Genomic DNA, 112,810 nt, shown 5'->3' with positions numbered 1-112,810 from the left:
AGGTAGTTACCGCTGCCCGAGACAAGCTCTACCCGCCAGTCGACGAGCTGGTTGGTGGCCCTCGTGCTCGCGAGCCTCAGATCTCCAACCAGCTGACTGGTCGCGGAGTCCACCTGGCGCTGGCGCATGATCCCGTTCCAGGTCGGGATAGCTATTGCGGTAAGTATCCCCATGATGACGATGGTGACCAGGAGTTCGGGTAGGGTGAAGCCCTCCTGGCCGCGCCTGTCGTCTCTCACCTAGGCAAGCTCCTCTCTCACGGTGGTCTTATCGGCCGTCGGAGCTGTCGGCTTTAACCCTGACGAGACCCTCTCCGGACGGGCTTTGAGGTAAAGTAACCCGCGATCAGGGTGAACGGGCAGAGAAGACCGCAAGTTCAACGAGCGAAGTCTTCCGGCACACGCGCAGGGCGGACGGCCCGGCGTTTCGAGGTGCCGATGCTGGTCGCCGCGCTGCTCGTCATCCCGACGCTCGTGATCCAGGAGTCGGAGCTGGGTAGGACGTGGCAGCTCCTGGCGCAGGTGCTCGACTGGCTGATCTGGGGTGCGTTCGCCACCGAACTGCTCGTGATGCTCTTGGTGGTGCCTGACAGGCTGCGGTGGCTGCGAGAGAACCCGCTGGAGGTCATGGTCGTGGTGCTGACCCCACCGTTTCTGCCAACCACGCTACAGGCGGCGCGGCTGCTCAGGCTCCTGAGGGTGCTGAGGCTCCTGCTGATCATCAAGCGGGCACGACACGTCTTCTCGACCGAGGGACTGCGCTACGCCGCGCTGATTCTCTTCGTCGTCGTCGTGGGAGGCGGCACGGCGTTCGCCGCCGTAGAGCCGCGACAACACATCAGCGCCTGGGACGGGGTCTGGTGGGCGGTAGAGACGGTCACGACCGTGGGCTACGGAGATATCTACCCCAAGACGACGGCTGGACGCATGATCGGTATCGTGGTGATGGCGAGTGGGATCGGGTTCGTCGCGCTCCTGACCGGCGCCATGGCCCAGCGCTTCCTGCAGGGAGAAGATGAAGACGCCCCTCCTGAGACCGGGCTGATGAACAAGCTGGAAGAGGTCTCGAAAAGGCTTGAGGAAGTCTCGGGAGAGGTCTCGGAACTGCGTGAGGAATTGCGCCGCCGGGAGGAGGGAGGGCGGTAGCTCACCACGGCCAGAGCTTTATCCTGGAGGTCGCCGAGAGAAAGGTCAGTTTGCGCTGCGGGTCTCCGTCCACCGTAACCCGGATCGTCCCGCTGGGCCCCACGAACGCGACCATCGTCCCGTCTGAATTGAACTCCAGGGTGCGGGTCACCCCGGAACAGAGTCTGCCGGGCATCGTCGCGCACCAGGACATCGCTGCGTCGTCGCGTATCGCCCGCCCAGAGGGACTCTGCTGGTCCATGACCATCACGTCGGCCGGAAACGTGCGCCGGAGTACGCTCTCCCCATCCAGAACCGGCACGGGACCGCCGTCGTCGTAGGGAGTTTTGAGCCTCACCAGGTAGTAGTCCGGCCCTTCTTCCTCCCCTCTCATCCCCGGCACCAGCACAACCCGCCAGTCGGTGAGCTGGTTGACCGAACGGGCGTGTGCAAGCCGGAGGTCAGCGGCGAGCTGATGAGCCGCAGCGTCCACCCGCCAGCGCTCGAGCAGGGCGAGCAAGACCATGATCGCGATGGCGATCAGTACGCCCATTATCGCCAAAACCGTGAGCAACTCGGGTAGCGTGAAGCCGTCCTCTTCCACGCCCACACCTGCCCTGCCCCGCTCTCCTGACATCACGCGTGATTTATCGGCCGGGAGTCGGCCGTCCTTTAACGCTAAGGCTCACGCGGTGCCACCTCCTGCGACCACCGCGCAAGCCCGCGGGCATACTCCGGCAAAGGTCATAACGGTTGCCTTACCCCGCCCGGCAGCCACATGCCCGGAGGGGAATCCTTTACCAGATCGGTCCCGGGTACACAAGGTACGCATCAGGCAGGGGAGGCGGAATACAGCCTCCCCCTGCTCCGGTCCCATCCCTGTCAGACGCTCCGTTCGATGAACTCTATGCGGTAGCCGTCGGGGTCCCGGACGAAGAAGATGCGCGAGCCGGTGCTTATGGGGTGCGGCTTACTCTCGAAATCGACCCCACCGGCTTTCTCCAGCCTCTCCGCGAGCGCGTCCAGGTCATCGACGACGAAGGCTATGTGGCTGTAACCCTCCCCGAGCTCGTAGGGCTCGGTGCGGCCGTGGTTCAGGGTCAGCTCAAGACGTGGTTCGGGGTCGCCCGGAACCGCGAGAAACGCGTTGGTCGCGTCATCCCCTATCGGACTCTTGCGCACGAGCTCGAGGCCGAGCTTGTTTACGTAGAAATCTATGCTGCGATCGAGGTCGAGTACCCTGTAGCAGGTGTGCACGTACTGCATCCCGTCCAGCTCCTTCTCGCCCGTTTCTCTTCCCGCCGGGATTCTACCAGAGGTAGCCCGCGGCCCTCGATGACGCCACTCCGGCTGCTATGCTTCCTGCATGGCCAGGGAAGAGGAAGAACGGCGGCCGACGGAGAGTCCGGCCTCCCGGCTGGCGCACGTGGCGCGCGTCGGGGCCCGTTACGGGTTCGGCTTCATCTTCGCCCGCAGGCTGCCCCGCAGGCGCAGGAGGTTCGACCCCGTGCGGATCGGCACACGTCTGAGGCTGGCCTTTGAGGAGCTGGGGCCCACCTTCTGCGAGTTCGGCCACTTCCTCGCCGCGCAGCGCGACAGGATCCCCCCCGGCGTGGCTGCGGAGCTCGATCGGGCGGCATCGACGCCTAAACCGGCCCGTTTCGAATCAATCCGGGTGCTAGTCGAGCGAGAGCTGGACAACGATCTGGAGCAGCTCTTCGTGAGCTTCGAAGAACACCCCCTGCGCGTGGGTGTGTTCACCCAGGCCCACCGCGTCGTGCTGCCGGGAGATCGCCCGGCCCTGATCGTCGTAGACCGCCCCGGCATCAGGGGAGACCTCCTGACCATGCGCCCGGTGGCAGACCTCGTGCGCCGGCGGACACCAGGGAACCTCCCGGTCAACCCCTCCGAGGAGGTGTCTGAGTTCGCCACCCACGTCGCCCAGCGGAGGGACATGTACGCGGCAGTGCGCAACGTCCATTACATGAGCACCCTCGAGGAGGCGGGACTCATCTTTCCTTCGCCCTACAAGGGGTACTGCTCGGCCCGCCTAGCGACCTTCGCAGCCCCCGAAGCTCCTCGTGCGCCGTCCGCCGGCGAGCTGCGCCTGCTCGCCCGGCACATCATCCGCCTTGCGCTCGTGAGAGGGCTCTTCCCGGCGGATCCATGCCCGGAGCGCCTCCTCGCAGCCGGGGACGGACTGTGGCTAGCCGATCCCACGGAGTTCCTCCAGGTGGATCCGGACAGGATGCGGGGAGTTGCGGAGCTGCTCGTTGCCGTGGGCATGGACGACGTGGAGGCCACGATTCGGGCGCTACCCCTAGCGGGATGTACGGTGCCGGACGATGACACCGCCCTGCGGCGTGAGCTGAGGGACGCGATGGGCTCGCTAGGCGGCCCGTTCTGGCGAGAGCGTACCCTCTCAGAGATGGTCGAACGCGGCCTGGAGGCGGCGAGGCTAGGAGGGGTCCGGATGCCACTCGAGCTGGCGCTGCTCGCCCGCTCACTCACCAGGGTGGAATCGATGGTCAGGGAGGCGGATGACGCTTACACCGCCGTGGGTGACGTCTCGGAGGCCGCCGGAGAGCTCATCTCCCGCTCACGAGACCCCCGGCAGATCGCCTCAGACACGATCCGGAAACTGGCCCAGCCCGAGACCTATGCGGATTACCCGCGTCAGATCCACGCGGTGCTCGGAGAGCTAAAGGACGGCGAGGTCGAGGTCAAGTTCCATCACGAGGGCATCGAAGACCTCATCTCGAAGGTGGACATCCTGGCAAACCGGCTGGTCTTCGCTCTGCTCATCGCGGCTCTCGTCGTGAGCTCTTCGGTAATCGGCATCTTCGTCAGGGGCGGGGCGCACTTTCTGGGGATGAGCGTATTCGGCCTGGTCGGCTTCGCGATAGCCGCTATCCTGGGCCTCACTCTCCTAATCGGGATAATCCGTTCCGGCCGTCTCTGAAAATGGGCCGCGAGGCCGGTGTCCTGAGGCACCGGATGGGGAACAATTATCCCGGGATGCCGCGAGAAGCCACCAAAACACGCCGGAGACACATCTCCCGGAGCAGGCCCCGCCCCGAGCCGCCCTGGAACGTCGTGCTGCACAACGACTGGGTGAACTCGATGCCCCGGGTCGTCGTCATCTTGCGCCGGACGATACCGGGCATGACCCTCAAGAAGGCGACCCGGATCATGTGGGAGGCCCACACCGCAGGACGCGCCGTCGTGAAGAGCTGTCACCGCGAGCTCGCCGAGCTATACGCGGAACGGCTGCAGGGTCAGGGCCTGACGGTCACGGTAGAGAGGTCTTCCTAGGCCGTCTCTTGTATGGTCTGTACGCCGGCGCCGAGCATCTGGCGTACCCTTCGACCCTCGCGGTGTCCGCGGTAGTACGCGAGGCGTTCGAGGTCGGACCAGATCATATAGCTGCTCTCGAGCGAGAGTACGGGCATGCCGAACCGGCCGTCCTTCCACCCGCTGCGGTAGGCCATGCTCTCCCGGATGGCCGCCGATGATACCTGCCTGTTCTCAGCTCCGTCCATCTGCCACCTCCCCGGCTGCGTCTCCACGAGCCGTATTCAACTCCCGACCCTGTACCCGTGTCAATAGAATTTAACGTTGTACGGGTCCGCTTCTGTGAAATCTCACCCTGTACTACGCCTGTACAGGAAGAAAACGCCCAGCAACACCCCGAGCAGAGCCGCCCCGTAAAGCCCGGCGAAGAGATCGACGCCAACCCAGAAGGCCAGCGAGAGGAGCACGCTATCGGCGGTGTCGTCCGGCACCCTCCGACACCGGAGGGTGCCAAAGAGGATCAGAGAGGCCACGCTCCCGGAGAGCAACCAGCCGAGGTAGTTGCTGAAAGGGACCCCGTAGTAGGTGCCTCCTGAGGACCAGCTCCAGAATCCCAGCGCGACGGCCCCGGGATCGAGCACACCGTCGATGAGCATGAGCAGCGCGGCCGATGAGGCCACCCGTGCCGGAAGCTCCTTCCCGAACGAGGCCGCCGCAGCGCCGACGACGAGGGGTACGTATGAGACGGGCAGGATGAAGGGCACGAGCCCCAGTACCTTCGGACCCAGCTCCTCACCGTAGGCGAAGCTCCCGTAGGGCAATCCCGTGCTCACCCCCACGCTCTCCACCACATACCCGAAGGCCGAAACCGCACCCAGAGCGAGGGCCGACCGCCAGACCCCGAAGGCTCCAACCAGGGCAAGAACCGCCGGTAGAGCCATCGCCACCGTCGCGATATAGGACAGCATCCAGCGCCCTGGAACGGCGGCGAACCTGGTCGCGAAGAAGGAGGCGCAGAAGAAGAAGGCACAGCCGTACACGACCGGTGGCAGGTTCTTCGGCCGCAGGCTCTCTGGCAGGCTCACCAACACATGTTAGCGCGCGACGTCCTGCGGCGTCTCCCGGCCTCCCATACCCCTCATACGAAGCCCGAACTCTATCTCGGAGGCGATCTCCCTACACCACTTGAGACGGTTCTCAAGGATCCAGTGCCTGAACATGATGCGACCCTCCCCCCACCGCAAACGCCAGTAGCGGCGCGGAGATCTCAGCCAGCGCATCCTGCCCCCGGGCAGGGATCTCCTCCTCTGGCCCGCCAGCTCCAGTTCCAGGGAGAGCAACGAGCACTCGAACGACAGCCTCCTCTCAAACTCCCTGATCCTCATGAGCTCGAACTCGCCCTCGAGCCCCAGCAGTACCCGCTCGAGCTCCGGGTTCCCGGATACTTCAGCACCGGCAGACATCGGAGATCCCGTCCCCAACCTTCCTCGCGTTCCCTTCTGGCAAGCCCTGTATGGATCCTGATGATACACACGGCTTTAGAAACAATTATATCCAATTCGCCGGAAGATCAGCACAATTCCAGAAAGGTCTGCCGGGCTCGTCCTCAGGAGGCAACCACCGGGCGACACACCCGGCACGGGCGATATCCGGCGTCCGACGCCTCCCGCGCCGAGCGGAAGGGCCTGCGGTTCTCCGGTTTTATGCGGCGGGCGTGGTGGCAGGTCGCGTGGCAGAAGACGCCGGTGGTGGGCGTGGCGACGTAAAGGGAACCCGCGATCTGCTCCACGGGAACCCCTTCTGATGCCAGAAGGCGTCTCTTGATCGGAGATCCGAAGGCGTAGTTCCCGGTGCTGCCGTCGTTTCTCACCACCCGGTGGCACGGGATGATGAGCGGCACCGGGTTGGAGGCCATGACGTTGCCGACCGCGCGGGTGGCCCGCGGGCTGCCCGCCTCCCGGGCCACCCAGGAGTAGGGACGCACCTCGCCGCGGGGGATCCCGCTCACCACCTCGAGCACCCGCCGCTGGAAGGAGGTGGCATGCGAGATGTCCACGGGTGCCGTTCCCTCCCCGGCGAGGGCCGCGGAGACCATCCGCCCAAGCCGTGCATCGTCGGCCCACCGCAGCAGCCTCCTGAAGCGCCGCCGGTAGCAGGCGGCGAACTCCTCCGCGGGGACGTCGGCCCGGCGCACGAGGCGCACCCCGCTCTTTCCCACCCCGACGAAGACCTCACCAACAGGGGACGGGCAGAGGAGAAGCGCGTCCGTCCCGGATTCGAGGATGCTCTCAACCACGTCACCGGCGTCCAGGGGTGGTGAGAAAACCGCGCCCAACCGCTCGAGTGGCGTACGGATTTCAGCCTCGTATTCCATAGGTCTACACCTCGCTCCTCAGCCTGGTCGCAAGGCGGGCCTTCCCCCGCCGCACGAGCGTCTTGCAGGTATTCACGGGCCATCCGGTCGTCTCCGAGAGCTCTGCGTAGGAAAGCCCCTGGAGGTAGCGGAGCGTCACGGCCGTCCGCTGGCGTTCGGGGAGGGAGGCCAGCGCGTCGAGCACGTCCATCACCTCCTCGCGTGCGGGCCCGCGCCACCCGTCCTCACGCTCGGGCATCTCCGCCACCGCGATCTCCCGGCGTCCGTCCCGGCGGTGGTTGCGCGAGACGTTGAGCAGGATGCGGTAGAGCCAGGGACGAAGCACGAGAGCCCGGATCCTGCCCTCTGGATAGCGTCCGAGCGCCACGAAAGCGCGGGCAAAACACTCCTGCACGGCATCCTCCGCCTCCCCGGGGCCCAAAAGGAAGGCGCCGTAGCGGTAGAGCTCCGCGTAGTGTCTGCGGACGAGCTCGCCGGGGGCCGAGGGGTCCCCGGCGGCGAGCCGGGCGGCGAGAGGGTCCGCTGTTCCGTTCTTTCCCACACCCATAGAACACCCCACCCGCACAAAAAGTTTCAGATCACACACGGATCGCCCGCCGACAGGTATATAGTAGCCGTCGTGCTGGCCCGCCTCATCCAGGTCTCGCGGCCGGTGCTGTGGCTCAACACCACAGGCACCGGGGTGCTCGGGATGTGGCTCGGCGGGCACCTGTGGCGGCCGGAGGCCCTTCCGGTGCTGCTGTGGCTCTCCCTGCCGTTCAACCTTCTGATCTACGGCGTGAACGACATCTTCGACCGGAAGACCGACGAGATCAACCCGCGCAAGGGCTCCCTCGAGGGAGCCCGGATAACTTCTTCGGATGTACGTCCCATCTGGGTTTCGATCGCTCTCTCGAACCTCCCCTTCCTGCTCTACTTCTCCCGGAGCCTCCCGGCATCTTCTCTCATCTGGCTCCTCGCCTGCGCGGCGCTCTTCGTCGGTTACTCCACACCACCCGTCCGCTTCAAGGCCCGTCCCTATCTCGACTCGCTGAGCAACGCCGCCTACGCCTTCCCGCTCGTCTTCGTCCCGCTCGCGCTCGGGGAGCGCGTGCTCTGGGGAGCCGCCCTCGGGCTGATGGCGTGGAGCGCGGCGAAGCACACCTTCGACGCGGTGCAGGACATCCACGAAGACCGCAGGGCGGGCATACGGACCACCGCCGTCGTGCTCGGGCCGCGGGGTGTGGTCCTCTGGAGCGGGGCGCTGTGGCTGCTCTCGACGGTCTGCTTCGCGCGCATCAACCTGCCCGTGGCGCTCGTCAACGCCTTCATCGCCGGGTTTCTCTTGTTCTCGCTCGCTAGGGCACCCTCATCCCGGACCGGACACCGGCTCTACCGGTACTCGATCGCCTTTCCGTACGTCGCCGGGACGGTGGCCGGGGTGCAGCTCGTGGCGGCGCTCTCCCTGGGACTCTATCCATGAGCCGGGTGGTGGTCGTGGGAGGCGGGATAGGCGGTCTCGCCGCGGCCGCGCTCGTGGCCCGCGCCGGCCACCGGGTCACGCTGCTGGAGGCCTCGCAGCATCTCGGCGGCAAGAGCCGTCGTATCTCGGTCGGGGGGCAGCGGGTGGACACCGGCCCCTCGCTGTTCACCTTCCCCGGCGTGTGGCGGGAGTACCTCAGGCGCTGGAACCGGGGCTCGGAAGGTGAGGGCGAAGAGATCGCCGCGCTGGAGATGATCCGTCTGCCCGAGGCAGGTCGCTACTACTTCCGGGATGAGGTCTGCCCGCTCCCCGTACCGGATGATCACCCCTGGCACGAAGCGTGGGAGAGGTTCGAAGCCCTCCACGGCGCCCTCGGCCCCGACATCGAGCACCTGCTCTACACCGACCCCCTCGACGGGCGCATCCTGCCCTCCCTGGCACGCCTGGCCCGTCTCTACGGGGCTCACCTCACGACCAGCGGCTACCTCGCCTCGCTGAACTGGCTGCCAGAAGGGTTGCGCAGGATACTGGAGATACACACCCTCAATGCCGGGGTGCCACCGGACCGCACCCCCGCCCTCTACGCGAGCATGCCGGCGGTCATGGCGCGCGAAGGCGTGCGGGTTCCGCGCGGCGGGGTCTACGAGGTGGTGCGCGCGCTGGCCCGGCTCGCCCGGCGAGCTGGAGTAGAGATCCGCACCGGGGAGCCGGCAACGGAGATAGCATCCGGTGCGGTGAGGAGCAGCCTCAGAACCTACCGGGCGGATGCCGTGGTCGGTGCCCTCGACGCCTCCAGGCTCGAGACGCTCCTCGGGCGAGAGGTGCGTCCCCCGGCGAAACTCTCCTGCTCCGGCGTGGCCATCTACGCCGCGCTCGACAGGGAGATATCTCAGAAGGTCGCCACCCATTCGGTGATCCTCCCCTCCGACCCCCCGGAGCTATACCGCAGCCTGAAGACCAGAACAGAACCGCGGGAGACGATGGCCTTCCTCAACCACCATCCACCGGGAGAACCGTACCCGAACGACAGGGCGGTCCTCGCGCTCCTGCTCACCGCTTCACCCGACGGCGGGTCCTACACGATCAACCACCCGTTCGTCGCGCGGGAGATGCGGAGGATCTCGGATCTCCTGCGGCTCGAGTCCACCCTCTCCGATCTCTTCTCGGAGCACGAGATCCTCGACCCGCGCTACTTCGAACGGTGGGGCAGCCCCGGCGGGGCGCTCTACGGAGGGGTGAGGCCGGTCTGGCGGTCCGGCCCCCTCCACACCCCGCCCTACAGAGACCGCCGGGCAGGCTGGCTGTGGCGGGTCGGCGCCTCCGTGCATCCGGGCGGCGGCATCCCCGCCGTACTGGGCGGCGTTATGATCTCAGCAGGGCGCATGCTCCGGACACTCGGCTAGGGAGAGAAGGAGGAGAGCGGATGAGGTTGAGCCCGCAGAGAGACCTCTTCGACATCCCGGAGGGGGTGGCCTACCTGAACTGCGCGTACATGTCCCCGACTCTACGCGCCGCCCGCAGGGCCGCGGAGGAAGCGCTGGAGCGCACCTCCCACCCCTGGCAGATAACCCCACAGGACTACTTCACCGGCTGCGAGGAGGTACGCTCGCTATTCGCCCGCCTCATAGGCGGAGACCCGGATGGAGTAGCGATCGTCCCCTCCGTGAGCTACGGGATGGCCGTCGCGGCGGCGAACGTCCCGGTCGAAAGTGGGCAGAAGATCGTGGTGCTAGAGGAGGAATTCCCTTCGAGCTACTACTGCTGGAGGGAGCTCGCCCGGCGAAAAGGTGCCCGCCTGTCGGTCGTGCGCCGTCCCCCGGACGGGGTCTGGACGCCGGCCGTCCTGGAAGAGATCGACGAGAGCACGGCCGTGGTCGTGGCGACCAACTGCCACTGGACCGACGGCACCCTGCTGGACCTCGTGAAGGTCGGGGGAGAAGCACGCTCCGTCGGGGCGGCCCTGGTGGTGGACGGCATCCAGTCCCTGGGAGCCATGCCCTTCGACGTGAAGGAGGTGCGTCCGGCCTTCCTAGCCACCGCCTCGTACAAGTGGCTGCTCGGCCCCTACGGCGTGGGCTTTCTGTGGGTCTCCGAGGAGTATCGCTCCGGCACCCCGATAGAGCACAACTGGATCAACCGCGCGGGCAGCGAGCGTTTCTCGCACCTGGTCGACTACCGGGACGACTTCCAGCCCGGCGCCCGGCGCTACGACGCGGGTGAGAGGAGCAACTTCGTCCTGCTGCCGATGGCCGCGGAGGCGCTGCGCCAGATCCTCTCCTGGGGGGTCGGAAACATCGCGGAGACGCTGGCCTCCATTACGGCCCTCATCGAGGAAGAGGCCGTCGAGCGCGGCATGGAACCCACACCCTCGGCCCTTCGCGCCCCGCACATGCTCGGGATAAGGCTCGAGCCGCCCATCCCGGAGGACCTCCCGACGCAGCTCGCCTCACGCGGGGTGCACGTCAGCGTGCGGGGAGACTCCCTGCGCATCTCCCCGCATCTCTACAACACCGGGGAGGACGTCTCGCTCCTCTTCTCGGTCCTCGAGGAGCACGCCCGGGCGAGGTCCTTATGAGCTCCGGCTAAAACGAAAACTCCCGGCGCAACATCGAGTAGAGCTTCAGGTCCCGGTACGCTCCCTTCACGAAGACGTGCTCCCGCTGGGTGCCTTCGAAGGTCATCCCGGCCTTCTGCATCACGCGTTCTGAAGCCCTATTCTCGGCGAAGCACCGGGCGATGACGCGGTTGAGGCCCATGTTCTCGAAGCCGTAGCGGATCATCTCGAGCACCGCCTCGGTCATGTACCCTTTCCCCCAGCAATCCCGGGAGAGGACATACCCGATCTCGGCCCGGCGGTGCTCCCGCACCCAGGAGCCATCGTAGCCGCAGGAGCCGATGAGCCTGTGTTCCTCGCGGAGGACCACGCCCCACAGAAGCTCTCCCCTCGCGTACCCCTCCACCACCTGCTGCAGGAACCGTCTGGAGTCCTCGGGCGAGCGGTGCGTCTCCCACATGACGTGGCGGGTCACCTCAGGGTCCGAGGCGTAGAGGAAGACGTCCCGTGCGTCTTCGAGGGTCATCGGACGCAGGATCAGACGCCCCGTCTCGAGCACCGGAGGCAGCAGGGTCACGGTTCGATGGTCACCCGCTCGATGCTGCCCCAGGGCAAAAACTGGTACCCGATCGGGTCACCACTCGGGTCCCGGACGTCGATGAGTATCCCGGAGGCGTCCCGGTCGCAGATGAACCCCGCGACATCATTGCCGAGCTTGGCCGAGATGGTCACGAAGCTGTGGCGGGCCAGCGCGCGGGAGAGGTCCGGAACGTCCTCGCGCGGTCCCTGCGATGCCCTCTCGCTGAAGCGTCTGTTTTCCAAGCGTGCCTCCTCCGGCGGATCGAAGACGACCTGTCCTGTCCCCACACAGGGTACAACACCCTCGTCCGCGTCAGGTGATCAGCTCCTCGATGGGTATGGCTTCCGAAGAGCCGCCCTCGGGGTCCACCACCGCGTAGTCGGCCCCCGCCCGGCGGGCTATCATGGCATGCCGGGAGAGTCCTTCGGGGTTTTGGATCTTCCCCACGTACTCCGGCAGATCGAGCCGGGGTGCCCGCTCCCGGAACCCGAGCGCCTTCTCGGGAGAGCTGAAGAGGGCTGCCACGAGCACCTCCCGCCCTCCGCTCTGTACCGAGACGAGTGGGGATACACCCTCCTCATCGGTGAGCACGTACAGCGGGAAAGGCAGCTCGACCCTCCTCTCCGCCACGAGGTGCAGAACGTCTTCGGCGAAGAAGATGCCGGCCCCCTCCTCCGTGACGACCATCAGATAGTCCTCCCCGGCCGAGGCATACTCCTCCACCTCCCCCCACCCTTCGAGAGGCTCCGGCCAGAGCCCGGCGAAGGCATCGAGCTCGCTGCCCCGCGCACAGGCTGCGAAGTCCCCCGCGAGATCTCTCCCGGAGAAGAGCGCCCCCACCCTGGCCGGCCTGCCGCCGACCTCCGTCTCGGCGAACACCTCCTCCCCGTGCCGCCCGACGAGCCTGAAGAGCGGCGGGTAGGGAAGTTCGTCCAGCGAGAGTTCCCGTCCGAACTCCACGGCAGGGGTGGGATGCTCAGAGCAACAGCTTCGGGCGGACCAGCCCGCGCACGGTCTCGACGAGTTGATCCGCCGAGAACGGCTTGCGCAGGATGCGCACCGACCCGTGCGTTCTCTCGGAGATGGCCTTCGCCGCGGGGTCCTTCTTCGCGGCTGTGAGGATGACAGGTATCCTCGCGGTCTTCGGCATGGCCTTGAGGCAGTGGCAGGCTTCCAATCCGCCGACCTGCGGCATGGAGACGTCCATCACGACGAGGTCGACCCTGCGGCCCAGAGCCTCCTGCAGGGCTCTCTGTCCGTCGGGGGCCTTGATGACCTTGAACCCGGCATCCTCGAGGGCCTCGGCCCCCATCTCGAGCACCTCGGGATCGTCGTCAGCGAGCACTATGGTAGCCATAATGTCCGAGATTGTACACCTGTAGCGGGCGCCTGTAAGCTCCGCCGGTCGGCTCGTCAGACCCCGACCTCCAGCACCCTGTCGGCCATGCCGGCCAGCTCCCGGCTCTCCGGGGAACCTGGGTCCGGGAGATACGTCGTGCCGTCCTCGAAGGTGATCTCGACCTCCTCCCCGGCGACCTCGCCCTTCGATCGAAACCTCCCGATCGCCGCCAGCCCGACCAGGGCGCCGCCGGCCAGCGCGCCGGCGAGCAGCAACCTCAGTTCCCTCCGACCGCTCAACCCCGGCCTCCTCTCATCGCCTTCACCAACTCCCCCCTGATGCTGCGCATGTCGTAGAGCACGAGACCGGTACGGGCCTGAGGAGAGGTGGTCGCGAACAGGGCACCGCCGTTCTCGAGCGACACTATGAGCAGACACCCCAGCTCCGTCCTGATCCTGACCCGCTCGGCCCGCTCTTTGCCGTTGCGCCGCGCCGCGTCCCGCACGGCCTCTGAGAGCGCCCGCAGCACCGCACCGACTCTCTCACGCTCCACCCCCTCCAGGTGGGAAGAGTAGAGAAGCTCACCTCCCGGTGAGAGCACGGCGCACGACTCCACCTCCCCGGAGAGCGAGCGCAGCCCCTCTACGACCTGCTCCAGGCTCCCGGATTCCGCGCCCTCTCCTCTCTCCATCGTTTCACGCTCCTTCCCGCCGCAGATTCAAGGGATCCGGGGCATTATATCTCCGCACCGTACCCCGTATCCGACACACGGAGCTCTGCGCGAGCTTAACAAACGCACCTTCGGATGGTATATTTTCACGGTCCCAGGGGCGATTAGCTCAGCGGGAGAGCGCTGCCTTCACACGGCAGAGGTCGCTGGTTCGACCCCAGCATCGCCCACTCTGTAAAGGCGCTGATTTGCAGGAAAAATTCAGCGAACGGCACAGAGGCCCCGGTTCGAGCCGGGGCCTCTGTGCAGCAACCGTGCAGCAACGCGGAGAATGATCTCAGGGGGCCGGGATCCCCAGCTGCTCACAGATCTTGCGTGCCGTGAGGTTGTCTATCTCCGTATGGCGCGGGACGCTGGTACGCTTGCCGGTGCGGGGTTCTGGTAGATGGAGTGCCTTCCGTTCCTTCTCTTCCCAAGATGCAGCCGTGCTCGGAGAGGTGCTCGATGAGCGCGCGGCGCTTCGAACTTCCAGGGTCTCGCGGATCACGCCTTCCTTGCCCTCAAGTTCACGCTCGGCATCCTCCCGCATGACCTCCAGCACGAGCTCTATCGCGTCCTTGAGGTTCTCCCGGGCCTCCTCGATGGTCTTCCCCTGGGTGATGGCCCCGGGAACCTCCGGGCAGGTGGCGACCCACCACCCGTCCTCCCCACGCTCGAATATGGCCGTGAACGTCCCGTGCATCTTTGTTTCCCTGTCGTTTCTCACGGTTTCTCAATCATTCATCGTAGCTGCAAGGAGATGGTCAGCCGAGCGTCTCCTCGAGGGCTTTTGCGGCTTTCTCCTGCATATCCGGCAGAAGGTGGGAGTAGATGTCCAGGGTGATGCTGATGGAGGAATGCCCGAGCATCTCCGAGACTATCTTCGGGTTTATGTCTTTGGAGAGCAGCAGGGTGGCGCAGGTGTGCCTGAGATCGTGGAAGCGGATAGGCGGCAGCCCTGCCCGCTTCAGTAGCGGCTTGAAGGAGCGGTTACGCAGGTTGGAGGGGTTGATGATGGTGCCGGTCTCCGTGGCGAAGACGAGCCCGCCGGGCTCGTAGAGGGACCCCATCCGCTCCATCTCCTCCAGCTGGCGGGAGAGGTGGGCCCTGAGCGCTGAGGCGGCACCGGACGTGAGCCGGATGGTGCGCCGGCTCTTCTTTGTCTTTGTCTCCCCAAGGATGAAGGATCCGTTCGCCTGGGTGAGGGTGCGCCGGACACGCAACAGGCCGCGCTCCAGGTCTACATCCTCCCACTCGAGGGCCAAGAGTTCTCCCATGCGCATCCCGGTGGAGAGGGCGAGCACGTAGAGGGCTTCCAGCCTGTCTCCACGGGCGGCTTCCAAAAGGCGGCGGGCCTCCTCTTCTGTGAGAGGGCTGATCTCTTCCCGGTGGATCTTGGGCGGCTTCATCCCGGAGGCCACGTTGCGTGGTATGAGACCATCGGAGACGGCCTGGGAGAGCGCCTTGTGCAAGACGACGTGCAGCTTGTGCACCGTGGCGGCACTGAGTCCGGAGTCCAGCCGCTCCCGGTAGAACCAGCGCAGGTGTGCCGGGGTGAGATCTTTGAGTTTCATCTTGCCAAGCGCGGGCTTTATATGGGGCCGTACGGCATATCCGTACCTCTCGAAGGTGCTCCGGCGCACCGTGCCTTCCACGTCCTCGAGCCACCGCTCCAGATATTCCCCGACCGTCATGGCGCCAGCATCGAAGAGGAGACCATCTGCACGCTGGCTGAGGGCTTTGGCGAGTTTTTCGGAAACATCCTTGCGGGTCTTACCGGAGACGTAGCGCCTCTTGGGCCCCTCCGCCGTGTGCACGAAGTAGGCCCCGCGGTAGCCTTTTACCCTGCCGCTTCTGTCCCTGACGGGGTAGATAGAACCCTCTCCGTTGCCGCGCTTACCCATCTTTGCCCCTGCTCCTTTCCCACTCCCGGACGCTTTGTTCGTACCAGATCGGTCCCATGGCCAGCTTCCGGTTCGGACGCGGAACCAGATGCCACCAGCCACGAGCCATGTAAGCCTGTACCGTCTGCCTCCTCAATCCCAGACGCCGGGCCAGCGCCTCCGCATCCAGGACCTCGAACTGCTCCGGCACCTCCACCTTATTCAGATCAGCCTCCTTGACCATCGCCGCAGTTTACCGGATTTTCCAGGATTCTATCAAGTATCTATTGATTAATCAAGTGTTACTTGACAAGATTAGGGAGTCAGAAAATAAAGAGGTACTTAGAGGAGATAGCCCCTTTCTACCGGGCGCGTGCTCGAGGGCCTACGGCGTCGTCTACAGAAGCTCTATGAACTCCTCGACGGAGATCCCGGCGTCCCGGATCAGGGAGCGGAGCATACCCCGCTTGAGCTCCTTCTTTCGCGGCACGGTGAGTGGTTTTCTCCCGGGCTCGCCCTAGATGAGACGGATGTGGGATCCTTTTTGCCTCACCCTCTCATAGCCGAGTTTCTCGAATGCTTTTACCGCCTCATCGCCGGAGAGCTGTGGAAGCGGCGGCAAGGCTTCTAGACTGCCAGCTCGCGGACGATCTCATCTCCGGCAGGGAGCTCCTCCCCGCGTTCGGCCATACTCTCCAGAGTGAATTCGAGGGCGGCTTTGACGTCTTCGAGCGCCTCCTCTTCGGTCTCTCCCTGCCCGTAGACGCCGGGGAGAGAGGGTATGGAGGCGACAAAGCCGCCATCCTCGGGGTCTGGGTGTATGGCTACCGCGAACCTTCTCATTGTTTCCGAGCGTTTCTCCACGTTCCCTATTGTAGCTCAAGCAAGAGAGCCTGATCATCGCGCCGCAGGGACGGCAGGCATCCTAACCTCGCAACCGTTGCGGGATGAAGACCTCCGCCGAGATAGCGAAAGAGGCGGAGGTCTCGGAGCGCACCTGGCAGAACCGCACCAAAACTGGCCGCTACGGCCGGGAGCATGGTCCCATCAGGCAACCCTTTTCCAGACCTCCCCCAGAGTGTGTCGGCACTCCTCCACCTCCTTCCGCCCTGCCCGGGTCTTGTCCAGAGCTTCTCTGTGGGCTTCTATCGCTGAGAGCGCAGGCTCCATCCACACCTTGACGAGCTTCTCGGGCTCCAGAGCGAGCTCCTCCCGGCAGAAGAGGGTGAAAGCCTGCCAGATGGCCGCGGCCTCTAATGCGAGCTCGTGCTCCAGCTTCTCGAACAGAGGAGGCATGATGTCCGCCTCTTCGAGACGTTTCTCCAGGGCTTCAAGGGCCTTCTCTATGGCCGGGTCCGCTGCCTCTTCGTCGGTTTCAAAGGAGCCGTCTTCCAGCTCCCGGAACATCCAGCCTGGCGGGTCTCCTTCTTTCCCCGCCCGCGCCCAGGCGTAGCGGCTTCCTGCCTCGTGCCCTTGCAGGTAGGCTGTGTGGATCTCGTTGGTGAAGACCGTGCGCCCATAGGGCAGGGTCTCCCTGAGGGCCCTCACCGCATCCAGCCTGCCGAGACGCCCCAAGAGGTCTATGCACAAACACAGCGTGATGTCTTTGGCCGCCTCGCACCTTCTGACAAAGGCATCGTCGTTCTGGGTGTAGGTCTTTCTTGGACAACTATCCACGAGCCTTCTGGACTCCGCCTCGTCGCCACGCGAGACGGCCTCCACATCCAGCCTGAACCTCTCGTCAGGAGTCAGGCGGTCGTAGAGCCTGCCGAGGCCGTTCTTGCTGCTCACCCTGCCTTCCTCCTCTTCAGGACGCCTTCCAAAGCCTCCAGGCGCTCCTCGAGCTCTTCGGTCTCTTTGATCTTTCGTTCCACCTCCACACTCCTCAAGAAGACGTTGAGTATCTGCGAGACGATAGAGCCCACCCTGGGATCCAGCCGGCCCTCCTCTACGTCAGAGGCGAGCTTGAGCAGCCACGCCTTCACGTCCTTGAGCTCGCCTCTCGAGCGGGCCCGGCCCGCCTTCCGTGCGTTGCGGCGGCGCTCTTCCCTGCGGGCTGGGTCGTGAGCCACACAGTAGGTAGCGCCCGGTGGAACGACCCCCTTACAGGGCCCTCCGGAGCGCGTGATCGCCGGGCATTTCGGCACTAACGACCACCCCCTCCCCCTCTGTCATGAGAACAGCTCCTCTTTCGTCTGCATCACCTCCGCGATTGCCCAGTCCTCGCTCATGCCCTCGTGGACCAGGCGCCACACGCGCCGCCAGCAGTCCTCACACTGCCGCTCGCCGTGAACGCGGCAGGGGAGGTCTTCGTCTTCCCCGGAAGTTTCGTAACGATTTGTAGCTACTTGATTAAGAGTGCCAGGGGGTTTGGCACCCTTAATCGTTGGCACCCTTAATCCGAGGTCGGATTTTTGGCTTGAATAAGCGGAATTCTCTGCGTCAGTACGGTCCGTTTCCGATTTAGAGTGCCAAGGTTTGGGTTTGGCACTCTTAATCGCCGGGAGCTTCCAGAACCAGGTTCCCCCTCCGCGCTTGTTACAATCTCCCCGGCGTTCTGAGAGGATCCCCAGCTCGCGTTTTGCGCGCTTGAGGGTACGCTCTGATATCTGCGCTCTCCGTGCTTCGGCCATCACAGCGGAGGCCTCCACCTCGCCGTCTGCGAGCAGCTCGCCGAGTAGCTCTTTCGCTTCGTCGAGCGCGGAGCGTTCTTCGGGGTCTTGCGGAGCGGAGAGCAGGGAGGCTGCGTCGTGGTTGCTCTCTCCGTGCCACTCCACACGCACGGCCCCGCTCTTATGTGCTTGTGTGAGCGAGAAGAGGAGCGAGGGAGCGGGCGGTGCGAGGTTCGATTTCACCGGTGCGAGCACGCGCCGGCGTTCGTCTTCTGGATCTTTGGCGACGAGCATCCCCGCCCGGGCCGCGCCCACGATGCCTATGCTTCCTCCGCCGCGGTATATCGGGTTCCCTCCCTGAGCTTTGTTGAGGTGGCGCACCACCACGACAGCCGCCCCGGTTCTCTCTGCCAGGTGGGCGAGCGGGGCCAGGGCCCGCCGCACGTCCTGGTCACGATGGCTGTTGACATCCCCGGCGAGATAGGCCATGAGGGGGTCGATGACCACGAGTAGCGCGCCCACGCTCCGGACGGCATCTTCGATGAGATCCAGGTCCTCCGGGATCGCCAACTGGCGCTCGTGGCCCCTCTCGTCACGGACAGCAGTAAGTGCGAGTATCTTTGACGTGTCCGCTCCGGCTGCGTCCAGACGCGGACGTATGGTGTCCGCAAGGCCATCCTCCGCCGAGAGAAGCACCACGCCGCCAGCCGGGCACTGTGCGCCGTCAGGCCACATCCTACCCCGCGTCACGCGTGCGGCGAGGTCCGTGGTCATCGCGCTCTTGCCGGTACCCGGGTCCCCGTCTATCAGCGTGATCTTCCCGAGCGGGATCCGCCCCGGCCAGAGCCACGAAACCTCCTCCGGCTCCACGGCATCGAGCGGCGTGACACAGGCTGTCTTTCCGGTCCCACGCTCACGGGCATCGCTCCGCGTCCACACCCACCACGAACGAAGCGTATGCACCAGGCCCGGCGCCATCTCCTCCAGCGCCGGCCCGCCAGTGGCCGGATCCCCGGCCGCGATTTTCCGCGCAGTGTCGGAGACGATACGCTGGATATCGCCGTGCGCCTCCCGGCGGGCCCGCTCGTCCGGGAAGCCTGCGGCATCCCAAGCGGCGAGAAGAAGCTTCTCCACGAGCTCCGCATCGAGCCGGCCGGGACGGAGTAGGAAGCCAGCCAGCGCCAGCGCGAACTCGTGCCGTCCTCCTCCGCCCGCGTCACGGTGCGGTGGCACGTGCCGCGCTATCAGAGCGGCGGTGGCGAGCTCCCGGCACCGGCGGTGGAGCTCTTCTGCGCCTATCTCCTGGAGCTCTCCGCCATGCCAGACGTATCTCTCGCCAGACGGATGAACGCTCGGCGGTACGACCGTCTGACGCCCCGTCGAGCGCAGCTCCACGAGCTTTGCGCCGTCCGGGGCCTTCCAGTCCCGGCTCGCTGCCCCCGGCGAGCAGTACCACCAGTGCGAATGCGGCCTCGAGTCGCGGCCCGAGGTGAGCGTCGGGGGGAGGAACCGCGGCGCAATCTTCAACACCTTTTCGGCGTCGAGGTCGATATCCGCCAGCCCATTGGAAGCCTTCCCGAGCAGCAGCCCGATGTTGGCACCGTTGGAGAAGTGCTTCGGCAGGTCCTCCGGCTTGAGCCTGAGCTCTTGCCAGCCCGGTATCCTTGGGGCTTTCTCGCCGGCCGGGATCGGGACCACCGCGAAACCACGCTCGAGATAGCGTCGCGCTACTGCGAGTGTTCGTGCGCTCATGCGAGCAGCTCGCTTTCATCATCACGCAGCGCTTCGAGCGCTACGCTAACTGCGAACACGTCCACGTCGAGCTTTTCAGCGAGCTCCTCCGGCCCGGGCTCGAGCTCGGGATGTCTGCTCAGATAGTCGCGCAGCATGAGCAGTGTTTCTTGATGATCATCGAGTACAAGCATTTGAAGTCCCCTTCGGGGCTTTTTATTTGCTCGACGCGCGCTCTTCCATGAACTCGCGGAGGCTTGGAAGATGGATACGCACGCTTCGTCCGACGCGCGCGCTCTTGATCTCGCCAGAAGAAACGTATCGCCACAATGTCGTGTGAGAGAGCCCGGAGTATCGCTCGGCATCTGGATAGCTGATCCACTCTTGCGCTATGTTTTCTTTCAGCATGGAGTCTCCTAAAAATTTCGTGAGTGTTCCTGCACGCGCGTGCTTTATACTGTGTCCATTAGAAATAAATTAAATGGACACATGAACGAACAGACGCTGTGGGAACTGGTAGAGAAGCGACTCAGGGCTTCGAAAAAGGGTGATGGCAAAGTTCCTGAGCCAACAAGGGACTACCTGCGGAAGCGGGGTTATGTTGAAGATGCCTGCCTTCAGGACGACCGGGATAGGGCTGTCGAGATCATCATCAACGAGATAGACGCGCTGACTCGGGCTTACCCCGGCGGGACGGGGAGTGGAGGGGAGATAAAAAAGCGTACCATCCCGGCGGAGATCGAAACCATAGAGGATGGTCATGCCACGAGCCTGGCGGAGATCCAGGCGATGTGGGCGGAGAGGGACGTGGCGCCTCTGCGGCCGCTCCTGCGTGAAACGGGTCTATCCGACCACCCGGAGGAAGTCATGCGGCTCATCGCGGCTGCGGACAAGTCCCCAGAAGAAGGCCAAGACGACCTCGCAAGCTGGGTAGCCCGGGCTGCACACGAGCTTCGTAAGGCCTGTAACTGGTTTGCAGAGGAGTACGGCTGGGAAGAAGAAGCTGCCGCGCGGTTCATACTCACCGGCGAACCTCCGCATGCGAACCAGATCCGGGTTAACCAAATCCGGGTGACTTACGAGCTGACCAACAAGAGCGGAGCTTCGATTCAACCCAGTCGCGGTGAGCGTGTTTTGGGCCGGATAATCCTGGAGGCCTCGCCGGCTGTGCCGCCGGAAGCGGTAGAGTGCGTATACCGCAACGCACAGCGAAAAGTGCGCGGAAAGCACTACCGCCCCCTCTCGCTGCGAAGACTGGAAGTCTTGAAGTTCGTAGAGAGCCACACCGACAAGAACGGCAACCGACCTCCATACGAAGCATTATGGCGATTGTGGAACGAGAGAAATCCGGACTGGAGTTACGCGAGTTACCGGAGTTTCGCCAAAGCGCACAGAGAGGCCCTCCGGGAGCTTCGGTCTGCCCCATCTCCGATCCCCTCCCTGACGATCGCAAGCGGTGCACGGGTGCTTTTCGACCTGAAAGAGGCCGGAGGATGGGGTGCAGCAACCGTGCAGCAACCGGGGTGAATAATCTGAAAACTCAGGAAGAGCCGTAGCCTGCAAATATCGCGTTTTTGCAGGCATTTTGTAAAGTGCAGAGATCTCCTGAAAACTCCCGCACCGCTTTCACACGGCAGAGGTCGCTGGTTCGACCCCAGCATCGCCCACTCTCCAGGTTCCTGTGAACGGCAGGAACGGGAAGCCTCTGCTCAATGGCGCATCCATCGTTCCTTTACTCCGCGACTCGGTCGGGTGAAACCCTGGGCTCCCGGCTTCGTATACGCCAGCGTTATCTATCCTGTTAAATCAGGCGAACGGAGGGAGGTTCTCCAAACGGGCGTGAAGCCTGAGAAAACGCTCGCCGGAGAGGCGAAGACGCTGCTCGTGCTCACGGCCATCGTCGTACTGGCCGCCGGGCTGCGCCTCTATCATTTGGGGACCCAGTCACTCTGGGGAGATGAACTCTCGAGCTGGCGGTTGAGCGGCCACAGCGTGCTCGAGGCGGTGCGCGGCGCCTTCACGGATACCCAGCCACCGGGCTACTACGTCCTCCTGTACCTCGACAAGCAGATTTTCGGAGAGAGCGGTTGGGCACTCAGGCTTCCCTCCGCGGTGGCCGGGATCCTTTCGGTGCCCGCCGTATTCCTGCTCGGGCGACGCCTCTACTCCGACCGGGAAGGGCTCGCGGCGGCGCTGCTCGCTGCGGTGTCGTGGGCTCTCGTATACTACAGCCAGGAGGTGAGAGCGTACTCGGTCCTGCTCTTCCTCTCCATCCTCACCGTCTACTTCTGGTGGGGGATGCTGCAGGAGCTGAGGACGAAGGGCGAACTCCCACTCCCGGACACCGCGGGTTATGTGGTCAGCGCCGTCCTCTGCGCCTACGTACACTACTTCGGACTCCTGCTCGTCATCCTGGAAGGAGTAGCCTTCCTCGTCCTCGCCCGCAGGCGGGTGGTCAGGGCGCTGGTGCCCTACATCCCGGTCGCGCTCGCCTACGTACCCTGGCTTCCCTTCCTCGCCCACCAGTTCACCAACAACCGTGGAGCCGTCTCCTGGATGCCCAAACCGAAGGCGGATTTTTTCGCGCAGTATCTGACCTTCGCCTTCGGAGGCTCGCTCGTCATCGCTCTCATCGGCTGGGGACTCATCTGCTACCTGCCGCTCGGGTGGTGGGAACACCGGCGAAAGGAGAGAACCGGGTTGCAGGGCCCGTTACTGGGGGCGTGGCTGTTAGCTCCCTTCACGGCCACCTCCGTCTTCTCCGCCCTCTCATCCACCTCGCTGCTCACCGAGCGCAACCTGATAGGATCGCTGCCCGCCGCCTACCTGCTCGTGGCGAGGGCGCTGGTACGGATCACCTCGGGACCGGGACGGAGTTTCGTGCGTCCGGCGGCGGTGCTGTGTTTCGGGGGGCTGCTTCTGGGAGAGCTCATCTTCGGGGTCCACTACTACACGGCCCCCCAGAAGCAACAGCTGCGGGAGGCGGTCTCCTACGCCGTGCACGCCAGCGAGAACCACCCTCGTTCGCTGCTCGCCTACTGCTCGAGCGCAGATCTCTCCTACTACCTTGATCATCATCCGACGGCGAGGCGCACGGCCCTCGACGCCTGCAGGATCAACCCCGGCGTCCTGCGGAGCATGATACGCAGAGGCAGGTACAGATACCTGGTATACCTGGACGACGTACACGGGCGCCACAGTCCTCATTTGAGTCCTGGAATCCGGCGCAATTACGTGCTTCTGCACGAAAAACTCTTCTACGGCGGCTCCCCGCTCTACGAGAGCGTGCACGTAACTGGAGAGTTTTCTAAGGACCGAATCGTCAGGAAGCACGGGGGGCCAAGGGTATACGTCTTCCGCACCCTGCGATGAGATTCAGACAGTGCGTACCACACCTGATCCCGGGCCTAACGGCCGCGCTGGTATCTTTTTTGCTGTACCTGAAGACACTGGCCCCGGGTCCCCTGCAGCGCAACCTGGTCGACGGGCTCGCGGACTCCGGGCTCTTCCAGATCAGGATCCCCTACCTCAGCATCCCCCTACCAACGGGTTATCCCACGTACATGCTGCTCGGCAAGCTCTTCACGTATCTACCCTTCGGGAACGAGGCCTACCGCATCAACCTGGCCTCCGCGGTCTACGCCGCAGCGGCCGTCTTCGTCCTCTTCCTGGTGGCGCGCCTGCTGACCGGGCGCGTCCTCGCCTCCGCCGCGGCGGCCCTGCTGTTCGGGGTGAGCCCGGCCTTCTGGAGCCAGGCCGTGATCGCGGAGGTCTACATCCTGAACGCCCTCCTCATAGCCCTGGTGCTGCTCGCGCTGCTCCACTGGCACCGGAAACGCCGGGATCGCAGCCTGCTCGCCGCCGCGCTGCTCTCGGGGCTCACCCTGACCAACCACCTGACGAGCGGCATGCTGCTTCCCGCGGGGCTCGCGCTCGTGTACTCGGCGGACCGCACGAGGCTGCGCAGCCTCAAGCTGTGGCTCGGGGGAACGGGCATGTTCTTCCTGGGCCTTCTCCCCTACCTCTATATCCCGCTGCGGGCCGCCGCTCATCCTCCGCTCAGCACCTACCCGCTCTCAACGCCTCGGGAGATCCTTTCGTTCATGACCGGCGGACCGTTCCGGGCCCAGATGTTCGTCTTCGGCCCCGGACAGCTCCCCGGGCGCCTCGAGTACTACCTCTCACACCTCCTGCACCAGTTCCCTCCGGTGCTCCTGCCCGTCGCCCTGATCGGCCTGCTGAGCCTGGCCCGCCGGGATCGTCCCGTGCTCGCGATGTTCGCGGTGCTCTTCTGCGGGTGGCTGCTCTTCGATCTGGAGTACGACATCCCGGACATCTGGGTCTACTTCATAGAGACCTACCTGGTGGCAACCCTGCTCACCGCGGAGGGCCTGGCGAAGATCACGGACCTCCTGCACGGGTTGCGGCGTTTCGGGCTCATGATCGGGAGGTTCGTGTGGGCGCCGGCGGCTCTGGTCCTGCTGCTGACGTTAGCCCCTGCTGCGACGGCCGCCGCCCACACCTACCGTGCCGTGAACCTCTCGAAAGACCACATCGTCCAGACGAAGATAGAGGTCCTCTCCACAGAGCTCCCCCTTCACTCCACGCTCATAACCGACGGCGTGAGCGCCTGGTACATGCAGCTCATCGAGCACAGGAGGAGAGACGTGCGGATAATCTCTCCCTTCCTCGAAGAGGACCGGCTCGGCGTGTACGAAGCGCACCTGTGGCGGGATCTGGCCAGACGTTACCTGAAGGAAGGGAAGGGGCCGGTATACATCGAATTCCCGGACGGTACGGAGGACGAGTACGTATCCTCCTTCGAGGCCTACGGGATGAAGCTCCTCCCCTGCGCGGGCGGGGAGTTCTACCAGGCGGTGCGCCTGAACAGCCACCCCCGCACCTGCAGGGTACGCTCCGAAGGCTGAGATCCCCTTCCGGAGCCCGTGCACCGCTTCAGATGAGGATCCTCCGGTAGGTGCGCGCGGCGACGACCTGGGCCAGAACCAATACCCCCAGCAGAACCGCCCAGTCCGTGGCGGCCCCGGGAACCCGTCCCGAAACCAGATACCCCCGCAAAAGATCGACCAGATAGCTGAGCGGATTGACCGTGGCGAGCGCCTTCAGCCAGCCCGGCATCATCCCGACCGGGTAGATCGCGTTGCTCGCGAAAAACAGTGGCATCGTGATCACCTGCCCGAAGCCCATGAATCGCTCACGGGTTTTGAGGACTATCGCCACGAGCATCGAGATGGTCGAAAAGAGGCTCGCACCGACCACCACCGCGACGAGAGTCCCGACGACGCCCGGCACGCTCCAGTGGAACTTCACGCCGACCACGAGCGCGATGATGAAGATCACCACGGCCTGACTCGTCGCCCGCACCCCTGCCCCGAGCCCCTTGCCGGTCACGAAGCTCGCCCGCGGCACGGGCATCACCAGCAGCTTCTGCAGGATACCCTGATCCCGGTCCCAGATTATGGTGAGCCCGTAGAAGATCGAGATGAACATCAGCGACTGCGCGAGGATGCCGGGAGCCATGAAGGTCAGGTAGTCGACATGTCCCGTCGGTATCGCCCGCAGGTGGGAGATGGCCTGCCCGAAGACCACGAGCCACAAGACCGGCTGCACAGCCCGCGTGAAGATCTCCGTGGGATCGTGGCGCAGCTTCCTCATCTCCATCTCCGCCACCACCGCCGCCCCCCTCAGATAGCGCCCCAGGGCATCCAGAAAGTCCGCCGGCGGCGGCCCCACCTCAACCGAAGCGCCGGACCCTCCGGCGTAGCTGCCTCGTCTCACGATAGCTCCCTCCCGATTCGGCCTGATCCCGGGTGAGCTCGGTGAAGACATCCTCCAGCGTACCGTCGGGACGTCCTATGCCCCGTTTAAGCTCCTCCGGCGCGCCGATCGCGGCGATCCGGCCGTGGTTCATTATCGCGACCCGCTCGCAGTTGGCTTCTGCCTCCTCCATGTAGTGGGTGGTGACGAGCACGGTCATCCCGGAGGCCTCCCGCAGCTCCTCTATGACCTCCCATACCGAGCGCCGGGCCGTGGGGTCGAGCCCGATGGTGGGTTCGTCAAGCACCAGCAGCCGCGGCTGGTGCAGGATTGCCTGCCCTATCTCGAGACGGCGCACCATCCCGCCGGAGTACTGCTTCACCAGCCTCCCGGCGGCCTCCTCGAGCCGCATCCTCCGGAGCGCCATCTCGATGCGCTTTTTGCGCTCCTCCCGCGGGAGCCCGAGCAGCTTCGCGAAGATGAGCAGGTTCTCGTATCCCGTCAGCGAACCATCCGCGGAGAGCGCCTGTGGAACGTACCCGAGCATCGAACGTACCCGAAACCCCTCGCGCACCACGTCGAGCCCGCCGACGATCACCCTCCCGGAGGTCGGAGGAACGAGGGTGGTCATCACCTGGATGGTCGTCGTCTTCCCAGCCCCGTTGGGCCCGATGAGACCAAAAACCTCACCCTCGGCGATCTCGAAGTCCACCCCTCCCACGGCGACGACGTCCCCGTAGCGCTTGAAGAGCCCCTTCACCTCGACGGCCGCCGCCATCAATCCGCCTCCGCGGCCTCAAGAACCCGCTCTATGAGCCGGCTGAGCTCCATCTGCTCCTCCCGATCGAGAACCGAGACGAGCCCGGAGAGCACCTCGCGCCGCCGCCTCTTCCACCCCTCATACTGCTCGCGCCCCTTCTCCGTGAGCTCGACCATAACGACCCTCTCATCGTCCGCCCGCCGCTCCCTCCTGACCATCCCGGCCCTCTCGAGCCTCTGACAGGCGCTCGTCGCAGAACCCTGCGTGACCCCGAGCACCCTCGCCACCTCCCCGATGCTCATCGGCCCCCCACGCCACAGCTGGCGCAAGAGCCAGTACTGCTGCGGCGTGATCTCCCCCCTCCTCACCGGGTTGGTCACCCCACGCAGAATGCGCCAGAGCGACATCAGATCCTCGACCAGACGCTCCGTAATCTCCTCTTTTCTCTCCACGCTCATGGTGAATTATATTAACGTGCATTTATATTGTCTGTCAATGTAAAATGATCGACCGTAAACGGACGCCTGGCGGTGCTAAGATGCCGGTGTGAAGAGAATGGAAGCGGAGTGTGGAGTCACCATGGAGATGGAGAAGGCTCGGACGGAGGAGACGGTAGAGGAGGAGCGGCGGGTAGTGCCGCAGTCTGGTTTTGCGCAGAGCAAGGCTCATGCGCTTCTGATTCGCATGTTCGACCTGCGGCGCGGGGGCGGGCTCGGCTATGCCGCGCTCTACGCACTGTGCCGGATAGTGCGGGCGATCTTCCACACCGGCTGAGCCGGACGTTCTCTAGGGGTTCAGGATAAGCTTGCCGGTGGTTTTGCGTCCCTCCATGTCGGTGTGGGCCTTTGATGCGTCCTCGAGCTGGTAGCGGCCGCCGATGGTCAACCTGAGTTCGCCGCTCGAGAGCCAGCGGAGCATCTCTTGCAGGCTCGGGACGAAGATCTCCGGTCGGGATGTTATACGGGGGAGGTAGAAACCGGTGACGGTCTGGTTGCGGTACATCAGGCTCGCCGGGGTCAGGCTTCCCCGCTGGCCGCTCGCCGCACCGTAGACGACCATCCGCCCGAAGGTCGCCAGGCAGGAGAGGTTCTTCTCGGGGAAGTCTCCGCCGACCATCTCCAGGATCACGTCCGCCCCGCGCCCGCCGGTGGCCTCCCTCACCCTCTCCGGCCAGTCTTCGGAGGTGTAGTCGATCAGGACGTCCGCGCCCAGAGAAGCTGCGAGCTCGAGCTTCTCCCGGTTACTCGCGGTGGCGATGACGGTCCCCGCCCCCATAAGCTTCGCCATCTGTACCGCCAGGCTTCCGACGCCTCCGGCGGCGGCGTGGACCAAGACGCTCTCCCCCTCCGCGAGCCGGCCGGAGGTCTTGAGGATGTGGTAGGCCGTCAGGCCCTGCAGCGGGACGGCGGCGGCCTCGTCGAAGCCCAGGCCGTCGGGGATGGGAATCAGTGCATCTGCCGGGGCTATGACGTACTCGGCGTAGCCGCCGGTCCCTACGAGCGCGACGACCCGGTCGCCGACCGAGGCACCACGCACACCCTCTCCCACTCCGGCGACGATCCCGGCCACCTCCGAGCCGGGGATGAACGGCAGCTCCTGGGGCACCAGGTAGGTGTTTCTGCGACGCATGGTATCGGCGTAGTTGACGCCCGCGGCGCGAACCTCGATCAGGACTTCGCCCTCGCCGGGTGAAGGACGATCGGTCTCTCCGTAACGCAAAACCTCCGGTTCCCCAAACTCCTCGACGAGCACCGCGTGCATCCGTGACATCTCTGATCTCCTTCCGTCAAACCGCTGACGAGCCTGCAGGAGAATATATCAGCCGTTCAGAGGCGGCCTCAGGTAGGCTGTCCCCTTCTCCGGTAAACTCCGGTACGATGGTACAGGAAGGAGCTCAACCGATACCCCACGAGAGAGAAGAGCTTCCACTGCAGGGCCTGAGGGTGCTGGACCTCTCACGGGTCCTCGCAGGCCCGTTCGCCACTATGGTGCTCGCGGATCTCGGGGCCGACGTGATCAAAGTAGAGAGGGCCGGGAAGGGAGACGACACCCGTCAGTGGGGCCCGCCGTTCGCCGGTGGGGAGTCGGCGTATTTCCTCTCGGTCAACCGCAACAAGCGCTCGGTGGAGCTGGACCTCAAGACCGAGAAGGACCTCGGGCGGGTCAGGGAGCTCGCCAGCAGCGCCGACGTGCTCATCGAAAACCTGCGGCGCGGCGCCCTCGCAAAGCTCGGGCTCGGCTACGATGCGCTGAAAGAGGAGAACCCCGGCCTCATCTACTGCTCGATAGTCGGCTTCGGGCCCGGTCCGGACGAGAACGAGCCGGGCTACGACTTCCTCGTGCAGGCGCGGGCCGGGATCATGGGGATAACCGGACACCACGACGGAGAGCCGACGAAGGTCGGGGTGGCGGTCGCGGACATCGTGTGCGGGCTGTACGCGGCGACGGCCATACTGGCCGCGCTGCGCCGGCGCTCTGAGACAGGCGAAGGGATGCGTATAGAAGTCCCGCTCTTCGAGAGCACGCTCTCATGGCTCGCCAACCGCGCTCAGGAGTATCTGGTGAGCGGCGAGGACACCGGGAGGATGGGCAACGAGCACCCCACGATAGTCCCCTACCAGACCTTCCACGCCTCCGACAGGCCGGTAGCCCTCGCCGTCGGCAACGACGCCCAGTTCACCAGGATGTGCCGGGCGATAGAACGGGAAGACCTGGCCCAAGACGAGCGCTACGCGACCAACCCGAAGAGGGTCGAGAACCGTCGGGAGCTGGTCGCGGAGCTGCAGCGGGTGTTCGAGGGTCGCAGGGCAGAGGAGTGGGTACGAAGGATCAGGGAGGCAGGAGTGCCATGCGGACCGGTAAACAGCCTCACCGAGGTCTTCCGGGACCCGCACGTACTCGCCTCGGGCATCCTGCAGAGCGTGGAACACCCGACGGCGGGCGACCTCCGGACCGTCGGCTCGCCCCTCCTACTGGACGGCAGGAGGCCCGGCATCCGGCGCCACCCGCCGCTCCTTGGGGAGCACAACGACGAGTCGGGCTGGGAAACCTAACCCCGCGGGCCGGCGATCGCCAGCGGCCTGACCGGAGCACCGGTCGCTCCGACGAACTTGGGTGGGGCGCACACGAAGAGGAACCCGTACACCTCCTCGGAAGAGAGCTCCTCGAGCATGAGATTCTCGACTATATAGATCCCCCGCTCGACCAGCAGGATCAGATGCCCGGGCAGCAGACATCCCAGCTCTGGGTCCCTCCGCCCCGGCACGTCCCACGCCACGTTGTCGGCTCCCACCGCCGCAACGCCTCTGTCCGCCAGCCAGCGTGAAGCCTCCGTCGAGACTCCCGGTCCGGCGAGGTAGCTCTCGACGTCATCCCAGCGGCGGGCGTTTCCAGTGCGTACCAGGACGACCCCGCCCTCCGGAACCTCCACGCCCTGCCGCCGGCAGCACTCCGCCAGATCCTCCGCGGTCACGGCGTAGCCGGGCTCCAGAGCCCCGGCCTCCTCCTTGGCCGCCACGTCGAGGAGGACACCCGGGGCGACTATGGGTGGGATCTCCTCGACCCCGAGGGTGGAGAAGCCCCGCGTGCCCTGCGCCTCACCCACCGGGATGCTGCCGTGGAGCCTCAGATCCTTCGACTGGTGGCATATGGCGTCTATGTGGGTGCCGGTGTGGTCGGTGCAGAAGATGATCCCCGAGGCGCTCGAGCGTGGACCTGAGGTCTCGGGCTCGTACTCGTCCTCGTGGCGGCGGTGCAGCAGGTAGGAGTAGCCGGGGCGGTGCGCGGGGTAGACCGGCATCGCCTCCGTCCGCGGCTGCTCCAGATCGAAGATGCGGGCTCCTTCGGGCAAACGCATCACGCATTCCTCCCTTCTCGTTCCGGTGAGAGTCTCGCCGTTCAGGGATGCAGGGTCAAATTCCGGCTTCCTCTGCAGGCCGGAGGCGGTTGTGTTTTTCTTACGGGGAGCGAAGGAGGAATATGGTGGCCGGGAATCAGACACAGAACGCCTCTCTCAAGGACACGTTCAGCTTCGAGTGGTACCGCTCTCTCGGGGAGAAGGGCCGCCCGGCGTTCTGGGCAAGCTTCGGGGGATGGGCCTTCGACGGGTTCGACTACCAGATACTCTCGCTCGCGCTCTCCGGGATCGCGGCAACCTTCGCCCTCTCCGGAGGTCAGACGGGACTCATCGCGACCGTGAGCCTCGTCGTCTCGGCGCTCGGGGGTGTTCTGGCCGGGCTCCTCGCCGACAGGATAGGCAGGGTCAGGACGCTGGTGCTCGCGATCGCCTTCTACTGCGGCGGGACGTTTCTGAGCGGGCTCTCGCCGAACTACGAGGCGCTGCTGTTCTTCCGGGCGCTGCAGGGGCTGGGGTTCGGCGGCGAGTGGGCCGCCGGCGCGCTTCTGGTCTCGGAGATGGCGGACCCTGCGCAGAGAGGCAGGGTGCTCGGCTGGGTACAGAGCGCCTGGGCGCCGGGTTGGGCGGGGGCGGTGGTCGCCTTCACAGTCGTCTTCAGCCTCCTGCCGCAGGATGTGGCCTGGCGGGTGCTCTTCTGGATCGGGATAGTACCGGCCCTCTTCATCCTCTACGTGCTGCGTAAGGTCGACGAACCGGAGGTCTACCTGAAGACCCGGCGCGCCCGCGAGGCCCGCAGCCGCGAAGCCGTGGAGAGCGGGGCCACCAGGAGCCCGCTCGTCCAGATCTTCCGGCGCGACCTCATCGGGAGGACGGCGGCGGCCTCCCTCCTCGCCATCGGGGCGCAGGGCGGATACTACTCGATCTTCACCTGGCTCCCCTCGTATCTGGAGAAGGCCCGGGGCCTGAACGCGGTGGGCACCGGCTCCTACCTGGCCACGGTGATCATCGGCTCGTTCCTGGGGTACGTGATCAGCGGCTACCTGCACGACCTGATCGGGCGCAGGAAGACCTTCGCGCTCTACGCCGTCCTCAGCGCCGTGCTCCTCGTCGGTTACACCCGGATCCCCGAAGGCGCGAACGGGTTGCTCGTCGTCCTCGGGCTCCCGCTCGGGTTCTTCGCCTCGGGCATCTACAGCGGCTTCGGATCCTACCTGGCCGAGCTCTTCCCGAGCCGCGCCCGGGGGGCTGGACAGGGCTTCGTCTACAACTTCGGGAGGGCCGTGGGCGGGTTCTTCCCGCTCGTCATCGGCATCCTCGCTGCGAAGGTCGGGCTGGCGGCGATAGCCCTCGGTGCGGTCGGATACGCCGCCTGCGTCATCGCGCTCCTGCTCCTGCCCGAGACCCGCGGCAAACGGTTCGTCCCGATAAACTGAACGAGGTGCGAGACCGGAGAGAGAGGGGCAGCTTGCGAGGCAACGGGCTCAGGCTGGGCGTGGACGTCGGGGGAACCTTCACCGATCTGGTGGCCCTCGTGGAAGGGGGCATCGTCACCGCGAAGGTCCCCTCCACCCCGCGCGACCAGTCGGAGGGCGTGATGGCGGCGATCCGCGTGGCGAACCTCCGGGAGAGGGAGGTCGCCGCGTTCGCCCACGGGATGACCGTGGCCACCAACGCCCTGCTCGAGCGGCGCGGGGCGAGGATGGCCCTCCTCACGACCGAGGGCTTCCGGGACGTGATCGAGATCGGCCGCCAGAACCGCCCCTCGCTCTACGACCTCTCGAAGGACCGCCCGCCGCCCCTGGTGCCGCGGGAGCTCAGGTTCACCGTGCGCGAGCGGATGGGGCCGGACGGGGAGATCGAGCCACTGGGCGAAGAGAGCCTGAGGCAGGCCGTGCGGGCGCTGCGCGAGGCGGAGGTGGAGGCCGTTGCGGTGTGCCTGCTCTTCTCGTTCTCGCATCCCGAGCACGAGCGGCGCGTCGGCGAGGTGCTGCGGCGCGAGCTTCCGGGGGTGCACGTCTCGCTCTCGAGCGAGGTTTTGCCCGAGTTCCGGGAGTACGAGCGCTTCTCGACGACAGCGGCCGACGCTTACCTCGCCCCCAGGCTGACCTCCTACCTGGAGAACCTCTCCCGGAAAGCGAAAGCGGCGGGACTCCCCTCCCCGCTGGTGATGCAGTCCTCCGGCGGGGTCGTGGAGATCGGACACGCGGCTCGAAACGCGGCGGGGTGCGTGCTCTCGGGGCCTGCGGGCGGGGTCGTCGGCGCGGCGTATGTGGCCCGGGCGAGCGGCTACGAAAACGTCCTCACGCTGGATATGGGCGGGACCAGCTCTGATGCCGCCACGATCCTCGACGGCGAGGCGCTCACGACCACCGAGTCGGTGGTCGCGGGGGTGCCGATCAAACTGCCCATGGTCGACGTGCACACGGTGAGCGCCGGGGGAGGATCGGTCGCCTGGGCGGACGCCGGAGGGGCGCTGCGGGTTGGTCCGCACTCCGCCGGGGCGGACCCGGGACCGGCCTGCTACGGGCTCGGCGGAGAAGATCCGACCGTCACCGACGCCAACCTGCTCCTGGGCTACCTGCGCGACGGGGCGCGGCTGGGGGGCGAGGTCGTCCTGAGGCGGGAGCTCGCGGAGAAAGCCCTCGTGAAACTCGGCCGCAGGCTCGGTCTCGACGCGCACCAGACGGCCCTCGGCGTCATAAGGGTCGCCAACGCCGAGATGGTGCGCGCCCTGCGCGTGATCAGCGTGGAGCGCGGGCTCGACCCGCGGGAGTTCGCGCTGGTCGCCTTCGGGGGTGCGGGGCCGCTGCACGCCTGCGCGCTCGCCGAAGAGCTCGGGATGCGCACGGTGCTCGTTCCGAAGGCGGGGGGCGTGCTCTCCGCGCTCGGTCTGGCCATCTCGGAGCTCAGGCGGGACTACGTCTTCCCCTTCCTCCGCCCGCTCGCGGCGGCCGACCCAGAGGAGATCGAACGCATCTTCGTGGAGATGGAGCAGGAGGCCGCCTCGGATCTCGAATCGCCTCGTCTTCGCCGCCGGGCGGACCTGCGATACCGGGGACAGGCGTTCGAGCTGGCGGTCGAGGCGGATGTGGTGGAGAAGCTCGAAGGGAATTTCCACGAGGCCCACGAGCAGCGCTACGGCTACCGGATGGAAGAAGAGCCGGTCGAGCTGGTCAACCTGCGCCTGACGGCCATCTCTCCGGTAGAGCGACCGCCGCTCGAAGAAGGAGAGGCGCAGGGAGATCCCGTGACCGAACGCCGCAGGGTAGAGTTCGAGGAGGGGTGGGAGGAAGTTCCGGTGCTGAAGAGGAGCAGGATGGGGAAAGGCTCGCGGGTCGAGGGCCCCGCGGTGGTCGAGTTCGACGAGGCCACGTGCCTGGTGCGCCCGGGATGGCGCGGGGAGGTGGACGGTGCGGGCACGCTCGTGCTGGAGCGAGAGGATGGCTAGCGGGATGGACCCGGTCACGCTCTCGGTGCTCACCAGCGCCCTCTCCGGCATCGCCGAAGAGATGGGGGCGCTCCTGATCCGCGGCTCCTACTCCTCGAACATCAAGGAGAGGCGCGACTGCTCGGCGGCGATCTTCGACGCCAGAGGCCGGATGGTCGCCCAGGCCGAGCACATCCCGGTCCACCTCGGGGCGATGCCCGAGGCGGTCGCGGCGGTCATGGTGCTCGGCGCCGCGCCGGGAGACGTCTACGTCCTGAACGACCCCTACTCCGGAGGAACCCACCTGCCGGACATAACCCTCGTCTCCCCCATGGCCCACGAAGGCAAGATCCTGGGTTACGCCGTCACCCGGGCCCACCACTCCGACGTGGGCGGGATGAGTCCGGGGTCCATGCCGGCGGCTTCGCGTGAGATCTTCCAGGAGGGGCTCATCATCCCGCCGGTGAGGATCGTGCGGGGAGGAGAGTACCAGGACGAAGTCCTCGACCTCATCCTGGCCAACGTCCGTACCCCTGCCCTGCGGCGTGCCGACCTGCGGGCCCAGATCGCCGCGAACGCCCTCGCGGAGCGGCGTCTGAACGAGCTTATCGAGCGGCGCGGTGAGGAGGTCGTCCTCTCGGCCTTCGAGGAGGTCCTCGCCTACACCGAGCGGCGCACCCGAGAGGCGATCCGGGCGCTCCCAGACGGCGTCTACACCGCGACCGACTACCTGGAGGGCGACGGCGTGACGGAGGAGGACATCCCGATCCGGGTCACCGTAGAGGTGCGCAACGACAAGATGAAGATAGACTTCTCCGGAACCGCCGCGGCGGTGGCGGGCAACGTGAACTGCCCGCTCGCCGTCACCCGCTCCGCCTGCTACTTCGCACTCCGGCTGCTCTTGCCCGGGGACGTCCCGGCCAACGCCGGCACATACGCCCCGCTCGAGATCTCGGTGCCCGAAGGCAGCCTGCTCGACGCGAGGAGCCCCTCGGCCGTCGTCGCCGGCAACGTCGAGACCTCCAACCGCATCGCGGACACGGTGATCTCGGCGCTCTCGCAGGTCGCGGAGCTGCCGGCGCAGGGACAGGGGACTATGAACAATCTGATCATCGGCGGCCGCGGCTGGACCTACTACGAGACCATCGGCGGCGGGCAGGGCGCCAGCGCGAAGGGTCCCGGTCCCTCGGGCGTCCACGTCTCGATGAGCAACACGCTGAACACCCCGATAGAGGCGCTCGAGCTCGAGTACCCGATGCGGGTGACCCGCTACGAGATCCGACGCGGCACCGGCGGAGAGGGCCTTTACCGCGGCGGCGACGGGCTCGTCCGGTCGGTGAAGGTACTGGAGGCGGCCACCCTCTCGCTCCTCACCGACCGCAGACGCCATCCTCCGCAGGGCAGGCGCGGGGGGCGTCCCGGCGCAACCGGCAGAAACCTCCTGAACGGAGAGGAGCTGCCGCCGAAGAAAAGCCTGGAGCTCGCCCCCGGCGACGAGGTCACGGTCATGACCCCGGGGGGCGGCGGCTACGGCGAGCCTCAGTAGGGGAAGATGCGGTTGATCTGGAACGTCCTTATGTACTCCGGGTGGTTCCAGCTCAAAAGCCACAGGTGGTCCTTCAGGCTCACCGGGCTCATCGGGAGCCCCATCGTCATCGGCAGGAAGTAGATCGCGACCCCTACGACCACCGCGCAGTAGCCCACCACCAGCCACGGCCGGCGCCGCCAGATCACGAGGGCCCAGTAGGCGAGCGCCAGCAGCGCGAACGCGTAGGCCGGGAAGTAGTTGTAGACGAACGGGATGCGGGTCCCGGGCACCCACGGCAGGATCAGGAAGATCCACCCGAGCACTATCGGGACGAGGGGGTGGTCGGCCACCGGAAGCCGCAGCAGCAGGCGGCGCCCCAACTCGTAGATCCCGGCGAGCACCGAGAGGGTCGCGGGCCACCAGATCGCCAGGTTCCCCAGCGCGAGCACGGTCCGCACCGGCTCACCCGCCGCGGCCGGGCGGTAGAAGAACAGGATCGGCCGGGTCATCAGCGGCCAGCCCCACCACGGCGAGGCCTCGGTGTTGGGCACGGCACGGGTGATCTGCTGCGCCGCCTTTATGTGCCAGAGCCACACGTCCACGAACGCCCGCCAGGGGTTGTGGTCGTGGTTTATGAGCTGGCCGAGGTAGACCACGATCAGGTACGCGACGATCGAGATGTACAGGCTCCCGATGAACGGCCTCAGGTACCCTTTGCGCCACATCACGTACCCGGCGGGGATGACCAGCGGCGCCACGGCCCATTTGATCGCCACGGCGAGCCCAAAAAGGAGCGCCGTGAAGGCCACCCCGCGCAGCGTCTTCGTCCGCCAGGCCGCGGCCATCGTCGCCAGGACGAAGAAGGTGAGAATACCGTCCATAAGCCCGGCCCGAGAGTAGACGATGAACATCGTCTCTGCCGCGACGAAGAGCCCCATCAACAGGGCCGCAGCCCGGTCCCTGAGGAAGTACCACCCCGTCCCGGCGGCGAGGAAGATCATGCCCACCCCGAAAGCGTCGGACATCACCCGCCAGCCGAGCGGCGTGTCGCCGTAGAGGAGCAGCCCCACCGCTATGATGAACTTGCCGAGCGGCGGGTGCAGATCGAAGAAGTTCTTGCCCACCAGGTAGTTGCGCGCGAAGACCGGGAAGTAGACCTCGTCCCACATCCTCTTGTCCGGGAAACCCAGGTGGTAGACGCGCGCGGCTACCCCGAGCGCCACCGCGAGCAGGGTCAGGAGCACCAGAGCCCCGAAGGCCCACCGGGAGGGTTTGCGGGTGATGTCCATCCTCGATTTCACAATCGCGAACGTTACTACGTTTTTGACCTCTTTACAGTCTCGGCCCCGCACCGTGTGGTAAAGTCGCGGTGGGTCGTCCCCCGGAGGTGTCCACGGCGGTGCCGAGAAAATCCCTGCATCATCTGAGAGACCGCGCCCGGGCTCTCGGGCAGGAGGCACACGCCCTGTATCTGGCCTACCGAGACCCCCGGGTGCCGCTGCACGCCCGGCTCTTCGCCGCCTGCGTCGCGGGCTATGCGCTGAGCCCGGTGGACCTGATCCCGGACCCGATCCCGATCCTCGGTTATCTGGACGATCTCGTGCTGGTCCCAATCGGCGTGGCGCTGGCGATACGCCTCATCCCAAACGAGGTGCTCGCGGAGTGCCGCGAGAGGGCTCGAAGCACACGGCCCCCGGCCAGTAACCGGGTTGCCGCGGTCGCCGTGATCTTCCTCTGGGTCGCGACGGTGGTAGCCCTGGCGCTGCTCATCCAGGCGCTTCTCTGAGACGGCTGCCCGGCGGTGATGGTACGATCATCCGGGACGTTGAACGTACAGAAAAACCACGGACACCAGAAGACGAGCGCCGCGCTCTACCTGCTCGCGACGCTCGCCGTCGCGGCCCTGGTGCTGATCCTGGACCAGGCGGTCAAGAGCGCCGTGCGCGGTTCTATGCGCCTCGGTGAGAGCGTGGTTGCGATCCCCGGCGTGCTCGACATCACCTACATCGAGAACTCCGGCGGTGCCTTTGGCATCCTCGCCGGCCGCAGCATGCTGCTCGTCGCCGGCAGCGCGGTCGCGGTGGGGTTCGTGCTCTGGATACTCTTCTCTTTAGGCCCCTCGAAGTCCGTCACCCTCGGGTGCGGTCTCGTGCTGGGAGGCGCGGCAGGGAATCTGGCCGACCGTCTCCTGCGCGGCGAGGTCACCGACTACCTCGATCTGCGGTTCTGGCCGCTCGAGCACTGGCCCGTCTTCAACCTGGCCGACACGGCTATCGTGGTCGGCGCGCTCCTCCTGCTGCTCGCCTCCTCCCGGAGGGAGCGGGTCTAGCCGGAGAATGCCGCCCTCGCGTTGTATCCTTCACCCGTGTGGAGCGAGGCTCCCGCGAAGGGAAGGGAGGAGAGATGACCCTTGACAACTACCGGGCCTTCCATCGCCGTTCGCTCGAAGACCGGGACGTCTTCTGGGCCGAGCAGGCACGGCTGGTGGACTGGCACACCGGCTTCGAGCGGGTGCTCGATTACTCGCGCCCGCCGTTCGCCCGCTGGTTCGTCGGCGGCGAGACGAACCTCTGCCACAACGCCGTAGACCGCCACCTCGAAACCCGCGGCGACCAGAGGGCTCTCGTCTACGTCTCGAGCGAAACCGGCGAACGGGAGAGCTTCACCTACCGCGAACTCCACGCCGAGGTCAGCGCGTTCGCCGCCTCGCTCAGGGAGCTGGGCGTCGGGCGCAGCGACCGGGTGGTCATCTACATGCCGATGATGCCCGAGGCGCTCTTCGCGATGCTGGCGTGCGTCAGGATCGGGGCGATACACTCGGTCGTCTTCGGCGGATTCGCTGCCGAGAACCTGGCCAGGAGGATAGACGACGCCCAGCCGAAGGCCCTGATCACGTCGGACGCCGGGATGCGCGGCGGCAACGTCATCCGCTACAAGCCGCTCGTGGACCGGGCGATCGGGATGACAGAACACCCGCCCGGACACGTTGTGGTATGCAACCGTCACATCGACGAGAACCTGAACCTCGAGGAGGGCCGGGACCTCGACTACGCCGCGCTCAGAGAGAAGCACTTCGGCGAGGAGGTTCCGGTAGAGTGGCTCGAGTCGAGCGAGCCGAGCTACATCCTCTACACCTCCGGGACGACCGGCACCCCCAAAGGCGTCCAGCGCGACACCGGGGGATACGCTGTGGCGCTCGCCGCCTCGATGAAGCACGTCTTCGCCACCAATCCCGGCGAGACGATGTTCACCGCCTCGGACATCGGGTGGGTCGTGGGACACTCGTACATAGTCTACGGCCCGCTCCTGTACGGCCTCACCACCATCGTCTACGAGGGGCTTCCGGTGAGGCCGGACCCCGGGATCTGGTGGAGCATAGTCGAGGAGCACGGCGTGCAGACCATGTTCACCTCCCCCACGGCGATAAGGGCGCTCAGGAAGCAGGGCCCCTCGTACATGGAGGAGCACGACACCTCCTCGCTCAGGAACCTGTTCCTCGCCGGAGAGCCGCTCGACGAGCCGACGGCCCGCTGGATCTCCGGGGCGCTCGGCGTCTCCGTGCGGGACAACTACTGGCAGACGGAGACCGGCTGGCCGATCCTGAGCGCGATGCTCCCCGGGCTCGAGGACGAGCCGGTGGTGCCCGGCAGCGCCGGCTTCCCCTGCTACGGCTACGACCTCCGGGTGATGCACGAGGTGAGCGGCGAGGAGGTCGGCCCAGGCGAGCGCGGGATCCTCGCGATCAAGGCACCGCTGCCGCCGGGGTGTATGTCCACCGTCTGGGGCGACGACGAACGCTTCGTCTCGACCTACTTCTCGAGCTTCCCGGATAAGGAGCTCTACTCGACCTTCGACTGGGCGATGCACGCGGAGGACGGCCGCTACTACATGATGGGACGCTCCGACGACGTTATAAACGTCGCCGGCCACCGGCTCGGGACGCGGGAGATCGAGGAGGCGCTGAGCGCCCATCCGGCGGTGGCAGAGGCCGCGGCCGTCGGCGTCGCCGACGAGTACCGGGGGCAGGCGATCTTCGCCTACGTCGTGCTGAAGGAGGACGCCGAGCCCTCCCCCGGGTTAGAGTCATCCATAAAGGAGCTCGTCGCGGAGAAGGTCGGCCCGGTGGCCCGCCCGCAGCGGGTGCACTTCGTCGGGGCGCTCCCGAAGACGCGCAGCGGGAAGCTGCTGCGGCGCGGCATCCAGGCCGTGGCCGAGAGCCGGGACCCGGGCGACCTCTCGACGCTGGAGGACCCGTCGGCGCTCGAGAGAATCCGGGCCACCGAACAGGAGAGAGCATGAGAGAGGAGGAAGATGAGCCTGACGGAGAACGGGGCTGCACCCTCACCGGGCGCCCGTTTGAGGCGGGCATGGAGCGAGGAGAGGCCGCTGCAGATCGCGGGCGTCATAAACGCCTACGCGGCTCTTCTGGCCGAGAGCGCGGGCTTCAAGGCCCTCTACCTCTCGGGGGCGGGGGTGGCGAACGCCTCGTACGGCCTGCCGGACCTCGGCATGACCAACCTGAACGACGTACTCTGCGACGCGCGCAGGATCACGGGGGTGACCGATCTGCCGCTTCTGGTCGACGCGGACACGGGCTTCGGCCCGGCGTTCGTGATCGGGCGGACGGTGCGCGAGATGATCCGGGCCGGTGTCGCCGGGATCCACATCGAGGACCAGGTCCAGGCCAAGCGTTGCGGGCACCGGCCCGGCAAGGAGCTGGTCGAGCCGGAGGAGATGGCCGACCGGGTGAAGGCGGCCACCTCGGCCAAAACCGACCCCGACTTCGTGGTGATGGCCCGCACCGACGCGGTGGCCGTCGAGGGGCTCGACGCGGCCGTCGGGCGCGCGAAGCTCTACCAGGAGGCCGGGGCCGACGCGATCTTCGCCGAGGCCGTAACCGGGCTCGAAGACTACCGCCGCTTCACCGGGGCGCTCGACGTCCCGGTCCTCGCCAACATCACGGAGTTCGGGAAGACCCCGCTGTTCACCACTGCGGAGCTCGCGGAGGTAGGGGTCGGGCTCGCGCTCTACCCGCTCTCGGCCTTCCGGGCGATGAGCGCCGCGGCTCTCAAGGTCTACAAGACGATCCGCGAGGAGGGCACCCAGAGGGGCGTCGTCGGGGAGATGCAGACACGCAGGGAGCTCTACGACTTCCTGGGCTACGAGGAGTACGAGAGGGAGCTCGACCGGCTGTTTGCGAGAGGCAGGGAGGTATAGATGGCAAAGAAGAGCGTCGGGTTGTCGGGGGCGATCGCCGGGGACACCGCGATCTGTACGGTCGGAAGCTCGGGCGACAGCCTGGAGTACCGCGGATACCCCATAGAAGAGCTCGCCGGTAAGGCGACCTTCGAGGAGGTGATGCACCTCCTCATCCGCGGGGAGCTCCCGAACGAGAGGGAGCTCGAGGAGTACAGGAGAGAGCTCTCTGGGATGCGGGGGCTGCCGGACGAGCTGAAGACGGTCCTGGAGAGGATCCCGGCCTCCACCCACCCGATGGAGCTCCTGCGCACCGGCTGCTCGATGCTCGGTACGCTCGAGCACGAGGGAGAGGAGCGGGACGCGCGCCGGATCGGGGAGCGCCTCATCTCCTGCTTCCCCTCGATGCTCCTCTACTGGCACCATTTCACCCACGGCGGCAAGAGGATCGAGACCGACACCGGGGATGACTCCCTCGCCGGGCACTTCCTGCGCCTGCTGCACGGCCGGGAGCCCGAAGAGGAACAGCGGCGGGCGGTCGACGTCTCGCTCATCCTCTACGCCGAGCACGAGTTCAACGCCTCGACGTTCACCGCCAGGATCATCGCCTCCACCGGCTCGGACTTCTACTCCGCGATAACCGGCGCGATAGGCGCGCTGCGCGGCCCGCTGCACGGCGGGGCGAACGAGGCGGCGATGGAGTTCATCGAGCGCTTCCGCACCCCCGAGGAGGCCGAGGAGGGCCTGCGCGAGGCGCTCTCGCGCGGCGAGCGGCTGATGGGCTTCGGGCACCCGGTCTACACCCGCGTCGATCCCCGCTCGGACATCATAAAGGGCTGGTCCAGGCGGCTCTCCGAGGGGCACGAGGAGGGATATCTCTACGCCGTGAGCGAGCGGATCGAGCAGATAATGCACGAGGAGAAGAACCTCTTCCCCAACCTGGACTTCTACAGCGCCTCGGCGTATCGCTTCTGCGGGATACCGACGGAGATGTTCACCCCGCTCTTCGTCTTCTCCCGCACCTCAGGGTGGACGGCGCACGTCATAGAGCAGCGGGAGTCCGGGAAGATCATCCGCCCCTCCGCCAACTACATCGGCCCCGAAAGACGCAAGTTCGTCCCCCTGGAGGAGAGATAGATGGCGGATGAGGTAATCGAGCGGATCTCGGAGTACGTCTGCACCTACGAGCCGGGTAGTCCGCTCGCGCGCGAGACCGCCCGCTACTGCCTGATGGACTCTTTGGGCTGCGCCCTCCTCGCGCTGCGCTATCCGGAGTGCGCCAAGCTGCTCGGGCCGGCGGTGCCGGGGACGGCCGTCCCGCACGGCGCGCGGGTGCCGGGGACCCCCCACGAGCTCGACCCCGTGAAGGCCGCCTTCGACATCGGCGCCTCCATCCGCTGGCTCGACTACAACGACACCTGGCTCGCCGCCGAGTGGGGTCACCCCTCGGACAACCTCGGCGCGATCCTGGCCGTCTCCGACCATTTGAGCCGCAGGAGGCGCGCGGAGGGCAGGGAGCCCCTCTACGTGCGCGACGTGCTATCCGCGGCGATAAAGGCGCACGAGATACAGGGCGTCCTGGCGCTCGAGAACGCCTTCAACCGGGTGGGCATCGACCACGTGCTGCTGGTGCGGGTGGCCTCAGCGGCGGTGGCGACGCGCCTGTTCGGCGGCGGGCGCGAGGAGGTCGAGAGCGCCGTCTCCGGGGCGTTCATAGACGGCGGGCCGCTGCGCACCTACCGCCACGCGCCGAACGTCGGCAGCCGGAAGTCCTGGGCCGCCGGGGACGCCACGAGCCGCGGGGTGAGGCTCGCGATGATGGCCATCTGTGGCGAGATGGGCTACCCGAAGGCGCTCTCCGCCGAAGGGTGGGGCTTCCAGGACGCTCTTTTCGGGGGGAGGGAGATAAAGCTCGCCCGCCCGTTCGAGAGCTACGTCATGGAGAACGTGCTCTTCAAGATCTCCTTCCCCGCCGAGTTCCACGCCCAGACCGCGGCCGAGGCCGCCCTCCGGCTGCACCCGGAGGTGAGGGATCGGCTGGAGGAGATCGAGCGCGTCGAGATCACCACGCAGGAGCCTGCGATGAGGATCATCGCCAAGGAGGGGCCGCTCAACAACCCGGCCGACCGCGACCACTGCATCCAGTACATCACGGCCGTCGGTCTGATCTTCGGCGAGATCACCGCCGACTCCTACGAGGACTCCTTCGCCGAAGACCCCCGCATAGACGAGCTGCGGACGAAGACGACCGTGAAAGAGGATGAGCGCTACAGCCGGGACTACCTCGACCCCGAGAAGCGCTCGATCGCGAACGCCGTGCAGGTCTTCTTCCGCGACGGCACCTCGACGCAGAGGGTCGAGGTCGAGTACCCCATCGGCCACCGCCGCCGCAGGAAGGAGGGCATCCCGCTGCTACAGGAGAAGTTCCGCGCCAACGCCGCGACCCGGCTCCCGAGGAAGAAGCTCTCGGCCGTCGAAGAGCTCTTCTCAGGACAGGAGCGGCTCGAGGAGACCCCGGTCGACGAGCTGATGGGTCTGCTCGCGCTGTAGACGGGTGTGGTAGAGTACGGCGCATGCGCGATCCGGGGCTTGCGGCGGTCTTGAGCCTCATCATCCCGGGGGTGGGCCAGTTCTACAACGGGCGCATCCTCGCGGGTATCCTGTGGCTGATCATCACGCCCGGGCTCTGGATCGGGACGGGCGGCCTCCTCGGGTGGGTCGCTCACGTCGTCTCAGCCTACACCGCCTACAGCTACGCCAGAAAGAACCCGGTCCGCTAGAGCCGGAACGGGCCCGGCAGCGCCTCCAGCTTCGGCACGACGACGCGGGCGATGCTCGCGAAGGGAGACGGCTTGCAGGCTTGTGCCACCCCCACGTCGGCCCGCACGCTGAGGAAGATGAAGGCGTCCTCGTAGCTCATCCCCCACTGCGAACGCAGGAGGGCGGCCGCCTCCCGGCACGCCTCGCGCATCGCCTCCGGGTAATCCGGGGCGGTTCCGTGCGAGATCCAGGCGTCCCTGGTCTCGGAGACCGGCCAGTTCGCATGCCGGCCCTCGAGGAGATCGAAGCGCACGGTCACCTCCCCGGCTATCTCGATGCCGGTGCCGCAGATCTCGCCGTCGCCCATGCTCGCGTGCATGTCCCCCACGGCGAACATCGCTCCCCGCTGGCGGACGGGGAAGTAGATCTTCGTCCCGACACCGTGCAGGTGATCGTCGAGGTTGCCGCCGTGCCTGCCGGGCAGGGCGTTCTCGAGCGTCTCGCCGCCGGTGGCGACCCCCACCACCCCGACCATCGGCCTGGCGGGGAAGCTTATCCGGTCGTCGAAGCGCACGATGCCGTCCTCCACCGGCAGGATCTTCGTCACCGGTGCGTCGACCAGGTCTATGAGCTGACCGTAGCCGGGGATGATCGTCGCGACCCCCTGCCCGGCGGTCCGGATGTCGAGGATCTCGACGATCAGGCTGTCCCCCGGCTCCGCACCGCGCACCGCGACCGGCCCGGTGGCCGGGTTGACGCGCGAGAAGTCTATGTCGGTCACCAGATCGCCCTCGCTCCGTATCTGCCCGGAGAAGCAGTCCTGCGTCTCGAAGGTCACGACCTCTCCCGGGGACACCTCGAGCACGGGCTTCATCTCGGGCCCGAAGCTGAAGACGACCTGGTCCCGCGGGACGACGTGATCCACCGTGTAAGCCTGCTGCGCCATACTCATCCTCTATTCCTTCCCTTCCTGACCGTCGGAGAGCCCGGAGAGCTCGACCCGCCTTCCCGTCATCCTGAGTACGATCACCACGACGACGCCTATCGCGAGCCAGATGAGCCCCACGGTCTTCGCCGAGGGGAACGCCTGCGAGAGGACGTAGCCGATGATCACGAGCCCTATCGCCGGGGAGAGGAGGTGCCTCCCCCACCTCCCGCTGTGCCGGCGCACCACGAAGTAGTAGATGACCGATGTGTGTAAAAGCAAGAAGGCGAAGAGCGCCCCGAAGTTGACCAGCGTGCTGAGGAGCGTGATGGCGTTGCTCTGCGCCGAGGCCCACAGCCCCACGACGACGGAGACGCCCGCCACCAGGAACATGGCGTTCTCCGGCACCCGCCGGCGCGGATGGACGCGCGAGAGGATCCGCGGCAGCTGCCCGTCGCGGGCCATGCTGTAGAGCAACCGGGAGGTGGCCGCCTGAGCCACGAGCGCGTTGGCGAAACCCCACGCCACGGCGGTAGCCACAGCGGTGAGTACACCGAGCCAGCGTCCGCCGGCGAAGCCCGCGACGTCGTAGAAGGCGCTGTCCTGCGCCGAGGGGGTGTTGATCAGGTGCTGGGGGTTCTGGACCAGGAGTGCCGCCACCCACGTCTGCACTATGAAGAGCGCCCCCGCGAGGAAGAGCGCGAGCAGGATCGAACGCCCTATCTGCCGTGCGTCCTCCCGGTTCTCCTCGGCGAGCGTCGAGATCCCGTCGAAGCCGAGGAAGCTCAGCACCGCGACCGAGACGGCGCCGAAGACCAGGTGCAGCGAGAACCTCCCGGGATCGTAGAGCGGATCGAACGAGAAGTGCACCCCGCCTCTGCCCGAGGCGATCGCCAGGATGCCGAAGACGAGGAAGATCGCCAGCACGATGAGCTCGGCGACGAGCATGATGCGGTTGGTTCGGGCGGTCATCTCGATGCCCAGGTAGTTGATGATCGTGTTGAAGACGATGAACGCGAGCACCCACGCCCAGATCGGGACGCCGGGGATCACGCTCTGCATCGCGGCCCCGGAGACCACGTAGAGCAACGTGGGCACGAGGATGTAGTCGAGGAGTATCCCCCACCCGGCGAGGAACCCCAGTGGCTGGGCGATCCCGCGCCCCACGTAGGTGTAGACGGAACCCGAGAGCGGGAAGGCCCGCGACATCTCGGAGTAGCTCATCGCGGTGAACACCATCCCGACCATTCCGATGACGTAGGCGAGGGCGACCATGCCCTTGGAGATGGCGTAGACGCTCCCGAAGATCCCGAAGGGGGCTATCGGGACCATGAATATGAGGCCGTAGATCACGAGATCCCACAGCCCCAGCGAGCGCTTGAGCTCCTGCCTGTAACCGAACGACTCGACCCCTACCCTGTCTTCACTCATACGACCCGAAACCTCCCGCCTCCGGACGAAACCCCGTAAAACCCGGGCATCTTAGCACGCCGGAACACGAATTATCCATGGCCGAAAGCTAAAGCAATCTTCCTGCGCAACCGAAAAGCTCAGTGAGAGACCAGAGACGAGCATATGAGAGGACCCTGCATGAAACCCATCCCCCGCCCGGGAGCCGCGGCCCTGACGGCGATCACCCTGCTCGCTTCGGCCCTGTTCACCCTCCAGGTCTCAGTCCCTGTACGGGCTACGACCGGCATCCCGGTCTGCGGGTCGGGCTACGGACACGGGGTCGGCCTCTCCCAGTACGGCGCCTACGGGCGGGCCGTCTCAGGCCAGGGCTATGCGCGGATCGTAAAAGCCTACTACCACGGCGTCCGCCTCACAGGATACGGGAACGACCCGCTGGTGCGGGTGCTGCTGGCGAAGAGATCCATCGGGCAAACCTACACCATCCAGGTCACCCCGGGTAGCACGGCGAGGCTCGCCCCGTCCGGGACCGGCGTCTCCCTCACGCTCGGTCCCGGCGACTACCGGGTCGGGTACCTGACGAGCAAAGGGCTCTATCGGGTCACGAACTTCTCCTCCGGCAGGACGCTCGGCGATTACCGGGGTCCGATCGTCTTCCGGCGAGCCTCGGGAGGGTTCCTGCGCTACGCTGGCAGTAGTTACCGGGGCTCTTTCGTAGTCAGAGTCTCCGGCGGGAGCTTCTACCTGGTGAACCGGCTCGGACTGGAGGGGTACGTGAGGGGGGTCGTCCCGAACGAGATGCCTCCCTCCTGGCCCCGGGCCGCGCTCGAGGCCCAGGCGGTCGCGAGCCGCTCCTACGCCCGTTCGGCGCTGGAGGCCCACGCGAGGGTCTTCGACCTCACCGGGAGCGACGAGAGGTACCTCGGAGCCTCCTCCGAAACTCCCTCGACGAACTACGCGGTATCCAGGACGCGCGGGGTCGTGGCGACGTACGCCGGCAACCCCATAAAGGCCTTCTACTACTCCTCCGACGGTGGCTACACCGAGGCTTCCTCCTACGTCTTCGGGCCGGAACCCTACCTGAAGGCGATGAAGGACACGACCTCCGCCGGGCAGCCGTACGACGCGATCGGCGGCTCGCCCTGGATGCGCTGGAGCGGCACGATCTCGCCGTGGAGCTCCCCAGGCCTCGGCATCGGCGCCATAACCGGCGTGCGGGTACTCGGCCGCTCCCCCTCCGGCAGGGTCACGAAGGTCGAGGTGGACGGAACGCAGGGCAAAAGAATCGTCTCCGGCGAGTACGCCGTGCGCTACGCCTTCTCCCCCGGGGATCTGATCCGCGCCGACGGCTCGATCTACCACGCCACATCACTCCCCAGCGCACGCGTCTCCTTTGGAGCCGCGTGCAGGGGCGGCTGAACCCCACCCCCCATGTTTGAGCCCCACACCACCCGGGTATCTTTATTTACAGGAACTGCTCCTCCGAGTGGGAGGTAAGGTCCGATGGACAGGAGAGGTTGACATAGGCTTTCCGGCATAGTCATGTGCTGCGGCGTATTGTCGCAGCGGGGCTGGGAGAGGGATCCCTCTCCCAGCCCTTTTCGTTCTCTCCGAATCCCCTGATGGATCTCCGGTTCTGTGTTAGGATAACCGCATCCTGGGCCCGTAGCTCAGCTGGGAGAGCGCCGCCTTCGCATGGCGGAGGTCACGAGTTCGAGTCTCGTCGGGTCCACTCGAAAATCCCGGTAAATTAACCAGATTCTCCACCGTAACGGCAAGCCCCCGGAGCCTTCCGGGGGTTTTGACAGCCCTCCCGAGATGCCCCCCGGGACATCTGTCCTCATCACCTCCGATTCACATCCTTTCACCATGACCGCACTAACCAAAGAGTTCATCCCACCCGCACCAGCAAGGATCAATCCCCCCGATCAGGCTTCGCTTGCACCCGCACACCAGCTGTGCTAATAATGATCGAAAATAATAATCTGTGGGGGATTTGGGGACATAAACGATATATAAAGACCATCAAAAAGATCATACTGTAGGCAAGGTTACAGGAGGTCGTGGGGAAGGTGTCAGATCTGGTACCGGTGGGGTTGAGGTGTGGGGGGTTGGTCGAGCCGCTTGGCGTGGACGACCCGGCACCCGTACTGAGCTGGCGTCTGGAGGCATCCGGGAGGGGGAAGAGACAGAGCACGTATCAGGTTCAGGTGGCTGGGAAGAGAGAAGACTTCACAGCTGGAGAAAGTTCTCTTCTCTGGGATAGCGGCAGGGTGGAGACGGATGCTCCGCTCGCCACTTACGAGGGTCCGCACCTCGTCTCCGGCACGCGGTACTTCTGGAGGGTGCGCGTCTGGGACGAAAACGGGGAGCCCTCTGGATGGAGTGATGTTTCGTACTGGGAGACCGGTCTTCTCGAGAGTATGGACTGGGGGTGCTGCTGGATAGGATTGGGAGAAGACCCTTCCGCGGCGCACGAACCCCCCACCGGAGAGAAGTTCGACGAGGTGGCCGCAGGACTCGCTCCGTCGCCGTACCTGAGGAGAACGTTCACGCTCAAGAAACCCGTGCGGCGGGCGAGGTTCTACGCCACCGCCCGTGGACTCTACGAGGCCTATCTGAACGGGGAGCGGATCGGAGACCACGAGCTGGCTCCTGGTTGGACGGATTACCACAGGCGCATCCAGTACCAGACCTACGATGTCACGGGGTTGTTGAGGGAGGGCGAGAACGCCATCGGGGCCGTATTGGGGGACGGCTGGTACTGCGGGTACGTCGGCTTCGACCCCAAGCGCCGGGGAGCACACTACGGAGAGAGGCCGCAGTTCCTCGCCCGGTTGAACGTCGAGTACGAAGACGGCACCACGGAGAGCCTCACAACCGACGGCTCGTGGCGGAGCACGACCGGGCCCATCCTCCACTCCGACCTCCTCATGGGAGAGCGCTACGACGCCCGGCTGGAGATGGATGGTTGGGACGAGCCGGGCTTCGACGATTCGGAGTGGTTTCCGGTGAAAACGGAAGAGCTCGGGGACGAGATGCTCGTAGCCGAGCCCTCCCAGCCGATCCGGGTCACCCAGGAAGTAGGGGCGAAATCCGTGACCGAGCCCGCTCCCGGTGTCTACGTCTTCGACCTGGGGCAGAACATGGTCGGGCGGGTGCGGCTCAAGGTGCGCGGAGAAGCGGGGACCGGCGTGAGGCTGCGCCACGCCGAGGTGCTGAACCCCGACGGCACGATATACACCGAGAACCTGCGCACGGCCCGCCAGACCGACACGTATATCCTGCGAGGCGGGGGCGAGGAGGTCTACGAGCCGCGTTTCACCTTCCACGGCTTCCGCTACGTCGAGGTCAGCGGGTATCCTGGAGAGCCCCCTCTAGAGGCCGTGACCGGGCGCGTACTCCACTCCGACACACCGTTGGTGGGCAGCTTCGAGTGCTCGGACGAGACGGTCAACCGCTTGCAGAGCAACATCGTCTGGGGTCAGAGGGGGAATTTCCTCTCGGTCCCGACCGATTGCCCGCAGCGGGATGAACGCCTCGGGTGGCTGGGTGACGCCCAGGTCTTCATCCGTACTGCCTCCTTCAACGCCGACGTGCAGGCATTCTTCACCAAGTGGATGCGGGACGTCGTCGATGGGCAGTCAGCGGAGGGTGGCTTCCCCGACGTCGCACCCCGGGTCGTCACCCTGCGCAACGGAGCCCCGGCGTGGGGTGATGCCGGGATCATAGTCCCCTGGACCATCTACCGGGTCTATGGGGACGTCCGCATGATCTCAGCACACTACGGAGCGATGGAACGCTGGATGGACTACATCCGCGAGGCCAACCCGGACTACCTGCGCAAGAACCGCCTCAACAACAACTACGGCGACTGGCTCGCCCCCTTCGGCGACGACACGCCGAGGGAGCTCCTCGCCACCGCCTACTGGGCCTACGACGCGAAGCTCATGGCCGAGATGGCAGAAGCTATCGGCAGAGAAGAGGACGCCGCGAAGTATGAAAAGCTCTTCGAGAAGATAAAGAGGGCCTTCAACGAGGCTTACGTCACCCCCGAAGGGAAGATAAGGGGCGACACACAGACGGCCTACGCGCTGGCGCTGCACATGGATCTCCTGCCCGACGAAAAACGAGAGGGCGCGGCCTCACACCTGGTTACGGCGATCGAGCGGGAGGACTGGCACCTCTCCACGGGGTTCGCCGGCGTAGGATACCTCCTGCCCGTTCTCACGGAGACGGGACACGCCGACGTCGCGTACCGGCTCCTGCACCAGGAGAGCTTTCCATCCTGGCTCTACACCATAAAGCACGGGGCGACGACCATCTGGGAGAGGTGGGACGGCTGGACCGAGGGAAAAGGCTTCCAGTCGCCCAACATGAACTCGTTCAACCACTACTCGCTGGGGTCGGTGGGCGAGTGGCTCTACAGGTACGTGGCGGGCATCGACGCCGCGGAGCCCGGCTACGGGCATGTCGTGATCCGTCCGCATCCCGGGGGGAAGCTGAGATGGGCCCGCGCGTCCTACGAGTCGGTACGTGGTCCGATCACGAGCGCCTGGGAGCTCTCCGACGGCACGTTCCGCCTGCGGGCATCCATTCCTCCCAACACCACCGCGACCGTACATCTCCCCGCCGCACCGGACCGGATAGAGGAGGGCGGCATCCCCCTGCAGGAAGCCGAGGGTATCGAGGTGGTGAAGAAAGGAAAGGGCCACACCACCCTGAAGGTCGGATCCGGCGAGTACGAGTTCACCGCATCGTCGAACCAATGACGAGGGCACACGTGCCCTCGGGGAAGGAGGAGACAACAAAAACACTGTACAAGAAGGTTTGACGGGCCTCCATGTTGAAAGAGACCGGGGAAAGGAAGGAGTCGATTATGTCTGGCCCTGAAGAAGGGAACGGAAAGGTAGACGAGCGGGTAACCCGCCAGCACTGGAGATGGACAATCCTCGCCGGTATGGCCTCGTATCTCGATGCAGGATCCATCGTGGCGCTGGGTTCTGGACTGGCGCTGTGGCAGCAGCACCTGCACCTGAGCAGTTCAGCGGTCGGAGCACTCGCGGCGATAGGTCCCAACGCCATAGGAGCGGCGATCGGCTCGTTCATCGGCGGCCGGCTCGGGGATCTCTTCGGGCGTAAGCGTATATATCAGTATGATCTCCTGGTCTATGCGCTGGGCATTCTGCTGATCATCATCTCCGCCAACGCGCCGCTGCTGTTCATCGGGACCGTGCTCATAGGAGTCGCGGTCGGGGCCGACGTGCCGACCTCGCTCGCGCTGGTCGGAGAGTTCGCCCCGAGCAAAGCCCGGGGCAGGCTGATGGGGCTCACACAGGTGGCGTGGAGCGTGGGGCCGATCGTCGTTCTGGTACTGGCGTTCATATTCGCACCCTTCGGGCTTACGGGAACCAGGATAGTCTTCGGACAACTCTTCGTAATAGCGCTCGTCACCTGGTATCTGCGGCGGGGGCTCGTCGAGTCGGCCCGCTGGACCGCCGCCTCCGGCGCGGGCGAGACGCGCCGCACCTCGGCAGCCTCCGAACAGCCGGAGCTGGCGCCCATACCACAGCACGTCCGGAGCCATCTGCGCGGCCTGCTCAGCAGGACGAACCTGGGAGCCCTCGCCTACACGGGTATCTTCTATACGTTCTGGAACCTGGCCGCCGGAACCAACGGTATCTTCTTCCCCTACATAGTCAGGACCCTCGGGGCGCAGAGCCAGGCGGCGAGCGTCGGGCTGCAGGCGGTCGGCTTCGTGCTCACGGCGATATCCGTCGCATTCATTTTCATGCCGTTCAATGATCGCAGCGACAGAGCACGGCGCGTAATATTTGGCACTGGAGCCATCATGTCGGTGGCTGCATTTCTGGCCTGGGTCATCTTCCCGCTCAACACACCCACCGTCATAGCCAATATCGTCCTCTTCGGTCTCGGGGGCACGATAGCTGGGGAAGCCTTCTACAAGACGTGGTCGCAGGAGCTCTTCCCAACGCTGCTCAGGGGAACGGCGCAGGGGATCACGTTCGGGGTTGCCCGGGTGGTACTCGGGATATGGAGCTTCTTCCTGCCTACAATTGCGGCCACCGGCATCAAGCCCGCCGCTCTTCTGCTCACGGTCTTCCTCTTCATCAGCGGCGTCGTTGGCTTCTTCTTCATGCCGAAGACGGCCGGGAAGTCGCTGGAAGAGATAGAAGCGGAACGTGGTGGGAAGGCTGCGGATGTGAATCCTGCTGCGGGCAGGACGAGGGGTTGATGCCACACGCCGGCCTTACAATCGGGTAGCGATGCCATCAGGGACCACGACATATCTTGCGGTGGATCTCGGGGCCGAGAGCGGGCGCGTCTTTCGCGCCCGCCTCAATGGAGGCCGTCTTTCTCTGGAGGAGGTCCACCGCTTCCCCAACGTCCCGGTCCGGCTGCCGGACGGGCTCTACTGGGACGCACTCCATCTTTTGCAGGAGGTGGAGCGGGGGCTCGCCGCGGCGGGCGGGAACCCGGCGAGCATCGGGGTCGACTCCTGGGCGGTGGACTTCGGGCTTCTCGCAGGAGGCCGGCTGCTCTCCTCCCCCCGGCACTACAGGGATCCGTACACGGACGGCACGGTAGAGGAGGCCTGCCGCAGGGTGCCGAAGGAGGAGATCTACCGCACGACCGGCATCCAGTTTCTGCAGATAAACACCCTCTGTCAGCTGCTCGCGCTGGAGGGCTCTCCCCTGATGGAAGCCGCGGAGACCCTGCTCATGATCCCTGACCTCATGAACTACTGGCTCTGCGGGGAGACGGCCTGCGAGGAGACCAACGCCTCGACCACCCAGCTCTACGACTCTTCGAAGAGAAGCTGGGCACGGGGGCTGATGGAGAGGCTCGGGATCCCGGGGCGTATCTTCCCGGATCTGGTACCTCCGGCCACCACGCTCGGTCGCCTTCTGCCGCACGTCCGGGAGGAGACGGGACTCGGGGAGGTCCCGGTGGTCGCCGTGGCCTCACACGACACGGCCTCTGCGGTGGCGGCCGTCCCGGCGGAGACGGAGAGCTTCGCGTACGTCTCCAGCGGCACCTGGTCGCTGGTGGGCGTGGAGCTACCGTCGCCGGTGATGAGCGAGGAAGCGATGGAGGCCAACTTCACCAATGAAGGGGGCTTCGGCGGAAGGGTGCGCTTCCTCAAGAACGTGATGGGGCTGTGGCTGCTGCAGGAGTGCCGCAGGGAGTGGGCGCGCAGAGGAAAGGTGTACTCCTATGAGGAGCTCTGCCATCTTGCGGAGGAGGTTCCTCCGGGTGGAGCGCTCGTGGACCCGGACGACCCGCTCTTTCTCACGCCGGGAGACATGACGGGGCGCATCGAGCGCTTCTGCGCGAAGAGCGGGCAGAAGCCACCCGAAGGGGTCGGCGAGGTGTGCCGGTGCATCCTCGAGAGCCTGGCGCTCAAGCAGGCGCTGGTGATCGAAGAGGCGGCAGGGATCACGGGCCGGGACCTCGAGGTGGTGCACGTGGTGGGCGGCGGCTCGCAGAACGAGCTTCTGTGCCGGATGACGGCGGAGGCCTCGGGACTACCAGTGGTCTCAGGTCCGGTCGAGGCCACGGCCGCGGGTAACGCGCTCGTCCAGGCGTACGCCGCCGGAGAGGTGGAGTCCCTCGCACGGATGAGGGAGGTCATCGCCCGCTCGTTCGGCCTCAGACTGTACGAACCGCAAGAGCCCGAGAGGTGGCATGCTCTGAAGGAACGCTTCGTGAAGATCGCAAATCGGAGATGAGGGAGGGTCTCGTGCAGGGTAGATCCAGGGAAGCCTACGAGAGGCTCGTAAGCTCCATCGCGGAGCGTGGGCTGGACCCGGAGGGGATAGAGAGGCGGCTGAGGGCGCAAAGGGTGGAGACCCCCTCGTGGGGCTACGGAAACTCGGGGACGCGCTTCAAGGTGTTTTCCCAGCCGGGGGTTCCCCGGGATCCTTTCGAGAAGATCGCGGACGCCGCGCAGGTGCACCGCCACACCGGCATCTCACCCTCGGTGGCGATACACATCCCGTGGGATGCGGTGGAGGACTACGGGGCTCTCCGGGAGCACGCGGAGGCTCTCGGGATGCGGATAGGGGCCGTGAACCCGAACCTCTTCCAGGACGAAGACTACAGGCTCGGGAGCGTCTGCAACCCGGACGAGAGGATAAGGAGAAAGGCGACGGACCACCTGCTCGAGTGCGTCCGGATAGCGAAAGAGGTGGGCTCGGAGGAGATCTCGCTCTGGCTCGCCGACGGGACCAACTATCCGGGTCAGGACTCGTTCTCGGAGCGCAGGGCCAGGATGCTCGGTTGCCTCTCGGAGCTCTACGACGCGATGCCGCGAGGGATGCGGCTTCTGGTCGAGTACAAGCCGTTCGAGCCGGCCTTCTACCACACCGACATCCCGGACTGGGGGGCCGCGCTCACGATATGCCAGCGCCTCGGCGAGAGGGCGCAGGTTCTGGTGGACCTCGGTCACCACCTGCAGGGGACGAACATAGAGCAGATCGTCTCGCTGCTCCTCGCTGAGGGCAGGCTCGGGGGCTTCCACTTCAACGCCCGCAGGTACGCCGACGACGACCTGATCGTGGGCTCCACCAACCCGTTCGAGCTCTTCCTGATCTACGTCGAGCTCCTCGAGGCCGAGGAGGAAGGAAGGCGTATCTCCTACATGATAGACCAGTCGCACAACGTCGAGCCGAAGATAGAGGCGATGATCCTCTCGGTCGTGAACCTGCAGGAGGCCTACGCGAAGGCCCTGCTGGTGGACCGCCGGGCGCTGCGCGAGGCCAGGCTCTCGGGGGACGTCCTCGGCGCGTACCGCATCCTGCAGGAAGCCTGCGCAACCGACGTGAGGCCGCTGTGCGCGAAGGTGAGGGAGGATCTCGGGGCCTCGCCGGACCCCGTGGGCGCCTTCCGGGAGAGCGGGTACATGCAAAAGGCAACCGAGGAGCGCCGCGGGGGCACCCCCGCGGGCTGGAACTAGAGGGAGCGGAGGGAAGACATGGAGACGAGAATCGCAGCGACGACGGAGAACCTCTGGAGAAAGGAGGAAGCGGAGGGGCTCTCGCCCCTCGAGGAGCTCGCCTACCGCTCCAACCTGCTCGGCAGAGACCGCGCCGTGGCCAACTACGGCGGGGGCAATACCTCGGTGAAGACGAGGGAGCGCGATCACACCGGCCGAGAGATCGAGGTCATGTGGGTCAAGGGCTCCGGGTCGGACCTGGCCACCATAACGGCGGACCGTTTCACCGGCCTGAAGCTGGAGGAGGTCCTGCCCCTCTACGAGCGGGAGGAGATGGCCGACGAGGAGATGGTCTCCTACCTCTCCCGCTGCCAGCTCGCCCCGGAGATGCCCCGCTCCTCGATAGAGACCCTGCTGCACGCCTTCATCCCCCACCCCCACGTCGACCACACCCATCCCGACGCGATAAACATGCTCTGCTGCGCCAGAAACGGGAAGGATCTCGCCGCGGAGTGCTTCGGGGAGGAGGCGATCTGGATAGATTACATCCGCCCCGGCTTCACCCTCTCGAAGCAGGTCGGTGAGGCCGTGCGGGAGAACCCACGCGCCCGCTTCGTCCTTCTGGCCAAGCACGGGCTCGTCACCTGGGGCCAGTCCGGCGAGGAGTCCTACGCGAACACGATCGAGGCGGTAAACCGCGCCTCCCGGTTCGTCGCGGAGCGTGCGGCCGGTACGGAGCCCTTCGGCGGAGAAGCCATCCCCCCGCTGGAGGAGAGGGCGCGCGAGGAGCTGCTCTACCGGGTGCTCCCCGTCCTGCGCGGGGCGCTCTCGCAGGACGGACCGAAGATCCTCCGTTTCGACGCCTCGGACGAGGTACTCGAGTTCGTATGCGGAAGGGACTCGGCGGAGCTCTCGCAGGTGGGTGCCGCCTGTCCAGACCACCTGGTCAACACCAAGATGCGCCCGCTCTGGGTAGATTTCGACCCGCGGACCGGGGACGCGGACGAGCTCGCGGCGAAGCTGCCCGAGGCGGTGAGGAGCTACCGCGAGGAGTACAGGGAGTACTTCGAGAAGAACTCTTCCGGAGAGGAGAAGATGTTCGACCCCTCACCGCGGGTCATCCTGATAGCGGGCGTCGGGATGGTCGCCTCGGGCGCGAACCTCAAGGCCGCCTCCCTCTCGAGGGACCTCTACCACCGGGCGATAGCCGTGATGCGCGGCGCCTCCGCCGTGGACGAGTTCGTCTCGCTCACCGAAGAGGAATCCTTCGCGGTCGAGTACTGGCCGCTCGAACTGTACAAGCTCACCCTGGCTCCCCCACCGGGGGAGCTCGAAGGACGCGTCGCGCTCGTCACCGGTGGGGCGGGCGGTATAGGGCGTGCCACGATAGACGAGCTCGCCGCAAAAGGGGCGTGCGTCGTCGCGGCGGACCTGGACGGGGCGGGTGCCGAGGAGGCCGTCGCGGAGCTCGACGGCACCGGCGAGGCGGTCGCGGTGGACGTGACCGACGAGGACGCCGTGGAGAGGGCCTACAGGAAGACAGTCCTCACCTACGGCGGGGTGGACATCGTCGTCTCGAACGCCGGGCTCGCCTCCAGCGCGCCCATAGAGGAGACGAGCGTCGAGTTGTGGGAGCGTGACCACCGGGTGCTCGCCAAAGGGTACTTCCTGGTCGCCCGCGAGGCGTTCCGGGTGCTGAAAAGGCAGGGCGTGGGCGGGAGCCTCGTCTTCGTCGCCTCCAAGAACGCCCTCGCCGCCGGCAAGAACGCCTCGGCCTACTCCTCGGCGAAAGCGGCCGAGCTGCACCTGGCGCGGTGTCTCGCGGAAGAGGGCGGGGAAGCGGGCATCCGGGTGAACACGGTCAACCCGGATGCGGTGCTCCGGGGCTCGAAGATCTGGGGCTCGGAGTGGCGGGAGGGCCGGGCGCGCTCGTACGGCATCCCGCCGGAGAAGCTCGAGGAGCACTACCGCGAGCGCACCACCCTCAAGGTCAACGTCCTCCCCGAGGACGTGGCGCAGGCCGTCCTGCACTTCGCCTCGGAGAAGCGTTCGGCCAAGAGCACCGGCAACGTCCTCAACGTCGACGGTGGGGTGAGGGAGGCCTACCCCAGGTAGGCTAGACCCGCCTCACCCTGGTTCCGCCGGCGGCGATCTCCTTGAGCCTCTGCTCCGGCGCATCGGCGGCGAGGACGGTCGAGACCTCCGAGATGTGGGCGATGCGGTTCAGGCCCCTCTGGGAGAACTTGCCGCCGTCCACGAGCAGGATAGGCTCCTCGGAATGCAGGATCATGGCGCGCTTGACCTCGGCCTCCAGGGGGTCCGGGTCGGTGAGGTAACCGTCGGGCGTGACGCCCTTGACCGAGACGAAAGCCCGGTCGGCAAAGTGGGCCTCGACATCCTCGGTGGCCCGTGGTCCCACGAAGGAGAGCGTCAGCTTGCGCAGGGTGCCTCCCACCCCGATCAGGGAGACCTTCGGAGCTTCGTCGGTGGTGAAGAGGGACATCACCGGCAGAGAGTTGGTCAGGATGGTCGCCTCGAGCCCCTCGCGCAGGATGAGGCGCGCGGCGTAGTAGGCGGTGGTGGAGGAGTCCACGAAGAGCGTCTCGCCCGAACCCAGCATCCCGAGCGCCGCCCGTGCGAGCCTCTCCTTGGCCTCCCGACTCTCCTCCAGCCGCCGCTGGAAGGAGTCCTCCCGCCGGGCGAAGCCGGGCAGCACGGCCCCGCCGTGGATCCTCTTCACCCTCCCCTCGTCCTCGAGGATGGCGAGGTCCCGGCGCGCGGTCATCGGGGAGATGTCGAAGGTCTCCTCGAGCGCGGCGACCGTCACGCTGCCCGATCTGCGCACCATCTCGGAGATCATCTCCCGCCTCTCGGCGGGCATGATCCTGCGCCTTCTCCGGCCGACGTCTCCCCGCACGCTCATTCTGCCGCCACAGGCGCAGACATCCGATGCTCCATGGGCACATTCTACCGGATGCTCCGGCTGCGCTTTCCCGGCTCTCCCGGACGCCTCACGCCTTCTCGAGCAGCCAGGAGAGCTTCGGGACGAGGTGCTCGAGCAGGTAGGGGTGGCTGAGCACGGTGTCAAAGGAGAGGGCAGCTCTGGTGAGGTCGTCGTCTTCGGATAGGTATATGGTCCTCCCGTCCTTCACCGCCCCAAGGCGCCTGAAGACAGCGCTCGAGCGCAGCCGGCGCTCGTCGGCGGGGCTCGAGCAGAAGCAGATGAGCACGTCGGCGTCGGCGACCCCGAGACGTTCCTCGCTGATCTGGACGTAGTAGCGGTCTTTCGGGGCTATCCTGGCGGCCGGCGCTGGTAGCCTGAAGCCGAGGGCGGTGAAAAATGCGACGCTCCTGTCGACCGTGGAGTACAGGTAGAAGGCACCCGAGCCGGTCCCTATGACCGAGACCGTGGCCCCCTCGAACTCTGGGTGTTCGCGCCGGGTCTGCTCGAACCTCTCCTCCAGGTTGGCGACGAGCTCCCTCGCCTTCTGCTCGCGGCCGAGGGCCCGGCCGATGACGAGGGTCTGCTCCTGCCAGGGCACGCCGTACTGGGGCCACCTCCCCGACTGAGGCAGGGTCGGGGCGAACTCAGAGAGCACGTCGTAGTCCTTGCGGTTCATCCCAGAGGAGATCCCCACGATCAGGTCGGGCTTGAGGGCGGCGACCTGCTCGTAGTTTATGGAGTTCTCGGGGAGCAACCGGGGCCTCGCGTCGCCCAGCACATCCCTGGCCCAGGGCCAAACACCGCGCGGGGGATTCCCGAACCACCTGCGGATCCCGACCGGCCGCATCCCGAGCGCGAGGATGGGATCGTGGTCGGTATAACCCACGGAGACGATCCTTTCGGGCGAGCCATCTATGGTCGTCTTACCGTACTCGTGGTCGATGGTGCGGCTACCGGAGGTCTCTCCCTTCCGAACGTTTCCACTTCCTCCGCAGCCGGCCAGGAGAACGGCAGCCGCGCCACCGAGGAGCAGGTCCCTTCGGGTGATACCGCCCGCGCCCTCTCCGAGCCCGGCCGCACGTAGACCGCACACGCTCAGCTCTCCCCGCCGTCCGACCAGCGTACCCTGAGCCCCTCCCGGGCACCGAAGCGCTCCAGATGGGTACCGACGACCTCCTTGAGACGCTCGAGACCGGCTTCGTCGTCGGCCTCGACGCGCAACACGAGCTCGTCGGGGCGGGCAATCATGTGGCAGATGCCGAGCTCGGGGAACTCTATCTGGCCGTCGGGCTCGTTCCAGGTCGCCTCCACCCTGTGGGAGAAGTGCTTGCACATGCGGTTCGCGTAACGGGCGGCGCCCTCCGTGGTGACGTGTGCCTCGGAAGAATTCATCTCACACCTCCTTTTCCAGTGGTCTTCTCAGGTTCTCTCTCCGGCTTCGGATCCCCATCCACCACCGCGGCGATGTCCGGGGGAAGCTCCCTCAACAGCAGCGGCAGGCTCAGCACGGTACCGAACTGGAGCGCATCATCGAGTTCCCCGTCCAAAAAGAGCATGCGGCCCTCGCGGCTGGCATTCAGTTTGCGCACCAGAGGGTCGCGTTCGATCCTTGATCTTCCACCCCTGGTGGAGGAGACTTGCGTCCAGACCAGCAGGTCGGCGTCCAGCAGGTCCATCCTCTCCGTGCTGATGTAGCCGTAGAACTTCCCGCGAGCGAGCCTGTCCAGCTCCCGGGGCACCCGAAAACCCAGGCCGGTGAAAAATCGGGCCCTGATGTCCTGAGAGGAGAGAAAGCCGATCTTCTCCCCGGTACCGTAGACCGCGACCGCCACGGTGGAGCCGTCGAACACCGGGTGCCGGCGGCGGATCCTGCGGAAGCGTTGCTCGAGTCCGGAGACCAGCCGCCGGGCGCGCCCCTCCCTATCGAGCGCCTCGCCCGTCATGAGGGTGGCTTTCTGCCAGGGAGTCCCGAAGTCCACGTATCCGTCGGGCTGAGGGATGGTCGGGGCGATCCTGGAGAGGGTCTCATACTCCTTGTGGGTGAGGCCCGCGCTCACTGCAAGGATAAGGTCAGGATCGAGGGCGGCGATCTTCTCGAAGTCGAGCTCCCCGAAGGGCATGTTGAGCATTCGTGGGCTCTTCCCGCGCACCCTCTCCTCCGCCCAGGGGAAGATGGCGTCGTGCCTGTCCCCGAACCAGTACCGCACCGCCACCGGCGTCACCCCGAGCGCGAGGAGAGGATCCTGGTCCGTGTATCCCAGACTGACGACCCTCCGGGGGGTGCCAGAGACCTTCGTGCTCCCGTACTCGTGTTTGACGCGGCGTGCGCCACCTCCTCCCGCGCTGCCACGCCTTTCATCCTCCGCCCCGGCACCACACCCCGCGGGGAAGAGCAGCAGCGCCCCCGCCGCTGCCAAGAACCCGCCTCGCGTCATACTCCCTGAAGACATTCCTCATCCCCCCCGAAAATCTCTCCGCACACCCGTGCGGGACGGGCTGACCAAGGAGCCCAGGCTATTCAGGGCCCGTTTGAGCCTCTCCTCCCGGCTCAACGCCGGGCAGCCGTCGCAGTAGCCCGCGCCCTTCCTGAACGAGCCGCAGCAGGCACCCCGGACGAGGAAGGCCCGCCGCACGCCCCCCCGCTCCACGAACAGGAAGTCGGTCCTCCCGCCCCCGGCGGCGAAGCTCGGGGCGTTTATGAAGTCCGCGGCATCACCCGCGTAACGCGGCTGCTCAGCAGTATCCTCTCCCGCGACGAGAAAGCTGTGGGCGACGAGGTCCGCCGCCCTGGCCCAGGGCATGCGGGTCCCGACCCTGGCGAGTCCGGCGGCGTTTTCGATCAATGGCCCCAGCCCTTCCAGCAGCCGCTCCCTGAGCCAGCGGAGCAATCCCCGCTCGTCCTCCAGCGGCGTGGCACCGGGATGCCCGGCTGCCGGATCGGAGGCGAGGGCGGCGAAAAGCTCTCGTGCCAGGGCTACCTGCAGGATCCCACCGTCTTCCATCCCGATCAAGACGTTCTGCGGCGAGACGTCGGGAGCCCTGCGCGCCAGTACGTAGGCGGCCGCGGCCGGGCCCCCAACGCTCCAGGCGTAGGAACCGGCCATGAAGGTTGCAGCCTCGCGACGGTTGAGGTTCCACCGCCCCATCGCACCCTCGAGCTGTCGCGCCAGCAGCTCCCGGTCGTGGATGAGCTCGTGGGCGGGGAGAAGGCCCGCGGTCCCATCTGCCAGGCGCATCCCGAAGCGGTACCGCGAGGGCTCGATGAGCCCGAGGGTCTCGGTCAGCGGTGAGCCGGTCACCCTCCCGCCCCTTTCGCGAGACCGTACGGGACACACAGTGGCAGTCCGCTCCTGGGCTCCGTCAGCATCACTCCCTCCACGCCGAAGACGTCACGGAGGAGCCCGGGAGTCATTACCTCTTTCGGAGGACCCGCCGCATAGAGCCCTTCCCTCCAGAGCACGACCATGTGGTGGGCGTACCAGACGGCACTGTTGAGATCGTGCAACACCATGACGATGGTGTGCCCTTCCCTCGCGTTGAGCTCCTGAAGCAGCTGCAGAACCTCGATCTGGTGCGCCATATCCAGGAAGGTGGTGGGCTCGTCCAGAAGCAGGGTCCCGGTCTCCTGGGCGAGGGCCATCGAAATCCAGGCGCGCTGGCGCTGGCCCCCGGAGAGGGTATCGAGCGGCCTGTCGGCGAGATGGAGCATCCCCGTCCTCCGCAACGCCTCCTCGACCGCCCGCTCGTCGGAGGCCGACCACTGGGAGAGCCAGCTCTGGTGCGGGTAGCGACCCTGCGCGGCGAGTTCACGCACGGTTAACCCCTCTGGGACCTGAGGCGCCTGCGGCAGGACGCCGAGCTGGCGAGCCACATCGCGGGTCGGGAGGGTGTGAATCTCCCTGCCGTCCAGGAGGACGCTGCCGCCGCGAGGCCTCATCAGCCGGGCCAGGGCCCGGAGCAGCGTGGACTTCCCGCACCCGTTGGGCCCGATGATCGAGGTGATCAAACCGGCCGGAACCTCGAGGTCGAGGTCTTCGACCACGTTCCCACCTTCGTAGCCGAGGGTGAGCCGCTCGGCTACGAGCTTCGCGGGCTTCGTTACCCGCCCCGCCTTCCCGGCGAGCCTCTCGAGATATCTCAAGCAGGACCTCCTTGCTGCGGCTTAATATCCCTGCTCCCATAGAGCAGATAGATGAAAAACGGCGCTCCAACGGCCGCGGTGACGATGCCACACGGCAGCTCGAGCGGGGCGAATACCACCCTTCCGACGAAATCGGCGAACACGACGAGCACCCCGCCCGCGACCGCCGCGACCGGCAGCACACCCCCCTGGGAAGGCCCTACGAGCCGCCGGGCGATGTGCGGCGCCATGAGCCCGACGAACCCTACGGTCCCGGCGGTGGCGACGACGGCGGCCGAGAGTGCCACGCTGTACAGCAGGAGCAGCCCGCGCTCGCGCTCCACCCTCACCCCGAGGGCGGCGGCCGCCTCATCCCCGAGCGCGAGTACGTTCAGCGGCCGCACGCCGGAGAGCGCCAGCGAACCGAAGACGACGAGCCAGGGCAGAAGCGTCCAAAGATCTTCCCAGGAACGGCCATAGACACTCCCGGTCAGCCAGACGAGAGCCTCGCTCGCCTGCTCCACCTGCCCGTAGGTGATCATGATGGTGGTGAGCGCGTTCGCGACAGCGCTCACCCCGACCCCGATGAGGACGATCCGCACGGGGGAGCTCCCTCCTCTCCGGGCGAGGACGTAGAGCGTCCCGGCCACCACCACGGCCCCCACGAAGGCGGCGGGAGGAACGAGGGAGGCCGGAGCGGAGGGGACCGCGATGAGCAGGGTGACAGCCGCGAGCCCCGCCCCCGCATCGATCCCGACTATCTCGGGGGCGGCGAGCGGGTTGCGCGTGACGCCCTGCAGGATGGCTCCGGAGAGCCCGAGCCCCACACCCACGGCGAAGGCGACGAGGGCCCGCGGGAGCCTCAGAACCTCCACGATGAAGGAATAGTCCTTCCCCCCGACGGGGAGCCCGAGGAGGGTTCTGATCACCCCGGAAGAGGAGATCGGGTACTCTCCCACCCCTACCTCCAGCACGATGCCAGCGAGGCCGACCAACCCGAGAACCACCGCGACCGTCACGGTCCGCACATCCAGCCGCAGCGAGAGGCGACCCGCTCGTAGAACCCGGCTCTGCCTCACCCTTTGACCCTCCGACGCGCCAGATACACGAAGAACGGGGCCCCCACCAGCGCAGTCATCACCCCGACGGGGAGCTCCAATGGACGCAACACCAGCCGCGCCGCGATGTCCGCCAAGATGAGCAGCGCAGCCCCCGCGAGCGCCGAATAAGGCAGCACCCAGCGGTAGTCCACCCCGACGAAAGCGCGCACCACGTGGGGCACGACGAGCCCGATGAAGCCTACCGGCCCGGCGACAGAGACCGCGCTCCCGGCGAGCAACACCGCAGCCAGCGCAGCGAGCAGCCTCACCCGTCCCGTACGCTGCCCGAGCCCGGCCGCCACCTCCTCCCCGAGCGAGAGCGCCGTGATCTGACGCGAGAGGCCAAACGCGACCACCAGGCCCGTACAGACATAAGGCAGCGCCCAGAGCAGCAACCCGGTATCCCTTCCCGCGATCGAGCCGGCAAGCCAGAACCGGATCTCGTCAAGCGTCCTGCGATCCACGACGAGTATGGCCGTGGTGAGCGAGCCGAAGAGCGCGGCGATCGACGCACCGGCGAGCGTGAGCCTCACCGGCGTCATCCCACCCCTTCCCAGAGATCCCAGCCCATAGACGACGGCCGCAGCGAGCCCACCCCCCGCGAACGCAAGGAGCGCATACCCGTAAAGGGAAGAGATCCCAAACACGAACACTCCGCCGACCACCGCCAGCCCCGCCCCGGCCTCGATGCCGAGGATGCCCGGATCGGCCAGCGGGTTGCGCGTGATGCCCTGCATTATCGCGCCGGCCACCGCCAGCGAAGACCCCACGAGCGCTCCGGCGAGCGCCCGCGGCACCCGCAGCGTGCGCACGATGATCTCCGCCCGCGAGCCAGCATCCCGGCCGACTAAGGCGGAGACTACCTCGCCCGTCCTGATCCCCGCCGCTCCGAAGCGTACGCTCGCCAGCAGGCACACGAGAAGAATCGCGCCCAGTACCACCAGCCCGCCGAACAGCGCCGCCCACGACCTCAGAACACGCACCCCGGATCCCTCATCGACCTTTTATTGCAAATGATTCCCAATACCTTCACGGGGAGACAAGATACAGGAAACATAATTTGGAGACAAGCTGATGGCGGGGGGATGTGATCTCGGTCCTGCAGGTACGAAGAAAGCCCCGGCGGGGCGCCGGGGCTCGAGAAATCCGGTACGGGTATGAAGTTCGCTAGCCCACCGAGACCTCGAGGCTCTGGTATCCGGCGTCCCGGAAGGCACCCACCACCCGGTCGGAGTCCTCGGGACAGAGGGCTATGACCGAGCCACCTCCGCCGGTGAGTTTGGCGCCGAGTGCCCCGTTGGAGCGGGCGATCTGGACGAGCTCCTCCATCTCCCAGCTCGAGACCTGCAGGGCGTTGAGATAGCCGTGGCAGACGTTCATCAGCTCACCGAGGCGCTCCAGGTCGTAGGTTCGGAGGGCCTCCAGGCCGTCGAGCGCCAGGCGGTCTATCTCGGCGAAGATGCTCTCGTAGAGGGTACGGTTTCTCTGCCAGGCCTCGCGCACCCTACCGACGGTCCTGGCGGTGAGGCTCTCCTTGCCGGTGAGGCCTATGACCAGCGGCAGGGGCCTCGGCACCTCGACCTTCTGCATCAGCGGCGGCTCGCCCTCGCGTCCGCGCCGGTAGAGGAGGAACTCTCCGTAGGTGGCGAGCGTGTTGTCTATTCCGGAGGGTGTGCCGTGGGCCACCTTCTCGCACTCGAAGGCCAGCTCGTTTATCCGTTCGTCTGAGAGGCCGAGCGAGAACCGGTGGTCGAGTGCCCGGATGATCGCGACCGCCATCGCCGCCGACCCGCCGAGGCCCATCGCCCGCGGGATCGTCGGGAAGACCTCGATGCGCATCGGTCGTCCGGTGAGCCCGAGGTGCCCCAGCACCACCTCCAGCGTGTGCTCGAAGGTGTCCTCCTGGCGGTCGTGCGGCCGCCGGCCCGGACGCATGTGGTACTCGACGCCCCAGCGCGGGATCAGCAGGTCCACACCGTCGGAGGAGGTCTCGCGCACGCGGGCCCGGACGGCGAGCGGGATCGGGGCCGCGATCGCGTGGCTGCCGTAGACCACCGCCTGCTCGCCGAGCAGGATCACCTTCCCGTGTCCCGAGAGGCGCGGGTCGGGTTCCTCCTCGGATTTCGCGCCGCCTGGGGTGCCGCCCAGGCTCGAGATTATCTCCTCCGCCTTCCACACCTTGATCTCGCCGGAGTCGATCAGACGCTCTACGACCTCGTCGAAGATCTCGGGCGTCGCCCCGGCGGCCATCGCCACGCTCCTGGCGTGCAGCGTCATGTGACCCCGCTGGATGCCCTCGGTCCCGAGCGCCCGGAGCGCCGAGAAGTTCTGCGCCAGCCCCACCGCGCCCATCACCTCGGCCAGCTCCCGCGCGCCGCCGATCCCGAGCAGCCGGTGGTTTATCCCGACGGTCGGGTTGGACTGCAGCGGCCCTCCGACCGTGCCCACCTTCAGCGGGATCTCGATCTCCCCGACGAGCTCACCGCCCTCTCCCTTGTACCAGCGGGTGAGCGAGCTGTAGCGCCCACTGCGCGCCGCGTAGGCGTGGGCCGCGGCCTCTATCGCCCGCCAGTCGTTGCCGGTGGCGATCGCCACCGCGTCTATCCCGTTCATTATGCCCTTGTTGTGGGTCGCCGCCCGGTAGGGGTCCACGCTCGCGAAGTCGTTGGCCAGGATGATCGCGTCGCGCACGTCCTCGCCGCGGAAGCCCCTGCCGGTGAGCTGCTCGGCCGGTATCTCGCAGCGCGCCCGGACCATCGAGCGGTCGGTGAGGTTCGAGAGGATGCGCAGGAAGACCCTACCGCCTGTTATCGACTCGACGAGCCCGGCCACCCCCTCGCACATCGTGTTGACCAGGTTCGCCCCCATTGCGTCGCGGGTGTCCACCAGCAGGTGCACGACCAGCATGTCCCGACCGTCCGGCAGCCGGTGCTGGTGCACCTCCATGTCACGGCACCCGCCGCCCCGTGCCACCATCTGCGGGTGCAGGCTGTCGGCGAGGTCCATAACCTCACGCTTGCGCGAGAGCAGCTGGGACTTCGCCCGGGCGACGTTCGGGATGTCCACCACCTGCACCTGACCGATCAGAATAGGCTCGGTGGACTCCGCGGTGAAACCACCGGAGGTGCGCGCCATCTTCGCCGCCGAGGAGAGCGCGGCGACGATCGAGGGCTCTTCGACGACCAGCGGCACCACGTACTCGCGGCCGTTGATCAGGAAGTTCAGTCCCAGCCCCACCGGGAGCCCCATCACCCCGATGACGTTCTCGATCATCTTGTCCGCCTTGTGCGGTTTGAGGGTGTGCTCCCCGCTCAAAAGAGCCTCGTAGTCCTCCTCCCCGATCCAACCGCGCTCCCGCAGGAGCCGCAGCCGGTCGGATATGGAGAGCTTGTAGAACTCGGGAAAACGTGCTCGCTCGCTCATCTTTCCTCCCCGATCATCTCGAGCCTGAGCCCATCACCATCCGGCGCGAGCGGGGGGCAGAGGAAGCCGGCCCGCTCTAGCTTCACCCGCGCAACCTCCAGACGTCCGACCTCGTCGAACAGAGCCACGCCGAAATCCCCCCCTCCGGCTCCACAGGGCTTGTAAACCCCGCCGGCACCCTCGACAAGCCCCGAGATCCTGCGGTGCTCGGTGGAATAGATAGGGATTTTAGTGGCCGCGCCAAGCTCGTGCAGGGCGCGCGCGTATGCCGCGAAAGCCCCCAGCGTCTCTTCCACCCCACCCCTGCCGACGGCATCGATCCCCTCCTCGGCGAGCGCCCGCAGCTCGCCGAGCCTCCTGTCGTACTCACCGGGGTTCCGCTGCCGCCAGGCGTCGAGACGGGCCAGATACTCCCCCGTGGATGAAGGCGTCCCGGTCCAAACGAAGAGCCTGTACAGGCCCTCCGGCCAGCCGCAGTCCTCCACGCCAGGCCCGTCCTCGTCCAGGCGGTAGCGCAGACACCCACCGTAGATGGCGGCCGCGAGATCCGCCCCGCTCCCACGACCGTCCTGCAGCGCACGGTGGATGTGCAGCAGCTCCTCCAGCCATCCCCGCCGGTTTCCAACCCGGTCTTCCCTCCCGGCGGCCGCCGTCAGGGCAGAGGAGAGCGCCACCGTCAGGGCCGCGCTGGAGCCCAGCCCCAGCTTGCGCCTCTTGCCGTCGCGCACCGCGAAGAAGTCCGAGGTGTCGAGGGTGACCCTTAGCTCCTCGCTCCCGGGGAGCAAACCCCGGGCCGCCAGACCCTTGAGTACCTGATCCACGAGCGAGAGGCGCCGGGCCAGGTCTTCCTCGGGCCAGACCGGCAGCCCCGCCTCATCGAAGCGAAAAGCCACGCTCTTCTGCAGGACATCCGGCGCGACCAGCTCCCAGCCCGGTGTCGCGGCGGGCTCGACGACCGCCGAAGCCCGGGCGTCGACCGCGAGCATCAGCGCCGGAGCCCCCTCGAGCACCGCGTACTCTCCGAGCAGAAAGAGTTTGCCGGGCGCCTCGGCGCGTACCCTCAATCTCCCACCACCGGCATGGCATGCGTGACCCTGGCGCCATCCCCGATCCCGCTCCGGATCACCTCGAGCACACCCCCGACGCCGCGCAGGGCCCGCTCGACCTCATCCGCGAAGCTGGGGAGACAGATGGCTTTGACCTGCGGCCCGGCATCGACGGTGAAGAAGACGGGGATCCCTTCATGACGCAGGCCGCGTATGGCGTGGATGGCTTCGACGGTGGCACCGTTCCAGTATAGCAACCCGGGGGAGGATGCCATCATGAGCGCGTGCATCTTCAGGCAGGAGCGTTCGGAGACCTCCGCGAGGGCCTGGAAGTCCCGCCGCAATATCGCCCCGCGCGCCGCGGCGAGGTCTTCCTCCTGCCCCTCCACCCAGGCCTCCCAGTAGGGTGAGGTGCGCGCGGTGTGCTTCATGCCCTCCGAGGAACCTTTCGGCTTGCTCCGGCGGGTGGTGATCGCGACGAGCACCGCAAGCGGCCACCCGCCGGGAGGAAGGAGCTGATGGGCGACCGAGTCGCTCCCGTCGGGTCGCTCCCCCCGGGGCCACTCCACATAACCCCCGAAGATCGAACGAGCGGCTGACCCCGAACCCCGTCGGGCTATCCCCGAGAGCTCGCGCTCGTCGAGACCCAGCCCGAGCGCCGCGTCGGCGGCCCGGACGAGCGCGGCGAACCCGGAGGCGGAGGAGGCGAGCCCGGCCCCGGTGGGGAAGTCGTTCTCCGACTCGACCCGGGCGTACCAGCCCACCCCGGCCTTCTCCCGCAGAAGATCGAGACAAACGCTCACGCGCGCGGCGCCGGCCTCGCCGTCCCCGAGCCTCAGCTCGTCCCTCCTCAGAGCGGGGTCGAAGGTGACCCGCGTGCGCGTCGTGAGCGCGTCGAGGGTCACGGAGATCGAACCCACCGCCGGCAGGTTGAGCTTCTCGTCGCGCTTGCCCCAGTACTTGACGAGCGCGATGTTCGGGTGTGCCTCGGCGCACCCGATGAGCGGGCCCTCAGTGGACATGAGGGCCCATCCCCCGCATCGTCCAGCAGATTATTCCGCGACCTGCCACCATAAGACCTTCTATACCCCCAAAGCGCATACCGCTCAACCGGAGAGCCCGGCGACGAGCTTCCCCCAGGTGCGCCGGCCGGCGAGATCTTCGAGCGCCCGGGGGATCTCCTCGAACGGCACGGTCTCGTTCCGGTACAGAAGGGGGTCTACGTCACCCTTCTCAAGCAGGCGGAAGATCTCCGCGCCGACCTCGGCCACCAGCCCCGGCATGACCCGGCCGTAGAGCCCCCAGTACAGCCCGAGGACCGAGTAGTTCTTCAGCAGCAGGTGGTTCGCCGGGATCTCGGGTATCCCGCCGGAAGCGAACCCGACGACCACGATCCTCCCCTCGAAGGCCACGCACCGGCGCGAGCGGTCGAACACCTCCCCGCCCACCGGGTCGATCACGACGTCCGCCCCGCGGCCTCCGGTGGCCTCCTTCACCGCCGCGACGAAATCCTCCTCGCGGTAGTCGATCGCCACCTCCGCCCCCAGCCGGCGGCAGAGGCCGGTCTTCTCCTCCCCGCCCGCTGTGGCCACGACCCGGGCGCCGGCGGCCTTCGCGAGCTGTATCGCCGCAGACCCGACCCCGCCGGCCCCGGCGTGCACCAGCACCGTCTCCCCCTCCCGGACGCCCGCCCGACGGTGCAGGGCGAAGTGCGCCGTCCCGTAGGTTATGGGGATGGCCGCGGCCTTCTCGAAGAGAACCTCCCCGGGGACCGGAAAGACCTTCTCAGCCGACACCACGACCCGCTCGGCGAACCCGCCGCGCGGCACGCCCGGCAGCGCCACCACCCGCTCTCCGGGCTCGAAGCCGGCCCCCTCGCCCGCCTCCACGACGACCCCGGCGACCTCTCCGCCGGGCGTGAAGGGCAGAGGCGGCTTCTCCTGGTACTCCCCGCGGCACAGCAGGAAGTCGAAGAAGTTGAGTGCGGCGGCCCGTACCTCGATCACGACTTCCCCCGCACCGGGTTCGGGCGGAGCCTCCTCGACGAGCTCCATCGCCTCCGTCGGTTCGCCCAGCTCTCTCACCTGCCACCTGCGCAAAGAAAACCTCCGGTCAATCTTGTTTCCGGCAAATACTAACTCTCTTTCGCCGCCTCCTCACACGGAACCGAAAGAGAAGCCCTCTCCACTACCCACACGTAAACGGTGAAGATCGTCCACCCCAGAAGGGTAAACCCGAGCAACGCGCCCTCGCTGGCCCGCGTGATCCCTGGTTGCGGGGCGAGCAGGAAGAGCAGCCCGAAGGCGAACCAGAAGCACCCTTAGAGCCGAAGCCCACCACCCCGAAGGTGTTGTTGTTGCGGAACTCCCACATGGCCACCAGAACCTGGATGATCCCACTGAAGATCAGCGCGAGCTGCACGAAGGCCAACAGCTGATTGAACCACCCGGCGTTGGTGATCGCGACGAGAAAGCCGATGAGGGAGAATGCGGCGAGCCCGAGCGGTGCGGGGTCCGCGAGGGGCTTCTGCGGGGGCGCCTCCGCCGCACCTTCCCCGGGTCTCGCCGCGCACGATGCGGCGGATGTGCTCTATCTCCGCCTGCCGCAGCTTGCTGGACCCAGACAATGTCCCCCTTCCCCTAGCGGGAGGCGGCCTCACGTTCCTCTCCGGCCAGAACCCGCCGCAGGATCTTCCCGACCGTGCTCTTGGGCAGCTCCTCCCGGAACTCGACGCCCTTCGGCACCTTGTACGCGGCGAGCCGGGCGCGGCAGAATTCGATCACCTCTTCCTCGCTCAGGTCACTTCCCCCCTCCCTCACGACGAAGGCCTTGACCGTCTCCCCGCGGTAGGGGTCCGGCACGCCGACCACGACCGCCTCGGAGACCCCGGGGCACTCGTAGAGCACCTCCTCGACCTCCCGCGGGTAGACGTTGTAGCCCGAGGCGACGATGAGGTCTTTCTTGCGGTCGACGATGTAGAAGTAGCCGTCCTCGTCCATCCGGGCGACGTCCCCGGTATACAGCCAGCCGTCGCGCAGCACCCGCCCGGTCTCCTCGGGCATGTTCCAGTAGCCCTTCATCACCTGGGGCCCCCTGACGACGAGCTCTCCCTCCTCGCCGGGAGCAAGCTCCCTCTCCCCGCTCTCGAGGTCCACTATCCTGGCGTCGGTCGCGGGTAGCGGGATGCCGATGGACCCGTCCCTCCCCTCACCGAGAAAACGCGGGTTGACGTGGGTCGTCGGGGAGGCCTCGGAGAGCCCGTACCCTTCGAGCAGCGGCACCCCGACCCTCTCCTGGAAGGCGTGCTTGAGGCCGACCGGGAGCGGCGCCCCGCCGGAGTTGTAGAAGCGTATCCCTCCGAAGCCGCTCCCCCGCAGATCCTCACCGCTCGCGATGAGCGCGGAGAACATCGTCGGCACGCCGGGGAAGAGCGCCGGCCGCTCGCGCCGCACGAGCTCCACCACCGCCTGCGCCTCGAAGCGGGGCACGAGCAGCTGCTCGGTCCCGGCCTTGATACCGAAGAGCATGACGCACGTGAGCCCGTAGACGTGGAAGTAGGGCAGCGCGGCGACGGCCTTCTCCCCGACGTACTCCCCGGGTTCGACGGTCGCTATGGTCAGGTTCTGCAAGACGTTGGCGACGAGGTTGCGGTGGGTGAGCATCGCCCCCTTCGAACGCCCCGTGGTCCCGCCGGTGTACTGCAACGCGGCGAGGTCCTCCACCGGGTCCATCTCCACCTCCGGCGCCGCTCCCGCATTCTCCTCCAGCAGCTCGTCCAGATACACATCCCCCCGCTCAAGACCGGGACGCCCACCCTGCAGCGACGCGACGATCACGGTCTCGAGCGGCACCTTCCCGCGCACCGCCCGCACCCTCTCGTAAGCCCCGTCGTAGACGATGGCGACCCTGGCCCCGGAGTCCTTCAGTATGTGCTCGAGCTCCCGCTCCACGTACATCGGGTTGAGCTGGGTGACCACCGCCCCGAGCCGCATCGCCGCAAAGAACCCGGCGACGTACTGCGGCACGTTTGGAAGCATCAGCCCGACGCGATCCCCCTTTCTCACCCCCAGCCCGTACAGCGCCTCGGCGAGCCTCTCGGCCATCCCACGGAGCTCGCGGAAAGTGATCCTGCGCTCCCCGAGCACGAGCGCAACCCTCCCGCCATGCTCGTCCACGGCATCCTCGAAGAGCTGCCAGAGCGAGACGTCCGGCACCTCGAACCGCTCTGGAAGGTGCCCCCGGTACAGCCTGAGCCAGGGCCTGTCATCCATAACGCCTCCTCTCCCCGAAAGTGCCTCTCCCACCAGAGGTTAGCAACCACAAAAGAGTTTATCAACGGATGTTTGTTTTTGACGACACGCGTTCTTCGTCCGTGTACTCTGCTAGAATCGCGCGGGATGGTGGGACGATCACGCACCAGGAGCGCGGGCGTACGCCGCAGGAGACCGTACAAGGGAGACCTGCGGGAGGAGGCGCTGCTCGGCACGCTGGAGAGGCTTCTGGCGGAAAAGCCGCTCGAGAGGATCGAGGTAGGGGAGCTGGCGCGGGGCGCGGGCATCTCCCGCCCGACGTTCTACTTCTACTTCGAGTCGAAGGAGGCGGCGCTGGCGCGGCTCGCGGCGCTGGTGAGGGAGGAGATGTACGAGGCGGCGGATGCGGAGCCCGAGGAAGGGCTCGATCCGCTGGAGGACATCAGGATGCGGATAGAGGCCACGGCCCGGCTGTGGCGCGAGTGGGGGCACGTGCTCCGGGCGGCGGCGCAGACGTGGGCCACCGAGCCGAACTCCCGGGCGCTCTACGAGGAGGGCATCGGGCGCTTCGTCGAGGGGCTGCGGCGCAAGATCCTCCGGATGAGGCGCCGGGGTCTCGCTCCGGAAGGTCCCCCGGAGGCAGAAGAGCTGGCGCGGGCCCTGGTGTGGATGAACGAGCGGTGCTTCTACGCGAGCACGCTCGGTTCCCGGGTGGCCCCATCGGAAGAAGAGCTCGTGGACACGCTCTCTACGATCTGGTACCGCGCCATCTACCGTGGGGATCCGGACAGTCCCAGCGGTCCTTCTTGCGAAGCCTGATCTGGTGCTCGACCGAGAGCACGAGCGCGAAGAGGACGCCGCCCCAGAGCACCACCGTCGCCACAGCTCCCAGCCCGAGCCGGCCGAGCACCGCGCTCACCACGAGCGCGAGGACCACCGTCCAGACCAGACGCCCGTCGTCGGCCACGAGCCCGACGAGCTCCCGCAGCAAAGCCATCACCGCACCCTCTTCCCGCGCAGGACCGGAAGACGCCTCATGCGCCGGACCTCGACCCACGAGAACACCAGGAGGCTCGCCGCCAGGTAGACGATCGACAGGTCGCCCTGCGGCCACGCCACCCCGAGCCCCTCGCCCACCCAGAACGTCCCGAAGCTGGTGAGCATCACCCCGACGACGAACTTGAGCGTGTTCTCCGGGACCCTGGTGAGCGGCCGGCGCAGAAGCACCCCGGCCAGCACCACCGCCCCCACCGCGAGCGCCGCGCCGAGGACGCTCGAGGACATCGCCCCCGAGCCGAGACCGAAGGCGATGACGATGAATACGGCCTCGAGTCCCTCCAGGAAGGTGCCGCCGAAGGCGGTAGCGAAGGCCAGACGGTCCACGCCCGCCAGGTTCCCTCCCTCGCCCGCCCCCTCGAGACGGCCGCGTTCCTCCTCGTAGCTCTCCGCCTCGTCGTGGAGGGTCTTTAGTCCGCCGTAGCGCAGGATCGCCTTCCTGAGCCAGCGCGCGCCGAAGAGGAGCAGGAAGATCCCGACGGGGATCTGGACCCAGAAGAGGCCCATCGCGGAGGCGAGCGGCGCGCCCACACCCGCCACGAGCGCCGCGAGCACCAGCGCCGCGGAGAGCGCGCCGAGCAGCGCGCCCCGCCAGCCGCGCACCGCGCCGACGGCGAGCACGATCGTGAGCGCCTCGACCATCTCGACACCGGTGCCGATGAAAGCCGCCCCCAAAGCGTAGAGGTTCACCAAGACGTAGAGACACCCCCGATGAAGATGCAGGACCGGAATCGATTGTACCCCGGCGAGCTCGAGGGATCAGGCCACCATGTGCGCGAAGGCGACCCAGGTGCCGATCCCGCCGACCAGCGTCCCGAGCGCGAGCTCGGCGGCGGTGTGACGCCCGAGCGCGGCGCGGGACCAGCAGATAGCCAGGAAAAGCGGGATGAACACGCCGCCCACCGGACCGAAGACCCGCACCAGGCACACCAGGACCCCGGCCGCACCCGCCGCGTGCAGCGAGAGCTTGGCGAGCGGCGTGATCAGGGCGAAGGCCACCGTCGAGAGCGCGTAGGAGAGCAGCACGGCCCGAAGCTCCGCGGGTCCGCCGAGCGCGCTCACCAGCGCCCAGGCCCCGGCGTGGAAACCCGCCACCACCCACAGAGGCCGCACCCGCTCGGCCTTGAGGATCCTGCCCGGGTCCTCCACTTTACCCGTCCGCACCAGATGCCGCAGGTACGCGAGCGAGAGCCCGCTCGTCAGGAGCACGCAGACGACGGCCCACGCCACACCCTCCCACCCGGCGGCGTAGAAGCCGACGACGAAGAAGAGCGGCACCGCCAGCAGCGGCAGCCGGGTCGCGGCGGAGAGGATCTCCGCTATCCTTGAAGCCCTCATGGGAGCGAATTCTACAGGGGAGGAGATGGTGACGCTTGTAAGAGATATCGCACGGGCCATGGAGGAGATAGCCCCCACGGCGCTCGCCGAGGAGTGGGACAACCCGGGGCTCCAGGTCGGGAGCCCGGAAGAAGAGGTCGAGCGGGTCCTGGTCGCGCTCACCCCGCTCCCCGAGGTCTTCGACGAGGCGGAGGAGAGCGGCGCGGACTTCCTGCTCTTCCACCACCCCCTGATCTTCGGCGGCCTGGACCGGGTGGACACCTCCCGCTATCCCGGGAGCCTCATCTCACGCGCCGTCCGCTCCGGGATCGCCGTCTACGCCGCGCACACCAACTACGACGCGGCCCCGGACGGGGTCTCCGTCGCGCTCGCACGGGCACTGGGGCTCGAAGAGCCGCTCGAGGTCCTCTCGCCGCGCGGTCGCATGAACAAGCTGGTCGTCTTCGTCCCGGAGGAGGCCGTGGAGGAGGTCGCGGAGGCGCTCGCGCGGGCCGGGGCCGGCGTGATCGGCGGCTACACCCGCTGCACCTTCCGCACCGCCGGCACCGGGACCTTCCTGGGTGGGGAGGACACCAGCCCCTACGCGGGCGAGGCCGGACGGCTCGAGGCGGTCTCCGAGGTGAGGCTCGAGACCGTAGTCCCGGCGCACCTGGCCGCCCGCGCCGCCTCCGAGGCGCGAGCCGCCCACCCCTACGAGGAACCCGCGCTCGACCTCTACCCGATCGAAGGCCACCCGCCGGGGTGCGGTTACGGCAGGATCGGACGCCTCCCGCGCCCGATGTCCGCCCCGGAGCTCGCGGAGCACGTCTCGACCTCTCTGGGATTTTCGGCCCGGCTTTTGGTGGACCCCGGGGAGAAGATCGAACGCGTCGCGGTCCTCGGCGGCTCCGGGGGAACGTTCATCCACGAGGTTGCAGCCTCGGACGCGCAGGCCTACGTCACCGGCGACCTCGACTACCACGACGCGCTGCTCGCCGATTCTTCAGGCCTCGCGGCGATAGACGCCGGACACGCCCCGACAGAGCTACCCTCACTCGAACCGCTGGCGAACCGGCTCGCCAATCTGGTGGACGTCCCGGTCGGGGTCAGCCGGGTGAGACGCTAGCGGGCCCCGAGGACAAAAACCGCTCCAGTTCCTCGCGGGTCGGGAGCGTCCCCATCGCCCCGTAGCCCGTGCAGGCGAGCGCGCCCGCCGCCGCTCCCCGCCGCACCGCCTCGCGCACCGACCCCTCCTCCGAGAGGCTCACCCCGTCCTCCGCGAGGTGCACGAGCACGGCCGCGAGGAAGGCGTCCCCCGCCCCGGTCGCGTCCACCACCTCGACCGGGAACGCGGGGACCCGCCCCCGGAAAGCCGGGGTGGCGTAGAATGCTCCCTCCCCGCCGAGGCTGACGAGGACCATCCGGACCCCGCGCCCGAGGAGGATCGCGGCGGCCTCCTCGCAGTCCGAGGTGCCGAGCAGCGGTCGCAGCTCGTCCCCGCTCAGCTTCACGATCGAGGCCAGGCCCGCCATCTCCCACACCGTCCGGCGCGCAACCTCCGGGTCGCGCCACAGATGGGCCCGGAAGTTCACGTCGAAGGCCACCGGCACACCGGCCTCGCCGGCCAGGCGGGCCGCATGGAAGGTAGCCGAGCGCACGGGTTCTTCGATCAGGGGGATGCTCCCGAAGTTGACGAACGAGGCTCCCGAGACGAGATCCCGCGGGACGTCCTCCTCCCGCAGCAGCTCGTCGGCGGCGGGGGCGGTGCGGTAGAAGGTGAACTCCCTGTCTCCGTCCTCGAAGATCTCGACGAACGCGAGCGAGGTCCGTACAGGCGGCTCCTGCCGCACCACCCCCGAGACGTCCACCCCTTCAGCCTCGAGCGCCCGCAGGATGAAGTCCCCGAAGAGGTCCTTCCCGACGCCGCCCACGAAAGCGGCCGGGCAACCGAGCCTGGATGCGGCGACGGCCACGTTCGCCGGGGCCCCGCCGGGTCGGGCGACGAATGGGAGCTCGACCGGTGATGAGGACTCCCCCCGGTAGACGTCCGCGACCACCTCGCCCAGCGCGACTACGCGTCCCAGAGTGAACCTCCCCTCAGAACACCACCTCCCCGAGGGCCGAGATCTGCCCCTCAGGGCACCCCGCCTCCCGCAGCGGCCCGGCCACGTCCCGCTCGAGGTCCGGCACGTACGAGGCGAGCACGACCGTCCGCCCCTCCGGCACGAGGTGCGCCGCGCCGAGGGCGGCCGGAAGGATGCAGGAGGTAGCCCTTCCCAGGAGCTCCGTCCCGCCCTCGTACTCGATGCGCACCGCCCCTTCCCCGACGACCGTGAGCGCGACGAACCTCTGCGGATGTGCGGGCTCGGTCCACTCCTCCGCGAGCTCCCACCTCTCCAGCGCGAAGTGCGGCCCGGCGCAGCAGAAGGTGCGGGTGTTCCCTCCCTCCCGGACGGTGAGCCCCGGGTTCGGACGCGGACGGACGTCCGTCCGCAGCTCGTCCAGCACCTCCTCGATGTTGCGGCGGCGGGTCTTCTCGTCCAGCGGGTTGCCGTAGAGGTCGTAAGGGCTCGCGAACTGCCCGAGGTCGGAGGTCTGCTGCACCTCGTAGACGAGCATGCCGGGCCCGAAGGAGTGCAGCACCCCGCCGGGGACGTAGACGGTGTCGCCCGGCCGCACCCCGTGGCGGAGCATCACCGCGTCGTAGTCCCCTCTCCACAGGGCGTCCGCGAGCTCCTCGCGCGAGAAGCCCTCCCTTACCCCGGCGAGCACGCTCGCCCCCGGCTCCGACCACAGGATGTGCCACGCCTCGGTCTTGCCGTTCGGCTCGCCGTACTTCCTGCGCGCGGTCTCGTCGTCCGCGTGCAGGTGGACGGGAAGCATTCCGGAGGCGTCGAGGAACTTGAGAAGGAGCGGGAAGTGCGGCCCGCGCCAGCCCTCCCCGACGAGCTCATCCGGGAATTCCTCGATAAGCTCGTGCAAAGTGCGCCCCGCGTGGGCACCGTTAACCACCCGCCCGGTGGTGTCGCGGTAGTCGCTTATCTCCCAGCTCTCGGCGAGGTCTTCTTCCGGGAGGCCCTCCCGGCCGAGCCGCTCGCAGAACATGCGCCCGCCGAAGGCGTATGTGCGGAGGTGGGGTTCGAGCTTTATCGGGTACCAGCCACCCATCCTAACGCGGCATCATACCTCCCCGGGCCGCCCTTCGCTGCGGGGATTCCTCCTCGAGCTGCATGAGCTCTATGGCGTTGCCGTCGGGGTCGCGCACCCAGGCCTGCAGGTTGCCGTCGAGCCCGCGCTCCACCCCACGCTCCATCTTAACCCCCGCCTCCCGCAGCCGCTCCACGGTGGCGCGCAGATCGTCGGTGAGGAGGCAGAGGTGCATGAAGCTCTGGGTGCGCCCCGGGTCGGGCCCCGGCCCGCCGGGGAAGACCTCTATGAACCGGTCGCCCGCGACGTGGAGGTAGACGAGCATCAGGGACCCGTCTTCGTGGTGGAGCCGGAACGCCTCGCGGAGGCCGAGCTTCGCGTAGAAAGCAAGCGTCCTCTCTACGTCCTGTGCCGCGAAGGCCGGGTGTCCGAGGTCGGTTATCACGCGGGATCCTCGAGGCCGTTGCGCGAGATCACGCCGGAGTACCATCGGGCGCTCGCCTTGGGGATGCGCCGCTGGGTGGGATAGTCCACGTAGACGATCCCGAACCGCCTGGAGTACCCCTCGGCCCACTCGAAGTTGTCGAGCAGGGACCACACGAAGTACCCCCTCAGGTCGACCCCGCCCTCGATGGCCTTCCAGGCCGCGGCGAAGTGGTCCTGCAGAAAGCGCACCCTTTCTTCGTCGTCGACGTCGCCTTCCGGGTCGGAGTAGTCGTAGAAGGCGGCCCCGTTCTCGGTTATGTAGACGGGGATGTCCCCGTAGTCCTCCTTGAGCCCGACGAGGAGTTCGGTGAGTCCTCCGGACTCGATGGGCCAGCCCATCGCGGTCTTCCCGGCGCCCTCCGGGACCACCAGCTCGGGCTCGCCGTCCTCCCCGGCGCGCACGGTCTTGACGAAGTAGTAGTTGACGCCGAGGAAGTCTACCGGAGCGGAGATCTTCTCCAGGTCCCCGTCCCTCACGTACCCCGGCGGCACTCGCTGGCCGTAGCGCTCGAAGACCTCCTCCGGGTAGCTCCCCCTGAACACCGGATCGAGGTAGAGCCGGTTGGCCTGGGCTTCCTCCTTCCTCGCCGCCTCGACATCCGCCCCGTCCTTCGAGAAGGGGCGCACGGGAGAGAGGTTAAGGGTTATCCCTATGCTGTCCTCCCCGGTGCCGATGTCGCGCATCCTCTCCAGCGCGAGGCCGTGGCCGAGCAGGAGGTGGTGGGTCGCGGAGAGGGCGTCGGATGCGCTGGTCCTCCCCGGCGCGTGCCGCCCGTACCCGTAGCCCATCCAGGCCGAGACCCAGGGCTCGTTCAGCGTGATCCAGAGCGGAACCTCGTCTTTTAGCGCCTCGTAGACGATCGCCGCGTACTCGGCGAAGCGCTCGGAGGTCTCCCGCACGGTCCACCCTCCCTCGTCCTCGAGCGCCTGCGGGAGATCCCAGTGGTAGAGCGTGATCGCGGGGACGATCCCGCGCTCCCGCAGCCCTCCGACGAGCCTGCGGTAGTGGTCGAGCCCCCTCCGGTTGACACCCCCCTTGCCATCGGGCTGCACCCGCGGCCAGGAGACCGAGAACCGGTACGCCCCGATGCCGAGGCCCGCCATCAGTTCAGCGTCTTCCTCCCACCTGTGGTACTGGTCGCAGGCGATGTCCCCGGTGTCCCCCCGGTAGACCTTCCCCGGCGTGTGCGAGAAGACGTCCCAGATAGAAGGCCCCCTCCCATCCTCCTCGACCGCACCCTCGACCTGGTACGCCGCTGTCGCAACACCCCACAGAAACCCTTCCGGAAACCTCAAAAGACTCTCCTTCCTTCCTCTTGACTTTCGAGCCTAACACTTTACACTGTCGATGACTTTTGTGGGAGCGCTCCCACAAAGGAGCGGCTCCCACGATGGTATTAAGGGGTTGTTTTCTGGGAGCGCTACCAGAAAGGTGGGGAGATGAACCTGGAGGACATAGCGCGCAGGGCCGGAGTATCGAGGTCGACGGTCTCGCGGGTGGTGAACGGCGATGCGCGGGTGAGCGACGAGGTGAGGCGGCGGGTGCAGGCGGTGATCCAGGAGCACGGCTACCATCCGAACGCGGCGGCGCGCAGCCTGGCTTCGAGGCGGACGAGGATCTTCGGGCTTTTGATCCCGCGGGCGGTCGGGAGCGTTTTCTCCGATCCCTTCTTCCCCCGCCTGATCGAAGGTGCGGTCGGGGCGTGCAACGAGGCCGACCACAACCTGATGTTGCTCATGGACACCACCGAAGACCAGCGCAACATTGAGCGGCTCTATCAGCGTGTGATCCGGGGCAGACACCTCGACGGGATCGTCATAGCCTCGAGCGTGGTCGACGATCCCGTCGTCGCCCGGCTCTGCGAGGACGACTTCCCCTTCGTCCTCGTCGGCCGCCACCCCCACCACCCGGAGATAAGCTTCGTCGACGTGAACAACCGCGAGGCCGCCCGCCAGGCCGTCGCGCACCTGCTCCAGCACGGGCGGCGCAGGATAGCCAAGATCTGCGGCCCCGCCAACGTCATCCCCGCCATAGACCGTTACGGCGGCTACGTCTCCGCCCTGCTCGACGCGGGCCTCATGCCGGATCAAAACCTCGTCCGCCACTCGGACTTCACCAGTTCCGGCGGCTACCGGGCGATGCGCTCCCTCCTGCCACACCACCCCGACGCCGTCTTCTGCGCCAACGACCCGATGGCCTTCGGCGCCCTGCGCGCCCTGCACGAGGCCGGCCTCCGAACCCCCGAAGACGTCGCCGTCATCGGCTTCGACGGCCTCGAAGAGGGCGAGAGCACGACCCCTCCCCTCTCCACCGTCTTCCAGGATACCCGCGCCCTCGGCCGCGAGGCCGTCCGCACCCTCCTGGATATCACGGAACGCTCCCGCGACGGAGGAGGCATCCGCCGCCTGCTCACCGCCCGCCTCCTCCTCCGCCGATCCTGCGGGTGCGCACAACAACCTGAAAAGAGCCCCGGAGGTATATCCTCCCGCGACAGTCCCTGATTTAATAATTCAATTTGCGTTATTATGTGATTCACCTAGAGGGAAAGGAGGAGAGATGAACGGGAGAGGTATCTCGCGCAAGGAGTTTCTGAAGGCGGGAGGTGGAGCGCTCGCCGGGGCGTCGGTGGTGGGGCTCGCCGGTTGCGGCGGCGGGCAGTCTTCAGGTGGGAGCAGCGGGGGTGGGGGCGGCAAGGCCGGCAAGACCCTCACCTACTGGGCGAGCAACCAGGCACCCACCCTGCAGGACGACCGCAGGATCCTCAGCAAGGCGATAAGCGACTTCAGGAAGAAGACCGGGATCAAAGTCAAGCTGCAGGTCATAGGGTGGCCGGATCTGTTCAACAGGATCACGACGGCGATCTCCAGCGGCCAGGGACCGGACGTGCTCAACATCGGGAACACCTGGTCCCCCACCTTCCAGCAGACCGGGGCGTTCCTCCCGTTCGACCAGGGTGCGCTCGGTGCCATCGGGGGCAAGGACAAGTTCATAGAGACCGCGTACCACACCTCCGGGATGCACGAGCCGTATCCGTCGGTACCGCTGTACGGTCTCGCCTACGGGCTGTTCTACAACAAGGCCATGTTCGAGCAGGCGGGGATAAAGAGCCCGCCGAGGACCTGGGACGAGTTCGTCGCGGTCGCCAGGAAGCTCACCAAGCCGCCGAAACAGTGGGGGTTCGCGCTCGAAGGGGCGAGCATCACCGAGAACGCGCACTGGGCCTTCATCCTCGGCCAGCAGCAGGGAGGTTCGCTCTTCAAGGGCAACAAGCCCACCTTCGACTCTCCAGGGGTGGTGAGGGGGGTCGCGCAGTACGTCGGGTTCATAGACAAAGACAGGATCGTAGCTCCGCAGGATGCCCAGTACGGCACCGGCACCCAGTCGCCGACGGACTTCGCCAAAGGCAAGGCCGCGATGCTCATCTGGCAGAACAACATCATGACCAACCTCAAGAGCTACGGGATGAAAGAGAGCCAGTACGGCACCTCCTACATGCCCATCCCCAAGCCGCTGCCCCCCGGAGGGAAGCCGATCATGTCGCACACCGCCGGGATCAACATCTCCATCTTCAAGAACACCCAGAATAGGAAGGGCGCTCTTCAGTTCGTCAGGTTCATGACGGACAGGAAGACGCAGGTCTACCTCAACCAGCAGTTCGGCTCGCTGCCGGTGAACAAGGAGGCAGCAAGCGATCCGGCCTTCCACACCGAGAATCTCAGGGTGTTCCAGGACGTCTACGCCAACCACTCCGCGCCGATGCCGCTGGTGCCGGATGAGGGGCAGATGGAGACGCTGGTCGGCGGGGCGGTAAAGACGCTCTTCGGGAAGGCGGCGACCGGACGGGTCGGCACCTCCGATGTGAAATCTCAGCTTGCGGCGGCCAGCCAGAAGATGGCCGCAGGAGGTGGGGCGTAGCGGGAAGATGCCAGCCCGAGGAGGGAGAGAACCATGAGCGAGCGCAAGAGCGAGCCGGGGGCCAGGCCGGCGGTCGGGAGGAGGCGCCGCTGGCTCCGGCCGCAGATGTTCCCGTACCTGCTGCTCGTTCCGGCGGTCGTCTTCGAGCTTCTGATCCACATAGTCCCGATGGTCTTCGGGGTGGTCATAAGCTTCCTCAAGCTCACCGCGCTCTACATCCGAAACTGGAGCCAGGCACCCTTCGTCGGTTTCGAGAACTTCAGGATAGGCTTAAACACCCACGGGGCCATAGGCAGCGCGCTGGTGCACTCGTTCCTGATCACGCTCGCCTACACCGTGCTCGTGGTGGCGGGGTCGTGGGGCTTCGGGGTCGCGGCGGCGCTTTTGGTGAACAGCGAGTTCCGGGGACGGGGATGGTTCAGGACGCTGTTTCTCATCCCCTACACCCTGCCGATCTACGTCGCGGTCATCGCCTGGGAGTTCATGCTGCAGCAGAACACCGGCTCGATCAACACGCTTCTGGTGGACGATTTGCACATCTTGAAAAACCCACCGTTCTGGCTCATCGGGGGCAAGGCGTTCTGGAGTCTGGTGATGACCGCGCTGTGGAGGTCGTGGCCGTTCGCTTTTCTGCTTGTCCTGGCGGCGCTGCAGAACATCCCGCAGGATCTCTACGAAGCCGCGGCGGTGGACGGCGCGTCGAGGTGGCGGCAGTTCCGCTCGATAACGCTGCCCCAGATCCGCCCCGTAAGCACGGTCGTGGTGCTGGTGCTGTTCCTGTGGACCTTCAACGACTTCAACACCCCCTACATCCTCTTCGGGCAGTCACCCCCCAGCGCAGCCGACCTCCTCTCGCTGCACATCTACGTCAACTCGTTCGTGGATCTGAACTTCGGGCTCGGTGCGGCCATGTCCACGCTGTTGCTGATCTTCCTGTTCATCGTCTCGGTCGTCTACGTGAGGCTTCTCAGGGTAGGGAGCGAAGAGAATGCGTGAAGAAAGGTTCTACAGGGTATTGCGGGTGATAGGGCTTGCGTTCTTCACCCTGATCACGGCCTTCCCCCTCTACACGGTGGTGATCTCCTCGATCAAACCGCTCGGCGACGTGCAGTCGGCGTTCCACTGGATCCCCTCGCGTATAACCTTCGAGCCCTACGTCCAGATATGGAGCACAGTCCCGCTCGCGCACTACTTCATCAACAGCGCGATCGTGTGCGTGAGCGCCACCGTGATCTCGGTCATCGTCGCCATCCTGGCCGCCTACGCGGTAAGCCGCTACCGGTTCTTCGGGAGGGACCCGTTCCGGCTCACGGTCCTCTCGACCCAGATGTTCCCCGGCATCCTGTTCCTGTTGCCGCTCTTCATCATCTTCGTCAACATCGACCAGACCTTCGGGGTGCACCTCTACGGCTCGCGCGTCGGGCTGATCATCACCTACCTAACCTTCTCGCTGCCGCTCTCGATCTGGATGCTCGTCGGGTACTTCAACTCGATCCCGCGCGAGCTCGAAGAGGCGGCGATGGTAGACGGCTCGACGGCGCTCGGGGCGCTCTTCAGGGTCCTCATCCCGGTGAGCCTGCCCGGGATCGTCGCGGTCGCGGTCTTCGCGTTCATGACCGCCTGGGGCGAGGTTCTCTTCGCCTCGGTGCTCACGACCAACGCCACCCGCACCCTCGCCATCGGGCTCAGGGACTACGCCAGCCAGTCCAACGTCTACTGGAACCAGCTGATGGCCGCCGCGATCGTCGTGAGCATCCCGGTCGTCGCGGGATTTCTGGCGCTGCAGCGCTACCTGGTGCAGGGGCTCACCGCAGGGGGCGTGAAGGGTTAGATAGAGGTTGCCGCCCGGAGGCGGCAACCTCTATCATCAGCGGGTATGGATGCCGGGCGCAGAGGGCGGGTCATCGTCGCGGGGCACCTGTGCCTGGACCTCATCCCCGAGCTGTCCGGCCGCTTCGACTTCGTGCCCGGCACGATGGTGGGCGCGGGACCGATGAGGATCTCGACCGGCGGCTCGGTCTCGAACACCGGCCTCTCGCTGCACCGGCTCGGGGCGGAGGTGACGCTCGTCGCCCGCATCGGCAGGGATCCTCTGGGCGAGCTGGTGCGCCGGCATCTGGAGTCCTCGGGGGAGGGACTCTCCAAATCGCTCATCGTCTCCCCCGCCGGCGAGACCTCCTACACGCTCATCCTGAGCCCCCCGGACGAGGACAGGATGTTCCTGCACTACTCCGGGGTGAGCGCCGACTTCTCCGCGGACGACCTTCCCGATCCACTCCCGCCGGCGGACATCCTGCATTTCGGCTACCCGCAGGTTCTGCCCCGCTTCTACGAGGACCGCGGCGAGCTCGGACGCCTCTTCGAGCGCGCCCGGAGATCCGGGACCACGACCTCGCTCGACACCTGCTTCCCCGACCTCTCCTCGGAGGCCGGCCGGGTGGACTGGAGAGCCATCCTCGAGGAAGCACTCCCCGCGGTCGACGTCTTCGTCCCGAGCCTGGAGGAAGCGCTCGTCATGCTCGGCCCCGAGAGATACAGGAAGATCGCCCTCTCGGACACCGCCCCCCTCGCCGCGGCCCCTACCGAGGAGATCCGGGCGCTCGGCAAAGACATCCTGGCGATGGGCGCCGCCGTGGCCGGCATCAAATGCGGCAGGCGGGGACTCTACCTGCGCACGGCCCCCGAAGCCCGGCTTGCAAGATCCGGGCGGCTGCTCTCCGGGATGGGCTCGCGGTGGGCGGATCGGGAACTCTGGGGCTCCACCTTCGAGGTCGAGGTACGGGGAGCGGTGGGAGCGGGCGACGCGGCCTACGCCGGCCTCCTGTTCGGGATGCTCCTCGGGATGGACCCCGAAGAAGCGATCACCGCGGCCTGCGCCGCCGGGGCCTGCTGCGTCGAGGCCCACGACACGACGAGCGGCGTGCGAAGCTGGGAGGAGACCCGGCGCAGGATGGAGGGCGGCTGGCAACGTTCCACCGAAGCCCCCGAAGGGTGGGCTCCGGGCAGGATCGAAGGAGTCTGGCTCGGCCCCGCGGACTCTTCCTAGATCGCGGTACAGGTCGAAAACCGTACTTCCGTCCGATGTAGATGGCTCATCGCCGGTCCATCATATCTACCGGCACCAGGATTCCGAGAGGAGGACAGGAAATGAAAGAAGACCTTCTGGCACTGGTGAAGCGGGAGGTTCTGGGGTGGCCGGGGACGAACGAGGGGCCGGGCAGGTTCGGATCTACAGTATTCCGCTACGGCAGGCGAGAGATAGGACACGTCCACCGCGACATGATCGCGGATTTGCCGGTCGGGCGGGAGGCTCGGGAGCGTCTGATCTCCGAGGGACGGGCACGCCCGCACCGGGCGGGCTCCCCGGGATACATCAGCCACCCGATAGAGACCCGCGAGGACGCCTCGGCGGTCCTGGAGATACTGAGGTCAAACTACGAGCGGGCGAAGGCGGCCGCGGAGCGTCGGGCGGGAGGCGGGAGCGCATGAGCGCTTTCAGGGGAGGTGAACCGGGGCATGGCAGGGGATAAGTCCGCTCCAAAAGTGCGTTCTGTCCCGTAGAGCCGGGCACAAGCCCCAAAACCCCCTTGCACGACACGCCCTCGGGGTGCATCATGGGCATTCGTCGGGAAACGCCTGAAGATGGAGGGGGAAGATGGAGCACCGGGTCCGGTCCGCGACGAGGATCTCACTCGCCGTTTTCGCCCTGGCGTCTCTGCTCCTGGCCGCTTTCTGGAGCCCGGTTGGCGCCGAGACACAGGGTGAGAACGCGGCTCACGACCAGTACGCGAGCGATACCGGCTCCCCCGCGACATCCCTCACCGGAGAAAACGGTCCCGCCGCCCACCACCGGCGGGAGCATCCCCATCGGAAAGACCCCCTCACCCACCTGATAAACCACCGGACGAACCACCTCTCCCTCACAGAGAACGCCGGCATAAACGCAGCATCAGCCAGACAACCCTCGAAGAAAAAGATCGAAGCAAAAAAGAGGCACATCCGGCGCGTGATCGTCCGGCTCAGGGATGAGGCCAGGGCCGGACGGTTCACCGTTCCCCCAGCGACGGGCGGCACGCCGCGGGGATTCGCCCGGCAGATGCGGATAGCGCACCACCAGATAGCCGCCTACCCAGTCCGCAACCTGCCGCCCAGGGCCTATCTCCACCTGTACAAAAAGGCCGCGAGAGAGTACGGCTTCGGCCGCGACTGGTACATCCTGGCCGCCATCGGCAAGATAGAATCCGATCACGGCAGGAACATGGGCCCGTCGAGCGCCGGCGCGCTGGGGCCGATGCAGTTTCTCCCCTCCACCTGGAGGGTGTACGGCATCGACGGCGACCACGACGGGGTCGCCAACATCATGGACCCGCGGGATGCGATCCCCTCGGCAGCCCGCTACCTCAGGCTGAACGGCGCACCGCGCCACTGGTACCGGGCGATCTACGCGTACAACCACGCCGGATGGTACGTGGAGAAGGTGCTCACTGTAGCCCATCACTACAGGGAGCTGTCCGAGAGGTAACCCTCACCTAGGTTCGAAAGGCGAGTCGGGCGTAGGTTTTCCTCACCATCGAGTCCACCCCGTTCCGGTCGAGGAGCCTCTTTATCTCCGGCAGTTGCTCCTCGCCGACCTCCATCCCGAGCCGGTAGAGCCTCTCAGCCTCCTGCATCTCGAAGCGCTCCACCTGCCTCTCCAGCGGCAGGCGAACGGCGAGGTCCGCCTCTTGCAGCGAGATCTGGGTCAGGCGCCGCCTGGAGGCGTCACCGGCCATGATCGCCGCCTCCACGCCGTTGCGAGGCGCGACTGAGGGGGGCACGGGGTTGGAGACGTCGACCCCGATGACGGGCCCTCCTCCCCCGACCGAGCGTGCCGCGGAGACCGGCACCTTGTCCGCGACGGCCCCGTCGACCAGAAGACGCCCATCCTGCTCGAACGGCGGGAAGACGCCCGGTATGGCACACGAGGCGGCGACGGCCCTGGCGGCGGGCCCCTCCCTCAGCACCACCACGTCTCCGCTGCGCAGATCGGCGGTCACCACCGCGACCGGGACCCTGCTCTCCTCGAGCCTGCGTTCACCGAGGAGCCCCGCGATGCCGCTCACGAAATCGTCGTCGTCGACCAGGGCCGGTCGGCGCGAGATCGAGAGGATCCACCTCCAGCGTGAGAGCATGCCTCCCCGCGAGAGAAGCTGACCCAGGCTCTCCAGCGCCTCGAGAACCGGCTCCGGCCTGAGCGGGAGACCAAACGCGTACACGCAGGAAGCAAGAGCGCCCGCAGAAGTCCCGGCCAGGCCCCGGACGGGCACCCCCTCCTCTTCGAGCACCCGGAGAAAGCCGAGGTGGGCGAACCCGCGCACCCCGCCCCCTCCGAGGGCCAGGGCGACCCCGCGATCGTCCGAAGGTAAGGCGGTGAGCCCGGAAAGGCCTCGCCTTATCCTCGACGGCAGTGCTTCGAACGCGTTCATCACTCCGATCTTCTCCCGCAGCCAGACCATCTCCGGGAATGATTTTATCCGCTGGGGACCGTCCGCTCAGCCTCCCAGAAAGTCACCGAGGTGCTCGTAGGTCTTCTTCTCGAACTCCAGGTACGCCCCGAAGGAGGCGGGATCCGCGAACGGGAACAGCTGCGTGGCCCAGAAACCGCCGATGCCGTTCTTGCGGTCGATCCAGTAGTAGAGGTTCGCGAGACCGGCCCAGCCGAGCGAGCCCGCCGGACGTCCGGTCGGGGCGTCCTCGTCGTTTATCATGAAGGTGTAGCCCCAGGACTTGGGCATCCCCGGGAAGAACTCCGCGTCGTTCGATAGGCTCGGGACGGCTCCGGGGAGAGCGTGGATCTTCATCCTCCCGAGCCCGTTCCGGGACATGTACCGGACGGTCTCCGGGGCGAGCACCCGCCCATCTTCGCCCCCGCCGTCGTTCAGCATCATCCGGATGAACCTCGTGTAGTCACCGACCGTCCCGTAGAGGGCGTGCCCGCCCATGTGCTGCTCGGGATCCTGCGGCAGCTCGAACCCGGGCATGGGGCGCAACCTGCCGTCCTCCTGTCGCTGGTGAACCGTCGCCCGGCGCTCCCGCATCCCCCGGGACATGGTTATGGCGGTGTCCTCCATCCCGAGAGGCTCGAAGATACGCTCCTCGAACACCTCCCCGAGCCTGCGTCCCCGGACGGCCTCCACCACCTTCCCGGCCCAGTCCATGTTTATCCCGTACTCCCAGCGCTCCCCCGGGTCGAAAAGGAGCACGCTGTAGAGCGCGTCCTCCCTCCCGGAGACCACGCTCGGAACCTCTCTCTTCCTGTAATATTCGAGCAGGTCGTGGTTGAAGAACTCGTAGCCGAACCCGGCCGTGTGCAGCATGAGATGGCGCACCGTGATCTCCGAGCGGGCCGGGCGGGTGATCGGTTCCCCCTCCCCGTCGAAGCCTTCGAGGACTTCGATCCGGGAGATCTCCGGCAGGTATTCCTTCACCGGATCGTCGAGGTCGAGCCTCCCTTCCTCGACGAGCTGCATCACCGCGACACCCGTTATCGCCTTGGTGCAGGAGAAGAGGCAGAAAACGGTATCTTCGGTCATGCCCCGTCCCGAACCGAGCTCGCACTCCCCCTCCGCTCCCACGTACAGATCACCACGCCGGTCCGTCACCGCCGCGACGACGCCCGGCACACCACCCTCGCGCTCCACGACACCTCGCAACACCTGGTCGAGGTCATCACGCGCTTCCCGAACCATCACCTGCTCCTCCAGGCCATCGCTGTACTCAAAGTTTACGCCGGCACGGCGCCTGGTCGAATATACCCCTTACCCGGACCTCACCTCGAATCATCCCTGAGACGTACGGGAGCGCCGGATACCCGGACCCACGACCTGCAGCACATCCCGCCCTCATCCCCTCAAACCTCCATGCAAATGCGAAGTCCATCTCCGGGCAAAGCCGACGATCCAAAGTATCGGTCTCACACCTTGATGATGCTCGCCCTCCCCGCCGACATCCGGTTTCGAGGGGACCAGGGGACCCGACGCCACCGCCGGTCGCATCTCATCTCATGATGCACCTGCAAATCAGGAAAATAAAGAGCCGACGAGCGGACTCGAACCGCTGACCTGCTCATTACGAGTGAGCTGCTCTACCAGCTGAGCTACGTCGGCACCTTGCGGGATGCAAGTATATCGCACCTCGGCCGGTGTGTCGAAGATGAATGTTCTTAAGGTTTTGCTCCAAGCGAGCGCATATTATCTGGACGCCGGAAGCCCCGGCCCACCGATCCATCCCGATCGTCGAGCAGCTCAGAGGCTTCACGGGCGGCCCTCCTCACCATGGGAGCCAGGGCCCTGAGCTCGCTGTCGAAGCGTCGGGCGGAGGTGGAGATGCCGATCGCTCCCCGGGTACGGCCGTCCCGGTCCAGTATCGGTACGGCTATGCAGCAGAGGTTCTCTGCGAACTCCTCCACGTCGATGGCGAGCCCCCGGACCATCACGCCCCGAAGGTGGTCCTCCAGATGGCGCTTCTCGGTTATGGTCCTGGGGGTGAACTTCTCGAGCCCGTAGCACTCGACGTACTCTTCTATACCGCCCGGGCCCGCACCGGCTATGAGCACCTTCCCGAGGGCCAGAGCATGCGAGGCGCCGTGAAACCCACGAACCACGCCAACGGGTGGGCTCTCCGGCGGAGACTTGACCTGCGCCACGGTCACCTGTCCACCGTCGAGAACTCCCAGGTACGCGTGGCGCCCGCTCCTCATGGCCAGCTCCTCTATGACCGGCTCGACGGAGGTTTCGAGCACCCGGCCCGTCGCACGCCCGTAGAGCAGGGATATGGCCGGCCCGAGCCTGTAGCCGCCGCAACGCGGCAGCTTCTCAAGGTATCCTTCTTCAACCAGGATCCCGAGCAACCGGTAGCAGGTCGAGAGGCTGACGTCGAGCTCGCGGGCGATCACCTTCGCCGTAGCCCTCTCCCTGCGGCTCACGAAGTCGAGGATCTCGAACATCCTCCGGGCGCTGCGGAAACTCCCCGGACCTTCCCCGCCTCTCAACCTTCTCCTTATCTCACCCTCGGAGCCCAAGACCGAATCACCCCTTTCCTGGCCCAATCTACCTCTCCTCGACCCCTTACGGGACCCACACCAGTGATTTTCGCACGATGTTAGAAAACGGCGCGCTTGCAACTTGATTGACATCCTCCGGAATATATATTCGACCCTGAACGACGAGGAAGGAGGAGTGGTGTACGAGAAAGACGGCGAGAAGTACTTCGTGGTTGACGGGCACGTCCACTTCTGGGACGGCAGTCCGCAGAACTGGCGCAACGTCCACGGTCAGCAGTTCATCGAGTGCTTCCACGACTACCAGACGGCGCTGAGCCCCGAAGAGTACAAGTGGCCCATAGAGGAGTTCTACAAGTACTCCGAGGAGAGGATCCTGCACGATCTCTTCGAGGTGGGCTACGACGACAAGGCGATCTTCCAGCCGACCTACCTCACGGACTTCTACAAGAACGGGTTCAACACCACCGAGCAGGACGGGGTGCTGGCGGAGAAGTACCCTGACAGGTTCATCGTCAACGGCGCTTTCGACCCCAGAGACGGCGAGGAGGGGCTCAGGGAGCTGGAGCGGCTCGCGGAGAGGTACAACCTCAAGGGCGTCAAGCTCTACACGGCGGAGTGGAAGGGACGCTCGAAGGGCTGGAGCCTCAAGGACGACTGGGCCAAACGTTATCTGGAGAAATGCGTAGAGCTGGGGATAAAGAACATCCACGTCCACAAGGGCCCGACGATCCGGCCTCTCAACCGCGACGCCTTCGACGTAGCCGACGTGGACGACGTGGCCTCGGAGTTCACCGACCTCAACTTCATCGTCGAGCACGTGGGGCTGCCGAGGCTGGAGGACTTCTGCTGGATCGGGACGCAGGAGCCCAACGTCTACGGCGGGCTCGCGGTGGCCATCCCGTTCATCCACACCCGGCCGCGCTACTTCGCCCAGATCATCGGGGAGCTGCTGTACTGGCTGGGGGAGGACAGGATCACCTTCGGCAGCGACTACGCCATCTGGCAGCCTAAGTGGCTCATAGAGGAGTTCGTGGACTTCCAGATACCGGAGGACATGCAGGGCGAGTACGGCACGCTCACCCCGGAGATAAAGAAGAAGATCCTGGGGCTCAACCTGGCCGGGCTCTACGACATAGAGGTACCGGAGGAGCTGAAGCTAAAGGGCGCCCACTCGGGCACCGGTCCGGTCGGGAGCGACGCCGAGCCCGTCGCGCCGTGAGCGAGATTCGGGAATCGGAGGTCCTGGACGCCCTCTCGGGCGTCCGGGACCCCGAACTGGACGAGCCGATCACCACCCTCGGGTTCGTCTCGCACGTAGAGCGGGATGAAGGAACGGTCCGCCTGAGGCTCAGGCTCCCCACCTACTTCTGCTCGCCCAACTTCGCCTACATCATGGCCGAGGACGCCAAGAGGGCGCTCATCTCACTGCCGCGGGTAGAGCGGGTCGAGGTCGTCCTCGAGGAGTTCCACGTCGCCCGGGAGATAAACCGTGGGGTGGAGAGGGACGAGGGCTTCGACCGGGCGATGGCCTCCTTCTCCGACGAGACGACCGGGGAGGACCTGGACGCCGTGCGCGAGACCTTCCGCAAGAAAGCCTTCGTCCGCCGCCAGGAGATCCTCTGCCGCACCCTGCTCTCCCGGGGCACAAGCCCGCGGGAGCTTGCGCATATGCGCCTCGGCGACGTCCCACCCTGCCCGGAACTCGAGGTATACCTGGAGCGCAGGAGGGAGCTCGGGTTCGACCTCTCCCCCTCCTCCCCGCTGCTCCTGAGCGCGGGCGGGGATCCCATACCCGAGGAGGCCGTGGTCGAGCACCTGAGGAAGGCACGCCTGACCAGGATAAGCCTGGAGAGCAACGGCGCGCTGTGCAGTGATCTGCTCCAGGCCAGGTACGGGAGAAAGGAGAAGAGCAGCGCATGAAGGCAGCCCGGCTGCACGAGTACGATGAAAAGATAGGGACGAAGCCCCTGAAGGTGGAGGAGGTCGAGGATCCCAGGGTAGAGGGCCCCTTCGACGTGATCGTACGCATCGGGGCCGCAGGGCTCTGCCGCACCGACCTGCACGTAATAGAGGGCCAGTGGAAACCCATCCAGGACCCCGACGGCACCCTCCTGCCTTACATCCCGGGCCACGAGAACGCCGGCTGGGTCGAGGAGGTGGGCTCCGCGGTCACCAACGTCCAGCCCGGAGACACGGTCATCGTCCACCCCCTGATAACCTGTGGGTTGTGCCGGGCGTGCCGGGCCGGCGACGACATGCACTGCGAGAACGCCGCCTTCCCCGGGCTCTCCACCGACGGGGGCTTCGCCGAGTACCTGAAGACCAGCGCCCGCTCGGTCGTCAAGCTGGACCCGAGCCTGCACCCCAGGGACATAGCGGCGCTCGCCGACGCGGGCCTCACCGCCTACCACGCGGTGAAGAAGGCCGCCCCCCTGCTCTACCCCGGCACCCACGTGGTCGTGATAGGCTCAGGAGGTCTCGGGCACATCGGCATCCAGACCCTCAAGGCGCTCACCCCCGCCGGGGTGATCGTGGTCGATCCCTCCGAGAAGGCGCTATCTCTTGCAAAAGAGATAGGCGCGGATGAGACGGTAAGGGTAGAAGACGGTTACGTGGAGAAGGTGCTCGAGATGACCGGCGGTGGCGCGGAGGTAGTCATCGACTTCGTCGGGGAGAGGGGCGCCGAGAAGGACGCCTGGAAGATGACCCGTCAGGGAGGGTCCCATTTCGTCGTCGGCTACGGCGGGGTGGTCGAGGTGCCAACCATAGACATCATCTCCACCGAGCGCAGCATCGTGGGCAACCTCGTCGGCACCTACAACGACCTGGCCGAGCTGATGGAGCTCACCGCCCAGGGCAAGGTGAAGCTGCACACCAAAACCTACCCCCTGGAAGAGGTGAACTCCGCCATAGCCGACCTCAACGAGGGACGCCTGCCGGGGAGGGGCATCTTGATCCCCTGATGTTCCCCGGTACCGGTGAAGCGCGGAGCACGTCTTTATGGACGTGCTCCTTTCTCATGAGCGCTCCCCGACCCCGTTCAGCAGGATGTCGTTCTTCAACAGCGAGGCCACGCTCGTCACGTACCGGGTCATCTCACAGATCGCCTCCATCGCACGCCCGAACTCCGCCACGGCAGCGGTATTGGCCTCCAGGCCCCGGACGACCTCCTCCAGGCGCCGCTCCACCTTCTCCAGCGTCTCCCGCTGCCCCACCACCTCAGCCTCCAGAGCATCCAGAACACCGCGCCGGCCGCCCGCCCCCTCTCTCACGCCGAGGGCCTCGTTGAGGTCGTAGAGGGCCGAGACGAGCAGGCTCTGTCGCGCAAGCAGAGTGCCCGTGGTCTCCCGGGAGAACGCCTCGTTCACTCGTTCCAGGCTCTCCCGCATCTCCCGCATGGCTTCGAGCAGCCGCCCGTTCTCCTCCCGAAACTCCTCCGGGTCCGGAAGCGGATGCCTCAACATCCTCTTCACCGCCTCCGTCCTCATCCCCTCCAGGTGGAGCTCCCTGACCTCCCGAACCCTCTCGAGCCCCTCCTCCGATACCTCAATCCTCCCCGCACGGCGCACGTGAGGGATCGAATACTCCCTCAGATACCGGTACAGCGTCGGACGCGGGATCCCCAACAGCCCCGCAACCTCTTCGACAGAGTAAGACAAGCCCCCTCCCGCTTATCATAGAGATATTTTCAACCACCTTTCCGGACGTAAGAAACTCTAGCACGTGATGCCTGACGTATCATCACGCAAGATTAACCCTCTAAATGAGCCTTAACATCCACGTTTCCAATATCTTGATGTGATTATCACCCGGAGATCCAATAGCTGGCGCAAGGTCGAGATTTCTCATCTGATGGAAAACTTTCGAAAGGTATTGAAAACGTGTGGCGCGCCCCCGATACTCCGTACTCGTTGAAGTGATGGTTCAGGTTCGCCGATGGCGGCTCTGAATTCGACGTGGAGGGGGACAGGTTGCACTTCAGGTTCATCTTCGTGAAGATGGTCGTGCTGGCATTGTTCGCCTGCGGTTTGGTGGTGGCCCGTCCGGCATCGGCGCATGCGGCGGGTGTGCTCGCCTCCTGGTACGGTCCCGGCTTCTACGGGAAACCGACGGCGAGTGGGGAGCCCTACGACGCCTACGCGTACACCGCGGCTAGCAGGACGCTGCCGCTCGGGACGAGGCTCGTGGTGAGCAGGGGTGGGCGTTCGGTGGAGGTGACGATAAACGACCGGGGGCCGTACGTGGGGGCGAGGGCGCTCGATCTCTCGCAGGCCGCGGCGCAGTCTCTGGGTCTGATCCGTCCCGGCGTCGCCTACGTGGACTACTCGGTAGTAAGCTATCCGCAGTCCCAGACGGCGTACCCTCAGGAGCCGGCGGCCGGCCGGACTTATACGGTGAGACCGGGGGACACGCTCACCTCCATCGCTGCCTACCTCGGCGTCTCTGTCGGCTACCTAGCCCGGTACAACGGCCTCGCGAACCCGGACTACATAAGGGTCGGGCAGGTACTCTACTACTGAGCCGGACCGGCAAGGTCGCGGGCGGCAGGAAGCCCGGCCAGGCTCCTGGCCTCCCTCACGGCCCGCACGATCGCCAGGGCCAGAGCCAGCGCTCCTGCCGCCCCGACGACGTCCGACGAGGCCTCTACCTCCCCCACGGAAGCTGCGAAGACGGTGTCCCCGTCCACCGAAGTATGCACGGGGTAGACCGTACGGGCCAGCCCGTCGTGGGCCATCCGGGCCACGCGGGTCGCCTGGGGCTTCGTCAGGCGAGCGGTGGTCGCAACGACGCCGAGCGTCGTGTTCTCCCCCCAGCGCAGGCGCGAGGCCGCACCGGGCAAAAGCTTCACGCTGTCCCCGAGCGTGCCGTCCTCCAGCCGGGGTCCGGCGACGATGCGCAGTCCATCATGTGGATCACGCACATCCCCCAGGGCGTTCACGACGGCCAGCGCCCCGACGACGAGGCCGTCCTCAAGGGAGATCGCGGCGCTGCCCAACCCGCCCTTCATCGCCCGGTCCGGCCCCAGGACCTTGCCGACGCTCGCCCCGGTTCCCGCCCCGACGCTCCCCTGCTCGAAACCCTCGCGGGTGGCAGAACGAGCCGCCTCGTAACCCATCGCGCGGTCTGGGTAGGCATCGTGAGCCCCGATCGTGAGGTCGAAGATCACCGCCGCCGGCACGATCGGAACCCGCGCCACCCCCACGTCCAGCCCGACCCCCCGCTCCAGGAGAAACCCGACTACCCCGTCGGCGGCCGTGAGGCCCAGGGCGCTCCCGCCGGTCAGAAGCAACCCGTGCACCTCCCCGACCCGTCCGGTCGGGCTCAGAGAATCCGTCTCACGGGTGCCTGGTGAGGCCCCGCGCACGTCCACCCCCACCGTGGCCGGACGGTCGAAGAGAATCGCCGTGCAGCCGGTCACGCCCTCCGCATCCGTCGCGTGCCCCACCCTCACGCCGGGCACGTCGCAGAGGTCGTCAGCCACGTCCTCCACCATCGCCGGTCTGTAGCCCCCACTCCCCGGGATCCGCGGGTCGTACCCCGGGGTTTTCCCGGGCGAGACGACCGAGCGGGATGAGCTCCGGTCTGGCCTGCTGTTCGAAACGGACGAAGACGGCGTCTCTCACCATCGAGTAGTCCACCACCTTACCCTCGCGCCTGCCGAGCCTGACGGTGGTGTTCTTGAAGGGGGCACGCTGCTTGAACTCCTTGTAGACCTCGTGCTCATAGCGCATGCAGCACTTCACCTCGCCACAGCAGCCGATGATCTTATCGTTCGGTGTAACACCCTGCTGACGGGCGAGGCGGGGGTTCACGGGCCCCATGCTCCTCGCTCCGCTCCACGTGGAGCAGCAGAGCGGCAGCCCGCAGGTGTCACACCCTCCGGCCCGTCCGGACCGCTCGATGAACGTGTAGCGCTTGAGCGCGACGCGGGATCCATACCTGCTCTCCAGCCCCTCCCGTACCGGCCGCAGGTTCGGTCTGCCGTCGGACTGGTACTTCACCTCGATGTAGGACTCATCGAGCGAGACATCACACCCAATGAAGCGAACCTCGGAGATACGGTGGTCCCGGGCGAGCTTCTCGGCCTCGACCCGCACCTCCCGGCCGAGCTCCCGGTGCTGGTCCTCGATCCGCTCGTCCTCCTCGGTGGCGATCCGGATTATTTCGTAGGGCGTGGTGTACGGCTCCCGGCGACGCGGGGTGAGCGCGACCCGTCCTAGGAGCTGGCCCACCTCGGTGTCGACGACCACCCTGTAGCCGACCCTGAGGTCGAAATCATGTGCATAGCAGAGTCGTGTGACGCTCCAGCCGGGCAGCCGGACGTCTACCAGTCGCGGGAGGTTCCGAGTATCTTCCGCCGTGCTCTCGATAGCACCACCTCCAGTACCGCCTCTGGAGAGGCATTATACGCCAGGGATTCGCGTCCTTCGTCCGCCTCCCTGGCAGCGCCGGTCCAATCGGCCCCGTCGAAATTCGCGGCGACACCCCCTATCTCCGCCCTGCGATCCAGGTTGGCGACCAGCTCCGGCGCCCCCGCGGCCGTGACCGCGGCGTCGCGATACGCGAGCTTCAGGAGATCAAGCGCCTCAGCCGCCGCCTCCTCCCGCGCCGCCCGACCGGCACGGCGCGCCTCTTCCCTGGCCCGCCGGTCGGGATCCCCCGCAGCCTCGAGGATTTCCCTCTCTTTCCGCTCCCCGACCTCCTCGGCGCGGGATGCGATTTCCCCTGCATGCCGGAGCACACCGCTCATCCCGCTGGATAGGTCGAAGGCGGCGCTGAGTACGGTATCCCTGAGGGACAGCATCTCCTCCTCCGTCGCGTAGCGCAGCGCGCGCCCCACGCTGCCCCGTCCCAGAGAGGCGGCGAGCGCAGGGTTTTCGGCTCCGCGCTGTGCGAGGAACCCTTCCACCTCGGGCAAGGGGACGGGATCGAAACGTACCCCCCGGGCTCTGGAGGCTACCGTCGGGAGCACCTCCTCCCGGGAGGTCGAGAGCAGTATGAAGACCGTCTCTCCCTCGGGCTCTTCGAGGGTCTTGAGCAGGGCGTTGGCCGACTGCAGGTTGAGCGTGTCGGCGCGGAGTATGAAGACTCGCCTCGCTCCCTCGAAGGGGCGGCTCGAGGCACCACGGATCACCTCACGCACCTGCCCTATCGTGGTGAAGGCCCCGTCCGGCAGGACCTCGACCACATCTGGGTGAAGCCCGTGCATGATGCGGCCTCTGACAGCGCGATCACCCTCGCCCACCAGAGCGGCGGCGAACCGGAGGGCCACGGTGCGCTTCCCGACCCCCTCCGGCCCGTAGAAAAGGTAGGCATGAGAGACGTCCCCGCTCTTCAGCGCGCCGCTGAGCAGCCGCCGGACGCCCGGGTTTCCGATCACGCCATCAAAGATAGGATCCATACTCCTACGGAGTATAGCGCCGCAAGATCTCCTCCCTCACGACGGTGACGAGGTGCGCCGGCTCCCTGCGGCCGTCGAGCACCACCACGCGCCCCGGCTCGCGGCGTGCGATCTCCTCGAATCCCTCGGTGACCCGTCTCATAAACCCTTCTCCCAGACGTTCAATCCTGTCGGGGGTAAGTCCGGCGCGCCGGGCACGTTCCATCCTCTCATCCTCTTCGATGCGAAGGTAGAAGGTCACGTCCGGGACGAGGCCGTCGACCGCGCGGGCATTTATCTGTCGTACGGCATCGGCACCGAGCCCCCGTCCGTACCCCTGGTAGGCGATGCTGGAGTCGAGATACCGCTCGCAGATGACGAGCTGCCTCCGGGCGAGCCTGGGGAGTATCTCCCGCCGGGTGTGGTCCGCGCGCGCCGCCGCGTAGAGGTAAGCTTCGGTCCAGGGGTCCATCTCGAGGTGGGGGTCGAGCAACACCTCCCGGATACGCTCGGCCGTTGGGGTCCCCCCGGGCTCCCGGGTAAAATGGGCCTGGGGAAAGTGGTCTCTGAGAATCCCCGCCAGCGTGGACTTGCCCGAGAAGTCTGCGCCTTCTACGGTGACGAACAGCCCTGCCCTCTCTTCTAGGCCGCCCGCCTGCCGGATCCGCGCCCGGCCGCCTCGACGAAGGCGGAGAACAGCCGGCGTTGCTCGGGTCCCGCCTCCCGCATGGCCTCGGCGTGCCACTGGATACCCAAGACCCAGCGCGACCCGTCGCGCCACTCGAGGGCTTCCACCACACCGTCGGGAGAGCGCGCGCTCACCCGCAGATCCCCGGCGACCTCCTTCACGGCCTGGTGGTGGTAGGAGTTGACCGCGAACCGGTCTTTACCTGCTATCCCTCCCAGGAGGGACTCTCCGGCGAGCTCGACCTCGTGAACCGGCTGGCATTTCGGGGTCTTCTGCCTGTGCTCGAGCACCCCCTCTCCGAGCTGTGTCTTCAGATCCTGATAGAGGCTCCCACCGAGCAATACGTTCAGCACCTGCAGCCCCCGGCAGATGCCTAGCACGGGCAGCCCCACCTCCAGCGCACGCCCGGCGAGCGCGAGCTCGAAGGCGTCACGCTCGGGGAGCGTGGGGCCCATCTCCGGCAGAGGTTCCTCGCCATAGTGAGACGGATCGAGATCACTGCCACCCGACAGCAGGAGTCCATCCAGCCCGCCGAGGAGCGGGTCGACGTATTCCGGCTCCACCACGGGAGGCAGCACCACCGGCACCCCACCCGCCTCCACCACGCTCTGGACGTAATCCAGGTCGGCTCGCACGAAACGCCCCAGGGGACGCTCGGCCACGGTCTCGGTATCGTCCTTGAGCGTCGCGCTCACGCCGATTACAGGAGGCAACTCACCCTGCCCCCGAGCAAGTCCTTATCACCTTCGCGAATCACAGCGTTGCAGCGTAACAGATCAGTACGCAGAGCACTACCAGCAGGGCGTAACCCACCCCACAAAGGTACCCGCAGGGGGTGTCTCCGCAGCGTAGCACCGGCTCCACGATGTCTACCCTGCGCCCTATGTGGTGGACTTCTCCAGCCTTTCCTCGGCCGACTCTCCCGATTGCTCCTCCCCTCGTTCTCTCTCCCGTTTCTTCGGGCAGTCCATGTTTATGCAGGTGGTCCAGGGCCGACGCTTGCCAATGACCTTTATCTCCGGGGCGCCGCAGGCGTCGCAGAGCGTCCCGAGCGGGATGATGTCCCCCTTCTGGGGGAGCGGGAAGGTCGTGCGGCACTCCGGGTACCCCTCGCAGCCAGCGAAGCGCTTGCCGCTCTTGCGGTTGCGCCTTATCTTCAGGTTGCGGCCGCAGACCGGACAGGGTCCGAGCGTCTCGTCCCCGCGGATGCCCTCCCAGACGATGTCCGCGAACTTCTCCTCCTGATTCGTGAGATTGTCGTAGACCCGGCGCAGCACCTCGCGCGAGGCGTCCACCACGGACTCCTTCTCGACCCGGCCCTCGGAGATCGCGTCCATGCTCCGCTCCAGCTCGGCGGTCATCTCGTGCGAGGCTATCTCCGAAGCGAACTGCTTGAGCGCCCGCGCCACCGCCATCCCGGTCTCCGTCGGGACTATCGGGTCACCGTGGATGTAGCCCCTGTCGTAGAGGTTCTGGATTATCGCCGGGCGGGTGGCCTTCGTGCCGAGCCCGAGATCCTCCATCACCCTTACGAGACGCCCCTGCCCGTAGCGTCCCGGCGGCTGGGTCTGCTTCGAGAGCACCTCGGCCTCGACGAGCCGCACCCGCTGCCCCTCTTCGAGCGCCGGAAGCTCCTCGTCCGGCCTGCGCCCGTAGGGGTAGACACCGAGCCACCCCTCATCGGTGAGGACCGTACCGCGGGCGATGAGGGGCTCCCCGCCGGACTCGAAGCGCAGCGTGGTCCGAAGCGTCTGCGCCGGTCCGGAGAGGGTCGCCAGGAACCGCCGCACCACGAGCTGGTAGATCTTCCACTGATCGTCCCGCAGCTCACCCTTGCGGGCGGGTCCCGTCGGGTAGATCGGGGGGTGGTCGGTGGTCTGCCGCCTGCCGCGGGTCGGGGTGAAGCTCTTCTGTCCGAAGAGCTTCTCGGCGTAAGGCGCCACACCCTCCACCCCGCGCAGGAAATCCACGACCTCGCGCAGATCGAGCGACTCCGGATAGACGGTGTTGTCCGTGCGCGGGTAGGAGATGTACCCCTCGGTGTAGAGATCCTCCGCGATGCGCGCCGCGCGCGAGGGTCCGATCCCCAGGTTCGCCGCCGCCGAGAGGAAGGCCGTCGTGTTGAACGGAGCCGGAGCCGGGCGGCTGGCGGAGCGCTGCTCGACGTTCGTGACGACCGCCTCGTCGGTGAGGTTCGCGTGCGCGGCCCGGGCCGCATCCTCCTCCTTGAAGCGCCCGGCGGCGTGGCGGGCGGTGAACCGCTCGTCGTTCTCGAGCAGCGCCTCTATCTCCCAGTAGGGCTCGGGGACGAACGCCCGGCGCTCCAGCTCCCGCTCGGCGATCAAGACCAACGTCGGGGACTGAACCCTCCCCACCGAGAGGAAGGCGCTCCCGTAGCGCTTCACCGCCCTGGAGACCCAGCGGGTGAGGGTCGCACCCCAGATGAGATCTATGTCCTGGCGGGCCTCGCCCGCGGCGGCGAGTTCGTGCGAGACCTCCACAAGATCCTCGAAGGCACGCGTAACCTCCCCCCTGGTGAGCGCCGAGAAGCGCGCCCGCTCCACGTTGTCGACCAGCTTCGGGTTGGCGTCGAGCGCGAGCGTAAGCGCCTCCACCCCGATGAGCTCGCCCTCCCGGTCGAAGTCAGTGGCGATGACGATCCTGTCGGCCTTCTTCGCCAGCGACTTTATCGCCTCGGCCACGCCCTTCTCGGAGACGGACTTGAGGATCCTGGCGTCTATCAGCTCGCGCGGCTCGACCTTCTGCCAGTTCGAGTACTCCTCGGGATACTCCGGGTTGAGCACGTGCCCTTTGAGCCCGACCGAGACGCACTCCTCGCCCTTCCACTCAAAGGAGTGGTAGGGCACGCTGCGGTGCTTGCCGTCCTTTACCCTGCCCTCGGCCAGAAACGAAGCTATCTTCCTGGCCGCATTCGCCTTCTCAGAGATTATTAATCGCATCTTGATCCTGTTTATAACACAACACGAATACGATGCGCCGGGGCGAAGAACGCGCGTTCACACCCCCACGCCCGGGGCAGTCTATCAGCGCCTGCGGGCCGCGCTCAACCCTGCCTCCCCCCCGACGAAAGCCCGCACGACGAAAAGACCGACGATCCCGATCAGGGTTGCGAACCAGAGCGTGGCGAGCCGGATGAGGAAGGTGAGCGCGACCGCGAGCCCGGCCGGGAGCCCGGCCAGCCCGTCGAACATCCCCGTGAGACCGGCCTCAGCGGCCCCGATGCCCCCCGGCAGCATGCTCCCCACCCCGACGAGCGAGCTCACCGCGAAGATGAAGACCACCATCAGAAAAGGCCGGTGCACACCGAGCGCCACCGAACAGAGATAGACCGCGGAACACTCGAATCCCCAGGATACGAAGGAGATCCCGGTCCCAGCCACCAGGGGCCGCAGACCCAGAAGCTCGCTCGAAGCTCCGTGAAACACCCTCACGTGCGGCGCGAGCCGGTCGAGCAGCGGGAGCCGGCTCAGGATACGCTCGGCGACCAGCGAGAGCCTCTCGGATCTCAGCACCGCGATCCCCACGATGGCCGCCGCCAGAAACAGGAGCAGAACCTCCGGGCCGAAGCTGAACGAGAGCGCGCCGAGCAGCCCCCACAGCACCATCCCGGTCCCGTCCGTCGCCCGCTCGGCCACGACCGCCGGGGCGGTGCGGGCTATCGGGGTGCCGTTCACCTGCCGGATGAAGGCGCTCTTGAGCACCTCACCGAGCTTGCCCGGAGAGATAGCCATGGAGAGCCCGGAGGCGAAGATGGCCACGTTCGCCGCCAGCGGCACCTCCACCCCGATGACGCCCAGATAGTACCTCCAGCGGACGAAACGCCCCACGTAAGAGAGGAGCACGAGCCCCAGGATCGCCGGCAGGAGTGGCCACCGGAACCGCCCGAGCGCCGACTCGAAGTCGCCCAACCCCGAGTAGACCGCGAGCACCAGGTAGACCGCGACCGCGAAGCTCAGCGCGAGCGCGAGGTTGCGCTTGATGCGGTTCACCCACCCACCCCTACTGCACGTAGAGGACGAGGAACACCACGGCAATCCACAGGAGCAGCGTGATCTGCAGCGGCCGGTCCCGCAGGAGCAGCGTGTCCGGATTGCCTCCTCCCGCCCGGTGAACCAGCAGCATGTAGCGGAACACGCCGTAGATGACGAAAGGTATCGTCGCCATCATGTAGTTCTCGGCTTCGCTCTTGTACACGAAGAACGTGTACATCGAGTAGGCGATTATGGTCGCCGCGAGCATGATGTTCATCATCTGGTCGAGCATCTCGACCGAGTAGTCCTCCAGGTTCCGCCTGTGCCCTCCGGCATCCTCGCCGAGCACCGCGAGCTCGTGGCGGCGCTTGGAGAAGCCCAGGAAGAGCGTCAGGAGCCCGGTGCAGACTATCAGCCAGGGAGAGACCGGGCTGTGCACGGCAGCGACGCCCGCGAGCGCCCGGACGACGAACCCGGCCGAGATGGCCATCACGTCCAGTATCACCAGATGCTTGAGGACGAGCGTGTAGGCCGCCTGCAGGAGCAGGTAGGCGATCGCGGAGAGTCCCACGACCGGCCCGATCGCGAAGCACAGCCCGAGCCCGATGGTGGCCAGGACGATCGCGAAGGTCAGCGCGGCCCGTGGTTTTATCTCACCGCTCGCCACGGGACGAAACCTCTTGGTCGGGTGCTCCCGGTCCTCCTCGACGTCCAGGGTATCGTTCGCAGCGTAGGTCGCGGAGGAGAGGGCGCAGAAGGCCACGAAAGCGACGAGGGCGGAGATGACCGCCGGGGGATGGTAGGCCTGCCGCGCGAAGAGGAGCCCCGCCAGCACGAACCCGTTCTTCGTCCATTGTTTGGGTCGCGCCAGCCGCAGGTAGGGGTTTTTCATGCTGAGGCCGACGGTCTTCACGAAAGCCGGTTCTACCACAAACGCCGGCCAAAGTCTTCGGGAAGGCGGGCACAATCCCCGGGATGCTGGCAAAATACCCGGCAGGGTGACCGGCGATCGGCTATATATGTGGGGACATTGAAGGAGATCTCGGAAAGGACCGGAAGGGGAAACGGTTGATCGGCCGGCGCTCGCTCTCGGAGTGGTTCTGGCTCGCGCGGCCCTTCTCGCTGACGGCGGCGGTCGTTCCCGTGCTGGTCGGCTCCTCCCTCGCGGCGCTGGACGGCGGGTTCCGGGCGGGTCCCGCGCTGGCGATGCTCCTGGCCAGTGTGCTCATCCAGGCGGCGACGAACATGTTCAACGAGTTCTACGACGAGAAACGCGGGCTGGACACCGAGCGCTCGGTCGGTATAGCCGGCTCCATCGTGAAGGGGAGGCTCTCGGCGCGGGCGGTCCTTCTGGGGGCGCTCCTCTGCTACACGCTCGCGCTCTTCTTCAGCCTCTACCTGGTAGCGGTCGGGGGCTGGCCGATCCTCGTTCTCGGATGCCTCTCGGCGCTCGGCGGCTACGTCTACTCCGCGGGCCCGCGCCCCATCGCCTACACCCCGGCGAGCGAGGCGACGGTCTTCGTGTTCATGGGCCTGATCATAGTCGTGATCACCTACGGAGCGCAGGCTCACGACTACCCGGCCTTGGTCCCGCTCGCCGCGGTCCCGGTGGGCTTCCTCGTCTCCGCCATACTGCTCGCGAACAACATCCGGGATCTGGAGTCCGACCGGCGCGGCAACAGGAAGACGCTCCCGATAGTCCTCGGCCGCCGGGGCGGCGCGGCCGTCTACCGCGCCCTCCTGGCAGGCGCCTACCTCTGGGCGGCGATGCTCCCGATCGCCGGGATCCTCCCCTGGAGCATCCTTCTCGTCTTCCTCAGCCTCCCGCTCGCGCTCCGGCTCTGGCGCGCCATCCTCGCCAGCACCTCCCCGGAACGCCTCGACCCCGTGGTCAAGCGCACGGCCGGGCTGCACGCCCTTTTCGGGCTGCTATACGCGGCCGGAATCCTGCTGGGTGCGATCCTCTGATGGCGATAGCGGGTGGACACCGCGTGAGCGCCAGCTACCCGATAAGCGGGCTCTCCCAGGAGGAGGTCTTCGCGGCCCTGCTCGAGGTCTGGCGCTTCCCGGAGTGGGCTTGCGGGCTGGAGCGGGTCAGCGTACTCGGAGGCAGTCGTGAGGTGCGCCCGGACACCGCGCTGAGCTTCGCCCTGAACGCCGCCGGCATCCACCACGAGGTGGAGAGCACCATCACCGTCGTGGACCCTCCCCGAACTCTGCAGTGGCGTTACACGAAAGGGGCCGCTGGTACCGGAGGGCTGACGGTAGAAGGCGAGGGGAAGGAGGCCGTGCGCGTGACCTTCACGACGAACTACGTCGTGGAACCGCGGTGGCTGGACCGGATCGCAGGACGTCCGTTCTTCAGGCGGGCCGCCAACGACCTGCTGCGCCGTTCGCTCAGGAGGTTCGGTCTCTATCTCCGTGGCGACCTTCCTCAGCGGTCATCGTCGCCGTAGACGCTGCGCTCGAGTTCTTCTTCGTTCTCGCTCCCGCTGTCCGGTTCCGGCGGAGCGGTCGCGGGGTTCACGTAGCGTGCGATAAGGATGCTCGCCTCGTACATCACGAGCATCGGCGCCATCATGAGGAGCATCGTGAACGGGTCCGGGGTCGGGGTGAGGGCGGCGGCCACCACCGCGATGATGACGACCGCGTGCCGGCGGTACTTCTTCAGGAAGTCACCGTCGACGAGCCCGAGCTTCGCCCCGACGAAGGTGGCGGCCGGGAACTCGAATACTATCCCGAAGGCGAGCAGAAAGCGCGTGACGAAGGATAGGTAGGTGTCGGCGGTGATGATCTCGGTGTAGCGGTTCGGCGCGTAGTGGAGCAGGAAGTGCAGCGCCACCGGCAGCGCCGCGTAGTACGCGAAACCGATCCCGGCGATGAAGAGTAGCGAGGAGAAGCCGATCAGGACGTAGGTGAAGATGCGCCCGGCCTCACCGACCGCCGGAGCCACGAATGCCCACGCCTGGTAGATCAAAATCGGAAGCGTCACCACGAACGCCGTGTAGAGGGCCAGCTTGAGGTCGGTGAAGACCGGCGCGGTAACCCCGGTGAAGTGAAGTTTCTTGAGCCCGGAGGGGGCCAGGAGCCAGTCGTAGATCTGTACCCGGAAGAACCAGGCGACCACCGTCGCCACGACGAAGGCCACCCCGACCTTGATTATCCTCGAGCGCAGCTCCTCGAGGTGTTCGATCAGGGTCATCCTCTTCTCGTCGCGGGGACGCGCGAGCGCCCTCAGGCGGTTACCGGCCAAAGCTCAGCCTCGCCTCCCGGGATTACTCCGACACCTCAGTCGCGGCTCCCCTCCACCGAACGGGACCGCCGCCTTTCCTCGTCGTGCTCCTCGCCGGAGATTCCCCTGCGGAACTCGCGCACCCCGCTGCCGAGACCTCTGGCCAGCTCGGGGATGCGCCGGGCCCCGAAGAGCAAGAGCACGACGACCAGTACTATCAGTAGCTCGGATCCACCCAGGTAACCCGGCAAGGCCTCTCCTCCTCGTTCTGAAGTCCTGTTCGCGAAAGAGCGCTGGATTCATTCTACTATCTCTCACGAACGTCATCCGGTGCCGCCACCGTGCAGGGCGTCGGAGATCTGCTTGCGTACCTGATCCGCCTGTTTGCCCTTGGGATGTTTGTCGAGGTACTTGTTCCAGTATTTGACCGCGAGCCCCGGCTGTCCGGCCCGCTGGTAAGCCTCTCCGGCGGCCAGGTACAGACGCGCGACGTCACCGCTCGAAGCGACTTTCGAGGCCCCGACAAATGCATCGGCCGCCTTCCCGTAAAGCTCCTTCTGCTCCTTTCCGGAAGATGACTGCGCCTGCTGGGCGTACACGTCTCCGAGCAGCATCGCGATCTGGGGGTTCTTTGCGAACTTCTTCCGACCGTTCTCAAGGACTCGTTCGGCATCCTGCATCTTGCCGTCCTGGGCGTAGAGGTAGCCCAGCCGGAAGACGGCGGCGGGGTCCTTCGGGTGATCCTTCACGTAGCTCTCGGCGTACCTGATCTGCTCTCTCGCGCTCACCGTCTGCGGGTGTTGCTGACCGGCCGGTTGATTCCGGTTCTTGAAAAAGGCCTGGAGGAAGTCGATGTTGAGGCCGGTTCCGAGTCCCGCGAAGAGGAAGGTAGCCAGAAACAGCACGATGAGCACGAAGGCACCTACCCTGGTCCAGAAGCTTATCCTCCGGCGGTCCATCATCATCGCGGGAAGACCCCTCTCGGCAAGGTAGCGGTCAGCTCTCGACCCGATTGTATATCAGCTCGCCCCCGGCGACAGTCGCCATCACCCCCCCGCCCGCCGCCGCTTCAAGCACCTCCATCTCCGGCTCGTGCCCGCCCGGGGAGCACTCCACGATGGCGAAATCCGCCCACTTGCCGGGCACGATGCTCCCGGTCTCCCGGGCGATGCTCAGCGCCTCGGCCCCTCCGAGCGTGGAGAGGCGCAGGCCCTCCGCGCCGCTGAAGCCGTGCAGCCTCACGGCGTGGAGCGTCTCCTCGAAGAGGTTGAGGCTCGGGCTGCTCCAGAGGCCGTCGGTGCCCATCCCCACGCGCACTCCCCGCGCCAGCATGTCCGGTACCGGTGATACACCACATCCGAGGAACTCATTTGAGCGCGGGCAGTGCGCCACGGCGGCACCCGTACGGGCGAGTATCTCGATGTCCGCGGTCGAGACCCCGGTGGCCAGATGGGCGGCTATCGTCTGCGGGGCGAGGAGCTCGACGCTCCCGGCGTAGGCCACCGGGGAGAGCCCGGTCCCCCCCCAGTCGTTCTCCCCGAAGATGTCCCGCAGGGGCCCCTTCCCGTCGCGCACGAACTCCACCTCCTCCGGGCTCTCGGAGAGGTGTATGGCGAGCAGGTCCCCGAGCTCTCTCGTACGCCGCGCCGCGAGCCGCGAGGACTCGGGATCCACGGTGTAGGGCGAGTGTACGCTCACGTGGACCTCGACCCTGGGAGGAAGCCCTTCTCTGAGCTCACGCACCCTGCGGATTATGTACTCGACCGCCTCGCCGGGCGTTCCGTCACCGATCTCGTGCGGGAAGAACTCGGCGTAGACCCTCCCCGCCATCCCGCTTGAGGCGAGCTGCGGCAGACACTCGCCGTAAGGCGAGGATTCCGCCATGTAGGTGGTCCCGGCCTCGACCGCTTCCCGGGCACACGCCTCGGCGGCCCGGGCAGTATCCTTCTCCGGGAGGCGTTCGATCAGGCCCTTGAGCCAGCGGGAGAAACTCCCCCCTTCCGGTCCCTCTCCCCGGGCGAAACCCAGGTGGGCGTGCGCGTTGACCGCACCGGGTACGAGAGCGCACCGGGGGAAGTAGCGCACCTCCACGCCGGGATGCTCCCGCGAAATCTCCCCCAGCGGCCCCACGGAGCCTATCCGTCCCTCCTCCACCAGCACGCCCCCTTCGCGGAGGATCTCACCCTCCACCGGCAGCAAGACCCCCGCGGCGAAGATCTCAGGCATCTCTTCCTACCACCTCGCTGGCGATCATATGCAGTACGCCGCGCTCGGGCCCCGCAGGCAGGAGCTCGAGCTCCAACAGGGCGGCCTCTATCTCCTTTCTCGCCCGCTCTTCCGTCCTCGCGATCGCCCGGGTCTCGAGCACGGCCTCGATCCCGGCTTCGAGGAGGGCCTTCTCCGGCCGCGGCGTCCTGAGCACCTTTCGGATCAAGCCTGCGTTGCCCTCCTGCATGGCGAGGATGATCGGCAGCGTGATCGTACCCTCCGCGAGATCAGAACCCGCCCCTTTGCCCATGACGCCGGGCTCCCCGACGAAGTCCATCACGTCGTCGGACATCTGGAAGGCGACCCCGAGCGACTGACCGTAGGTCGCGAGGGCGTCTATCCTCTGGATGGAGAGCCCACCGAGGGTCCCCCCTGCGACGCACGCCGCCTTGAAGAGGCCGGCGGTCTTCATCCTGATGTGCCGCAGGTACTCCTCGATGCCGACCTCGTCCCCGGAGGCCCGGAACTGTTCGAGCTCCCCGGAGGCGAGATCGCGGGCCGCCTCGGCGAAGACCCGCACTATACGCGGGTCGCCGATATCGGCCAGCCGCGCGAAAGATTCCGCGAAGAGGTAGTCCCCTGTCGCCACGGCCACCTCCCGCCCGTAGGCCGCGACGGTGGTCGGGCGTCCCCGGCGGCTCTCCGCACGGTCCACCACGTCGTCGTGGATGAGCGTGGCCGTGTGGAGGACCTCCACCGCCGCCGCCGCGGAGACGAGCGCCTCCCGGTCCGGCTCACCCATGTTCGCGCTCAGGATCATGAGCAGCGGGCGCAACCTCTTGCCGCCGGAGGTGAGCGCCTCGTGGACCGGCGCGGCGAGCGGTTCCGGGGCACCGTCAGCCACACCGACGAGCGTCTTCTCCACCGCCCCCAGCTGCCCGGCGGTCTCTGCTGGGAGCAACGCCCTCAGGCTAGCGAGGCTTGGTTCCACTGTGGAGCGTGATAATTCCACCGGCGAGTCTTTCCCATGTAACGTTTCGTAGTCCACTTCTCTCCATTATGCCAGCCAGCTCTGCGGGCGCCACGAACTCCTTTACCGACCGCGGGAGGTAGGCGTATGCCTCCCTGTCCCCGGAGATCATCCCCCCGAGGAGGGGAACGATCCTGTCGAACCAGACCCCGTAGAAGGCGCGCGCCGGGACGCCCTCAGGACGGGCAATCTCGAGGCAGACGGCTCGCCCCCCGGGCTTGAGGCACCTCCTCATCTCGGAGAAGAGAGCGGCGAGGTCCGGTATGTTGCGCGCCCCATAAGCGATCGTCGCCACGTCGAAGCTCCTGCTCTCTACCTCCTTCAGATCGGTCGCATCCCCGAGGCGGTACTCCAGGTTCGCATACATCCTGCGCCTGGCGAGCCGGAGCATCCCGGCGGAGAAGTCCACCCCCAGCACATACCCGTAGGGTCCCACGGCACGGGCGAGATCCCGACTGAGGCTCCCCGTGCCGCACGCGAGGTCGAGCACCCTCTCTCCACCCTCCAGACCAGCCACCTCAATGACCCGGGAGTTCCATCTGCGGTGCATCCCGGCAGTCATGATGAGGTTGAGCAGCTCGTAGCGCCGGGAGATCCTGTCGAACATCTCGCGCACGTACCGGGCCCGCTCCGCAGAGACCCCGCCGGGGCCCGAAGGTCCCGCTCCCATCTTCAACCCGCGGCCTCGCGCGCCGCCCGGCGCACCCGATCTCGCGAGCGCTCGACGCTCTCCCCGGAGATGACGCGCAAAAGATCGGCCAGGTGGGGCACCCAGGTCTCGAGCGAGACCTCACCGCCGGAGGAGATGTGCCCGGCGCCGTCGCGGATCATCCTGCTCGCCACCGCCACGAAGTGCGGCTCGTTGAGGCACGAGATGATCTCGACGGCTCCGGCGTAGGCGTCGTCCCCGGCGAGTATCTCCCCGTCTGCGGCGTGCCCGCGCGCGTAGTGGGCGTCGAAACCCCGCTGCAGAAAATCCAGCGCCTCCGCCACCACCCCGCCGCGACGGTCGTCCCCGCCGACGGCCCTGACCGCGTGCAGAAACACCCCTTTGAGGGATACTTGAGGCGTCCTCTTGCGGGCGGCCCGCACCACTCAGCTCCCTCCAACCCGGGAGAACCACTCCGACGCCGCCTCGACGGTGCGCTCGACGTCCTCCGCCGTGTGCGCCGCCGAGAGGAAGCCGGTCTCGTACTGGCTGGGGGCGAGGTAGACACCCCTCCGGAGCATGTGCCAGAAGAAGTCCTTGAAGGACCCGAGGTCGGAACGGGCGGCGGAGGCGAAGTCCCTGACCGGCCCTTCGGTGAAGAAGACGCTCACCATCGAGCCCACCTGGTGTACCGTGACGCTCACCCCTCCCTCCGAGGCGGCCCGCTGCATGCCTTCCTTCCAGAGCCGCCCCAGTTCTTCGAGCCGCTCGTAGACGTTCTCCTCCTTCACGGTCCGCAGCGTCGCAAGCCCTGCGGCCATCGCCAGCGGGTTGCCCGAGAGTGTCCCCGCCTGGTAGACGGGCCCGGAGGGGGCGACGAGCTGCATGATCTCACGCCTCCCCCCGAACGCGCCGACCGGGAGCCCCCCGCCGATGACCTTGCCGAGGGTGGTGAGGTCCGGCACCATCCCGAAGCGCTCCTGCGCCCCGCCGTAGGCCAACCTGAAACCGGTCATCACCTCGTCGAAGATGAGCAAAGCCCCGTGAGCCCGCGTCATCTCCCTGAGGCCCTCGAGAAACCCTTCCACGGGAGGCACGCACCCCATGTTCCCGGCCACCGGCTCCACGATCACGGCGGCCACGTTCTCGCCCTCCCGCTCGAAGAGGGCCCTCACGGCATCCAGGTCGTTGTACGGCAGCACGACGGTGTCGGCCGCCGCACCGCGCGTCACACCGGGGCTGTCCGGGAGCCCGAAGGTGGCGACCCCGCTCCCGGCCGAAGCGAGCAGCGGATCCCCGTGCCCGTGGTAGTTGCCCTCGAACTTGACGATCTTCTCGCGCCCGGTGTAGCCGCGGGCGAGGCGTACGGCGCTCATCGTGGCCTCGGTCCCGGAGTTGGTCATCCTGACCATCTCCACGGAGGGCACGGCCTCGCAGACGAGTTCCGCCAGCTCCACCTCGAGCTCGGTCGGGGCGCCGAAGCTGGTCCCGTCTCTCACCACCCGCTCGAGGGCCTCCACGACGCGGGGATGGGCGTGCCCGAGGATGAGCGGCCCGTAACTCATCACGTAGTCGATGTAAGAGTTGCCGTCCACGTCGAAGATACGAGCCCCCTCCCCTCTGCGGATGAACAGGGGATCACCGCCCACCGAACGGAAGGCTCTGACGGGGCTGTTGACGCCGCCGGGCATCCTCGAAGCGGCCCGGCGTATGAGCCGGGCCGAGCGCTCCACCGCCGGAACGCTCCCGCCGCTCTCTCCGCTACCTCGCAACCGGCTCATAACCTCCGTCTCTCGAAAGCCTGGTCTTTGTACACGACAAACGCAAAATCTGCCGTAATGCCGCTTACTCGCCCGACAGCCAGCGGGCTGCGTCCGGTGCGTGGTAGCTTATTATCATCCCCGCGCCAGCGCGCTTTATGCTCGTGAGCACCTCCAGGACGGCCGCGCGCTCGTCCAGCCACCCGTTCTGCGCGGCGGCCTTTATCATCGCGTACTCCCCGCTCACGTTGTACGCCGCGACCGGGAGGTCGGTGGCCTCTCTCACCCTGTGGATGACGTCGAGGTAGGGCAGGGCAGGCTTGACCATCACGATGTCCGCCCCCTCCTCGACGTCGAGGGCGACCTCGCGCAGCGCCTCGCGCGCGTTGGCCGGGTCCATCTGGTAGCTGCGCCGGTCGCCGAAGGCGGGGGCGCTCTCGGCGGCATCGCGGAAGGGGCCGTAGAAGGTGGTCGCGTACTTGGCGGAGTAGGCCATGATCGGGGTGTTCTCGAACCCCTCGCGGTCGAGCTCGGAGCGGATGGCGGCGACCCGGCCGTCCATCATGTCCGAGGGGGCGACGATGTCCGCCCCCGCCTCGGCCTGGGAGGCCGCGGTGCGCGCCAGAAGCTCGAGGCTGACGTCGTTGAGGATCTCGCCGGTCTCTTTCTCGACCACGCCGCAGTGGCCGTGGCTCGTGTACTCGCAGAGGCATACGTCGGTGATGACCAGAAGCTCCGGCAGGGCGTCCTTCATGGCCCGCACGGCGAGCTGGATGATACCCTCGGGGTCGTAGGCTCCTGAGGCGGCCTCGTCTTTGTGCTCCGGGATGCCGAAGAGCATCACCCCCGGTACCCCGAGCGAGCTGACGCGCCGGGCTTCCTCGACGGCGTTGTCTATGGAGAGCTGGAAGACGCCCGGCATCGAAGGGACCGGGTTCCGGACGTCCTCCCCGACGGTGACGAACATGGGGTAGATGAGGTCCTCGGGCGAGAGGCGTGTCTCCCGCACCAGCGACCTCAGCCTCCCGGTGCGGCGCATCCTGCGCAGTCTCTGCTGTGGAAACGGCATGTTATCCGACCTCTCCTTCAGACGCTGCGGATCTCATGATCTCCGTGACGGCTTCCACCAGTCCGGGGATAGTGTACTCCCGCGCGACGGCATCGACGCATAAGCCGTGCCCGCGCGCGGTTTGGGCGGTCAGCGGGCCGATGCAGGCGACCTTCGTCTTCCGCAGCAGCCGGACGGAGCGCTCCTCCCCGAAGGCCCGGACGAAGTTCTCGACGGTCGAGCTCGCCGTGAACGTGACGCAGTCCACCTCGCCGTCCTCGATCCTCCGCGCGAGGGCTTCCGCCCCGCTGGCATCCGGGACCGACTCGTAGGCCGGAGGCACGTCCACTTCGGCTCCGGCCTCCCTCAACCTCTCGGGGAGCACCTCCCGGGCAACCTTCGCCCGCGGGATGAGAACCCTCTTCCCCGCCAGCGAACCATCCCCTGAAACCTCCGGGATCAGAGCCTCCGCCCGGTACTCGGATGGCATCGCATCGACCCTGAGCCCGGCCTCCTCTACCCGCCGGGCGGTCGCCGGGCCTATCGCCGCGATCTTCGCCCCCCTCGGCACGAAGCGTACGTCGAGGCCGCGATCCCGCAGACGCCCCAGAAAGCTCTCCACCCCGTTGACGCTGGTGAAGACGAGCCAATCGTAGGAGTCGAGCCGGTCTATCGCCTTATCCAGCGGACCGAAGTCCCGGGGGGGACGGACCTCTATGGTGGGGAACTCGATGGCCTTGGCGCCGAGCTCCTCCAGCCTGCGGGAGAGCTCCCCGGCCTGCTTCCTCGCCCGGGTTACGACTATCCTCCTCCCGAAGAGGGGCTTACTCTCGTACCATCCCAGACCCTTTTCCCTGAGCCGGACGACCTCTCCGACGACGATCACGGCCGGGGGCCCGAGTCCGGCCTCTTCCACCCGCCCGGCGATGTCCTCGAGCGTACCAGTAACCGTCCGCTGCTCGGGCACCGTCCCCCACCGGACGCAGGCGACCGGTGTCTCGGGACGCCTGCCCGCCTCTATAAGGCTCTGCGCGATCTGGCGGATCCTGCCCACCCCCATGTAGAGGACGAGGGTGTCCGCACCCCGCGCCACCCTCTCCCAGTCCACGTCGACCCTGCCCTTCTCGGGGTCTTCGTGGCCGGTGACGAAGGCCACGCTCGCGGCGATCCCGCGGTGGGTGACCGGGATGCCCGCGTAGGCCGGCGCGGCGATTCCGCTCGTCACCCCGGGCACGACCTCGAAGGGGAGCCCGGCCTCGGCGAGCGCGAGCGCCTCCTCCCCGCCACGCCCGAAGACGTAGGGGTCGCCCCCCTTGAGCCTGACGACGGTCTTCCCCTCACGCCCCTTGCGCACGAGGAGCTCGTTTATCTCCTCCTGCCGCATCGTAGGACGCCCGGGCAGCTTCCCAACGTAGATGCGCTCGGCCCCGGCAGGGGCATATCTCAGTAGTTCCTCGGGGGCCAGCCGGTCGTAGACCACGACATCGGCCGCCTCGAGACACCTCAACCCCTTCAGCGTGAAGAGCCCCGGATCCCCGGGCCCGCTCCCGACCAGGTAGATCACACCCCGCTCCTCGCCCGGCGTACCTCTTCGAGGACCCTTCCGGCCCCCCGCGCCAGAAGCTCCCCGGCCAGTCGCTCCCCGACCTCCCGCGCCCCAGCGCCAGACGCCTCTCCCTCGTACATCTCGCTCCCGTCCACCGACCCAACCCGCC

At 66.7% G+C, this 112,810-nt stretch carries 115 protein-coding genes, 3 tRNA genes and 2 pseudogenes (1 of these 120 cut by a window edge); 44 read left to right on the top strand and 76 right to left on the bottom strand.

The features are described from left to right. Window positions 1-239 carry the 5' portion of a pilus assembly FimT family protein gene (locus PJB24_RS04660; protein WP_273843228.1) on the bottom strand. Its footprint begins 223 nt before the window's first position, so only the first 239 of its 462 coding nucleotides appear in the window; its start codon is at window positions 237-239; the stop codon falls past the left edge of the window. 198 nt (window positions 240-437) lie between these two features. Here PJB24_RS04660 and PJB24_RS04655 point away from each other — a divergent pair, with 198 nt between their 5' ends. After that, window positions 438-1,145 (top strand): potassium channel family protein, encoded by a 708-nt coding sequence (locus PJB24_RS04655; protein WP_273843401.1) that lies wholly within the window; start codon window positions 438-440, stop codon window positions 1,143-1,145. A 1-nt stretch (window position 1,146) separates the two neighbouring features. On the opposite strand, the gene PJB24_RS04650 is transcribed toward PJB24_RS04655, so the two are convergent. Then, window positions 1,147-1,734, bottom strand: a complete 588-nt coding sequence (locus PJB24_RS04650) for a pilus assembly FimT family protein (protein ID WP_273843226.1) — start codon at window positions 1,732-1,734, stop codon at window positions 1,147-1,149. 272 nt (window positions 1,735-2,006) lie between these two features. Further along, entirely contained in the window at window positions 2,007-2,390 is a 384-nt protein-coding gene (locus PJB24_RS04645) for a VOC family protein (protein ID WP_273843224.1), read from the bottom strand. Between the two features lie 100 nt (window positions 2,391-2,490). Here PJB24_RS04645 and PJB24_RS04640 point away from each other — a divergent pair, with 100 nt between their 5' ends. After that, on the top strand, window positions 2,491-4,086 hold the full coding sequence (locus tag PJB24_RS04640) for an AarF/ABC1/UbiB kinase family protein (protein ID WP_273843223.1): 1,596 nt from the start codon (window positions 2,491-2,493) through the stop codon (window positions 4,084-4,086). A 35-nt stretch (window positions 4,087-4,121) separates the two neighbouring features. Further along, window positions 4,122-4,439: an ATP-dependent Clp protease adaptor ClpS gene (locus PJB24_RS04635; RefSeq protein ID WP_273843221.1), complete on the top strand. Its 318-nt coding sequence runs from the start codon at window positions 4,122-4,124 to the stop codon at window positions 4,437-4,439. Here PJB24_RS04635 and PJB24_RS04630 read toward each other — a convergent pair. From PJB24_RS04630 to PJB24_RS04610, 5 genes are all read right to left on the bottom strand, one after another. After that, entirely contained in the window at window positions 4,436-4,666 is a 231-nt protein-coding gene (locus PJB24_RS04630) for a hypothetical protein (protein ID WP_273843216.1), read from the bottom strand. The two genes, PJB24_RS04635 and PJB24_RS04630, sit on opposite strands and share 4 nt — an antisense overlap. Before the next feature lie 102 nt (window positions 4,667-4,768). Further along, entirely contained in the window at window positions 4,769-5,503 is a 735-nt protein-coding gene (locus PJB24_RS04625; RefSeq protein WP_273843214.1) for a carotenoid biosynthesis protein, read from the bottom strand. Between the two features lie 9 nt (window positions 5,504-5,512). Beyond that, window positions 5,513-5,881 (bottom strand): hypothetical protein, encoded by a 369-nt coding sequence (locus PJB24_RS04620; RefSeq protein ID WP_273843212.1) that lies wholly within the window; start codon window positions 5,879-5,881, stop codon window positions 5,513-5,515. Window positions 5,882-6,024: 143 nt separating this feature from the next. Then, window positions 6,025-6,792 carry a methylated-DNA--[protein]-cysteine S-methyltransferase gene (locus PJB24_RS04615; RefSeq protein WP_273843210.1) on the bottom strand — a complete coding sequence of 256 codons (768 nt, stop codon included), beginning with the start codon at window positions 6,790-6,792 and terminating at the stop codon, window positions 6,025-6,027. A 4-nt stretch (window positions 6,793-6,796) separates the two neighbouring features. Then, the gene (locus PJB24_RS04610; RefSeq protein ID WP_273843208.1) at window positions 6,797-7,339 is read right to left on the bottom strand and encodes an RNA polymerase sigma factor; all 543 of its coding nucleotides are present in this window, start codon (window positions 7,337-7,339) and stop codon (window positions 6,797-6,799) included. A 72-nt stretch (window positions 7,340-7,411) separates the two neighbouring features. On the opposite strand from PJB24_RS04610, the gene PJB24_RS04605 reads away from it, so the two are divergent. The 3 genes from PJB24_RS04605 to PJB24_RS04595 are packed head-to-tail and all read left to right on the top strand — an operon-like array spanning window position 7,412 to window position 10,829. Then, on the top strand, window positions 7,412-8,254 hold the full coding sequence (locus PJB24_RS04605) for a UbiA family prenyltransferase (RefSeq protein WP_273843206.1): 843 nt from the start codon (window positions 7,412-7,414) through the stop codon (window positions 8,252-8,254). After that, window positions 8,251-9,657: a phytoene desaturase family protein gene (locus PJB24_RS04600; RefSeq protein WP_273843204.1), complete on the top strand. Its 1,407-nt coding sequence runs from the start codon at window positions 8,251-8,253 to the stop codon at window positions 9,655-9,657. Before PJB24_RS04605 ends, PJB24_RS04600 begins: the two co-directional genes overlap by 4 nt. A gap of 20 nt (window positions 9,658-9,677) precedes the next feature. Continuing rightward, the gene (locus PJB24_RS04595) at window positions 9,678-10,829 is read left to right on the top strand and encodes an aminotransferase class V-fold PLP-dependent enzyme (RefSeq protein WP_273843202.1); all 1,152 of its coding nucleotides are present in this window, start codon (window positions 9,678-9,680) and stop codon (window positions 10,827-10,829) included. Window positions 10,830-10,836: 7 nt separating this feature from the next. On the opposite strand, the gene PJB24_RS04590 is transcribed toward PJB24_RS04595, so the two are convergent. The 6 genes from PJB24_RS04590 to PJB24_RS04565 form a co-directional block, all read right to left on the bottom strand. Next, window positions 10,837-11,385: a GNAT family N-acetyltransferase gene (locus PJB24_RS04590; protein ID WP_273843200.1), complete on the bottom strand. Its 549-nt coding sequence runs from the start codon at window positions 11,383-11,385 to the stop codon at window positions 10,837-10,839. Further along, window positions 11,382-11,630, bottom strand: a complete 249-nt coding sequence (locus PJB24_RS04585) for a hypothetical protein (RefSeq protein ID WP_273843198.1) — start codon at window positions 11,628-11,630, stop codon at window positions 11,382-11,384. The genes PJB24_RS04590 and PJB24_RS04585 overlap by 4 nt, the downstream gene beginning before the upstream one ends. Before the next feature lie 70 nt (window positions 11,631-11,700). Beyond that, entirely contained in the window at window positions 11,701-12,348 is a 648-nt protein-coding gene (locus tag PJB24_RS04580; RefSeq protein ID WP_273843196.1) for a hypothetical protein, read from the bottom strand. A gap of 16 nt (window positions 12,349-12,364) precedes the next feature. Beyond that, entirely contained in the window at window positions 12,365-12,745 is a 381-nt protein-coding gene (locus tag PJB24_RS04575) for a response regulator (RefSeq protein WP_273843194.1), read from the bottom strand. 56 nt (window positions 12,746-12,801) lie between these two features. Next, window positions 12,802-13,026 (bottom strand): hypothetical protein, encoded by a 225-nt coding sequence (locus PJB24_RS04570; RefSeq protein ID WP_273843192.1) that lies wholly within the window; start codon window positions 13,024-13,026, stop codon window positions 12,802-12,804. After that, the gene (locus tag PJB24_RS04565) at window positions 13,023-13,418 is read right to left on the bottom strand and encodes a roadblock/LC7 domain-containing protein (protein ID WP_273843190.1); all 396 of its coding nucleotides are present in this window, start codon (window positions 13,416-13,418) and stop codon (window positions 13,023-13,025) included. The genes PJB24_RS04570 and PJB24_RS04565 overlap by 4 nt, the downstream gene beginning before the upstream one ends. A gap of 137 nt (window positions 13,419-13,555) precedes the next feature. On the opposite strand from PJB24_RS04565, the gene PJB24_RS04560 reads away from it, so the two are divergent. Next, window positions 13,556-13,627 (top strand) — tRNA-Val (locus tag PJB24_RS04560). A gap of 107 nt (window positions 13,628-13,734) precedes the next feature. Here the strand turns inward: PJB24_RS04560 and PJB24_RS04555 are convergent. From PJB24_RS04555 to PJB24_RS15885, 10 genes and pseudogenes are all read right to left on the bottom strand, one after another. Then, window positions 13,735-14,139, bottom strand: coding sequence for a type II toxin-antitoxin system HicB family antitoxin (locus PJB24_RS04555; RefSeq protein ID WP_273843188.1), 405 nt, complete (start codon window positions 14,137-14,139; stop codon window positions 13,735-13,737). Between the two features lie 61 nt (window positions 14,140-14,200). Further along, the gene (locus PJB24_RS04550) at window positions 14,201-15,340 is read right to left on the bottom strand and encodes a tyrosine-type recombinase/integrase (RefSeq protein WP_273843186.1); all 1,140 of its coding nucleotides are present in this window, start codon (window positions 15,338-15,340) and stop codon (window positions 14,201-14,203) included. Continuing rightward, window positions 15,333-15,536 (bottom strand): hypothetical protein, encoded by a 204-nt coding sequence (locus PJB24_RS04545; protein WP_273843184.1) that lies wholly within the window; start codon window positions 15,534-15,536, stop codon window positions 15,333-15,335. The genes PJB24_RS04550 and PJB24_RS04545 overlap by 8 nt, the downstream gene beginning before the upstream one ends. 180 nt (window positions 15,537-15,716) lie before the next feature. Beyond that, window positions 15,717-15,941: pseudogene (locus tag PJB24_RS15830) on the bottom strand (type II toxin-antitoxin system HicA family toxin). A gap of 5 nt (window positions 15,942-15,946) precedes the next feature. Next, window positions 15,947-16,183 carry a type II toxin-antitoxin system HicB family antitoxin gene (locus PJB24_RS04540; RefSeq protein ID WP_273843183.1) on the bottom strand — a complete coding sequence of 79 codons (237 nt, stop codon included), beginning with the start codon at window positions 16,181-16,183 and terminating at the stop codon, window positions 15,947-15,949. 183 nt (window positions 16,184-16,366) lie between these two features. Continuing rightward, entirely contained in the window at window positions 16,367-17,110 is a 744-nt protein-coding gene (locus tag PJB24_RS04535) for a hypothetical protein (protein ID WP_273843181.1), read from the bottom strand. Next, complete coding sequence (locus tag PJB24_RS04530; protein WP_273843179.1) at window positions 17,107-17,391, bottom strand: hypothetical protein; 285 nt, start codon at window positions 17,389-17,391, stop codon at window positions 17,107-17,109. The genes PJB24_RS04535 and PJB24_RS04530 overlap by 4 nt, the downstream gene beginning before the upstream one ends. Before the next feature lie 99 nt (window positions 17,392-17,490). Then, the gene (locus tag PJB24_RS04525; RefSeq protein ID WP_273843177.1) at window positions 17,491-19,683 is read right to left on the bottom strand and encodes an AAA family ATPase; all 2,193 of its coding nucleotides are present in this window, start codon (window positions 19,681-19,683) and stop codon (window positions 17,491-17,493) included. Next, window positions 19,680-19,856: a hypothetical protein gene (locus tag PJB24_RS04520; protein ID WP_273843174.1), complete on the bottom strand. Its 177-nt coding sequence runs from the start codon at window positions 19,854-19,856 to the stop codon at window positions 19,680-19,682. Before PJB24_RS04520 ends, PJB24_RS04525 begins: the two co-directional genes overlap by 4 nt. A gap of 22 nt (window positions 19,857-19,878) precedes the next feature. Then, complete coding sequence (locus PJB24_RS15885) at window positions 19,879-20,070, bottom strand: helix-turn-helix domain-containing protein (protein ID WP_420541892.1); 192 nt, start codon at window positions 20,068-20,070, stop codon at window positions 19,879-19,881. Window positions 20,071-20,151: 81 nt separating this feature from the next. On the opposite strand from PJB24_RS15885, the gene PJB24_RS04515 reads away from it, so the two are divergent. From PJB24_RS04515 to PJB24_RS04505, 3 genes are all read left to right on the top strand, one after another. Then, complete coding sequence (locus tag PJB24_RS04515) at window positions 20,152-21,189, top strand: hypothetical protein (RefSeq protein WP_273843172.1); 1,038 nt, start codon at window positions 20,152-20,154, stop codon at window positions 21,187-21,189. Window positions 21,190-21,501: 312 nt separating this feature from the next. Continuing rightward, the gene (locus tag PJB24_RS04510; RefSeq protein ID WP_273843171.1) at window positions 21,502-23,034 is read left to right on the top strand and encodes a glycosyltransferase family 39 protein; all 1,533 of its coding nucleotides are present in this window, start codon (window positions 21,502-21,504) and stop codon (window positions 23,032-23,034) included. A gap of 59 nt (window positions 23,035-23,093) precedes the next feature. Further along, window positions 23,094-24,590, top strand: coding sequence for a protein O-mannosyl-transferase family (locus PJB24_RS04505; RefSeq protein WP_273843169.1), 1,497 nt, complete (start codon window positions 23,094-23,096; stop codon window positions 24,588-24,590). A gap of 28 nt (window positions 24,591-24,618) precedes the next feature. Here the strand turns inward: PJB24_RS04505 and PJB24_RS04500 are convergent, their stop codons facing one another. The 3 genes from PJB24_RS04500 to PJB24_RS04490 are packed head-to-tail and all read right to left on the bottom strand — an operon-like array spanning window position 24,619 to window position 26,658. Then, a complete protein-coding gene (locus PJB24_RS04500) occupies window positions 24,619-25,461 on the bottom strand; it encodes an ABC transporter permease (protein ID WP_273843167.1) in 843 nt (280 codons plus the stop codon). Then, complete coding sequence (locus tag PJB24_RS04495) at window positions 25,418-26,218, bottom strand: ABC transporter ATP-binding protein (protein WP_273843164.1); 801 nt, start codon at window positions 26,216-26,218, stop codon at window positions 25,418-25,420. Before PJB24_RS04495 ends, PJB24_RS04500 begins: the two co-directional genes overlap by 44 nt. Next, entirely contained in the window at window positions 26,218-26,658 is a 441-nt protein-coding gene (locus PJB24_RS04490) for a MarR family winged helix-turn-helix transcriptional regulator (RefSeq protein ID WP_273843162.1), read from the bottom strand. Before PJB24_RS04490 ends, PJB24_RS04495 begins: the two co-directional genes overlap by 1 nt. A gap of 88 nt (window positions 26,659-26,746) precedes the next feature. Here PJB24_RS04490 and PJB24_RS04485 point away from each other — a divergent pair, with 88 nt between their 5' ends. Further along, entirely contained in the window at window positions 26,747-26,974 is a 228-nt protein-coding gene (locus PJB24_RS04485; RefSeq protein WP_273843161.1) for a hypothetical protein, read from the top strand. Window positions 26,975-26,986: 12 nt separating this feature from the next. Here PJB24_RS04485 and PJB24_RS04480 read toward each other — a convergent pair whose 3' ends face one another. Further along, on the bottom strand, window positions 26,987-27,961 hold the full coding sequence (locus PJB24_RS04480) for a quinone oxidoreductase family protein (RefSeq protein ID WP_420541893.1): 975 nt from the start codon (window positions 27,959-27,961) through the stop codon (window positions 26,987-26,989). A 116-nt stretch (window positions 27,962-28,077) separates the two neighbouring features. Between PJB24_RS04480 and PJB24_RS04475 the strand changes: the two genes are divergently transcribed. Beyond that, the gene (locus PJB24_RS04475; protein WP_273843157.1) at window positions 28,078-29,253 is read left to right on the top strand and encodes a CaiB/BaiF CoA transferase family protein; all 1,176 of its coding nucleotides are present in this window, start codon (window positions 28,078-28,080) and stop codon (window positions 29,251-29,253) included. Here PJB24_RS04475 and PJB24_RS04470 read toward each other — a convergent pair. After that, window positions 29,250-30,056 (bottom strand): cyclase family protein, encoded by an 807-nt coding sequence (locus PJB24_RS04470; protein ID WP_273843154.1) that lies wholly within the window; start codon window positions 30,054-30,056, stop codon window positions 29,250-29,252. The two genes, PJB24_RS04475 and PJB24_RS04470, sit on opposite strands and share 4 nt — an antisense overlap. 122 nt (window positions 30,057-30,178) lie before the next feature. On the opposite strand from PJB24_RS04470, the gene PJB24_RS04465 reads away from it, so the two are divergent. From PJB24_RS04465 to PJB24_RS04455, 3 genes are read left to right on the top strand one after another with little or no spacing between them, the layout of a single operon-like run. Next, window positions 30,179-31,489 (top strand): MFS transporter, encoded by a 1,311-nt coding sequence (locus PJB24_RS04465; RefSeq protein ID WP_420541891.1) that lies wholly within the window; start codon window positions 30,179-30,181, stop codon window positions 31,487-31,489. Between the two features lie 32 nt (window positions 31,490-31,521). Continuing rightward, on the top strand, window positions 31,522-33,504 hold the full coding sequence (locus PJB24_RS04460; protein WP_273843150.1) for a hydantoinase/oxoprolinase family protein: 1,983 nt from the start codon (window positions 31,522-31,524) through the stop codon (window positions 33,502-33,504). Then, complete coding sequence (locus PJB24_RS04455; protein WP_273843148.1) at window positions 33,497-35,029, top strand: hydantoinase B/oxoprolinase family protein; 1,533 nt, start codon at window positions 33,497-33,499, stop codon at window positions 35,027-35,029. Before PJB24_RS04460 ends, PJB24_RS04455 begins: the two co-directional genes overlap by 8 nt. Here the strand turns inward: PJB24_RS04455 and PJB24_RS04450 are convergent. Then, window positions 35,023-36,300, bottom strand: coding sequence for a phospholipid carrier-dependent glycosyltransferase (locus tag PJB24_RS04450; protein WP_273843147.1), 1,278 nt, complete (start codon window positions 36,298-36,300; stop codon window positions 35,023-35,025). The genes PJB24_RS04455 and PJB24_RS04450 overlap by 7 nt on opposite strands. A gap of 110 nt (window positions 36,301-36,410) precedes the next feature. Here PJB24_RS04450 and PJB24_RS04445 point away from each other — a divergent pair, with 110 nt between their 5' ends. The 7 genes from PJB24_RS04445 to PJB24_RS04415 all read left to right on the top strand — a co-directional run bounded on the left by PJB24_RS04445 (window position 36,411) and on the right by PJB24_RS04415 (window position 42,987). Then, window positions 36,411-36,797, top strand: coding sequence for a YkvA family protein (locus PJB24_RS04445; RefSeq protein WP_273843145.1), 387 nt, complete (start codon window positions 36,411-36,413; stop codon window positions 36,795-36,797). An 18-nt stretch (window positions 36,798-36,815) separates the two neighbouring features. Continuing rightward, a complete protein-coding gene (lspA, locus tag PJB24_RS04440; protein WP_273843399.1) occupies window positions 36,816-37,340 on the top strand; it encodes a signal peptidase II in 525 nt (174 codons plus the stop codon). Window positions 37,341-37,414: 74 nt separating this feature from the next. Further along, complete coding sequence (locus PJB24_RS04435) at window positions 37,415-39,310, top strand: propionate--CoA ligase (protein ID WP_273843143.1); 1,896 nt, start codon at window positions 37,415-37,417, stop codon at window positions 39,308-39,310. Window positions 39,311-39,322: 12 nt separating this feature from the next. Then, window positions 39,323-40,228, top strand: coding sequence for a methylisocitrate lyase (prpB, locus tag PJB24_RS04430; protein WP_273843141.1), 906 nt, complete (start codon window positions 39,323-39,325; stop codon window positions 40,226-40,228). After that, window positions 40,229-41,344 carry a bifunctional 2-methylcitrate synthase/citrate synthase gene (gene prpC / locus PJB24_RS04425; RefSeq protein WP_273843139.1) on the top strand — a complete coding sequence of 372 codons (1,116 nt, stop codon included), beginning with the start codon at window positions 40,229-40,231 and terminating at the stop codon, window positions 41,342-41,344. Further along, window positions 41,345-42,757, top strand: a complete 1,413-nt coding sequence (locus PJB24_RS04420; RefSeq protein WP_273843137.1) for a bifunctional 2-methylcitrate dehydratase/aconitate hydratase — start codon at window positions 41,345-41,347, stop codon at window positions 42,755-42,757. Between the two features lie 23 nt (window positions 42,758-42,780). Next, complete coding sequence (locus tag PJB24_RS04415; RefSeq protein WP_273843136.1) at window positions 42,781-42,987, top strand: DUF5683 domain-containing protein; 207 nt, start codon at window positions 42,781-42,783, stop codon at window positions 42,985-42,987. Here PJB24_RS04415 and PJB24_RS04410 read toward each other — a convergent pair. Next, entirely contained in the window at window positions 42,984-43,913 is a 930-nt protein-coding gene (locus PJB24_RS04410) for an acetamidase/formamidase family protein (protein ID WP_273843133.1), read from the bottom strand. The two genes, PJB24_RS04415 and PJB24_RS04410, sit on opposite strands and share 4 nt — an antisense overlap. A 9-nt stretch (window positions 43,914-43,922) precedes the next feature. After that, window positions 43,923-45,323 (bottom strand): APC family permease, encoded by a 1,401-nt coding sequence (locus PJB24_RS04405; RefSeq protein ID WP_273843131.1) that lies wholly within the window; start codon window positions 45,321-45,323, stop codon window positions 43,923-43,925. Window positions 45,324-45,482: 159 nt separating this feature from the next. Between PJB24_RS04405 and PJB24_RS04400 the strand changes: the two genes are divergently transcribed. The 7 genes from PJB24_RS04400 (at window position 45,483) to PJB24_RS04370 (ending at window position 56,376) form a co-directional block, all read left to right on the top strand. After that, window positions 45,483-46,721: a SpoIID/LytB domain-containing protein gene (locus tag PJB24_RS04400; protein WP_273843128.1), complete on the top strand. Its 1,239-nt coding sequence runs from the start codon at window positions 45,483-45,485 to the stop codon at window positions 46,719-46,721. A 240-nt stretch (window positions 46,722-46,961) separates the two neighbouring features. Further along, window positions 46,962-47,034, top strand: a tRNA-Ala gene (locus PJB24_RS04395). Between the two features lie 340 nt (window positions 47,035-47,374). Next, window positions 47,375-50,074 carry a glycoside hydrolase family 78 protein gene (locus tag PJB24_RS04390; protein ID WP_273843125.1) on the top strand — a complete coding sequence of 900 codons (2,700 nt, stop codon included), beginning with the start codon at window positions 47,375-47,377 and terminating at the stop codon, window positions 50,072-50,074. 107 nt (window positions 50,075-50,181) lie between these two features. Further along, window positions 50,182-51,558 (top strand): MFS transporter, encoded by a 1,377-nt coding sequence (locus tag PJB24_RS04385; RefSeq protein WP_420541890.1) that lies wholly within the window; start codon window positions 50,182-50,184, stop codon window positions 51,556-51,558. A 31-nt stretch (window positions 51,559-51,589) separates the two neighbouring features. Beyond that, complete coding sequence (locus tag PJB24_RS04380; protein WP_273843122.1) at window positions 51,590-53,056, top strand: rhamnulokinase; 1,467 nt, start codon at window positions 51,590-51,592, stop codon at window positions 53,054-53,056. A gap of 11 nt (window positions 53,057-53,067) precedes the next feature. Next, entirely contained in the window at window positions 53,068-54,282 is a 1,215-nt protein-coding gene (gene rhaI / locus PJB24_RS04375; protein ID WP_273843120.1) for an L-rhamnose isomerase, read from the top strand. Between the two features lie 18 nt (window positions 54,283-54,300). Beyond that, window positions 54,301-56,376: a bifunctional aldolase/short-chain dehydrogenase gene (locus PJB24_RS04370; protein WP_273843118.1), complete on the top strand. Its 2,076-nt coding sequence runs from the start codon at window positions 54,301-54,303 to the stop codon at window positions 56,374-56,376. Window position 56,377: 1 nt separating this feature from the next. On the opposite strand, the gene PJB24_RS04365 is transcribed toward PJB24_RS04370, so the two are convergent. From PJB24_RS04365 to PJB24_RS04305, 14 genes and pseudogenes are all read right to left on the bottom strand, one after another. Then, on the bottom strand, window positions 56,378-57,184 hold the full coding sequence (locus tag PJB24_RS04365; RefSeq protein WP_273843115.1) for a DeoR/GlpR family DNA-binding transcription regulator: 807 nt from the start codon (window positions 57,182-57,184) through the stop codon (window positions 56,378-56,380). An 88-nt stretch (window positions 57,185-57,272) separates the two neighbouring features. Beyond that, a complete protein-coding gene (locus PJB24_RS04360; RefSeq protein WP_273843112.1) occupies window positions 57,273-58,298 on the bottom strand; it encodes an iron-siderophore ABC transporter substrate-binding protein in 1,026 nt (341 codons plus the stop codon). Between the two features lie 2 nt (window positions 58,299-58,300). Then, window positions 58,301-58,597: a DUF2218 domain-containing protein gene (locus tag PJB24_RS04355; protein WP_273843109.1), complete on the bottom strand. Its 297-nt coding sequence runs from the start codon at window positions 58,595-58,597 to the stop codon at window positions 58,301-58,303. Further along, window positions 58,594-59,622 carry an iron-siderophore ABC transporter substrate-binding protein gene (locus PJB24_RS04350; RefSeq protein WP_273843106.1) on the bottom strand — a complete coding sequence of 343 codons (1,029 nt, stop codon included), beginning with the start codon at window positions 59,620-59,622 and terminating at the stop codon, window positions 58,594-58,596. Before PJB24_RS04350 ends, PJB24_RS04355 begins: the two co-directional genes overlap by 4 nt. Before the next feature lie 36 nt (window positions 59,623-59,658). Beyond that, entirely contained in the window at window positions 59,659-60,504 is an 846-nt protein-coding gene (locus tag PJB24_RS04345; protein WP_273843103.1) for an IucA/IucC family C-terminal-domain containing protein, read from the bottom strand. Beyond that, on the bottom strand, window positions 60,501-61,346 hold the full coding sequence (locus tag PJB24_RS04340) for an ABC transporter ATP-binding protein (RefSeq protein ID WP_273843101.1): 846 nt from the start codon (window positions 61,344-61,346) through the stop codon (window positions 60,501-60,503). Before PJB24_RS04340 ends, PJB24_RS04345 begins: the two co-directional genes overlap by 4 nt. Continuing rightward, window positions 61,343-62,404: a FecCD family ABC transporter permease gene (locus PJB24_RS04335; protein WP_273843097.1), complete on the bottom strand. Its 1,062-nt coding sequence runs from the start codon at window positions 62,402-62,404 to the stop codon at window positions 61,343-61,345. Before PJB24_RS04335 ends, PJB24_RS04340 begins: the two co-directional genes overlap by 4 nt. Further along, window positions 62,401-63,408, bottom strand: coding sequence for a FecCD family ABC transporter permease (locus PJB24_RS04330; protein WP_273843095.1), 1,008 nt, complete (start codon window positions 63,406-63,408; stop codon window positions 62,401-62,403). Before PJB24_RS04330 ends, PJB24_RS04335 begins: the two co-directional genes overlap by 4 nt. Window positions 63,409-63,592: 184 nt before the next feature. Then, window positions 63,593-65,848, bottom strand: a complete 2,256-nt coding sequence (locus tag PJB24_RS04325) for a hydroxymethylglutaryl-CoA reductase, degradative (RefSeq protein WP_273843092.1) — start codon at window positions 65,846-65,848, stop codon at window positions 63,593-63,595. Beyond that, window positions 65,845-66,912 carry a mevalonate kinase family protein gene (locus PJB24_RS04320; RefSeq protein ID WP_273843089.1) on the bottom strand — a complete coding sequence of 356 codons (1,068 nt, stop codon included), beginning with the start codon at window positions 66,910-66,912 and terminating at the stop codon, window positions 65,845-65,847. Before PJB24_RS04320 ends, PJB24_RS04325 begins: the two co-directional genes overlap by 4 nt. Beyond that, a complete protein-coding gene (gene mvaD / locus PJB24_RS04315) occupies window positions 66,909-67,916 on the bottom strand; it encodes a diphosphomevalonate decarboxylase (RefSeq protein ID WP_273843087.1) in 1,008 nt (335 codons plus the stop codon). Before mvaD ends, PJB24_RS04320 begins: the two co-directional genes overlap by 4 nt. A gap of 84 nt (window positions 67,917-68,000) precedes the next feature. After that, window positions 68,001-68,993, bottom strand: a complete 993-nt coding sequence (locus PJB24_RS04310) for an NADPH:quinone oxidoreductase family protein (protein WP_273843085.1) — start codon at window positions 68,991-68,993, stop codon at window positions 68,001-68,003. Between the two features lie 88 nt (window positions 68,994-69,081). Next, a pseudogene (locus PJB24_RS15880) lies at window positions 69,082-69,426 on the bottom strand (GPR1/FUN34/YaaH family transporter); the annotation flags it as partial. A gap of 107 nt (window positions 69,427-69,533) precedes the next feature. Beyond that, window positions 69,534-71,165 (bottom strand): long-chain-fatty-acid--CoA ligase, encoded by a 1,632-nt coding sequence (locus tag PJB24_RS04305; RefSeq protein ID WP_273843083.1) that lies wholly within the window; start codon window positions 71,163-71,165, stop codon window positions 69,534-69,536. A gap of 126 nt (window positions 71,166-71,291) precedes the next feature. Here PJB24_RS04305 and PJB24_RS04300 point away from each other — a divergent pair, with 126 nt between their 5' ends. Further along, window positions 71,292-71,963 (top strand): TetR/AcrR family transcriptional regulator, encoded by a 672-nt coding sequence (locus PJB24_RS04300; protein WP_273843080.1) that lies wholly within the window; start codon window positions 71,292-71,294, stop codon window positions 71,961-71,963. Here PJB24_RS04300 and PJB24_RS04295 read toward each other — a convergent pair. From PJB24_RS04295 to PJB24_RS04285, 3 genes are all read right to left on the bottom strand, one after another. Further along, the gene (locus tag PJB24_RS04295; protein WP_273843077.1) at window positions 71,893-72,141 is read right to left on the bottom strand and encodes a hypothetical protein; all 249 of its coding nucleotides are present in this window, start codon (window positions 72,139-72,141) and stop codon (window positions 71,893-71,895) included. The two genes, PJB24_RS04300 and PJB24_RS04295, sit on opposite strands and share 71 nt — an antisense overlap. After that, window positions 72,141-72,890, bottom strand: coding sequence for a COG4280 domain-containing protein (locus tag PJB24_RS04290; RefSeq protein WP_273843395.1), 750 nt, complete (start codon window positions 72,888-72,890; stop codon window positions 72,141-72,143). The genes PJB24_RS04295 and PJB24_RS04290 overlap by 1 nt, the downstream gene beginning before the upstream one ends. A gap of 69 nt (window positions 72,891-72,959) precedes the next feature. Further along, window positions 72,960-73,538, bottom strand: a complete 579-nt coding sequence (locus tag PJB24_RS04285) for a hypothetical protein (RefSeq protein WP_273843076.1) — start codon at window positions 73,536-73,538, stop codon at window positions 72,960-72,962. A 28-nt stretch (window positions 73,539-73,566) separates the two neighbouring features. On the opposite strand from PJB24_RS04285, the gene PJB24_RS04280 reads away from it, so the two are divergent. Then, on the top strand, window positions 73,567-74,643 hold the full coding sequence (locus tag PJB24_RS04280; RefSeq protein ID WP_273843074.1) for a Nif3-like dinuclear metal center hexameric protein: 1,077 nt from the start codon (window positions 73,567-73,569) through the stop codon (window positions 74,641-74,643). Here the strand turns inward: PJB24_RS04280 and PJB24_RS04275 are convergent. From PJB24_RS04275 to PJB24_RS04260, 4 genes are read right to left on the bottom strand one after another with little or no spacing between them, the layout of a single operon-like run. After that, the gene (locus PJB24_RS04275) at window positions 74,624-75,583 is read right to left on the bottom strand and encodes a carbohydrate kinase family protein (RefSeq protein WP_273843393.1); all 960 of its coding nucleotides are present in this window, start codon (window positions 75,581-75,583) and stop codon (window positions 74,624-74,626) included. The genes PJB24_RS04280 and PJB24_RS04275 overlap by 20 nt on opposite strands. Window positions 75,584-75,614: 31 nt before the next feature. Further along, window positions 75,615-76,685 (bottom strand): type I phosphomannose isomerase catalytic subunit, encoded by a 1,071-nt coding sequence (locus tag PJB24_RS04270; protein WP_273843072.1) that lies wholly within the window; start codon window positions 76,683-76,685, stop codon window positions 75,615-75,617. Between the two features lies 1 nt (window position 76,686). Next, window positions 76,687-77,109, bottom strand: coding sequence for a VOC family protein (locus PJB24_RS04265; RefSeq protein ID WP_273843069.1), 423 nt, complete (start codon window positions 77,107-77,109; stop codon window positions 76,687-76,689). Further along, entirely contained in the window at window positions 77,106-78,446 is a 1,341-nt protein-coding gene (locus PJB24_RS04260) for a GH1 family beta-glucosidase (RefSeq protein ID WP_273843067.1), read from the bottom strand. Before PJB24_RS04260 ends, PJB24_RS04265 begins: the two co-directional genes overlap by 4 nt. 144 nt (window positions 78,447-78,590) lie before the next feature. On the opposite strand from PJB24_RS04260, the gene PJB24_RS04255 reads away from it, so the two are divergent. The 7 genes from PJB24_RS04255 to PJB24_RS04225 all read left to right on the top strand — a co-directional run bounded on the left by PJB24_RS04255 (window position 78,591) and on the right by PJB24_RS04225 (window position 85,588). Then, window positions 78,591-79,652, top strand: a complete 1,062-nt coding sequence (locus PJB24_RS04255; RefSeq protein WP_273843065.1) for a LacI family DNA-binding transcriptional regulator — start codon at window positions 78,591-78,593, stop codon at window positions 79,650-79,652. 55 nt (window positions 79,653-79,707) lie between these two features. After that, window positions 79,708-81,066: an ABC transporter substrate-binding protein gene (locus PJB24_RS04250; RefSeq protein WP_273843063.1), complete on the top strand. Its 1,359-nt coding sequence runs from the start codon at window positions 79,708-79,710 to the stop codon at window positions 81,064-81,066. A 33-nt stretch (window positions 81,067-81,099) separates the two neighbouring features. Next, window positions 81,100-82,062 (top strand): carbohydrate ABC transporter permease, encoded by a 963-nt coding sequence (locus tag PJB24_RS04245; RefSeq protein WP_273843061.1) that lies wholly within the window; start codon window positions 81,100-81,102, stop codon window positions 82,060-82,062. Then, window positions 82,055-82,897 (top strand): carbohydrate ABC transporter permease, encoded by an 843-nt coding sequence (locus PJB24_RS04240; protein WP_273843057.1) that lies wholly within the window; start codon window positions 82,055-82,057, stop codon window positions 82,895-82,897. Before PJB24_RS04245 ends, PJB24_RS04240 begins: the two co-directional genes overlap by 8 nt. Window positions 82,898-82,942: 45 nt before the next feature. Further along, complete coding sequence (locus PJB24_RS04235) at window positions 82,943-84,112, top strand: carbohydrate kinase family protein (RefSeq protein ID WP_273843054.1); 1,170 nt, start codon at window positions 82,943-82,945, stop codon at window positions 84,110-84,112. Between the two features lie 101 nt (window positions 84,113-84,213). Continuing rightward, complete coding sequence (locus PJB24_RS04230) at window positions 84,214-84,555, top strand: luciferase domain-containing protein (RefSeq protein WP_273843051.1); 342 nt, start codon at window positions 84,214-84,216, stop codon at window positions 84,553-84,555. A gap of 166 nt (window positions 84,556-84,721) precedes the next feature. After that, window positions 84,722-85,588 (top strand): lytic transglycosylase domain-containing protein, encoded by an 867-nt coding sequence (locus tag PJB24_RS04225; protein WP_273843049.1) that lies wholly within the window; start codon window positions 84,722-84,724, stop codon window positions 85,586-85,588. 7 nt (window positions 85,589-85,595) lie between these two features. Here the strand turns inward: PJB24_RS04225 and PJB24_RS04220 are convergent, their stop codons facing one another. The 4 genes from PJB24_RS04220 to PJB24_RS04205 all read right to left on the bottom strand — a co-directional run bounded on the left by PJB24_RS04220 (window position 85,596) and on the right by PJB24_RS04205 (window position 89,152). Further along, window positions 85,596-86,531, bottom strand: a complete 936-nt coding sequence (locus PJB24_RS04220; protein ID WP_273843047.1) for a patatin-like phospholipase family protein — start codon at window positions 86,529-86,531, stop codon at window positions 85,596-85,598. A gap of 66 nt (window positions 86,532-86,597) precedes the next feature. Next, window positions 86,598-87,794 (bottom strand): methyl acetate hydrolase AcmB, encoded by a 1,197-nt coding sequence (gene acmB / locus PJB24_RS04215; protein WP_273843391.1) that lies wholly within the window; start codon window positions 87,792-87,794, stop codon window positions 86,598-86,600. Window positions 87,795-88,138: 344 nt separating this feature from the next. Further along, window positions 88,139-88,211: transfer RNA gene (locus tag PJB24_RS04210), tRNA-Thr, on the bottom strand. Window positions 88,212-88,267: 56 nt separating this feature from the next. Continuing rightward, window positions 88,268-89,152 (bottom strand): IclR family transcriptional regulator, encoded by an 885-nt coding sequence (locus PJB24_RS04205; protein ID WP_273843044.1) that lies wholly within the window; start codon window positions 89,150-89,152, stop codon window positions 88,268-88,270. A 133-nt stretch (window positions 89,153-89,285) separates the two neighbouring features. Here PJB24_RS04205 and PJB24_RS04200 point away from each other — a divergent pair, with 133 nt between their 5' ends. Genes PJB24_RS04200 through PJB24_RS04190 form a run of 3 tightly spaced genes read left to right on the top strand, consistent with a single transcriptional unit; the run spans window position 89,286 to window position 92,070 of the window. Continuing rightward, a complete protein-coding gene (locus PJB24_RS04200; RefSeq protein ID WP_273843041.1) occupies window positions 89,286-90,326 on the top strand; it encodes an amidohydrolase family protein in 1,041 nt (346 codons plus the stop codon). Continuing rightward, window positions 90,323-91,027: an iron-sulfur cluster assembly protein gene (locus PJB24_RS04195; protein WP_273843040.1), complete on the top strand. Its 705-nt coding sequence runs from the start codon at window positions 90,323-90,325 to the stop codon at window positions 91,025-91,027. The genes PJB24_RS04200 and PJB24_RS04195 overlap by 4 nt, the downstream gene beginning before the upstream one ends. After that, on the top strand, window positions 91,024-92,070 hold the full coding sequence (locus PJB24_RS04190) for an NAD(P)-dependent alcohol dehydrogenase (RefSeq protein WP_273843038.1): 1,047 nt from the start codon (window positions 91,024-91,026) through the stop codon (window positions 92,068-92,070). The genes PJB24_RS04195 and PJB24_RS04190 overlap by 4 nt, the downstream gene beginning before the upstream one ends. Before the next feature lie 54 nt (window positions 92,071-92,124). Here the strand turns inward: PJB24_RS04190 and PJB24_RS04185 are convergent, their stop codons facing one another. Then, window positions 92,125-92,766, bottom strand: a complete 642-nt coding sequence (locus PJB24_RS04185; RefSeq protein ID WP_273843035.1) for a helix-turn-helix domain-containing protein — start codon at window positions 92,764-92,766, stop codon at window positions 92,125-92,127. 312 nt (window positions 92,767-93,078) lie between these two features. On the opposite strand from PJB24_RS04185, the gene PJB24_RS04180 reads away from it, so the two are divergent. Beyond that, entirely contained in the window at window positions 93,079-93,627 is a 549-nt protein-coding gene (locus tag PJB24_RS04180) for a septal ring lytic transglycosylase RlpA family protein (RefSeq protein WP_273843032.1), read from the top strand. On the opposite strand, the gene PJB24_RS04175 is transcribed toward PJB24_RS04180, so the two are convergent. The 8 genes from PJB24_RS04175 to PJB24_RS04140 all read right to left on the bottom strand — a co-directional run bounded on the left by PJB24_RS04175 (window position 93,621) and on the right by PJB24_RS04140 (window position 102,081). Then, window positions 93,621-94,589, bottom strand: coding sequence for a P1 family peptidase (locus PJB24_RS04175; protein WP_273843029.1), 969 nt, complete (start codon window positions 94,587-94,589; stop codon window positions 93,621-93,623). The two genes, PJB24_RS04180 and PJB24_RS04175, sit on opposite strands and share 7 nt — an antisense overlap. After that, on the bottom strand, window positions 94,582-95,358 hold the full coding sequence (gene ricT, locus PJB24_RS04170) for a regulatory iron-sulfur-containing complex subunit RicT (RefSeq protein ID WP_273843027.1): 777 nt from the start codon (window positions 95,356-95,358) through the stop codon (window positions 94,582-94,584). Before ricT ends, PJB24_RS04175 begins: the two co-directional genes overlap by 8 nt. A 74-nt stretch (window positions 95,359-95,432) precedes the next feature. Beyond that, window positions 95,433-96,509, bottom strand: a complete 1,077-nt coding sequence (locus PJB24_RS04165) for a DNA polymerase III subunit (RefSeq protein ID WP_273843024.1) — start codon at window positions 96,507-96,509, stop codon at window positions 95,433-95,435. Window positions 96,510-96,513: 4 nt separating this feature from the next. Further along, window positions 96,514-97,233: a dTMP kinase gene (gene tmk, locus PJB24_RS04160; protein WP_273843021.1), complete on the bottom strand. Its 720-nt coding sequence runs from the start codon at window positions 97,231-97,233 to the stop codon at window positions 96,514-96,516. Further along, a complete protein-coding gene (locus PJB24_RS04155) occupies window positions 97,131-97,889 on the bottom strand; it encodes a gamma-glutamyl-gamma-aminobutyrate hydrolase family protein (RefSeq protein ID WP_273843018.1) in 759 nt (252 codons plus the stop codon). The genes tmk and PJB24_RS04155 overlap by 103 nt, the downstream gene beginning before the upstream one ends. A 168-nt stretch (window positions 97,890-98,057) precedes the next feature. Beyond that, on the bottom strand, window positions 98,058-100,136 hold the full coding sequence (locus PJB24_RS04150; RefSeq protein WP_273843016.1) for a DNA topoisomerase I: 2,079 nt from the start codon (window positions 100,134-100,136) through the stop codon (window positions 98,058-98,060). Between the two features lie 84 nt (window positions 100,137-100,220). Further along, entirely contained in the window at window positions 100,221-101,186 is a 966-nt protein-coding gene (locus PJB24_RS04145) for a lysylphosphatidylglycerol synthase transmembrane domain-containing protein (protein ID WP_273843014.1), read from the bottom strand. 10 nt (window positions 101,187-101,196) lie between these two features. After that, the gene (locus PJB24_RS04140; protein WP_273843011.1) at window positions 101,197-102,081 is read right to left on the bottom strand and encodes a decaprenyl-phosphate phosphoribosyltransferase; all 885 of its coding nucleotides are present in this window, start codon (window positions 102,079-102,081) and stop codon (window positions 101,197-101,199) included. A gap of 155 nt (window positions 102,082-102,236) precedes the next feature. On the opposite strand from PJB24_RS04140, the gene PJB24_RS04135 reads away from it, so the two are divergent. Together PJB24_RS04135 and PJB24_RS04130 are read left to right on the top strand one after the other, a co-directional pair. After that, on the top strand, window positions 102,237-103,136 hold the full coding sequence (locus PJB24_RS04135; RefSeq protein ID WP_273843009.1) for a 1,4-dihydroxy-2-naphthoate polyprenyltransferase: 900 nt from the start codon (window positions 102,237-102,239) through the stop codon (window positions 103,134-103,136). Next, complete coding sequence (locus tag PJB24_RS04130; RefSeq protein WP_273843007.1) at window positions 103,136-103,624, top strand: SRPBCC family protein; 489 nt, start codon at window positions 103,136-103,138, stop codon at window positions 103,622-103,624. Before PJB24_RS04135 ends, PJB24_RS04130 begins: the two co-directional genes overlap by 1 nt. On the opposite strand, the gene tatC is transcribed toward PJB24_RS04130, so the two are convergent. The 10 genes from tatC to cobA form a co-directional block, all read right to left on the bottom strand. Then, window positions 103,603-104,421, bottom strand: a complete 819-nt coding sequence (tatC, locus tag PJB24_RS04125; RefSeq protein ID WP_273843005.1) for a twin-arginine translocase subunit TatC — start codon at window positions 104,419-104,421, stop codon at window positions 103,603-103,605. The two genes, PJB24_RS04130 and tatC, sit on opposite strands and share 22 nt — an antisense overlap. 35 nt (window positions 104,422-104,456) lie before the next feature. Then, window positions 104,457-104,651: a twin-arginine translocase TatA/TatE family subunit gene (gene tatA, locus PJB24_RS04120; RefSeq protein ID WP_273843002.1), complete on the bottom strand. Its 195-nt coding sequence runs from the start codon at window positions 104,649-104,651 to the stop codon at window positions 104,457-104,459. 72 nt (window positions 104,652-104,723) lie between these two features. Next, entirely contained in the window at window positions 104,724-105,365 is a 642-nt protein-coding gene (locus PJB24_RS04115) for a tetratricopeptide repeat protein (protein WP_273843000.1), read from the bottom strand. A gap of 31 nt (window positions 105,366-105,396) precedes the next feature. Next, the gene (locus PJB24_RS04110; RefSeq protein ID WP_273842998.1) at window positions 105,397-106,626 is read right to left on the bottom strand and encodes an amidohydrolase family protein; all 1,230 of its coding nucleotides are present in this window, start codon (window positions 106,624-106,626) and stop codon (window positions 105,397-105,399) included. Further along, the gene (locus tag PJB24_RS04105) at window positions 106,619-107,569 is read right to left on the bottom strand and encodes a polyprenyl synthetase family protein (RefSeq protein WP_273842995.1); all 951 of its coding nucleotides are present in this window, start codon (window positions 107,567-107,569) and stop codon (window positions 106,619-106,621) included. Before PJB24_RS04105 ends, PJB24_RS04110 begins: the two co-directional genes overlap by 8 nt. A 10-nt stretch (window positions 107,570-107,579) precedes the next feature. Next, window positions 107,580-108,308 carry a ubiquinone/menaquinone biosynthesis methyltransferase gene (locus PJB24_RS04100; protein WP_273843389.1) on the bottom strand — a complete coding sequence of 243 codons (729 nt, stop codon included), beginning with the start codon at window positions 108,306-108,308 and terminating at the stop codon, window positions 107,580-107,582. Window positions 108,309-108,310: 2 nt separating this feature from the next. Further along, window positions 108,311-108,733, bottom strand: coding sequence for a hypothetical protein (locus PJB24_RS04095; RefSeq protein WP_273842994.1), 423 nt, complete (start codon window positions 108,731-108,733; stop codon window positions 108,311-108,313). Beyond that, window positions 108,734-110,068 carry a glutamate-1-semialdehyde 2,1-aminomutase gene (gene hemL / locus PJB24_RS04090; RefSeq protein ID WP_273842992.1) on the bottom strand — a complete coding sequence of 445 codons (1,335 nt, stop codon included), beginning with the start codon at window positions 110,066-110,068 and terminating at the stop codon, window positions 108,734-108,736. A gap of 64 nt (window positions 110,069-110,132) precedes the next feature. Next, window positions 110,133-111,116, bottom strand: coding sequence for a porphobilinogen synthase (hemB, locus tag PJB24_RS04085; RefSeq protein ID WP_273842990.1), 984 nt, complete (start codon window positions 111,114-111,116; stop codon window positions 110,133-110,135). 1 nt (window position 111,117) lies between these two features. Beyond that, window positions 111,118-112,659 carry a uroporphyrinogen-III C-methyltransferase gene (gene cobA / locus PJB24_RS04080; protein ID WP_273842987.1) on the bottom strand — a complete coding sequence of 514 codons (1,542 nt, stop codon included), beginning with the start codon at window positions 112,657-112,659 and terminating at the stop codon, window positions 111,118-111,120. Window positions 112,660-112,810 lie beyond the last annotated feature (151 nt).

Origin of the sequence: Rubrobacter calidifluminis, assembly GCF_028617075.1 — a bacterium.
Classification (GTDB): Bacteria; Actinomycetota; Rubrobacteria; order Rubrobacterales; family Rubrobacteraceae; genus Rubrobacter_E; species Rubrobacter_E calidifluminis.
The sequence above is the reverse complement of the archived record's forward strand: the minus strand, read 5'-3'. Positions and strand labels throughout refer to the sequence as shown.

Bases quoted from the DNA above. Each gene is read 5' to 3' on its own strand.
- PJB24_RS04655 (WP_273843401.1), top strand. From the start codon at position 438: ATGCTGGTCGCCGCGCTGCTCGTCATCCCGACGCTCGTGATCCAGGAG.
- PJB24_RS04645 (WP_273843224.1), bottom strand. From the start codon at position 2,390: ATGCAGTACGTGCACACCTGCTACAGGGTACTCGACCTCGATCGCAGC.
- PJB24_RS04640 (WP_273843223.1), top strand. From the start codon at position 2,491: ATGGCCAGGGAAGAGGAAGAACGGCGGCCGACGGAGAGTCCGGCCTCC.
- PJB24_RS04635 (WP_273843221.1), top strand. From the start codon at position 4,122: ATGGGGAACAATTATCCCGGGATGCCGCGAGAAGCCACCAAAACACGC.
- PJB24_RS04630 (WP_273843216.1), bottom strand. From the start codon at position 4,666: ATGGACGGAGCTGAGAACAGGCAGGTATCATCGGCGGCCATCCGGGAG.
- PJB24_RS04620 (WP_273843212.1), bottom strand. From the start codon at position 5,881: ATGTCTGCCGGTGCTGAAGTATCCGGGAACCCGGAGCTCGAGCGGGTA.
- PJB24_RS04615 (WP_273843210.1), bottom strand. From the start codon at position 6,792: ATGGAATACGAGGCTGAAATCCGTACGCCACTCGAGCGGTTGGGCGCG.
- PJB24_RS04610 (WP_273843208.1), bottom strand. From the start codon at position 7,339: ATGGGTGTGGGAAAGAACGGAACAGCGGACCCTCTCGCCGCCCGGCTC.
- PJB24_RS04600 (WP_273843204.1), top strand. From the start codon at position 8,251: ATGAGCCGGGTGGTGGTCGTGGGAGGCGGGATAGGCGGTCTCGCCGCG.
- PJB24_RS04595 (WP_273843202.1), top strand. From the start codon at position 9,678: ATGAGGTTGAGCCCGCAGAGAGACCTCTTCGACATCCCGGAGGGGGTG.
- PJB24_RS04575 (WP_273843194.1), bottom strand. From the start codon at position 12,745: ATGGCTACCATAGTGCTCGCTGACGACGATCCCGAGGTGCTCGAGATG.
- PJB24_RS04565 (WP_273843190.1), bottom strand. From the start codon at position 13,418: ATGGAGAGAGGAGAGGGCGCGGAATCCGGGAGCCTGGAGCAGGTCGTA.
- PJB24_RS04555 (WP_273843188.1), bottom strand. From the start codon at position 14,139: ATGCACGGGACGTTCACGGCCATATTCGAGCGTGGGGAGGACGGGTGG.
- PJB24_RS04550 (WP_273843186.1), bottom strand. From the start codon at position 15,340: ATGGGTAAGCGCGGCAACGGAGAGGGTTCTATCTACCCCGTCAGGGAC.
- PJB24_RS04525 (WP_273843177.1), bottom strand. From the start codon at position 19,683: ATGAGCGCACGAACACTCGCAGTAGCGCGACGCTATCTCGAGCGTGGT.
- PJB24_RS04520 (WP_273843174.1), bottom strand. From the start codon at position 19,856: ATGCTTGTACTCGATGATCATCAAGAAACACTGCTCATGCTGCGCGAC.
- PJB24_RS15885 (WP_420541892.1), bottom strand. From the start codon at position 20,070: ATGCTGAAAGAAAACATAGCGCAAGAGTGGATCAGCTATCCAGATGCC.
- PJB24_RS04515 (WP_273843172.1), top strand. From the start codon at position 20,152: ATGAACGAACAGACGCTGTGGGAACTGGTAGAGAAGCGACTCAGGGCT.
- PJB24_RS04495 (WP_273843164.1), bottom strand. From the start codon at position 26,218: ATGGCGGCGGCCGTCGAGGTGAAGGGGCTCTTCAAGCGCTACGGGGAC.
- PJB24_RS04490 (WP_273843162.1), bottom strand. From the start codon at position 26,658: ATGAGCGTGGAGAGAAAAGAGGAGATTACGGAGCGTCTGGTCGAGGAT.
- PJB24_RS04480 (WP_420541893.1), bottom strand. From the start codon at position 27,961: ATGCACGCGGTGCTCGTCGAGGAGTTTGGGGAACCGGAGGTTTTGCGT.
- PJB24_RS04475 (WP_273843157.1), top strand. From the start codon at position 28,078: ATGGTACAGGAAGGAGCTCAACCGATACCCCACGAGAGAGAAGAGCTT.
- PJB24_RS04470 (WP_273843154.1), bottom strand. From the start codon at position 30,056: ATGCGTTTGCCCGAAGGAGCCCGCATCTTCGATCTGGAGCAGCCGCGG.
- PJB24_RS04465 (WP_420541891.1), top strand. From the start codon at position 30,179: ATGGTGGCCGGGAATCAGACACAGAACGCCTCTCTCAAGGACACGTTC.
- PJB24_RS04455 (WP_273843148.1), top strand. From the start codon at position 33,497: ATGGCTAGCGGGATGGACCCGGTCACGCTCTCGGTGCTCACCAGCGCC.
- PJB24_RS04450 (WP_273843147.1), bottom strand. From the start codon at position 36,300: ATGGACATCACCCGCAAACCCTCCCGGTGGGCCTTCGGGGCTCTGGTG.
- lspA (WP_273843399.1), top strand. From the start codon at position 36,816: ATGGTACGATCATCCGGGACGTTGAACGTACAGAAAAACCACGGACAC.
- PJB24_RS04435 (WP_273843143.1), top strand. From the start codon at position 37,415: ATGACCCTTGACAACTACCGGGCCTTCCATCGCCGTTCGCTCGAAGAC.
- prpB (WP_273843141.1), top strand. From the start codon at position 39,323: ATGAGCCTGACGGAGAACGGGGCTGCACCCTCACCGGGCGCCCGTTTG.
- prpC (WP_273843139.1), top strand. From the start codon at position 40,229: ATGGCAAAGAAGAGCGTCGGGTTGTCGGGGGCGATCGCCGGGGACACC.
- PJB24_RS04420 (WP_273843137.1), top strand. From the start codon at position 41,345: ATGGCGGATGAGGTAATCGAGCGGATCTCGGAGTACGTCTGCACCTAC.
- PJB24_RS04415 (WP_273843136.1), top strand. From the start codon at position 42,781: ATGCGCGATCCGGGGCTTGCGGCGGTCTTGAGCCTCATCATCCCGGGG.
- PJB24_RS04410 (WP_273843133.1), bottom strand. From the start codon at position 43,913: ATGGCGCAGCAGGCTTACACGGTGGATCACGTCGTCCCGCGGGACCAG.
- PJB24_RS04405 (WP_273843131.1), bottom strand. From the start codon at position 45,323: ATGAGTGAAGACAGGGTAGGGGTCGAGTCGTTCGGTTACAGGCAGGAG.
- PJB24_RS04400 (WP_273843128.1), top strand. From the start codon at position 45,483: ATGAAACCCATCCCCCGCCCGGGAGCCGCGGCCCTGACGGCGATCACC.
- PJB24_RS04385 (WP_420541890.1), top strand. From the start codon at position 50,182: ATGTCTGGCCCTGAAGAAGGGAACGGAAAGGTAGACGAGCGGGTAACC.
- PJB24_RS04380 (WP_273843122.1), top strand. From the start codon at position 51,590: ATGCCATCAGGGACCACGACATATCTTGCGGTGGATCTCGGGGCCGAG.
- PJB24_RS04370 (WP_273843118.1), top strand. From the start codon at position 54,301: ATGGAGACGAGAATCGCAGCGACGACGGAGAACCTCTGGAGAAAGGAG.
- PJB24_RS04365 (WP_273843115.1), bottom strand. From the start codon at position 57,184: ATGAGCGTGCGGGGAGACGTCGGCCGGAGAAGGCGCAGGATCATGCCC.
- PJB24_RS04355 (WP_273843109.1), bottom strand. From the start codon at position 58,597: ATGAATTCTTCCGAGGCACACGTCACCACGGAGGGCGCCGCCCGTTAC.
- PJB24_RS04325 (WP_273843092.1), bottom strand. From the start codon at position 65,848: ATGAGCGAGCGAGCACGTTTTCCCGAGTTCTACAAGCTCTCCATATCC.
- mvaD (WP_273843087.1), bottom strand. From the start codon at position 67,916: ATGTCCACTGAGGGCCCGCTCATCGGGTGCGCCGAGGCACACCCGAAC.
- PJB24_RS04305 (WP_273843083.1), bottom strand. From the start codon at position 71,165: ATGGATGACAGGCCCTGGCTCAGGCTGTACCGGGGGCACCTTCCAGAG.
- PJB24_RS04300 (WP_273843080.1), top strand. From the start codon at position 71,292: ATGGTGGGACGATCACGCACCAGGAGCGCGGGCGTACGCCGCAGGAGA.
- PJB24_RS04295 (WP_273843077.1), bottom strand. From the start codon at position 72,141: ATGGCTTTGCTGCGGGAGCTCGTCGGGCTCGTGGCCGACGACGGGCGT.
- PJB24_RS04285 (WP_273843076.1), bottom strand. From the start codon at position 73,538: ATGAGGGCTTCAAGGATAGCGGAGATCCTCTCCGCCGCGACCCGGCTG.
- PJB24_RS04270 (WP_273843072.1), bottom strand. From the start codon at position 76,685: ATGGGTGGCTGGTACCCGATAAAGCTCGAACCCCACCTCCGCACATAC.
- PJB24_RS04255 (WP_273843065.1), top strand. From the start codon at position 78,591: ATGAACCTGGAGGACATAGCGCGCAGGGCCGGAGTATCGAGGTCGACG.
- PJB24_RS04250 (WP_273843063.1), top strand. From the start codon at position 79,708: ATGAACGGGAGAGGTATCTCGCGCAAGGAGTTTCTGAAGGCGGGAGGT.
- PJB24_RS04245 (WP_273843061.1), top strand. From the start codon at position 81,100: ATGAGCGAGCGCAAGAGCGAGCCGGGGGCCAGGCCGGCGGTCGGGAGG.
- PJB24_RS04240 (WP_273843057.1), top strand. From the start codon at position 82,055: ATGCGTGAAGAAAGGTTCTACAGGGTATTGCGGGTGATAGGGCTTGCG.
- PJB24_RS04235 (WP_273843054.1), top strand. From the start codon at position 82,943: ATGGATGCCGGGCGCAGAGGGCGGGTCATCGTCGCGGGGCACCTGTGC.
- PJB24_RS04230 (WP_273843051.1), top strand. From the start codon at position 84,214: ATGAAAGAAGACCTTCTGGCACTGGTGAAGCGGGAGGTTCTGGGGTGG.
- PJB24_RS04225 (WP_273843049.1), top strand. From the start codon at position 84,722: ATGGAGCACCGGGTCCGGTCCGCGACGAGGATCTCACTCGCCGTTTTC.
- PJB24_RS04220 (WP_273843047.1), bottom strand. From the start codon at position 86,531: ATGAACGCGTTCGAAGCACTGCCGTCGAGGATAAGGCGAGGCCTTTCC.
- acmB (WP_273843391.1), bottom strand. From the start codon at position 87,794: ATGGTTCGGGAAGCGCGTGATGACCTCGACCAGGTGTTGCGAGGTGTC.
- PJB24_RS04190 (WP_273843038.1), top strand. From the start codon at position 91,024: ATGAAGGCAGCCCGGCTGCACGAGTACGATGAAAAGATAGGGACGAAG.
- PJB24_RS04165 (WP_273843024.1), bottom strand. From the start codon at position 96,509: ATGGATCCTATCTTTGATGGCGTGATCGGAAACCCGGGCGTCCGGCGG.
- PJB24_RS04150 (WP_273843016.1), bottom strand. From the start codon at position 100,136: ATGCGATTAATAATCTCTGAGAAGGCGAATGCGGCCAGGAAGATAGCT.
- PJB24_RS04130 (WP_273843007.1), top strand. From the start codon at position 103,136: ATGGCGATAGCGGGTGGACACCGCGTGAGCGCCAGCTACCCGATAAGC.
- PJB24_RS04115 (WP_273843000.1), bottom strand. From the start codon at position 105,365: ATGATGATGGACCGCCGGAGGATAAGCTTCTGGACCAGGGTAGGTGCC.
- PJB24_RS04110 (WP_273842998.1), bottom strand. From the start codon at position 106,626: ATGCCTGAGATCTTCGCCGCGGGGGTCTTGCTGCCGGTGGAGGGTGAG.
- PJB24_RS04100 (WP_273843389.1), bottom strand. From the start codon at position 108,308: ATGGGAGCGGGACCTTCGGGCCCCGGCGGGGTCTCTGCGGAGCGGGCC.
- hemL (WP_273842992.1), bottom strand. From the start codon at position 110,068: ATGAGCCGGTTGCGAGGTAGCGGAGAGAGCGGCGGGAGCGTTCCGGCG.
- hemB (WP_273842990.1), bottom strand. From the start codon at position 111,116: ATGCCGTTTCCACAGCAGAGACTGCGCAGGATGCGCCGCACCGGGAGG.